We start from the raw sequence: 115343 nt of genomic DNA on the forward strand, positions 1-115343 counted from the left end.
ATAAGGGCGGTGAACAGAGACTCTGAATCCGCTTTCATCCAAGCAGACAATCGGGCGGCCTTTCAGATGAAAACGGTGTTTGCGTTTGATAAACCGTTTTCCGAGCCGGCTATCTGCTTTGGGATGTTTGTTAGTCTCTTTTTTGGCTGATACCGTATTTTTGTAATGCTTTATGGACGGCACTTTTGAACAGTTGAGCCGCTTTGCCCGTTCGGTACAATAGGCATCGGGGGATTGTTCGATATCCTGAAACAGTGCTTCTTTTGTGATTTTGAGGGGTTTTCTGTCTTTGGGATAGCCTTTGGGGATTAGATTCTTTTTCCATTTGAATACGGTATCGCTGCCGATGCCGGGTTCTTTAGCTACTTTACGGATGGAAAGACCTTGAGCTAGTTTGGCTAAGGCGAGGGTTGCGGAAGTCTGTTGAATAAGTCATAAAGGAAATTGTAATTTATATTGAGTGGATCGACTACACGCCTTCTGCTGTCCGGAATAAGTTTGTTACTGTATTTATAGCAAATAAATTTATTTATCGATACACATCTGAAACAGCCAATCCACATCCGTAATTCGCAGCCGATTCCTAACACCTCTAATCCAAGCCCACTTTTTCTCTATCCGATTCAGATCAGGGCGATAGGGCGGAAGCCATAACACAGTATGGCCTTTCTCCTTCAGAAGCGTTAAAGCACTCCCCTTATAAAACGTCGCATTATCCATTACCACCACACTGTTTCGCGGCAGCTCCGGAATCAAAATCCGCTCCACCCAAGCGTCAAATATTCGGCGGTCAATACTGCAATCAAACAAACCGACGGCAAACAGTTTGCCGTGAAATAACGCTCCGACGGCATTGGTCTGATGATGTCCCTGCCAATCATGGAGCGCATAACAGCGCCGGCTTTTTGGCGCATAAGCGTAAGGCCGGTAACAGGATGTTCTGAATCCGCTCTCGTCTAAATAAACAACCGGACGGTTACGGCGGATGTAGCGGTGCAGTAACTTCAGGAAGTTTTTTCTGAGCCCTCTGTTGGCTTTCGGGTGGCGATTGGTCTTTTTTTGTAGCTGATGTTGTATCGCTTTAATGCTTTGTGTATGGCGGTATGGGAACAGCCAAAGCGTTGCGCTCTTTCATAGCAATAGGCATCGGGATAACGCTCAACATCTTCGAGCAGTGCTTGGGCGCTGATTTTGCGGGTTTTCCGTTGCTTCGGAGGGGTTTGAGGAGCCGGAGGGCGTTTCCAAAGCGTGATGGTGGAGATGGCGATGCCGAATTCTTTTGCGGCTCTGCGAATCGTCCATCCTTGACGGAGTTTTTTGAGTACGAGTTGTTTGAAGTCTTCTGAATAGGCCATGGTGGAATTGTATCGAAGAATAGGTTTATTTGCTATACGTTTCGACACCAAATGGTCGCCCTTATCGCAGAATCAAAAGGCAACCGTTACCTGTTTGCCGCCATTGACAACTATTCCCGCGAGCTGTATGCAGCCGTTTTGCCTGACCGTACTGCCGCCGGTGCGGCCAAGTTGTTTTTGCATGATGTGATTGACTGTTGCTCGTATACCATTGAATGTGCCTACTCGGATAACGGTATGGAATATCGCGGTAATGTGTCCCATCCTTTTGCGGTTTCCTGTGTGCAAAACAATATCGGCGTATTGCCCGACCGCAGACCAACGGTAAGGCGGAACAGGTAATGGAGATGCGGCATGACAAGTTTCCGTTTGGGGATTCGGAACACGGCAAAAGGGGGCATTTTGTGAATTTTTATAATACGGTTAAGCCGCATAAGGGTTTGAAAAAGGATACGCCTTTCGAGGTTTTACAGGCTTATTTTTCTCAACCTGTTGTGTAAACAACGCGGTTGTTTCTTACACCTTATCATCAATAATCAATCAATAAAGATTATTTACTGTACATTGCCCACAAATCTTCTTGCAGATTCACCAATGGTTCGCCTTCTGCGGCTTGAACGCGGATATACGAGCCGTCAGGTTGCATTTCCCATGCTTTGGTGTTGTCTTCCAATGCCATGGTTAAACCTTCGCGAATCACACGCGCTTTCAGCGTTGGGTGCAGAATCGGCGTGGCCACTTCGATACGGCGGAAGCAGTTGCGTCCCATCCAGTCGGCGCTGGAAATATAGGTATCTTCTTTGCCGCTGTTGTAGAAGTAGAAAATGCGAGAGTGTTCGAGCTGGCGGCCGACGATGGAACGTACGCGGATGTTATCCGACAAGCCTTTCACTCCGGGGCGCAGAGTACACATGCCGCGCACAATCAGATCAATTTGCACACCGGCGGCGCTGGCTGCATACAAGGCTTCAATCACGGTCGGCTCAATCAAAGAATTCATCTTGGCAATGATTTTGGCCGGCTTGCCGGCGAGGGCGTTTTCCGTTTCCTGCCGAATGCTGCTGATGATCATCGGATGCAGCGTAAACGGGCTTTGGTAAAGTTTATTCAGACGGCCCGGTTTGCCTAGACCGGTGATTTCCATAAATAAGGTGTTTACATCGGCGGTAATGGCGGCATCGTCGGTAATCAAGCCAAAGTCGGTGTAGATGCGCGATGTGCCTTGGTGATAGTTGCCTGTGCCCAAGTGCGCATAGCTTTTCAGACGGCCTTCTTCTCGGCGGATAATCAAGGCCATTTTGGCGTGCACTTTGTAACCTAATACGCCGTACACCACGTGTGCACCGGCGTTTTCCAATTGCTGCGCCCAGCTGACGTTGTTGGCTTCGTCGAAACGTGCCATCAATTCGACCACTACGGTCACTTGTTTGCCCGCCAAAGCGGCGCGCATGAGGGCTTTAACCAATTCGGAATTGCTGCCGGTGCGGTAAATCGTCATCTTTATGGCCAACACATCAGGATCGCTGGCCGCCTCGCGAATCATTTGAACCACCGGGTCAAACGACTGGTAAGGATGGTGCAGTAATATCGGGCCTTGCCTGGCTAAATCCAAAACAGAGCCGTTTTTTCCCAATTTTTTCAGACGGCCTGCGCTTGCCGGCGATGCAAATTTCAAATCGGGGCGATCTACCAAATCGGGCACGGCATTTAAGCGCACCAGATTGACCGGCCCTTTTACCTGATGCACTTCGGACGGTTTTAATTTGAATTGATCGAGCAGGAATTGGCAGATATGTTGCGGACAAGTATCAGCCACTTCCAAGCGCACACCGTCACCGTATTCGCGGTCGCGCAATTCGCTCTGAATCGCGGTGCGCAGATTTTCCAAATCATCGTCGTCAACGGTCAAATCGCTGTCGCGCGTTAAGCGGAATTGGTGGCAGCCTTTGACTTCCATGCCCAAAAACAGCTTGTGCACATGCGCGTGCAAAATAGACGACAGAAACACAAAGCCTTCATTGCCATCGCAAATTTCAGACGGCATTTTCACGACGCGCGGCAAAATGCGCGGCGCTTGCACAATCGCCATGCTGGATGGGCGGCCAAACGCATCCGTGCCTTCCAGTTCTACTGCGAAATTGAGGGATTTATTTAATACGCGCGGGAAGGGATGCGACGGGTCAAGGCCGATGGGCGTCAAAATCGGCATCAATTCGTTGTCGAAATATTCGTTAATCCATTTTTGCTGCCCGGGCGTCCAAGTGTGGCGGCGGTAGAAATGGATGCCTTGCTTGGCCAATTCCGGCTGCAACACTTCGTTAAACAATGCGTATTGTTCTTCAATCAAGGCGTGTGCCTGCACAGAAACATCTTCAAGCGTTTCAGACGGCGTTTTGCCGTTGTCGAGCACAATATGCGGACGGAGTTTTTGGTCGCGTTTCAACGAAGCGACGCGCACTTCGAAAAACTCATCCAAGTTAGATGAAACGATGCACAAAAAACGCAAACGTTCCAACAGCGGTACGCTCGGATCTTGCGCTTGTGCCAATACGCGGCGGTTGAATTCGAGCAGGCTCAGCTCGCGGCAGAGAATACGGTTTTGGCCGGGCATAATTTTCCCCTGTTTGGGCATAAAATAAAGTCATTCATCGAATATCAGTATAGCGCGTTTTCAGGGCGGTGTAACCGTAGCCGGTTGAGTTTGAATAGGCGCTAAACGGCAACGGGCAAGCATACCCAAGCTGTGTGAATCTTTGGTGACAGGCCGTCTGAAACGCGGATGTTTTCAGACGGCCTAAATAGGTAGGTAAAACGGTGTGTTCGTGCCGGCCGGAAAATTCCTTTACAATGATTGAAATCTTTCCATTGCCAATGTTTTGTAATTTTTTCAGACGGCTTCATTGTGATTCATAGGCCGTCTGAAAGTGACGAGAGTAACCTGATGAATACATCCCGAACGCACCGATCCGCTGTCTTATCGCTCGGATTTTTATTGTTTGCCGTGGTCGTGTTGGCTGCCAACTTGCGCGCGCCTTTAGTGGCTTTGGGGCCAGTGGTCGGCTTTATCTGTGATGAACTTGGTGTATCCGGCTCGTTTATGGGCGTGGTTGCCGCCTTGCCGCTGCTGGCATTTGCCCTGTGTTCGCCCTTGGCCGCCGGGTTGGCGCAGCGTTTCGGCATTGAAAACGTGTTAATCGGTTCCATCGTGCTGATGATGGCGGGCATTGCCCTGCGCTCGGCGTATCCCTCCGCCGCGTTGCTGGTGTGGGGGACAGTCATCTTGTCTGCTGCGGTTGCGATGGGAAATGTGCTGCTGCCGGCTTTGGCCAAACGCAACCTGCCGACGCGGGTCAGCTTGGTGGTCGGTACGTTGTCGGCGGCGATGTCGGTGTCGGCTACTTTGGCGGCGGCATGGGCGGTGCCGTTGGCGCAATGGCAGAATTGGCGTTGGTCTCTGGGCGTGTGGTGGCTGTTTGCCGCTTTTGCTTTGGTGGTATGGTGTTTGGCACGCAAAAACCTGCGTACTAATGCGGTAGAGACACCGCAACAGCTTTCGGACGGCCTGAATGTATGGCTCTCGCCAACGGCATGGTGTATCAGCGCGTTTATGGGTATTCAGTCGCTGATGTTTTATTCGGTGGTGAGCTTTTTGCCGTCGGTGTTGGTCGAAAAGGGTATGACTGCTTTGGCGGCGGGCGGGTACAGTTCGCTGTTGCAAGTGGCTTCATTGGTAGGGGCATTGTCGATTGCCGCGCTGTTGGGCAAAACGTATAAAACGCAGCAAGTCATTTTAGCCGCGGCGTTGATTTTAACTGTCGGTATTGCCGGCATTTGGTTGGGCAATAAAGCGAGCATATGGCTGTGGGTGGTATGCACCGGATTTGGTGCCTCAGCCGTGTTTTCAGCGGCATTGATGCTGTTTGCCCTGCGCACCGATTCGCCACAACAGGCCGCTTCTTTGTCGGGTATGGCGCAGGCGGTGGGCTATTTGATTGCGGTTGCCGGGCCTTTGGGCATGGGTGTGCTGTATGACGTGTTCGGCTCTTGGTCGGCATCGATGGGCTTTTTGACCGGCTTGATGGCGGTGGAGTGCCTGCTGGCTTGGTTTGCCGCCAATCCGAAAACGCTGGCGCAAATGAAAAAGCATTCATAGGCCGTCTGAAAGGCGGCAGGTTGTTTTTTATTCCGAAACAACGGCTTTTTGCTATAATGCTCCGTTTGACATCTTTGCTTTCCGGTTGAGTGAAAGCAATTAACAGTGCAACACCACACTTTAAAGGATAAAAAATGGGTTTTTTGCAAGGTAAAAAAATTCTGATTACCGGTATGATTTCCGAGCGTTCGATTGCTTACGGCATCGCCAAAGCGTGCCGTGACCAAGGCGCGGAATTAGCGTTTACTTATGTTGTTGACAAATTGGAAGAGCGCGTGCGCAAAATGGCCGCCGAATTGGGCTCTGATTTGGTCTTCCGTTGCGATGTCAACAACGATGCCGAAGTAGAACAAGTGTTTGTCGACTTGGGCAAAAGCTGGAACGGCTTAGACGGCTTGGTGCACGCTATTGCCTTTGCGCCGAAAGAAGCCTTGAACGGCGACTTCCTCGACAGCATCAGCCGCGAAGCTTTCAATACCGCGCACGAAACCTCTGCCTACAGCCTGCCGGCATTGGCGAAAGCCGCCCGTCCGATGATGAAAGGCCGCAATTCCGCCATCGTGGCGCTGAGCTACTTGGGTGCCGTGCGCGCGATTCCGAACTACAACGTGATGGGTTTGGCCAAAGCCAGCCTGGAAGCCGCTATCCGCTTTACCGCTTCTGCCGTAGGCCGCGAAGGCATTCGTTGTAACGGTATTTCTGCCGGCCCAATCAAAACCCTGGCCGCTTCCGGCATTGCCGATTTCAGCAAGTTGTTGAGCCATGTAGCTTCGCAAAATCCGCTGGGTCGCAACGTAACCATCGAAGAAGTGGGCAATGCCGCCGCATTCTTACTGTCGGACTTGGCTTCGGGCATCACCGGCGAAATCACTTATGTTGACGGCGGCTACAGCATCAATGCCTTGAGCGTGGAAGAATAATAGTTACAATAGGCCGTCTGAAAAGTGGTGTGAAAAAGTAACACCCTGATTTCAGACGGCCTTTATTTCATACGAGTGGCATGTTATCCCCATTATTTGCAGGGTAAATACAAAATTTAACCCTTGTCAAAAAAAATTAACAAATAAAGCGTTATCATGCCAGACTTTGATTTAAAATCAGAGATTTATTAACACAGTTTTCAGGAGGTTAAGCAATGTCTATTGCATCAGAATTTAAAGAGTTTATTATGCGCGGCAACGTAATCGACTTGGCAGTCGGTATGGTTGTCGGCACAGCGTTCAGCGGTATCGTAAAATCATTGGTTGACGACGTGATTATGCCGCCAATCGGTATTTTGATCGGCGGTGTGGATTTCTCTAACCTGTTCATCACCTTGAAAGAAGGCGTTCCGCCGGCAGGTGAAGCCGGCTACGCCACTTTGGAAGCGGCTAAAGCTGCCGGTGCGGTAACCGTAAACGTCGGTTTGTTCATCAATACCTTGATCAGCTTCCTGATTATTGCCTCTGCAATTTTCTGTGTGGTGAAATTGTTGAATTCAATGAAAAAAGCCGAAGCCCCTGCTGAAGAAGCACCGGCCGAACCGTCTGAAGAAGTATTGTTGTTGCGCGAAATCCGTGATTCTTTGAACAAATAATCATCGGTTTACAGTTATCAAAAATGCCGTCTGAAATTATTTTCAGACGGCATTTTTGTTTGATTAAGATTACTGAATCCGTTGTGCCTCTTCACGCACGGCCGACACTACATTGGTACCGAATAAAGCGTTGACATCGGTTTCGTCGAATACATATTTTTCATGGCAGAAATCGCAATCGACCGCAATGCTGCCTTGTTCTGTCACCACGCCGCCGACTTCTTCGCCGCCCAACATCAGCAACATATCGCTGACTTTACCGCGCGAGCAGGTGCAGGCAAATTCGATGTTTTCCGGCTCGAACACGCGTGGCGGCGTTTCGTGGAACAGACGGTACAACACATGTTGCGCGTCTAAGCCGGTCAATTCATCAGCGGTCACGGTTTGCGCCAAGGTGCTGACGTGGTTCCATACCTGCGCATCGATTTCTTCTTCCGGCAGGCGTTGCACCAGCAAACCGCCGACGCTGTCGTCGGAGGCGGCCAGCACGATATGCGTGTCGAGCTGCTCGGAACGTTTCATGTAGTTCATCAGCATTTGAGCAATGCTGTCACCTTCCAGCGGCACCACACCTTGCCACGGCTCGGCATCTTTCGGTTGCAGGGTCAGCACAAATACGCTGCTGTCGCCCAATAAATCGGTCAGACTTTCATCATCGGCGATGCCGGCGTGTTCGTCCCAACGGGCGGTCGCGCGTACGGTTTGCTCGGAAGCAGCTTCCACTACCAACATTTTCAGACGGCCTTGACCTTGCACCTGCACAATCAATGTACCGTCGATTTTCAAGTTACTCGACAGCAACGCACCGGCAGCCAGCAATTCGCCCAACGCGCGGCGGATGGCGGCAGGATAGTGTTTTTGTTTCACGATGTGTTGCCAAACATTTTCCAGGCGGACATGTAAACCGCGCACCGGCATATCGTCGAAGATAAAGCGTGTGCGGGTGTCGGCAGGGGAGATGGCAGCAAGATTCTGTGTGGTCATAATGTTTCTCTGTTTGGATAAGCAATTCACCGCTATATGGTTGCGCTTGTGGATAAATCAAGGCCGTCTGAACGCAAAATACGTTCAGACGGCCTTTCTCATCGCATATACTTCAATGCCGCCCCGAGCGCCAAATCGACCACATAATCCACAAGCTGTTGGCAAAGGCGAGCAGGTAGCCGAAGAAGCCGATAAATTCGGGGCCGGTGTCTATGCTCATGACGATGGATGAGCCGATAATCAGCGCGGCGGTGACGATGCCCATGGTTAGGCGGTTGGCGGCACGGTCGATTTGCTGGCTGAGTTGGTCGAAGCGTTTGAAATCGAGCGTCACACCCATTTGGCCTTTTTGCAGGCGGCGGCTCAAGCGGAACAGGTTTTGAGGCAAATCGTCCGCGGCTTGCAATAGGGTTTGCATGTGCATTTTGCTTTTGTGCAGAATGTGTTCGGGCGAGGTGCGTTCTTTGAACACGGTGGTGACGATGGGTTTGGCGCGCTCGAGCAATTCGATTTGGCCGTCAAGCCGTTTGACTACGCCTTCGAGCGTAATCAGCGTTTTAAACAGCATTACCAAGTCTGCCGGTAGGGTCAGGCCGTGGCGGCGCATGATTTGGGTGATGTCGTTGATGACTTGGCTGATGCGCAAATCGCGCACCGGCGTGTGTTCGTAGTTGAGCAGCATTTCCAATACATCGGCACCGAGCAGGTTTTCATCGGGCAAATCGCCTTCTGCCCAGTTGCTCAACACATATTGCATGGTGAACTGGTCTTTGTGGGCGAGCGCGTTAATCAAATCGATGATTTCACGACGGCGCGTGCCGCTTAAGTGGCCGACCAAACCGAAATCGATAAAGGTAATGCGGCCGTCTGAATTGATGAAGATATTGCCCGGATGCGGGTCGGCATGGAAGAAACCTTGTTGCAGTATCATGGTAAACAAGGTATCGGTGATTTGTGTGGCCAAGCGGCTGCGCACTTCCGGCTCGAGCGTGTCGATATCGATGTTTTTCAGCAAAGTGTCGCTGATGTGTTCCTGCACCAAAATCAGGCGGTTGGATAATTCGGGGTAAACTTTCGGCACATGCACCGATTCATGCTGCTCAAATGTTTTGCCGAAACGCTGCATATAGCGCAATTCGACCGATAAATCGGTTTCTTTGGCCAAGCTGCGGGCGAAATACTGCACCATATGTACCGGCTGGTAGCGGCGCATTTCGGGAATTTCCGATTCAATCAGACTGGCGATGTGGTTGAGAATGCGCAAATCGGCCTGAATCACGGGGTCGATATCGGGACGTTTGATTTTTACCGCCACAGTTTCGCCGTTGAGCAACACCGCCTGATGCACTTGGGCAATCGAAGCGCTGCCGATGGGGTGGGGCCGGATGGATTTGAATATCTCTCTGACCGGCCGTCCCAGCTGCGATTCAATCAGCTTGTGAATATTGGTGACCGGAATCGGTGCCACATTACTTTGCAGCCGCTCAAATTCTTCAATCCATTCCACGCTGAAAATATCCACACGCGTCGACAACACTTGTCCGAGCTTGATAAATGTCGGGCCGAGTTCTTCAAATGCCATGCGGAATCGGCGCGGCGTGCTCAAATAATGACTGTCGGGGTCGGCTTTTTTGCGGTCACTCTGATGCGCGAGCTTAATGCGCTGTACAAAGCTGCCCAAACCGTGTTTGGTCAGAATGGTAATAATCTCGCGCATACGCGAAAGATCGCGCATCGCCAGCAGGGTGGGAATCATCATTTTTTCTGCTTGTAAAATTTGTTTATAAACAATATATTAACGCAATATAACCGTCACTTTTTTGCCAAGAGGACGATTTTTTAATACAATCAAACAGATAACATTTAAGATACAGCATAACATAATAAAACAGACAGCATATAGGGCTTGTTGATGCCGCATGCTTTATCTGAATCTGAAAAATACCGACTTTCTGCTGCACATGACTGCAAGCTTTTCAGCTTGCCGTTATTTTTTACCGAGTGCCGATAATTTTTCAAGCTAAGCGTCAACACTTTAAAGAGGCCGTCTGAATATTTGGAAGTAAGGAATGAACCGTTTCGCAAAATTGACGGCGTTATTGGCTTCGGCCTGTATGCTGTTTTCCGCCATGAGCATGGCGCATGCTGATGATTTGGAAAATATGCTGAATAACCGACAGCAGATTCTCAATCAATTTAACCAAGATGCCAACAGCAACGCCGGCCTCCCGTTCGTGCCCATCCGTGTCAATCCGCCTTCAGCCGGGCAATCATCAGACGGCGCCGACGAATTGATTAAAAGTGCCATGGGTTTGCTTGGTGTGGCTTACCGCTACGGCGGCACTTCCGCCCGCACCGGCTTTGACTGCAGCGGCTTTATGCAACATATTTTCCGCCACACCATGGGTTTGAACCTGCCGCGCACGTCTGCCGAGCAAGCCAAGATGGGGGAACACGTCAACCGCAGCGATTTGCAGCCGGGTGATATGGTGTTTTTCCGCACTATGGGGCGCGGGCGTATTTCCCACGTCGGCCTGTATATCGGCAACAACCGTTTTATCCATGCGCCGCGAACGGGTAAAAGCATTGAAATCATCAGCCTGAGCAATAAATATTGGGGGGCGAAATATGCTTTCGGCCGCCGTGTGAAGAAACACGATCCGTCACGCTTTTTAAATTAAACGAAGGAAACGCCGCAGTATGAGTATGCCTGAAATGCCGAAATGGTACGGCGACGACGGTCAGATTGTGTCCTGCACCGAAAAAGTAAAGGTCATGAACGAAAACATGAGCGAGCTGTATCAAATGGCACAAGATGCGTTTGAAGATGCGCTGCTGATGGGGTGCGGCGAAGCGCAGTTGCGCGAATATCTGAAGGCCTTGATGGAAGGCTTGGAAAACCCGTACCGCTGAATTTACAGATAAACAAACGGTATTCGTAAAGAATGCCGTTTTACGTTTCAGACGGCCTGAAAATGAAAACAGGCCGTCTGAACAATATGGAATTGAAACTCATATCTTTCAGACGGCATCAACTTCCACCCGGCCTGAAAAGCCCTTTTCAAACGAAAGCCGTAAAAAAACCTGCGAAACGCCGTGATTCCCTTTTCAGACGGCCGTGCTCGCGTTATGATTAACGCCTTAATAAGATCAAATCAACAGACTGCCGCCCGATTTCAAACGGCATCTGTTTTCCCGCTTCCCACAAAGGCCGCCTGAAAATTCAGGCGGATAAAGGATTATCATGAACATCATCGGCGCTTTGCTCATCGTTTTAGGCTGTTTGGCCGTGGGTGAGGGCGTGGTATTGTTTTTCGGCATCAAGCTGCCGGGCAGTATTGTCGGCATGGGTGTTTTGTTTGGCCTGCTGAAACTGGGCCGGGTCAAGGTGTCATGGTTGAAGCAGCTTTCGGATACCTTGATGGCGAACCTGACCCTGTTTCTCGTGCCGCCGTGCGTAGCGATTATCAGCTATTTGGATTTGATTGCCGATGGCTGGTTTCCGATTTTGACGGCAACGGTATTGAGCACGCTGTGTGTGCTGCTGGTGACGGGCAAAGTACACGAATGGGCGCGGAGGCTGATGTAATGGAAATCTTCCGTACGCCGAGCTTACTGCTGTTTCTGACGCTGGCGGTGTTCGGCTTGGCCAATATTATCCGCGTGCGCACCGGCAATGTGCTGTGTAATCCGGTGCTCATCAGCACCGTGGCGATGATTGCCTACTTAAAGCTTTTCCGAATCGATTACGAGGCCTACCACAATGCCGCACAGTATATTGATTTTTGGCTCAAGCCTGCGGTGGTGGTGTTGGCGGTGCCGCTGTATTTAAACTGGGAGAAAATCCGCAACCAATGGCTGCCGATTTTGCTCTCGCAATTGGCGGGCAGCGTTACCGGCATTGTGACCGGCGTGTATTTGGCCAAATGGTTCGGCGCGAATAGGGAAGTGACCTTATCGCTGGCGGCTAAATCCGTTACCAACCCGATTGCGATTGAGATCACCAAATCCATCGGCGGCATTCCGGCAATTACCGCGGCCACAGTGATTATTGCCGGCTTGTTCGGGCAGATGGTCGGCTATAAAATGCTGCACGTCGGCACGGTGCACAAACCTTCTTCGGTCGGTATGTCGCTGGGCACCGCTTCTCACGCGATGGGTATTGCCGTATCGATGGAACACAGCCGCCGTATGGCCGCGTATGCCGGCTTGGGCTTGACGCTCAATGGCGTGTTAACCGCGTTGATTGTGCCGGTGTTGATGCCGTTTTTGGACATTTGAATGCAAGAGATGACGGTTCAGACGGCCTTTAAAACAGGATGTCTGAAAAATATAGTGGATTCAATATAATAGGCGCAGATGGAGATATTGCGCCATTGATTAACGATTCCAAAATTTCCTACAAGGAGCGAGAAAATGGCAGTGAATCTTTCCGAACGACACGAAGACGAATTGTTGTACATCGACGGCGTGCAGGTATTTGTCGGTCAGGCCGGTGTCAAAAAGCCGAATCACGATGATTTGACGCTGATGGTGCTGACCGGCAAAAATTCCGTCGGTGCCGTATTCACGCAAAACCGTTTCTGCGCCGCGCCGGTGCACATCGCCAAATCGCATTTATTTGATGACGACGGCGTGCGTGCGCTGGTGATCAACACCGGCAACGCCAATGCCGGTACAGGTGTGCAAGGCCGCGCCGATGCGGTGGAAGTCTGCGCTGCTGTTGCCCGTCAAATCGGCTGCAAAACCACCCAAGTGCTGCCGTTTTCCACCGGCGTGATTTTGGAGCCGCTGCCTGCCGATAAAATCATCGAAGCCCTGCCGCGCGTGAAACCGGTGCATTGGAGCGAAGCCGCCCGCGCCATCATGACCACCGACACCGTTCCCAAAGCCGCCAGCCGCGAAGGCAAAGTCGGTGAAAACCACACCGTGCGTGCCACCGGCATCGCCAAAGGCAGCGGTATGATTCACCCCGATATGGCCACCATGCTCGGCTTTATCGTCTGCGATGCCAACGTGTCGCAACCGATTTTGCAGCTAATGACCAAAGAAATCGCCGATATGTCGTTCAACGCCATCACTGTTGACGGTGACACCAGCACCAACGACAGCTTCGTCATCGTCGCCACCGCCAGAAACGGCCAAAGCCAAATCGACAACACCGCCGACCCGCGCTACGGCCAGCTCAAAGCCCTGCTCGGCGGCCTGGCTTTACAACTGGCGCAAGCCATCGTGCGCGACGGCGAAGGTGCGACCAAATTCATTACCATCGAAGTGGATAACGCCGCCGACCGCGGCGAAGCACGCAAAGTAGCTTATGCCATCGCCCATTCGCCATTGGTGAAAACCGCTTTCTTCGCCAGCGATCCGAATCTCGGCCGCCTGCTTGCCGCCATCGGTTATGCCGGTGTCGAAGACTTGGACACCGACAAAATCAAAATGTGGCTCGGCGGTGTCTTGGTGGCCGAACAAGGCGGGCGCGCCGAAAGTTACACCGAGGAGCAAGGCCAAGCCGTGATGAACCAAGACGAAATCACCGTGCGCGTGAGCCTCAACCGCGGCCAAGCCAAAACCACTGTATACACCTGCGACTTCTCGCATGATTATGTGACGATTAATGCGGATTACCGTTCGTAATGCCGGTGTGAATAATGAAGGCCGTCTGTTGTTCAGACGGCCTTTTTTTATGATTCAAAATATTGGCAGCTTAAGATGACGCGAGTTTCATCACAATCACACCCGAGATAATCAGTGCGGTGCCGAGCCAGCGGCCGAACGAAGCGGGGTCACCGAAGAATACCACGCCGACGGCAAATGCACCAACGGCACCGATGCCGGTCCACACGGCATAGGCCGTGCCCATCGGAATGTTTTTTTGCGCCAGAAACAGCAGAAAGCCGCTTACCCCCATAAAAATCACCGCCAAGGTGATGCCTTGCCAACGCCAGCCGGCGTGTTGGGCGAGTTTCAAACCCAGCGGCCAGCCGATTTCCATCAAACCCGCGCAAATCAAATAAATCCATGCCATGTTTATTGTTCCTGTGTGTGTCGGGCAACGGTTTGGGTAAAGCGTTGCAGTTCCTGAATGAAGTTTTCGGCTTGTACGTCGCCGAAGTCCCGGATGATGCTTTGCTCGATATGGCGTAATTTTTCGATAACGGGCGAGGCGGCAGTTTGCCCCCGTTCGGTTAAATGCAGCGTTTTGCCGCGTTTGTCGTTGGGATCGGGAGAAAAACTCAGCCAGCCTTGTTCGGCCAATTGGCGGCAGGCGGAGAAGACGGTTTGCTTGGGCAGGTTCCAATGCGTGCAAATAGTTTTTTGCGTGCAGTCGGGATAACACACCACGCCGTATAACACCGCGAGCGTGTTGTAGCTTAAGCCGTATTGTTTCGCCCATTGCTCGTAAAGTCGGGTCGAGTGCGCCATCAGGCGGCCGATGTCGTCGATAAAGTTCATTATTTGGTCTGAAATATGACTAATTTGGCGGAATTATAGTAATAATTCGGACTGATAGCAAGAATATTTGCGGCATGATTTTTTTTAGGCCGTCTGAAAAAAGTAGCGCTGTGGATATTTTCAGACGGCCTAAAGTATTATTTTCCAATAAAAGGCCGTCTGAAACCCTGTTGACAATAATCCTTGCTATACTTTTGTTTTTCAACGTAATGATGTTTTCAACCCCACTCAAATTACCGAAACCATGCCGAAAAAGAAATCCCTTGGCTATCGAATCGCCCACAAACTCAAACAAACCGAGCGGCTTTCCCGTAAAACCATGTCGTTCGTCTTCCTGCTGGCCGGCTCTGCACTGGTGGCGCTGACGGCGCTGCTGTTTGCGCACATGGCCGAATATGCGCTTGATTTGAACGCGTATCTGGTGCAGGAATACACTTGGTTTGCGTGGGTGGCCTTGCCGCTGGGTTTGCCGCTGATTGTTTGGCTGACGCGCCGTTATGCGCCTTACACCGTCGGCAGCGGTATTCCTCAGGTGCTGGCGTCATTGAGCCTGCCGCACGGCGCGCAAAAAACGCGGCTGATTTCGCTCGGGCAAACTTTACTGAAAATTCCGCTGACTTTTCTCGGTATGCTGGCCGGTGCGTCCATCGGTCGCGAAGGCCCGTCGGTGCAGGTCGGTGCGGCAGTGATGACGGCGTGGGGTTCGTGGTGTAAGAAACACAATCTTGCGTTTAAAGGCATGCAGGAAAACGATTTGATGGCTGCCGGTGCGGCCGGAGGTTTGGCGGCGGCGTTTAATGCGCCTTTGGCCGGTGTGATTTTTGCGATTGAAGAGCTGGGGCGGGGCGTAATTTTGCGCTGGGAGCGGCAAATTCTGCTCGGCGTGTTGGCGGCGGGTTTTATCCAAGTCGCAATTCAAGGCAATAACCCGCACTTTTCCGGTTTTCACGGCAGCGAATTGGGCAATATGCTGACGTGGGTGCTGGCTGTGGGTTTGTTGTGCGGCGTGACCGGCGGTCTGTTCGCGCGCATGCTGTATAAAGGTGCGGCATCGTATGCGCCGGAGAAAATCCGCGGCTGGATTCGCCGTCATCCGCTGATGTTGGCTGCCATCATGGGACTGCTGCTGGCGGTTTTGGGTACGCTTTACCAAGGCCAAACTTACGGCACGGGCTATCATGAAGCTTCGGGCGCATTGCGCAGAATGTACGATGCGCCGGTGGGCGTGGCGGTAGCAAAATGGCTGGCGACGGTATTTTCTTATTGGGCGGGCATTCCGGGCGGTATTTTCACGCCGTCGCTGACCATCGGCGCAATGTTGGGCGAACATATTGCCGCCATCGGCCAATTGGAAAGCGGTGTCAACGTGGTGGTGTTGTTGTGTATGGCCGGATTCTTGGCCGGAGCGACCCAATCGCCGATTACCTCGAGCGTGGTGGTAATGGAAATGACCGGCGGCCAGAATTTATTGTTTTGGATGCTGATTGTGTGCATTTTTGCATCGCAAGTGTCGCGCCAATTTTCACCAAGACCGTTTTACCACTTGGCCGGTATGCGCTTCCGCCAACGTGTGCAGGAAGAATATGCCGGGCAGAATAAAGCAGGGCAGGAAAAGGCGGAAGCCAAGCAGCGGGACGTGGTGCCGAGCGAACCGGTTCAAATTCAAGTGGAAAAAACAGAGCAAGAGAATGTGGCAAGTGCGCAAGTAGAAAACCAATCGCCAGAAGCGAAGCCGGATACGGAATCTGCTGTGCTGAATGCGCCACCGGATAAAAATTGAAAATCGTAGGGCGATGTCAACCCGATGCTGTAAATAAACAATATAATCAATAAGATAAAGGCCGTCTGAACATTCAGACGGCCTTTCTTGTCATGCTTCCGAAGTAGTTGGTTCTTTCACTTGTTCCCCATTCCAAGGCGCGACTTTAAACAGCAGCAGCATACCCGGTACGGCCAAGAAGAAACACAGCCAGAAGAAATTCACATAGCCCAGCCATTCGATGAGATAGCCGGTGGCGGCGTTGATAAACGTGCGCGGTACGGCCGACAAGCTGGTGAACAGCGCCAATTGCGTGGCGGTAAACGCGGGGTTGGTTTCGCGTGCCATGTAGGCCACAAATGCGGCTGTGCCCAAGCCCACGCCGACGGCTTCTGCGCCAATCACACCGGCCAGCATGATGCGTTCGGCGGCGGTAACTACTTCAAATTTGCCGAATCCGGCCAACCACACAAAACCCAAAATCGTCACAATCTGCACCAAGCCGAACAGCCACAGGGCTTTGTTGATGCCCAGCTTCAGCATCCAAATGCCGCCGATGATGCCGAAAATCACGGCAGGCCACAGGCCGGCGTTTTTGGCGATGATGCCGATGTCGGTTTTGCTGTAGCCCATGTCAAGATAAAACGGCGTGGCCAATGCGGTGGCCATGCTGTCGCCGAGTTTATAAAGGAAAATAAACGCCAACACCAACAAAGCCTGTTGCACGCCTTTGCGCGTAAAAAATTCGCGGAAGGGCTCGACCACGGTTTGTTTGAAGGTGCGCGGCGCACTTGGCGGCAATTCCGGTTCGCGTGCTAAAAACAGCGTCATCAACAAGCCCGGAATCATAAACAGCGCGGTGACGATGAACACATTGTGCCACGGCATCATGTCGGCCAAAATCAGGCTGAGCGAGCCGGGAATCAGTGCGGCGATGCGGTAGGCATTGACGTGAATGGCATTGCCCAAGCCCAATTCGCTGTCGGGTAGGATTTCGCGGCGGAAAGCGTCCAATACGATATCCTGACTGGCCGAGAAAAATGCCACTACCACCGACAGGCCCATGATAATCGCCATGTGCTGATGCGGATTCAAGAAAGCATAAGCCATCAAGGTGGTCAGCAAACCGATTTGCGTCACCAGCATCCAGCCGCGCCGGCGGCCGAGAAACGGCAGGCGCACGGCATCCATCACCGGCGACCAAATGAATTTCCAAGTAAACGGCAGGCCGATTAAGGCAAACAGGCCGATGGTTTTCAAGTCGATGTGTTCGCTGCGCAGCCATGCCGGAATCAGGTTGATGAGAAAATACAGCGGCAGGCCGGACGTAAAACCGGTGAAAATACAGATCAGCATGCGGCGCGAGAAAATCTGCTTGAGCGTGCTTTTTTGAGGTGAAGTCATGGCGTGTTTCTAATGATTTAATTAAGGCGGTATTGTAACAAAATCAGTTACATTGCAGGCCGCCCGAATGCAAAGGTTTTGAGCGGTGCCGTGCGGTGCCGTTAAGCTGGCAAAAGGCCGTCTGAAACTTTGATTTGCGTTTCAGACGGCCTTGCCATATCCGGCGATCAGTTGCGCAAGCCCAATACGTCTTGCATGTCGAACAAACCTTTTTGGCTGCTTACCCATACGGCGGCGCGCACGGCGCCGGCGGCGAAGGTCATGCGGCTGCTGGCTTTATGGGTAATTTCCACACGTTCGCCGTCGGTGGCAAACAGTGCGGTGTGGTCGCCGACAATGTCGCCGGCGCGCACGGCGGCAAAACCGATGGTCGACGGATCGCGCGGGCCGGTGTGGCCTTCGCGGCCGTAAACGGCGCATTCTTTCAAATCGCGGCCGAGTGCGTCGGCAATCACTTCGCCCATGCGCAAGGCCGTGCCGCTTGGGGCATCGACTTTATGGCGGTGGTGGCCTTCGATGATTTCGATGTCGTAGCCTTCGTTTAACACGCGCGCAACGGTGTCGAGAATGTGGAAGGTCAGGTTTACGCCCACGCTGAAGTTGGCGGCAAACACCACGCCGATTTTTTTACCGGCAGCCTTAACCGCCGCTTTGCCTGCGTCGTCAAAACCGGTGGTGCCGATGATGATGTTCACGCCTTGTTCCACACATTTTTGCAGGTGTTTCAAGGTCGGCTCGGGGCGGGTGAAGTCGATTAACACATCGCTTTGTGCCAATACGGCATCCACGTCGTCGGTGATGGCGATGCCAGTTTTGATGCCGATGGCGAAGCCGGCATCCAAGCCCAATGCTTCGGAAGCAGAATGCTCGATGGCACCGGATAACACGGTATCGGGGTGGTTGTTCACCGCCTCAACCAGTACTTTGCCCATGCGGCCGTTGACGCCGGCGATGGCCACTTTTAATGCAGTCATGAGTATTCCTTAAAATTATTGTGCGGCCGGGGCGGCAGCTTCGGCTGCGGCTTTTTGTTCCGCCTGCAATGCTTCGATGGATTTTTGGATGGCGTTGCCTTCCGCTTTCACCAAGGCATTGTTTTGAAAATGCAAGGTCAGGTTGGATTGGTCTTTAATCATGCCGTTGCGGCTGGTGTTGAAGGTGTAGTCCCAGCGGTCGGCATGGAAGGCATCCTGCAACAAAGGCGTGCCCAGCAGCAGCTGCACTTGGTCGCGGCTCATGCCCGGTTGCAAAGATACAACGGCGCGCGGATCCAATTTGTTGCCTTGCACGACTTGTAATTTGTAAGAAGGGAAAAGGGATACGCGCTCGGCAGAACAAGCTGCCAAACCCAGCAGGGCGGCCAAGGCCAGACATAAGGTTTTATTCACGGTGTACCTTTCTATCGGAATCGGAAAAAGAAAACGCCATCATCGCTTGAATAAGTTTAAAAAGCAAACGATAATCATCTTCAGAGTGGAAATTTAGGAAGATTGCCCCATACTGTATTGAGATAATGAAGATAGTTTATTGAAAACCTTTATAATCTCATAGTGGGCAAGTGGCCTAAAAGTGCGTATTATAACGGTTATTAGACCACGGGGGTATTGAATACTATGGAAAATTTCAGCAATATTGCGCAATTGAAAGACAGCGGTTTGAAAGTAACCGGTCCGCGCCTGAAAATCTTAGACTTGTTTGAAACGCATGCCGAAGAGCATTTGAGTGCCGAAGACGTGTACCGCATTTTGCTGGACGAAGGCATTGAAATCGGTGTGGCCACGATTTACCGCGTATTGACCCAATTCGAGCAAGCGGGCATTTTGCAGCGCCATCATTTCGAAACCGGCAAAGCGGTTTACGAACTGGACAAAGGCGACCACCATGACCACATCGTCTGCGTGAAATGCGGCGTGGTTACCGAATTCCACAATCCGGAAATCGAAGCGTTGCAAGACAAAATCGCCGAAGAAAACGGCTACCGTATTGTTGACCATGCGTTGTATATGTACGGCATTTGCGCCACTTGCCAAACAAAAAACAAACGCTAACCGCCATCTCTCTATTCAGACGGCCTCATCAGGATGTGAGGCCGTCTGAAATTTTTTAAGCCTAACCAAAATGAACATTCCTTTTCTGCCGCCGCAAGATTACCGTTTCCCCTGTCCCGATTATGCGCTGGCGCATTGCGACGGCTTGGTCGGCGTGAGCGCGGATTTGGACGAAGGCCGTTTGCTGTCGGCGTACCGCAGCGGCATTTTTCCGTGGTTTTCCGAAAACGGGCTGTTTTACTGGTTTGCCGCCGCGCCGCGCACGGTGTTGTTCCCCGAGCGCATCCACATCGGTAAATCTTTGGCCAAAACCTTGCGCAACAAGCCTTATGTGGTAAGCGTGAACCAAGATTTTGCCGCCGTGACGGGCAATTGCGCCGCCGTGCCGCGGCCGAATCAAAGCGGCACATGGATTGCGCCCGAGTTTCGGACGGCCTATGCGCGTTTGCACGACATCGGACACGCGCATTCGTTTGAATGTCGGTATCCCGACGAGCAAGGCCGTCTGAAACTGGCCGGCGGCTTTTACGGCGTGCAAATCGGGTGCGTGTTTTACGGCGAATCCATGTTTGCCTTGGCGCCCGACGCCTCCAAAATCGCCTTTGCCTGCGCCGTGCCGTATTTGGCGGAACATGGCATTGCATTGATTGACTGCCAGCAAGACACCGCACATTTGGCGCGTTTCGGTTCGGAGCAAATCGAATTTCACGATTTTCAGACGGCCTTACACAGATTAAACGCCCTGCCGTTGACGCGGCCCATCGGTTGCGAAGTGGTGCGGGCGACGCTTTGAATGATCAGGCCGTCCGAACGGTACACACGTTCAGACGGCCTAATCACGCTAATAGCTGACGAAACCGCATTTACATGGCAAAATAAATGCGTTAGAACATTGCAACAGGCCGTCTGAAATTGCGTTATGCGTTCAGACGGCCCCAACCCCCACTTAACAAGGAACCATCATGTCATTGCAAAACATCATCGAAACTGCGTTTGAAAACCGCGCCGGCATCACCCCGGCCGGCGTGACCCCTGAAGTCAAAGAAGCCGTATTGGAAACTCTGCGCCAATTGGATTCAGGCGAATTGCGCGTGGCCGAGCGCGAGAGCGTGGGCAAATGGAAAGTCAACGAATGGGCGAAAAAAGCCGTGTTGCTGTCTTTCCGCATTCAAGACAACGAAGTGTTGAACGACGGCGTGAACAAATATTTCGACAAAGTGCCGACCAAATTTGCCGACTGGTCTGAAGAAGAATTCCAAGCTGCCGGTTTCCGTGCGGTGCCGGGCGCAGTGGCGCGTCGCGGCAGCTTTGTGGGTAAAAACGTGGTACTGATGCCGTCATATGTGAACATCGGCGCGTATGTCGACGAAGGCGCGATGGTGGACACTTGGGCGACTGTCGGCTCTTGTGCGCAAATCGGTAAAAACGTGCACTTGTCAGGCGGCGTGGGCATCGGCGGCGTATTGGAGCCGTTGCAAGCCAATCCTACCATCATTGAAGATAACTGCTTTATCGGCGCGCGCTCTGAAATCGTGGAAGGCGTGATTGTCGAAGAAGGCAGCGTGATTTCTATGGGCGTGTTCATCGGTCAATCGACCAAAATCTTGGATCGCGAAACCGGTGAAATCTACCAAGGCCGCGTACCTGCCGGTTCGGTTGTGGTATCAGGCAGCATGCCTTCCGCCGATGGCAGCCACAGCCTGTATTGCGCCGTGATTGTGAAAAAAGTGGATGCGCAAACCCGTGCTAAAACCAGCGTTAACGAATTGTTGCGCGGCGTGTAATCAGCGTTGGTTTGAAACGTTAATGAAAAGGCCGTCTGAAAGATTTTCTTTCAGACGGCTTTTTTGTCTGGTTTGAGACCTTTGCAAAACTTCAGATTTGAGTACAGTCCGAAGTTATAGTGAATCCACTATATAACAGCATAGAAAGCGCAGACATACCATTAAATATAGGCAAGCTTTCGAGCAGCGCATAACGAAGCAATGTGCCGAAGATGAAAATTTTGGAAAGGTCTCGGTTTGTGTTTAAACACCGAATCAGCTTTGCTGGCACTGGCGGTAAAAACGAATCAAACCGTTCGTCGAGCTGTCGTGTGCCAAATCACCGTTTTGTTTCAATTCGGGTTCGATATTTTTCGCCAGCACTTTGCCGTATTCCACGCCCCATTGGTCGAACGGATTGATTTGCCACAATACGCCTTCGGCGAAGGTGCGGTGTTCGTAAGCGGCCATCAGCATGCCTAAGTTAAACGGCGTCAGGCGGTCGATCAGAAAGCCGTTGCTCGGGCGGTTGCCGGGGAATTCTTTATGCGGCGCCAGCGCTTCGCGTTCGGCTTCGGGCAGGCCGGTCAATTCGGCGCGGGCTTCTGCCAAGGTTTTGCCTTTCATCAACGCTTCGGCTTGGGCAAAGGCGTTGGCGACGGTGAAGCGGTGTTGGCGGCCGACTTGGTGCGGTGTGGTCATCGGCACGATGAAGTCAACCGGAATCAGGCGCGTGCCTTGATGCAGCAGTTGGAAATAGGCGTGTTGGCAGTTGACGCCTTCTTCGCCGAACACGATGCCGCCGGTTTTGTGGCCGGCTTTTTCGCCGTCAATGGTGCGGCTTTTGCCGCAGCTTTCCATGTCCAATTGGTTGAGCCATGCGGGAAAACGGCGCATATTGTGGCTGTAAGGCACGGCGGTATGGCCGTCCGAACCGTAAAAATTGTTGTACCAGACATGCAGCAAGGCCATCAACACGGGAATATTGTGGCGCAGCGGTGCGTTGAAGAAATGCTTGTCCATGGCATTGGCGCCGCTTAAAAATTCGCGGAAACGCGTTTCGCCCACGGCCACCATCAAGGGCAGGCCGATGGTTGACCACACCGAATAACGCCCGCCAACCCAGTCGAACATGGCAAATACGCGTTCGGCCGGAATGCCGAAGTTTTCTGCTGCGGCGACATCGCTGGAAATGGCGCAGAAATGGCGGGCAATGCCGGATTCGGGCAGGCCGGCGGCTTTATACCACTGGCGCGCGGCATGGGCGTTGAGCAGGGTTTCGGGGGTGCCGAAAGATTTGCTGGCGATGCTGAATACGGTGGTTTCAGGATTGAGTTTTTCCAGCTTTTGCGCGATGTCGGCATCATCGGAATTGCTGATGAAATGCACGCGCACGTTTTTGCGGTAGTCATACAGCGATTGTGCGCACATTTGCGGCCCCAAATCCGATCCGCCGATGCCGATGTGGACGAAATCGGTGATACGTTTACCTGTGATGCCGGTGTGGTTGCCGCTGATGATGCTTTCGGCAAAGGCCAAGGCGCGGTCAAGTTCGTGATGGAGCTTGGGGATGATGTTTTCGCCGTCAACCATAATCGGTGCGGCGTTTTCAGACGACCTTAAAGCGGTGTGCAGGGCGGCGCGTTGTTCGCTGGTGTTGATTTTGTCGCCGCGCCGCATGGCTTGCATGGCTTCGGGCAGCTTGGCGGCTTCAGCCAGTTGACATAAAAGAACAAGTGTTTCTTCATTGATACGGTTTTTGCTGTAATCGAATAACAAACCGTGTAAGGTTTCGTGCATGTTGTCAAAACGCTGCACATCTTCGGCAAATTGGTCTCGCATGTGAATATCGGCCGTGGCCTGTTGATGTTCGGCAAGCTGTTGCCACGCTTCGGAGAACGTCATATTTTATCCTTCGGTTGAATAACGGCAGGGACAGACCCGCTCAAATTTCAATCAAGCAGGCCAAAGTGATTTATTTAGCTCATTGAATTGTCGTCTGAAAATAAAATTATACTATGCTGACAAATCATAGGCGGGGATTGTTGCAAAATTGTGATAATCGGATTCATTTTGATGAAATCAGGTAAAAGTCTTTTTAAAACGCAATGATTGTGCGCATGTAATGGTATGTAGTGTAACAAAATTTTAAAAGGCAGGTAACTTAGTCTTTTAAAAAGCAAAAATATCGAAACGGCATACGCGGAAATGGTTTTTTTGATTGATTCCTGTCAAGGTTTTGTTAAAGGGTGTTATGACATCGATGTCTGCTGTGCTATTCTGCGTAATATTATTGAAATAACTCAGGTTCGGAAGTTGTAAGATGGCTACAATTTACGATGTTGCCGCTCGGGCAGGGGTATCGCCGAAGACGGTCAGCCGGGTAATTAACGGTGATGCGCCGGTCAGTGACAAAACGCGCGCCAAAGTGGAAACGGCCATTGCGGCCTTGGGGTACATCCCGTCGTCGGCGGCCAGAGTGATGCGCTCCAGCCGTTCGGGGATTGTGGGGCTGATTACCGGTGCGATTTCGCGTGTCGGCGAAGCTAACCGCATCCACGGTTTGCCCGACGTTTTTTTGATGAAAGGCATTCAGCAAAGCATACGGGCGCAAGGTAAAACCTTGATGATTGCCGACATTGACAACCGGGCCGACACCGAACCTCTAATCCGCACCTTTATGGAACACCGTGCCGAAGGCATTCTGTATGTGGCGCAATATCATCAGGAAGTGGTGCTGCCCGATGTCGGCCATGCCTGCCCGATTGTGTTGGTGAATTGCTTCGATAAAATCGGCACACCGTCGGTTTTACCCGATGATGAGCAAGGGCAATATGACTTGGTGCGCCAAATCATCCGCCACGGCCACAGCCGCATTGCGTATGTGACCTTGCAGCCGGGCATTGAAGCCACGCCTTTGCGTGCGGCAGGCTACCGCCGCGCTTTGGCTGATGCCGGTATCGCTTTTGATGCCGATTTGGTACAGACCGGCTATGCCGATTTCGATTACGACAGCGCGCCTTTGGTGGCGGCGATTGTGAAATTATTGGCTTTACCTCAGCCGCCGACAGTGATTTGCTGCGGCAATGATGAAATGGCGGTACGGGTGTACGGTATTTTGCGCACGCGCGGTTTGCGGGTGCCGGAAGAAATTTCGGTGGCCGGTTACGACAACCACAGCGCAATTGCCGAAACCTTGTTCCCGCCCTTAACCAGCACCGAGTTGCCGTATTTGCGCATGGGTGCGCTGGCGGCGGATATGCTGTTTGCCGAGGAAGCCGGACAAAGCGGCCAAATATTGAAAGTGGTGGGGGAAACCATTTGGCGCCAGTCGGTGACGACTTTGAAATAGATAGAAAGATAAAGGCGGTAGGGAAAATAGGCCGTCTGAAACAGAATTCGTGGTAAGCATACGAATCAGACCCGAGCGAGCGGGCAGCAGAATAAAAAGCAGTGCTCAGCCAATAGCTGCTTCCTGAGAAAACTTTTTGTTTCAGTATATTAATCAGTCAGGAGTAAACTCCCAATGAAGATATCCCCACAAGTGGCGATGACCCTTCGCCAGATTATGCTGATGAACTTCGGTTTCTTCGGTATTCAATATAGCTTCGGCTTACAGCAAACCGCGATTAACCCGATTTTCAGTTTCCTGAATGCCGACCCCGGCCAATTGCCGATTCTGAACATGGCGGGTCCGATTACCGGCTTGCTGGTGCAGCCGATTATCGGTGCTTTGTCTGACCGCACATGGATTCCGGGTTTGGGTCGTCGCCGTCCGTATTTCTTGATTGGTGCAATTGGTTGTAGCCTGTGTCTGTTTATTTATCCGCACGTGACTGCGCTGTGGGTGGCTGTGTTGCTGTTGTGGCTGTTGGACATTTCCAATAATACTGCGATGGAACCGTTCCGCGCCTTCATCGCCGATACCGTGCCGGAGCATCAACAAGCCAGCGGCTTCTTGATGCAGTCGGTGTTTACCGGTTTGGGTATTACCTTGGCCAACGTGTCGCTGTATATCTTCCAGCAAATCGGCTGGTTGCAGCAGACTTCCGAAGCCGGCATTCCTTACTGGGTCTTCGGTTCGTTCTATATCGGTGCCGTCTGTTCGATTGGTTCGGTATTGGTGACTGTGTTGTCTACTCCCGAACACGAGCCTTCTGCCGAAGAAATGGCCGCCTTGCGTGCGAAAAAAGAGCAATCTGCTATTGCCGAAATTTTCATTGCGATTAAAGAAATGCCGTTTGCTTTGTGGCAATTGGCTTTGGTTTACCTGTTCCAATGGTATGCGCTGTTTATTTATTGGCAATACATTTCACACAGTATCGTGCAATCGGTGTGGAATTCGACTTCTTCCGACAAAGCCGCTTACGAACAAGCCGTGGCATGGACCGGTTTGGTCAACGGTTTTTACAACATCGTGACCTTTATTTCCGCTTTCGGCCTGATGTGGATGGCGAAAAAATACGCTGCTAAATACGTGCATGCGTTTGCCGTGGCATTGGCTGCCTTGGCGCTGCTGGCGATTCCGCACATCGGCAACAAATATCTGATGTTCGCGCCGATGATCGGTTTCGGTATCGGTTGGGCTTCGATGATGGGTGTGCCGTTTATGATTGTGGTGCATTCGATTCCGAAAGAGCGTTACGGCGTGTACATGGGGATTGTGAACATGATGATCGTGATCCCAATGCTGATCGAAACCGTGACTTTCGGTTGGATTTACGACACCTTCTTGGGTTCGAATCCGGCCAACGCCATGACTTTTGCCGGCGTGTTCTTGGCGGTTGCCGCCTTTCTGACCTTGTTGATTAAAACCACCAACAAGCCTGCCGGTGCAGAAAATAATGCGGTTTAATTAAAAGCCGTTAATAGCAAGGCCGTCTGAAATCTTTCAGACGGCCTTGTGTTATTTTAAATCCACGTCAAACAAGCCGCGCAAAGCATTGCTCAAACAAATCCTTTCGGCACTTTGCAGCATATCGCGCGTAATGTGGCTTTCACGCACCTTATCCGTGTGCAGATAGTGCTGCGGATTGTCTAAAACTTCTTGCCGCATCACACCGTTGAGAATAGATAAACCCAAAGCAGGGGTGTGCCACTCGCCATCAATTTTGACGAACACATTGCTGCGGCCGCCTTCGAGCAATAGGCCGTCTGAATTGAAAAGCAGTGCGTCGAATGCACCTTGTTCGGCAGCGTGTTGCCATGCGTGGTCGAAACGTTCGCGGCAGGTGGTTTTGAAGCAGCGCAAGGTATCGCGGTTCGGCAAAACATCATTGCTGATGATAACGGATTGTTTGTCTGCTAATTCGGTTAATGGCGCGTGGGTAAAAACCAGTCCGCCATCATGCTCAGGCAACAGCGCGATTTTTAAGCGTTGTGTTTCAGACGGCATTTTCATCAAATAATCATTGATTTGCGCGGCAAAGTCCGCATTCAAAGGTAGATTTAAAGCTTGCGCCGAAGTGTTCAGACGGCCTAAGTGCCGCGCCAATAAAGCGCATTGGTTTTGCTCGACACGCAGCGTTTCAAAAATGCCGACATCCGGCCGCAAATCGGTGAGAAAGCGGGCTTTCCAGCCGCATTCCGCCCATTCCGCTTCGGCTTGGCTGTCGATGACAATGCCCGAGCCGACACCGTATTCGGCGTGAAAATCGGCGGCGGATTGTTTATTTTCAGACGGCCTGAGCGTCAACGTGCGGATGACTACGTTTAACACGCCTTCAAAGCCCAAACCGCTTTCGCAAGGGTTGAGAAAACCGATGCTGCCGGTGTATAAGCCGCGCGGCGCGGTTTCCAATCGGTCGATGAGGCTCATGCTCATGCGTTTGGGCGCGCCGGTAATCGAGCCGCAAGGAAAGGCGGCGCGGAAAATATCGGCGGCTCGGGTGTGCGGCCGGGCTTGTGCTTCAATCGCGCTCGTCATCTGCCACACGTTGCCAAACTGCGACACCTTAAACGGCTCCGGCACGCGCACGGAACCGGTTTGGGCGATTTTGCCCAAATCATTGCGCAACAAATCGACAATCATGATGTTTTCGGCGCGGTTTTTCGGGTCGTTGCGCAAATCGGCGGCACGTTGCGTATCGTTGCCGTCATTCAAAATCGGCGCCGTACCTTTCATCGGCTCGGTGGTGATGAGGCCGTCTGAAGCGATGTTGAGAAAAAGCTCGGGCGAAAAACACAAAGTCCACGAATCAAGGCCGTCTGAATCAGGCAGGCGGCACAAGGCTGCATAAGGCACGGGCCGGCGCAAGCGGCGGTATAAATCGATCGGATTGCCGTAGGTGTCGAAATGCAGGCGGGTGGTGTAATTGATTTGATAAGTGTCGCCGCGGCGGATGGCTTCGTGAATGTCGGCAACGGCGTGCAGATAATCGGCTTGGGTAACATTGTTTTGCGGTGTGCTGATGCCGCAGAACAGGCCGTCCGAATGTGTGTCGAGCCATGTCGGCGCATTCACTGCATTGCAGCGTGCAAACCAATGCACGGCCAAGCGGCTGCTGTGTCCGGCAGGCAGGTTCAACAGCGGCAAACCGAAAGCGTAGTCTGCGCACAACAGCGCAAACCAGCCTTTTTGCCAACCTTGATGCAAAACGGCATCCAGCGTATCGAGCTCGTGCGCGTGTAAAAAATGGCTTTGTCGATGATTTTGATAGAGTTTTGCCCGACCGGAAACAGCGTCGTCGAGAAGTGCGAAAAAAGACATGGTGACAACAGATAAGTGAATTGATTATACACTAAATTTACATAAATTAGCAGAAAAAAGCCGTCGCATCATAAATTTGTAAGATTATGTAGGCCGAAGGCATGGAAAAGCGTTAAAATGAGCATGAAAGGAAATCATACCACTAAAAAACCTTTTCCATGATAGGAGTTAAGATGACAGAAACACAATTGCAACCTTTTGAAGAAGTGAAAACCGATGTGGCGGAAGACAAATTGGAGGTTTTTGAGAAAACCGTGTTGGAATACGAAGGCCAAGTGACTTCGGAAGATTCCAATTCCGCCCCCTTGCCGGCAAGCTATCCTTACCGCCAGCGTATGCGTCGTGCCGTGTATGAGCGTGAAAAGAAAAAGCTGCAAATCGAATTGCTGAAAGTGCAAAGCTGGGTCAAAGAATCCGGCCAGCGCATAGTCTGCCTGTTCGAAGGCCGTGATGCCGCAGGTAAGGGCGGCACCATCAAACGCTTTATGGAACACTTAAACCCGCGCGGCGCACGCGTGGTGGCTTTGGAAAAACCGACCACCACCGAACGCGGCCAATGGTATTTCCAACGTTACATCACCAATCTGCCGACTGCCGGCGAAATGGTATTCTTCGACCGCTCATGGTACAACCGCGCCGGTGTCGAGCGCGTGATGGGCTTTTGTGAGCCGAACGAATACCTGCTGTTTATGCGCCAAACCCCTGAATTTGAGCGTATGTTGGTGGCCAGCGGCACACATTTGTTTAAATTCTGGTTCTCCGTGAGCCGCGAAGAGCAACTGCGCCGCTTCATCTCCCGCCGCGACGACCCGCTGAAACACTGGAAACTTTCACCGGTGGACATTCAATCGCTTGACCGTTGGGACGACTACACCGAAGCCAAAGATGCCATGTTCTTCCATACCCACACCGGTGACGCGCCGTGGACGATTATCCGCTCCGACGACAAAAAACGCGCGCGTCTGAACTGTATCCGCCATTTCCTGCACAGCTTGGATTATCCGGGCAAAGATGAAAAAGCCATCGGCAAAGTCGACGATAAAATCATCTTGTCGCCTAATGTGCGTTACCAACAGCAGCACGCCGAAATCGGCCACGATTAATCTGTGCTGAAACGAACGATTCAAGGCCGTCTGAAAATTTTTCAGACGGCCTCTGTGTTTGCCGACCTTGAAAAATCGGCTTTTGAATTCTGTATCTTAAACTTACGGCATATTTATAGTGATAATGGGTTTTAATATATTTAACAAGACAAACAAACTTTAATGGGGGGAGAGTCATAAAGACAGAATCGCTATAATCCGTGATTCGGTTCATTGTGCATTCTTTTTATTTTTTAAACATGAATTTCAGGAAATTATTATAAAAACTTTAACGATGAAAGAAATGCAAACTGTCAGTGGCGGCGGTGTTTTGGATCGTTCGTAGGAGGGACGTTAATCGGTGCGATGGTTACAGATATATTCTATAATCCTGTCAAACAAGCTGTGATTGGCCATTACACCGGCACCAATGCGGGGATGGTCAGCAATTTTAAAAAATCCCCGTCAACGTTGGAGAGCCGTTTTTCTTTTAACGGTGATTTTTAATAAAATCGGGCAGGTTTGTCCTGCCCGTATCGGAGAAACAGAGATGAAGAAAGAGGTGAAGAATTTTTTTAAAATGTTTTTTATTTCCAGCATCGTTTTCTGTTTTCTACACTGGTTTGTTTACCCTTTATTGACACTGCCGTATAACAGATACGTTTTGGACGGCATGGTTGTCCTTATCATTGCGACAACTGCTACTTATCTGGAAAAGAAACGTAAAAAATAAAGAATAACCGGTTTGATGAGATGCCGTCTGAAAAACAGAAATGTTTTTCAGACGGCCTTTTATTGAGTGCTTTATTTTCGTTTACTCTTCCGGCAGATTATCCTGCGCATTTTCCACCAAGCGTTTGTCCAACTGTTTCCCTGCTTTCACCCCCAGCAGGCGCAGTTTTTCGGCGCGGTTGACCAAGTTGCCGCGGCCTTCGGTAAGCTGTTTGTAGGCCGTCTGAAACTGATTTTGCGCTTGTTCGAGGTTTTTGCCCACGCCGTCTAAAGTGGTGACAAAACCGACAAATTTGTCATACAGCCGCCCGCCTTCTTCGGCAATAGCCAGTGCATTTTGGTTTTGCTGTTCGTTGCGCCAGATGTTGGCGACGGTGCGCAGGGTGGCGAGCAGGGTGCTGGGGCCGACCAGCATGATGCGTTTGTCGAAGCACTCTTGAAACAGATTACCGTCGTGTTGCAGCGCGAGCAGGTAGGCCGGCTCGACCGGGATAAACATAAACACGAAATCCAGCGTGTTCACGCCTGCCAAATCGGTGTAATCCTTGCGCGACAAGGTTTTGACGTGGCTGCGGATGCTGGCGGTGTGGGCGGCCAGTTCGCGCGCGGCTTCGCCGGGCTGCTGCGCCTGCACATAGCGCGTGTAGGCGGTGAGCGAGACTTTGGCGTCGATGACGATTTGTTTGTTGTCGGGAAGATTAATCAGCACATCGGGCTGTAAACGGCGGGTGCCGCCGTCTTCTTCGTAGCGCGTGGCCGCGGCTTGGACGATGTATTCGCGCCCTTTTTGCAGACCGGAATTTTCCAGCACGGTTTCCAAAATCATTTCACCCCAGTTGCCCTGCGTTTTGTTTTGCGTGCCGGTGAGTGCATCGGTTAAGGCTTTGGCATCGTGGTGCAACTGGGCATTCAGGCTCTGCAAACGCTTGAGTTCACTTTCCAAGGTCAGGCGCTCGCGGGCTTCTTTTTCGTAGGTGTTTTGCACCAATTCGCTGAAACAGTGGATGCGCTCGTTGAGCGGGTGAAGCAGTTGGCCTAAATGCTCGCGGTTTTGCTCGGTGAAGCGGCGGCTCTTTTCTTCGAGAATTTGGTTGGCAAGATTGTGAAACTGGTCGCTCAGGCTTTGGCGTGCTTCGGCCAGCATCAAAAGTTTGTCGTCGGCGGCTTGGCGTTCCTGCTCTATTTGGGTGTAGAGCCGCTCATTACGGATTTGCAGGTTTTGCACGGTTTGCTGCAAATCCTGATAATCCTTTTTCAGACGGCCTGCTTCGTCTTCGCGCTGCTGCAAATATTCGATTTGCTGGCAGGCGGCGGCAAAGCGGCTGTGCAGCTCTTGTGTTTCGGCGTGTAAATCTTGAATTTCGCGGCGACTGTCGGCCAGATCGGCTTCGGTGCGGGCAAGCGACTGCACGGCAAATTCATGCTGCTGGGTGCGCTCGGCAAGTTGTTGGCGGAGCGCAAACCGCTGTGCTTGCGCGGCATGACGGGTGAAAAGCCACGCCATCAGCGCGCCCAGCAATAAAGCCGTCAGCGCGGTGGCAATCAGATAAAGGCTGAGGTCGGACATATGAGGCCGTCTGAAAAAGAATGATGAAACGCTGAACTATATCATGTTTGGGGAAAGCTTTCAGACGGCCTGAATGTCATACCAATCACTTCGCCGCAGCCGGCAATACTTCCCGCAGCCGGCGGTGTGCCATATCTTGCTCGGTGCGCTCGTGCCGCGTCATCAGCATGGTGAAACCCTCCGCATCAATCGGCGGTGTTTGCAAATGCACATTCGGCAGTGAATGCGCCGACATGGCTCGACACGCATTCGGACGGCCTGCTTATATACTTGGCAAAAGGCAATCGGTGCGATTGTTTTTTTGTTAAACTACATGATTCATGTTGAAGTTCGGTTAAATTATTTTATTGAAATTAAATAGAAAAGTTCATTTATCACAAAAGTGAGGCATAAATACAACGGCTTGATTGGTACGGATTTTTATCAAAAAGCTAATTTGTAACTGAACCGTAATAAAGACATCGGTGTCATTAAAGCAGACATCGGTGTCATTTTCAAAACTAAATATTTAATCTCTTAATTTAACCGATTCACTTATTTAGTGATTGTTTCTTTACAGAAAAGGTGTTTAATTTAATAATTAAAGCGGTATGATTTATTCTGTCGGCAAGGCATGTTGTTTTGCCGAAGTAGGAAATGTTGTTAAACAACATATTTAAATTAAATAAGGAAATAAATTACATGAAACACTTGATGACTTTAGCTGCTGCGTCTTTAATCGGCATGGCCGGTGTGACTGCTTCTGCTGCCATCGTTGCCCGCAATTTGGCGAGTGCTGCTAAAAAATAATGATATTTTAAACATTCGTACGAAAACGTCGCTCACCGTAAGCGAATCCCACGAACAACACCAGACAAGAAAAGAAGATTCCCTGCCGGCACTCGACATGCGGCAGGATGACACTAGGAAAGGAAATAAGCATGAAAGAATTGATCAAATTGGCCGCCGCTTCATTAATCGGTATGTCAGGTTTGACTGTGAGCGCGACCAACGTGGCGCAAAACATGGCTGATGCCGCAAACAAATAAACAAAAGAATACGCAAATACAAGCGTTTTGGTGATAGAAAAGGCCGTCTGAATTTTCAGACGGCCTTTTTATATTTAAGGGTGTAATAAGCGTTTGAGTTTTTTCAGTTCCGCCCATGCCTGTGCTTTTAAATGGGTTTGGCGCAATAAGCGTGCAGGATGGGGAATCACAAAATAAGGTCGCTCGCCGCACACGGTTTGCATGAGCGCGCGCTGGTTTTCGTGCTCAAAAACCTGCCCCAAAAACAACACGGCCTTGGCTTGCGATTGCGCCAATTCTTTGGCCAACTCACCGGCAGCCGCTTCAATTTGCGCAACACTCGGATTGGCATTGCTGATGGGCGCAAATTTCACCCAACAGGTTTTGTGCGCTTGTTGCGGCTGCAAGTCAATTGCCGTCAGCATATTGTCGAGCAATATACCCACGCTGCCGCTGAACAGTTGATTGGCGGCGCTGTCTTCCGTAGAAGGGCAAATGCTGACGACCATGATTTCAGATGTTCTGACATCAATCTGTAAGGGCGGCAGGCCGTCTGAAACCGGGGTTCGGCTTTCTTGGGCCGCAGGATTTTCGACAGGATTTTCGATATTGGCACGCAGTTGCAGCGGTGTGGCAGCGGGTGGCGCTATCGGTGCATTTTTCTTCTCGTTCACCAAAGCCGCCGCAGCCAAGCGGGCATGATGGGCGGCGGGCGAGAGCGAACGCACGGCTTCCGCAATCGGTTGTGCAGCCGATTGCGGTCGGGTATTCGGCGCAGAACGCAGGTTGCCACCGGCCGTTTCAGACGGCCTGACGGTTGCTTGCCGATTAAGCCACATCGGTCCCAATCCCAGCGCTTCGTGTAAATGTAAATAGCGGCTGCTCAACATAAGGAATCGTTTCAAAATATGCCGTCGTTTCAGACGGCCTTGTCCATCAACACCGCGTCTTCACGGCGGCCATCGGGCAGGGAATAATAATGTTTGCGTCGGCCGCATTCGGCAAAACCGTATTTGCGGTAAAGTATTTGTGCCGCTTCATTGCGCTCACGCACTTCCAAAAATAAGCGCGTGATTTGTTGCGATGAGGCCGTCTGAAACCATTGCGCCAACAAAGCGGAGGCAATGCCTTGGCGGCGGAATTCGGGCGCGGTGGCGATCAGGTGCAATTCGGATTCGTCGCACACACTTTGCCACACGATAAAGCCGCTGATGCAGCCATCGGTTTCGCTCGCCAAAACCGTTTCCGTACGGCTTTCAATGGCCGATTCAAATTGCTTGGCCGACCACGGCGACGGATTGCTTATCGCATCAATTTTTGCCAAAATGGCACAATCTGCCGATGTTGCCGGGCGAATCATGCCTGGCCTTTTCGTTCGGCTTGTTCCTTAGCTGTCAGGGCAATTTTATTGCGCACGTACAGCAATTCCACCTGCGCCGCATCGGTAGCCGGATAGCGGCCGGTAGCGGCCAAGTTCAGGTAATCGGCGGCGGTCGGCATATTGGTTTCACCGTCAAAAGGTGGCTTGTCGGCCAATGCAAATGCATTACCGATGCCGTCTGAACACGCCATGCCGTCGGGCGCGGTGATTTCTGCCGCTTTGCCGACTTGGTAGCCGCTCAAGCGGCGGTGGTTGGCGGTGTCGAACCATGCGTAAAAAACTTCGCCCATGCGTGCATCAGTCGCCGCCAACACGCAAGCGCGGTCAGGGAGCTGGTAGGCTACGGCATCCAAACACGGCACGCCGATTAAGGGTGTGGCAAACGGTGTGGCCAAACCTTGTGCCACGCCGGTGCCGATACGCAAGCCGGTGAATGCCCCCGGGCCTTGTGCATACACAACCGCCCCCAAATCGGCTGCGCTGATGCCCGCTTCGCCGAACAATGCGCCGATTTGCGGTAAAATCAGTTCGGATTGCCTGGTAGCGACTGCCTCATGATACACACGGGTTTGGCCGTGGTGGCGCAGGGCGAGCGAGAGATAGGAAGTGCTGGTGTCGATGGCCAACACAGGGCGGTTAAAATCGGCTTGCATGGTGGGTGCTTTACAGTTTTTTCAGACGGCATTATAGCATTGCTTGGCTTATAATACCGCTTTTGAACATGCCCGAGGCCGTCTGAAATATTCGGCTTTAAGGCGTTTGGTCAACCATCAGATGGAGCGTTCGCGCTATGTATGTAGGACGTTTTGCCCCCAGCCCGACGGGATTGTTGCACATCGGCTCGCTGCTGACTGCACTGGCTTCGTATGCCGATGCCCGCGCGCACGGCGGCAAGTGGCTGGTACGCATGGAGGATTTGGATCCGCCGCGCGAGACGGCCGGTGCTGCCGACCATATTTTGCGCACGCTGGAGGCCTTTGGTTTCGAGTGGGACGGCGAGGTCGCCTACCAAAGCCGCCGCCATCCTTTATACGAAGATGCCTTAGGCCGTCTGAAAGACAAGGGTTTGATGTATCCGTGTCATTGCAGCCGCAAGGATTGGCAGGCGGCGGCAAGTATTGGGGCGGATGGTTTTGTGTACAACGGTCGCTGCCGTGTGCCTGAAAACAGGCCGTCTGAAAACGGCAAACCGCCGGCGTGGCGCATTCGTGTGCCGGATGAAGTCATCGGCTTTGATGATGTGATTGTCGGCCATTATGAGCAGAATTTGGCGAACGACATCGGCGATTTTACGCTGCTGCGGGCAGATGGTTTTTGGGCATATCAATTGGCGGTGGTGGTGGACGATGCCGAGCAGGGCATCACGCATATTGTGCGCGGGCAAGATTTGCTGGTTTCCACGCCGAGACAAATTTTTTTGCAATATTCTCTTGGGTTTAGCCGCCCGAGTTATGCGCATCTCCCGCTTTTGGTGAACCAATCGGGGCAAAAATGGTCTAAGCAGACACTAGCACCTGCGCTCGATGGTTCGCAAGCCGAGTTATTATTACGGCAGGTTTCGGCTTATTTGAACCTGCCGCCAGCCCCGCAAATTGACCGTCCGCGCGATTTGCTCGATTGGGCGGTGGCGCATTGGCAAATCGGCCGTGTGCCGCGGCAAGCGATATGCACCGAATGAGTTGGTATAGATGCGACAATTCCGGCTTTTGGTTACTTCGTTTTTATTAAAGTTTGTAATTAAGTTGGCGAAGACAGGTTTTTTAAACTGAAATCCTTTAATATTGTCAGGTTGATCCAAACGGGGGAATGGCGAGCGCTTGCGCCGAGATGTTCAATCATGGATTGTTATGAAAAAGGGTATTTTTTCATGCCGTACAGATTCAGACTCTTTCGGCTCGATTGCCAGGCCGTCTGAAATATCGTTAACCATTAAATAAAATAAAAAGAATGCCAGAATATGCCAAGTGCTATTATTGTAGAAGATGAAGTGCTAGCCGCTGAGCGCTTACGGGTTTTGTTAGAAGAATGCAATGTTGTGCTGTTGAAAATATTTCATCATGCGCAGCCTGCATTGGATTGGTTGAGCGTGCATGAAGCTGACATTGTGTTCGCCGATATCGGTTTGCCGGAAATCACCGGTTTGGAATTGGTCGAACGCATCAAGCGCGTGGCCAAACGCCAGCCGGAAGTGATTTTCACCACAGCTTATGAAGAACATGCTTTGCGCGCTTTTGAATTGGCTGCGGTAGATTACCTGCTCAAGCCGATTAAAATGTCACGCCTGCAAACCGCTTTAGAGCGTGTGAGCGAAAAATATCGTGAAAAAGCAGACGATTTCACCCATTTCAAAGTATTCAACCGCAACCGCATGGTGGAAATTCCTTGGCAGCAGGTCCGCTATTTGTTGGCCGAACACAAAACCGTATTTTTGTTTACCGGTGACGGCCAAAGCTACGAGCTGCCGAAAACCTTGGTGTATTGGGAAGAATTGCTGGGCGAAAAAGTCATCCGTATTCACCGCAATGCCTTGGTATTCCGCCATACTTTGGATTGCCTGATTCGTTTGGACGATGAAGAAGACGAAAACAATGCGACATGGGGTGCCCGCGTGCTTGATGTAGAAAAACCGCTTGCCGTCAGCCGCCGCCAACTGGCCGCTATTCGAAAAATTTTGAAAAACGGTGCGTAAACGATTTATCATAAAACCCTGCTTAATGAAGCAGGGTTTTTTATTTCAGACGGCATAGAGGCCGTCTGAAATAGGCATGGGGATAAAAGGATAAAATATGGCTTTAGAAGTATATTTGGTGCGTCACGGCAAAACCGTTTTCAACAAAGTCGGTCGCCTGCAAGGCTGGAGCGATTCGCCCTTGCTGCCGGAAGGTAAAGAAGTTGCTCGCGCATTAGGACGGGCATTACAAGGCAAGGTCGATTTTGATGCCGCGTTTTGCAGCGTCAGCCCACGCGCCGCAGATACCGCGAAAATCATTTTAGAAGCCAAAGGTCAAGCTGATTTGCCTTTAGGCGTGATTGAGGAAGTGCGCGAATATTGTTTCGGCGGCTTTGAAGGTGATTTGGTACAAAATGTGCATGGTCTGATTGCGCAGCATCGCGGCTTTCCATCGATAGAAACATGGCTCGAAGCCTACCGAGCCGGCACCCATCACATGTTGGCCGAAACCGTTAGCGAATTAGACCCTTTAGGTTTGGCTGAAAATGAAGCCCAATTTATGGGTCGTCTGGAAAAAGGCTTGGATATTTTGCGCCAAAAATCACCAATCGATGGCGACGTCTTGCTGGTGTCGCATGGTATGGCGATTACTGGAATATTAAAATTGATTGATCCGCAGTCAACTTCATATAGAAGTGTCGAAAATGCAACAGTTTCACGGCTTTGGTTTGAGAATGGTGGATGGAAAATTGAATCGATTGGAGAGATTTTATCTGAATAAAATAAAAATTCAGGTTGGATGAATGCATAAATTAAATAAATTTATCCAAAATCCAATGGTGATTTATTTAAAATAAAGTTTTTTATTGATGTATTTTGATGGATTAATCTATCAAAAATTTAATATGGCGTGAAATTTTTTTGAAATATGATTTGTAAAGTGGATTATGATGGCTTGTAAGATTATTTCACAAATAATTAATAATCACTAAAGCTAAAGAATGCATGATTAAAAAATAAAATAAATTAAGCAGGCTTAGTCTATCTATAATAAATGCTGAGTAATTATTAAGTTTCTGAAGAAATTATTCGAAATAACTTAATTTTATTTTTATAGTGAATATACCTGCCCTTAATATATTCTGGCGTGAGTAATTTTATTGTCATTATCTATTTTAGATAAAAGATTTTAGATTGTCAACGTCATATTGCAATAAATATTAGGGCATATTCTAAATAAAATATCAGTGTTTTTATCAGGGAGATAATTATGAAACACACAGAGCAAATGACGACCAAAACATTAGTTGCTGCATTGTTGGCAGCAGGTATGTTTCCATCAGTGGCACATGCTGCCGATATTGATTACGTCAAAGTAAATGATAATGGTGAGTTGAACCGTTCGACTGAAGCAGCGGCTCGCTATTCTGTTGCAATAGGTATTCAAACGACTGCCGAAGGTTTGAGCTCAGTGGCGATCGGTTCGGATACTGCGGCCAATGGCGGATCTGCGGTTGCGTTGGGCGCATTGTCTGATGCCCAAGGTATTGCCGCTACTGCCTTAGGTCAGGGCACTCAAGCCACTGCAAATGCAGCTACTGCGGTAGGCCGCCAAGCTGCGGCCAGCGGTAACGGCAGCACGGCAGTTGGCTCTGTTTCAGCCGCCAGCGCTTCAGCCGCAACAGCATTTGGTTCTGGTTCAATGGCTTCTGCAAATAATGCTACTGCCTTGGGTCAAGGTGCTCAAGCCAGCGGCAGCAACTCCGTTGCAGCGGGTCAAAAAGCGGCTGCTTCTGAAGTAGCGGCTACTGCGATTGGTTCGGGGGCAGTTGCAAGCGGTAAATATGCGACGGCAACAGGCGCAGCAGCGACTGCTTCTGGTGTAGCCAGTGTTGCTTCAGGCTTGCAGTCAAAAGCTGAAGGTGGCTCATCGGTTGCCATTGGTCGCGGTGCCGTAGCTGCTGAGGATTATTCTGTCGCTTTGGGCACTGCTTCTAAAACTGAGGCCGCGGTAGGCACAACTGAAGCTACTGTAAACGGCATAACCTACAGCGGCTTTGCCGGCACTGCTCCTGCGGCAACTGTTAGCGTAGGTGCCGCAGATTTCGAGCGCACGATCACTAATGTTGCTGCAGGCCGTATTGAAGCCACTTCTACTGATGCTATCAATGGTTCGCAATTATATTTGATGACCAATAATTTACAGAATAAAGTAAATGCAGCTAATAGCAAAGTTGCTGCAGGTGCCAATATTGTAGTAACTCCGGAAACTTCTCCTACCGATGGCAGCACTACTTATACCGTATCGACCAAACCCGATTTGGTAGTTGGCAGTGTAACCGCAGGTAATACCGTTTTGAATAATGAAGGCGTAACCATCAACAATGGTGCCGCGGGTTCTCCTGTTACTTTGACCCAAAGCGGTTTGAATAATGGCGGGAACGTAATCACTAATGTTGCTGCAGGTACCAATCCTACTGATGCGGTAAATGTGCGCCAATTGAACTCAGCCAAAACCGAAGTTGTTGCCGGTGATAATATCACTATTAATAAGACTACCGGTGCAAACGGTCAAGATGTTTATAAGATTTCGGCCAATACCGCTGCTTGGGACAACCGTATCAACAATCGCATCAACGATATGGAAAAAGATTTGCGTGCCGGGATCGCGGGTGCGACTGCGATGGCATTTTTGCAACGACCTAACGAAGCCGGTAAAAGCTTGGTTTCTGCGGCAGTGGGCGGTTTCCGTGACCAACAAGCGTTGGCCATCGGTTATGCACGTAATTCTGATAACAACAAATGGTTTATCAAAGCCGGCGTCGGCGTGAACACCCAGAAAGATGTGAACTGGGGCGGCAGCGTAGGCTATCAATGGTAAAACCCGAGGCGACGGCCTGTTAACAGAATACATAAAGGAAAAATCATGAAATTATCAGCAATTGCATTACCTGTAATCGCCGCATTGGCTTTGGCTGCCTGCGGTAACTTGAGCAATGTGACCAAAGAAGGGACTACCGATAATCCGGTATGGCCTGATCCGGCTAAAACCACTTTCCGTCATAACGGTACTCAAGACGGCTCTTGGCCGAATTGGGACAATGTGCGCCAAATCGAAGCGGGCATGAACAAAGATCAAATCTACAACCTGATTGGCCGTCCGCATCACCAAGAAGGCTTGTATGGCGTGCGAGAGTGGGATTACTTGTTTAACTACCGTGAAAACGGCGAACACAAAACCTGCCAATACAAAGTTTTGTTTGATAAAGACAAAAATGCACAATCATTCTTCTGGAACCCTGAAGGTTGTGGTCTTAAAGAAAAAGAACCTGTTCGGGAAGTGATTATCCGCGAAGTGGTGCAAACACCTGCCCGTATCCGTCAATAATCGGATAAGCAATCAAGGCCGTCTGAATATTCAGACGGCCTTTTCAATCACGGATAATGGTAAGAAAATGGTTACAAAAGCTTGACAGCCATAAAGCTTACTACTATAATGCACAGCTTATCGGGTCGTTAGCTCAGTCGGTAGAGCAGCGGACTTTTAATCCGTTGGTCGAAGGTTCGAATCCTTCACGACCCACCACATTTCTTAAGCCTAAACAATCGTTTAGGCTTTTTTCTTTGCCACCTCCTATTTTGGGGTGTGCCTGATTTGTGCCGAAACCAAGACCGGCATCGTCCAATAGAGCTGCGTGTTTGTGCAGATGTTCCGGTGCAAGATGGGCATACCGCTGCACCATTCCCACATTTTCCCATCCGCCCATTTCCTGCAACGCGGTTATCGGTACACCTGCCTGAACCAGCCAACTTGCCCAAGCATGGCGCAAGTCATACCAGCGGAAGTCGGTGATACCTGTTTCTGCCAGCGCATTCTTCCAAATCCGCGAACTGATGTTTTCTGGGTAATATATAGCAAATAAACTTATTTATCGATACACATCCAAAACAGCCAATCCACATCCGTAATTCGCAGCCGATTCCTAACACCTCTAATCCAAGCCCACTTTTTCTCTATCCGATTCAGATCAGGGCGATAGGGCGGAAGCCATAACACAGTATGGCCTTTCTCCTTCAGAAGCGTTAAAGCACTCCCCTTATAAAACGTCGCATTATCCATTACCACCACACTGTTTCGCGGCAGCTCCGGAATCAAAATCCGCTCCACCCAAGCGTCAAATATTCGGCGGTCAATACTGCAATCAAACAAACCGACGGCAAACAGTTTGCCGTGAAATAACGCTCCGACGGCATTGGTCTGATGATGTCCCTGCCAATCATGGAGCGCATAACAGCGCCGGCTTTTTGGCGCATAAGCGTAAGGCCGGTAACAGGATGTTCTGAATCCGCTCTCGTCTAAATAAACAACCGGACGGTTACGGCGGATGTAGCGGTGCAGTAACTTCAGGAAGTTTTTTCTGAGCCCTCTGTTGGCTTTCGGGTGGCGGTTGGTCTTTTTTTGCAGCTGATGTTGTATCGCTTTAATGCTTTGTGTATGGCGGTATGGGAACAGCCAAAGCGTTGCGCTCTTTCATAGCAATAGGCATCGGGATAACGCTCAACATCTTCGAGCAGTGCTTGGGCGCTGATTTTGCGGGTTTTCCGTTGCTTCGGAGGGGTTTGAGGAGCCGGAGGGCGTTTCCAAAGCGTGATGGTGGAGATGGCGATGCCGAATTCTTTTGCGGCTCTGCGAATCGTCCATCCTTGACGGAGTTTTTTGAGTACGAGTTGTTTGAAGTCTTCTGAATAGGCCATGGTGGAATTGTATCGAAGAATAGGTTTATTTGCTATAACGGCGTTGGCTCGCCGCCTTGTCCTATTTTTAAAGTGAATCCACTATAAAATCTAACCCATCAAAAAAGCCGTCTGAAAACTTTTCAGACGGCTTTTGGCATGTTTAATCTTACTTGCTTTATTCCACAACAATTTTCGGGAAGCGGCTGCTGAAGTCTTTGCCTTTATCTGCAATAGACAAAGCCAGTTGGAACGCAGCGTCGGTGTAGATTTTTTCCACTTCGCCGTGGTTTTCCAATAACGCGGCGGCTTGGCCGTTGTCCATTGCTTCGCGTACCGGCAAGCTGAGCGGCAGCTGGCCGAGCAACGGCACATTCAGACGGCCTGCCAAGTCTTTGCCGCCTTCAGTGCCGAAAATGGCTTCGCTGTGGCCGCAGTTAGAGCAAATGTGTACCGACATGTTTTCTAAGACGCCAAAAATCGGAATGTTGACTTTTTTGAACATATCCACTGCTTTGCGCGCGTCAATCAGGGCGATGTCTTGCGGTGTGGTCACGACCACAGCGCCGGTTACCGGAATTTTTTGCGACAGGGTTAATTGAATGTCGCCGGTGCCCGGCGGCAAGTCGATAAACAGGTAATCCACATCGTCCCATTCGCTTTGGAACAATAATTGCTGCAGGGCCTGGCTCAACAATGGGCCGCGCCAAATCACGGCTTGGTCGGTATCCATCAGAAAACCGATCGACATTACTTGAATGCCGCTTTCGGTGGTAATCGGCACCAGTTTTTCGTTTTTGGTATCCGGTTTGCCGGCAGATACTCCCAGCATGGTCGGTTGGCTTGGGCCGTATAAGTCGGCATCCAATACGCCGACACGCGCCCCCATTCGTGCCATGGCGGTGGCCAAGTTGGCGGTGGTGGTGGATTTGCCCACGCCGCCTTTGCCGGAGCCTACGGCGATGATGTTTTTTACGCCTTTGATGGTGGCAACACCCGGTTGCACTTTGTGTGTGCCGACTACGGTGTCGATGCTCAAGTGAATGCCGGTGTCGCCGGTGAAGCCGATGATGGCTTCTTGAATGTGGTCGGCCAATTCATTGCCGATGTGCAAAACGGGATAGCCGAATTGTAGGGTAATGTGCAGGCCGTCTGAATCATGGTTGATGCTTTTGACGGCATTTTCGCTGCCGATCGTGCGTTGTGTGTGCGGAATGGTCACTGTTTGCAGGGCAGTCTGAATTTCTTGGATATTCATGAATCTCTCGGTATGAATGGAATGTGGTGGGATTTACAATTGGGCTGATTGCGCTAAATTCAAGCGCGTGATCGGCTTTGAGTCTCTATGCGCGTATTTTAACAGAGCGGATTTGTTTGTACCGGGTATCGCGATCCTTTCAGACGGCCTTTAACCTGTATTTATGCATCGATGAATCGGATGCTAAGAAAAGTTAAGATGATATTTGGGCTTCTTTTCTCGATATTACATTAATGAATTTAAATGTAGTCTTGTGTAATATGCTTTGTAAAGCTATGAAATATAGGCTTTGGCAGTTGGATTATCGAAAACGGCTGTGTTATTGTGGAGCCATGCGTTCGGTTAACCCGAATCGGAATGCGACACTAATTTTCACTATGAACAAAGCAGAGGAGGCTCCTATGTTACATTATGCAATCGTATTTTTCGTGATTTCCATTATTGCTGCAGTATTGGGTTTCGGCGGTATTGCCGGTAGTGCTGCAGGCATTGCGAAAATCTTATTTGTCGGCTTCTTGGTTTTGGCGGTATTGTCGCTGGTTTTCGGCCGCAAACGCTAAGATAAAATGACGAAAAAAACATTCTGTCGAATGGTTTTTTTATTTGTGTCGTAGAAACGAATAAATTATCCGGTCATAGAAAAATGCCGTCTGAAGATTTTTCAGACGGCATTTTTCATAAAGGTTTATTCTTGTTCGTTGCCAACTACGTCGGCAGGGCGCGGTGCGCGGGCATCGTTGCTTTTTTCTTTATGCTTCAACACCGCACGATCCAATTTATCCATCAATACATCAATCGCGGCGTACATGTCTTGTTCTACTGCTTCAACGTGCAAATCTTTACCGGCTAAGTGCAAATCGGCTTCGGCTTTTTGATTCACTTTTTCAACCGAGAGGGTAATGGCCACGGAAATCACATTGGCGGCATGGCGGTTGATGCGTTCCAATTTTTCAGACACATGGTTTTTAATCGCTTCGGTAACATCAAAATTCAGACCGGTAATTTTCAGGTTCATAATACAACTCCTTCGGTGAGTAAATCCGCCAACGTGACGGACATAAAAATCTTGTGTTCAGCCGATAAGCTTGCGCTTGTGCGCAGGCGGAATATCGAGCGACTCCCTGTATTTGGCAACGGTGCGGCGGGCGATTTCAATGCCTTGTTGTTTTAAGAGCTGCACCAAGGTTTCATCGGAATGCGGCTTTTGCATGTTTTCGCTGTCAATCAATTGTTTGAGCATCGCTTTGATTGCGCCTTGGCTCATGCCTTCGTTGTCGCTGTCGGTACTGACTGCCTGTGTGAAAAAATAGCGTAACGCAAATAAACCGCGTGGGCAAGCTAAATATTTTTGGTTGGCGGCTCTTGAAATGGTGGATTCTGCCAGCTCTAATTCGGCGGCGGCATCTCTGAGCAGCATGGGCACCAAGCCGATTTCGCCGAAGATGAAAAAATCTTCTTGCCGCTCAACGATGTATTCTGCCAAGCGGATAACCGTGCTTTTGCGCAATTCCAAGCTGTCGATTTTTTGGCGCGCTTCGTGCAGTTTTTCTTTCCATTCGGGCGAGGCGTCGTCGATGTCTTGCAGCAGCTCGATGTATTCGCGGTTGATTTGAATTTTTGGCCAAGCCGCTTCGTTGCCGCTGACTTTCCAGCCATCAGCCGTTTCTTTAACCCACACGTCGGGCTGGATGTAGGCGGTCGGCTCGGCGGAAGCAAAACCATAAGCCGGATAAGGGTTGAGTGATGCAATCAAATCCAAGGCCGTCTGAATGGTTTGTGGCGTGGCTTCGGGATACATTTTTTGGAAACGCTGAATGTTTTGCCGGCGGTTTTTGCCCAGTTCGTCAAACGAGCTTTGTATCAGATGGCCGGCCAATTGGCGTTCGGGCGAAGCGGGCAGACGCATGAGTTGCAGCAGAAGGGATTCGGTAATGTCTGCGGCGGCGACGCCGGGCGGATCGAAGGTTTGCAGGATGTCGAGCGCGTTTTGTAAATCGTCTTCATTCAGCATCCAGTCCAGCGGCGTATGGTCGACGACTTCCGACAGGCTGTCGGTGAAATAGCCTTGTTCGTCGAGAAAATCAATCAGAATGTGGACGTGGGCGGCTTCGGTTTTGGAAAGCGGGTGTTCGCACACTTGCGCATGCAGATAGGCGTTGAAATCTTCTTCTTCGGTAACATTGAGCCAAGCATCTTCGGCATCCTCGCCGCCGATTTGATTGCTGTGCGGTAGGGCGGCAGAAAGGCTGCTGTTGAACTCGGCATCGTTAAATTCATCGTATTCGGAGCGTTCGAGCAAGGGGTTTTCCTGCAGCCAGTCTTCTACTTCGCGCTCAATATCTTGATTGGACATCTGTAACACGCGCAAGGCTTGTTGCAGCCTTTGGTTGAGCTGCTGGGTTTGCTTGAGTTTTAAGCCGAAATTGGGATTCATAGGATAAGTAAGTTGCGTTTTATTTTATTGTTTTTACGGTGCGGCACTATCCGCTATGTGCAGGCGGTGGAACATAAAAGGCCGTCTGAAATAAGTTACTACAAAATGAGCGTGGTTACTATTTTTCAGACGGCCTCTTTTCATATTTATCAAACAAGGGCGCGTTTGGCGGCATCAGTATTTAAAGTTTTCGCCCAAGTAAACCGCACGCACTTTTTCATTGTTGACCAAGTCGTCCGGTTTGCCCGAAGCCAATACCGTACCCTCGCTGATGATGTAGGCGCGGTCGCAGATGCTCAAGGTTTCGCGCACGTTGTGGTCGGTAATCAATACGCCGATGCCGCGTGATTTGAGAAATTCGATGATTTTTTGAATGTCGATGATCGCTAAGGGGTCGACACCGGCGAAGGGTTCGTCCAGCAGAATAAAACGCGGTTTCATTGCCAATACGCGGGCGATTTCCACGCGACGGCGTTCGCCGCCCGATAAAGACGGGGCGGGGTTGTGGCGCAGGCGTTCGATGTTCAAATCGGCCAACAGTTTGTCGATTTCGCCGTCGATGCCGCTTTTGTCTTTCAGGCTGATTTCCAAAATAGCGCGGATGTTTTGCTCGACCGTCATTTTGCGGAAAATCGATGCTTCTTGCGGCAGATAGCCCACGCCTAAACGCGCGCGTTCGTGAATCGGCAGGTGGCGCAATTCTTGGCCGTCGAGTGTGACGCTGCCGCCATCGGCGGCAATCAGGCCGACAATCATGTAGAAGCTGGTGGTTTTGCCCGCGCCGTTGGGGCCGAGCAGGCCGACCACTTCGCCGCTTTCGATTTCGAGCGAGAAATCTTTCACGACTTGGCGTTTTTTGAAACTTTTTTGCAGGCCTTGGGCGACAAGGCGGCTGGCTGGTGCAGTCATAATCTGTTCTTTAAAACGGAATCAGGGTTGGATAGGCCGTCTGAAAGTTGGTTCAATAAAAGATTCAGACGGCCTCAGCTTATTGTTTGGTCGAAGTCGGTTGAATCACCACGCTTACACGACCGGATTTGGCCGGCGATTTTACGCCTGCCTGTTTCGAGCCGCCGTGAATGGTATAGACTTCGGTGCGCATATTGTAGGTAATCACCGCACCTTGGGCGACATCGCCGCCGCGCTGCACTTTGGCATTGCCGGTGAGTGTCACCAAGCCGGTGGCCGAAGCGTATTCGACTTGGCTCCCTTGGCCGTTGACCGTGCCTTTGTCGCCGTCAAGCTGCTGGCTGAAGCGCACGGGCGAGCCGTTGGCTTTCATCAGTTGGTTGCCTTTGTCGTTCCGCGAAACGGTGACGTTGGCGGCATTGATGTTCAGCGTGCCTTGTTTGATGATGACGTTGCCGCTGAAGGTGGTGGTTTGGTTGGCTTGGTCGAGCGAGCCTTGGTCGGCTTCGATTTGAATCGGTTGGCGGCTGTCGCTTTCCAGCGCGAAAGCAGGCGCACTGATCACCAGGGCGGACAATGCGGCAGCTTTAAAGATTTTTGGCATCATAAATCGTGGCTTTCACTTTTGATGGAAAATTGAGTAAACCTTTGGTGTGGTCGTAAGTCATGCCGACCGAAGAACCGTGGGATTGACCGTAGGTAAATTCAACCGGATGCTCGGTTTGGGCAAACCGGGCCTGAGTGTCGACATGAATAAATTCGGTTTTGACCGTGCCGGCAGGGTGGGCGGCATCAGCCGGTTTGGTCAGCAATACTTCTTTTTGGAACACGGCAACGCGCGTATCGGTGTTATACAGGCCTTCTTTGCCTTCCACTTGATAAGCGAGCTTGCCTTGTTGATGCACATCCAACTTGGGCGAGCGAAAATGCACGTCTTTGCTGTTGGGCAATTGGAATGCTTCCGTAGCGGTGAAATGCTCTTGCAGGTTGCCTTGCCCGTCAAAACGCTTGCCTTCCATGCCGCCCATCCAATATTGCGGTTCATCGGGATTAAGCTGCACTTCTTCCGTCTGAATCTCGCTGATGCGTCCGAGCCAAGCCGACAGGCCGCCGAGCGCGACGGCCAGAATCAAAGGAAAGGCGAGACTGTATTGCCATTTTATTTTCATTTGACATACTCGTCCAAAGCAGGTTGCAACGTGCCTTGCGCCTGCATAATCAAATCGCACACTTCGCGCACCGCGCCTTTGCCGGCGGGGCGTTGCGTGATGTAGGCTGCGTGTTCGCGCGTAAACCAATGCGCTTCGGGTACGGCCACCGGTAAACCGCAACGCACCATTACCGGCAAATCGACCACATCGTCGCCGACAAATGCGCATTCGTGTTCCGCCACGCCTGCTTGTTCGCGCAATCGGGCATAGGCTGCACGCTTATCGCGGATGCCTTTGAAGTAATAGGCAATGCCCAATTGCCGAACGCGAATCCCGACCGACGGTGCATCCCGGCCGGTAATAATGGCCGTCCGGACGCCGCGCTCTGCCAGCATTTTGATGCCGTGGCCATCGAGCGTGTGGAAAGATTTGATTTCTTCGCCGGTGTCGCGGATGTAGATATGACCGTCGGTCAATACGCCGTCCACATCTAAAATCAACAATTTGATAGCGGCGGCGCGCTGTTGCAATTCGGGGGATAAGCTCTGCATGGCGGATTCCTTGTTCAGACGGCCTATTCTAGCATAAAGGCCGTCTGAAACGTTTTGGGTAGAATAAACAATGCGTAAATTTTTGCAGCCTGATAGCTTTGCAAACTTCCTGTCTTGGGCGCATTTTTTCGTAAGGTGCCACTCGAAAGCTTGCCTGTTTTTTTGATATGTTTGGGCGTTCTGTGCCGTGCCCGCTTCCGGCTGCGCTCAAGCTCAGGGCTTTGCCAAGGTCTCAGCCTTACACAATACGCGCCATCAGCAAATCATGCATATTGAGCGCACCGATTAACAGGCCGTCCGAATCGGTCACCAACAGGCCGTTCACATGATTGGCTTGCATATGCTTCAAGGCTTCGGTGGCGAGCTTGTCGGCGGCGATGGTTTTCGGTTCGGCGTGCATGATGTCGTTGACGGTCAAGCCTTTGAAATCATCGCGTTGTTGGAACAGACGGCGTAAATCGCCATCGGTGAATACACCTTTCAGACGGCCTTCATCATCGGTCACGGCCAACATGCCCAAGCCTTTTTCACTCATGCGCACAATCGCGTCTTTGAGCAAGGTGCCGCACACCACCGCGGGCAGTTCGTCACCGCCGTGCATGATGTCGGCTACGCGCAGCAGCAGACGTTTGCCCAAGCTTCCGGCCGGATGGCTGAGCGCAAAATCATCGGTGGTGAACGCTCGCGCTTTCAGCAATACAATCGCCAGTGCATCGCCCAGCGCCATCACGGCGGTAGTGCTGGAAGTCGGTGCCAAGCCGAGCGGGCAGGCTTCTTTCGATACCGAAGCCATGATGTGGATATCGGCATGACGCGCCATAGTTGAAGTCGGGCGGGCGGTGATGCAGATTAAGGTGACGTTTTTGCGTTTCAAGGCCGGAATAATCGCCGCAATTTCATCGCTTTCGCCCGAATTCGACACCGCCATCACCACATCGCCGTCGACAATCATGCCCAAATCGCCGTGCGCCGCTTCCGCCGGATGCACGAAAAAAGCCGGTGTGCCGGTGGAGGCCATCGTAGCGGCCATTTTGCGGGCGATGTGTCCCGATTTGCCCATACCCATAATCACCACACGGCCTTGGCAATGCAGCAAGGTTTCAGCAGCCTGAACAAAATGTTCGTCCAATTCGCCGGCAATTTCATGCAAGGCTTCCGCTTCGATATGCAACACATCGCGCGCCCAAAGTAAGTAAGATTCGATAGTTGTCATTATTGTGTCCGTCAAAAGGTGATACTGTTCAAAGGCTGGAAATCAAGGTATAGTAAAAATCCATCGGTTTGACTATTTATCGCGATAGCGAATGATTTGGAAATCTCATTCGCTATACTAAAACAATACAAGACTAAACCCGCTCAACCAAAAGGATTCAGAGATGACTATTTTATCGGACGTTAAAGCATTAGGCCAACAAATCTGGTTGGACAACTTATCCCGCTCGCTGGTGCAAAGCGGCGAATTGGCCGAAATGACCAAGCAAGGCGTGTGCGGCGTGACTTCCAATCCGGCGATTTTCCAAAAAGCCTTTGCCGGGGACGGACTGTATGCCGATGAAGTGGCCGCTTTAAAAGCGCAGGATTTGAGCCCGAAAGAGCGCTATGAAACCTTGGCGATTGCCGATGTACAGGCGGCTTGCGATGTGTTGCTGGCCGAACATGAATCTACCGGCGGCAAAACCGGTTTCGTCAGCTTGGAAGTGGCGCCGGAATTGGCCAAAGATACTGCCGGTACCGTGGCCGAAGCCAAGCGTTTACACGCAGCCATCGGTCGTAAAAACGTGATGATTAAAGTGCCGGCTACTGATGCCGGTGTGGAAGCGTTGGAACAATTGGTTTCAGACGGCCTGTCGATTAACCTGACCTTGCTGTTTTCCCGTGCGCAAACCCTGAAAGCCTACGCCGCTTATCAGCGCGGTATTGCCAAGCGTGTGGCCGCCGGTTTGCTGGTTGATCGCATTCAAGTGGTGGCCAGCTTCTTTATTTCGCGTGTCGACGCCGCTTTGGATGCGACCTTGCCGGAACATTTGAAAGGCAAAATCGCCGTCGCCTTGGCTAAAGCCGCTTACCAAGATTGGGAACAATTCTTCAACGGCGCCGAGTTTACCGAATTGGCCGCTAAAGGTGCCGACCGTGTGCAATTATTATGGGCATCGACCGGCGTGAAAAATCCCGACTATCCGGATACCTTATACGTCGACAGCCTGATCGGTGCGCACACCGTCAACACCGTACCGGATGCCACACTGAAAGCCTTTGTCGATCACGGTACCGCCAAGGCCACGTTGACCGACAACACCGATGAAGCCTTGGCGCAACTGGCCGAAGCGGAAAAACTCGGCGTTGATTTGGAAGTCTTGGCAACCCGTTTGCAGGAAGACGGTTTGAAGCAGTTTGAAGAAGCCTTTGATAAACTGTTGGCGCCGTTGGCTTAAAGTTTGATTAGGATAAATGAGGCCGTCTGAAAAAATGATTTTCAGACGGCCTCATTCATAAACAGCCGTTTCTGAATCGTCAGAAACGGCTGTTTCGATATGGTAGGCACGATCGGATTCGAACCAACGACCCCCACCATGTCAAGGTGGTGCTCTAACCAACTGAGCTACGTGCCTGTGATGGAAGCCGATTATAGGCGTGGCCGCTTGCTTTGGCAAGGCCGTCTGAACGGTTTGGCCACTCGAAACCCTTACTGAACGGCATAACCGAATACACCGCCGTATATGCCGGCAAAGGCTGCGACAGCAAAGCCAATCGGGAATGCTTAAACACAAAAAGCTTTCGGACGGCATCATACGTAAAGCCCGCCGTGGCCGCCCCCTAACAGACGAAGGCAAACAACGCAACCGATACTTATCGGAAACCCGTTATGCGGCGGAACAGGGGTTCGGTACATTGCACCGCAAGTTCCGCTGCCATAGGGCAACATATTTCGGCTTACGGAAAGCGAATGCGCAAAGTCATTTGAAAGCGGTGTGTTTGAATTTGCCCGAAGCGGCAAACAAATTCAGCCTCGTTGCGCCTGCTGCCTGAAAAGGGGAGCACCCGGGAAATCGGGCGCTTGGGCGGCAGGATTCGGGGGAGTTTAGGGAAATCTGTGTGTTTGGAGAGGAAATAAAGGTTACTTGATAATTCAAGTAACCTTTATTGTTTGGGAAAGGGAATTTTGCAAAGGCCTCAGGTGTAGGAAATTGTCGGGTTGTTTACACTTTATTATTCAAAACAGCTTTTGTTTTTTGCCCGAATGATTGTTTTAGGATTTTTGAGCATTATCAAGAACCATGCGGCTTTGCCGTGCCTTTCGGCATTCTTGGCAACACTCGAAAATCCCAACATGGGTCTTCCAGCAAATAAAGCAAAAGTGTAAACAACGCTAGGATTTTCTACGTCCCAGGCCGTCTGAAAACGAAATATGCGCTTTCAGACGGCCTTTCTTTTCACACAACTGACTTATTTTTTCAAACGCCCGTGTAGCTCTTGTACGCTGTACACGCCCAAGTGATCCCGGCTTTTTGCGCCTTCGCTCATGGCTTCGCCGCCGGCAACGGTGGTGTATTGCGGCACACGTTGGGTCAGCGAGGTGCGGCGGATGCTGTGGCTGTCGGCGATTGCCTGGCTGTCGTTGGCAACGGTATTGATGACCAGCGAGATTTCGCCGTTTTTGAGGGCATCGACGATGTGCGGACGGCCTTCCAATACTTTATTAACGGTTTGGACAGTGATGCCCTGTTCCGCCAGATAAGCAGCCGTGCCACGGGTGGCGCACAGGCCGTAGCCCAGGGCTTGGAAGTTTTTCGCTGTTTTGAGAATCAGCGGTTTGTCTTCATCACGCACGGCGATAAACACTTTGCCGGTAGCGGGCAGGCGTTCGCCTGCGCCCAGCTGGGCTTTGTAGTAGGCTTCGCCGAAACTTGCGCCCACGCCCATCACTTCGCCGGTGGAGCGCATTTCGGGGCCGAGAATGGTGTCCACGCCGGGGAATTTGATAAACGGGAACACGGCTTCTTTCACGGCGTAGAAATCCGGAATCACTTCTTTTTCAATGCCTTGTTCTTTCAGCGAAATGCCTGCCATTGCCCGTGCGCCGACTTTTGCCAACGGCACGGAAGTGGCTTTGGACACAAACGGTACGGTGCGTGAGGCACGAGGGTTCACTTCCAATACGAACACCACGCCGTCCTGCACGGCAAACTGTACGTTCATCAGACCGACCACACCCAGTGCATACGCCATGGCTTTGGTTTGGCGGCGGATTTCGTCTTGGATTTCTTGGCTCAAGGAATACGGCGGCAACGAGCAGCCGGAGTCGCCAGAGTGGATGCCCGCCTGTTCGACGTGCTGCATAATGCCGCCGATAACGACATCTTTGCCGTCTGAAACGCAGTCCACATCGACTTCGATGGCGTTGTTTAGGAAGAAGTCGAGCAGCACGGGGCTGTCTTCGGAAACCTGCACCGCTTCACGCATATAGGTTTGCAGCTGTTCTTTGCTGTGAACCACCTGCATGGCACGGCCGCCCAAAACGTAAGACGGACGGACGACCAGCGGATAGCCGATTTCTTCCGCTAAAACAAGGGCTTCTTCTTCGTTGCGGGCGGTGCGGTTCGGTGGTTGGCGCAAGCCTAAGTCGTTCAATACTTTTTGGAAGCGTTCGCGGTCTTCGGCGGCATCGATGCTGTCGGCGGAGGTGCCGATAATGTTCACGCCGTTTTCCACTAAGGCGTTGGCAAGTTTCAGCGGGGTTTGTCCGCCGTAATGCACAATCACGCCCCACGGGTTTTCTTTTTTCACGATTTCCAACACGTCTTCCAGCGTCAGCGGCTCGAAATAGAGGCGGTCGGAAGTGTCGAAGTCGGTGGAAACGGTTTCGGGGTTGCAGTTGACCATAATGGTTTCAAAACCGCTTTCACGCAGGGCGAGGGCGGCGTGAACGCAGCAGTAGTCAAACTCGATGCCTTGACCGATACGGTTCGGACCGCCGCCGAGAATCATGACTTTCTTGTTTTCAGACGGCCTTGCTTCGCATTCTTCTTCGTAAGTCGAATAGAGGTAGGCGGTGTCGGTGGCAAATTCCGCTGCACAAGTGTCCACCCGTTTGTAAACAGGGTGCAGCTTGAGGGCGTAGCGGTGTTCGCGCACTTCTTTTTCGGAAACGTTTAATAATTGCGCCAAACGCTTGTCGGAGAAGCCTTTGCGTTTCAGACGACGTAAGGCAGCGTAATCCAAATCGTTCAGGCTGCCTGCGGCAACGGCGGCTTCTTCTTTCATCAAATCTTCGATTTGTGCCAAGAACCAAGGGTCGATGGCGCAGATTTCGTGGATTTCCGCCAAGCTGAAACCGGCACGGAAGGCATCGGCGACAAACAGCATACGTTCGGGGCCGGGGTTGGCTAATTCACGGCGGATTTCAGCTTTGTCGAGCGTGCGGGGGTTGAAGCCGCACAAACCGGTTTCCAGTCCCCGCAGGGCTTTTTGGAACGATTCCTGAATGGTGCGACCCATCGCCATCACTTCGCCCACCGATTTCATCTGCGTGGTCAGGCGGTCGTCTGCCGCCGGGAATTTTTCAAAGGCAAAACGTGGGATTTTGGTAATCACATAGTCAATCGAAGGCTCGAACGAAGCGGGCGTTCTGCCGCCGGTGATGTCGTTTTGCAGCTCGTCCAAAGTGAAGCCCACCGCCAGTTTCGCCGCCACTTTCGCAATCGGGAAGCCGGTGGCTTTGGAAGCCAGTGCAGATGAACGGGATACACGTGGGTTCATCTCGATGACAATCATCTCGCCGTTGGCGGGATTGACGGCAAACTGCACGTTCGAGCCGCCGGTGTCCACGCCGATTTCACGCAATACCGCTAACGAAGCGTTACGCATGATTTGGTATTCTTTGTCGGTGAGCGTTTGCGCCGGCGCAACCGTAATCGAATCGCCGGTATGCACGCCCATCGGGTCGAAGTTTTCAATCGAACAGATGATGATGCAGTTGTCGTTTTTATCCCGCACCACTTCCATTTCATATTCCTTCCAACCCAAAACCGACTGCTCGATCAGCAGCTCGTGGGTCGGCGAAGCATCAAAGCCCCGTTCGCAAATCGCCAAAAATTCATCACGGTTGTAGGCAATGCCGCCACCCGAACCGCCCATGGTGAAAGACGGACGGATCAGCGTCGGAAAGCCGACCTGTTCCTGCGCCGCCAACGCCTCGTTCATGGTGTGGCAGACAAACGATTTCGGGCAGGAAAGCCCGATTTTTTCCATCGCCTCTTTAAAGCGGCCGCGGTCTTCGGCTTTGTCGATGGCATCTTCGGTCGCACCGATCAGCTCGACATTGTATTTCGCCAACACGCCGTTGCGTGCCAAATCCAAGGCACAGTTCAACGCCGTCTGTCCGCCCATGGTCGGCAACACCGCATCAGGACGCTCTTTGGCAATAATCTTTTCAACCGTCTGCCACATAATCGGCTCGATATAGGTAACATCCGCCATTTCAGGGTCGGTCATAATCGTGGCGGGGTTGGAATTGACGAGAATGACTTTATAGCCTTCCTCACGCAACGCTTTACATGCTTGCGCTCCGGAATAGTCAAACTCACAGGCTTGGCCGATGACAATCGGGCCAGCGCCGATAATTAAAATGGATTTTAGGTCGGTACGTTTAGGCATGGTGGGTCTTTCTTCAAAATTATTGGCAATTAATTTTATTCAATTGATCTACAAGTTGTTGTTGCTGTTCTTGTCTGATTTGTATGTCTTGCTCGGTTAATTGGTAGTGATACCATCCCCCTGAAGACTTGGATTTTAGTTCTTCTCTAATATTATCTAGTTGTTTCTGTAAGTGTTGCTGCATTTGCAAACAGGAGTTTTTATTTTCTACAATCGATGAAAGTTTTGAGTTTTCATTAATTATTCTTTGGTTTGTATTTGCAACTTGAGTGCTATTTTGTATGCAGCGATTAAATTCTTCACGAGATACATAACTTTATTTTATTGAGTTTTCTAAATTTCTCTTTTCAGTTTGGCAGATAGCAAAATTTTTCTCGGACGTGGATTTTTCTGTCTCTAGTTTGTTTTTTTCTTCTTTTAGATCATTAATCTGCCGAATATATGATTCTTTGTTTTCCTTATGGGAATAGTCAATAATAAACCATGCTGATATAACACCAATGAAGAATCCGATGATAATTCCAGTAAACGTTTCTTTTTTTGACCATTTGGTTGCTTCGTTGTGAGAAATAGACATGATTTATATTCCTTAAAAAATGCCATTTGAAAAAAGCTGTAGCAAGCGTAGGTGGGGCGTGACCCAAAAATTTCTTAAACGCCATGGTTGTGTTGGGTTTTCAACCCAACCAACAATATCCCTACAAATTCAAAAGGCCGTCTGAAACTCAAACGTCCAACTTCAAATCCCCATCTTTAATCCAGTTTTTTCTACGCATAAATGCGGCAATAATCAGCGTCAATACCGCAGGCAACACAAAATGCAGCAGGCCAATCGCCAGCCAAACGGCCGGGGCGTTTCCCATGGCGTTGATAGTGCCGACTTGACCGACCAAGCCGCTGGTGCCCATGCCTGCTCCGCCGGGGATGTTGCTCATTTGAAAGCCGACGGTGGCGACAGGGCCTAAAATCGCGCCGCTGAGTGTGGGCGGTATCCAAATCAGCGGGTTTTTCACGATATTGGGCATTTGCAGCATGCTGGTGCCCAAGCCTTGGCTGAGTAAGCCCGACCATCGGTTTTCTTTAAAACCCATTACCGCAAAACCGACCATTTGTGCGCAGCAGCCGACGGTGGCCGCACCTGCCGCCAAGCCGCTGAGTGATAGGGCGATGGCGACGGCGGCGCTGGAAACGGGCAGGGTCAGAATCATGCCCATCAACACGGCAACGATAATGCCCATCAACACCGGCTGCAATTCTACTGCCCACATAATCAGCGCGCCGGCTTGGGTCATGGCGGCGGCGATAAGGGGGCCGGCAAACTGGGCGGCGGCCATGCCGCTGATTAAGGTAGCGGCCGGGGTGGCGATGATATCAATCGGGGTGGTTTTGCTGACCAGTTTGCCGGTTTCGGTGCCGACGGCAACTGCGATAAAACAGCCGACAGGCCCGCCGAGTGCCGCACCGGCCAAGCCGACGATGGTACCGGCGAACAAGACCAGCGGCGGGGCTTTCAAGGCATAAGCCACGCCTACACCGATGGCCGCACCCATGCCGGCTTGTGCTTGGCCGCCGATTTCGACCAGCCAAGGCAGGTTTGTCCAGCCGCCGACGGTTTTTAAAATCAGGCCGATAATCAGCGAGCCGAACAGGCCGAGCGCCATGAAGTTCAGCGCATCAATACCGTAGCGGCGCAAGCTGAATTCGATGTTTTTTTGTGCGAGCAGGGTTTTGATGTCCATTTTTCCTCTTGATGAACATGCCGTCTGAAAAAATAAAGGCTTTCAGACGGCCTTTGAATACATGCGTGAAGCAGTCATCAGTATAGTTTTAATATTATTTTGAGATGGGATCGTTATTTTTCAGACGGCCTCTTTTATTCCGTTAGAGGCCGTCTGAACACGCAGCATTACGCCTTAGCCGCTTTGATGCTGTCGATAAATTTGTCGAACAGATAAGCCACATCGTGCGGGCCGGGGCTGGCTTCGGGGTGGCCTTGGAAGCTGAATGCCGCTTGATCGGTCAGTTCGATGCCTTGCAGCGAGCCGTCAAACAATGAGCGGTGGGTTACTTTGGCGTTGGCGGGCAGGGTGTCTGCGTCCACTTCGAAGCCGTGGTTTTGGCTGGTAATCATCACTTTGCCGCTTGCCAAGTCTTGCACGGGGTGGTTGGCACCGTGGTGGCCGAACGGCATTTTGCGGGTTTTGGCACCGATGGCCAAACCCAATAATTGATGTCCCAAACAAATGCCGAACAGCGGTTTTTTGCTGGCGAGCAACTCTTTAACGGCGGCGATGGCGTAGTCGCAAGGTTCAGGGTCACCGGGGCCGTTGGAGAGGAAAACACCGTCGGGATTCAATGCCAATACGTCTTTGGCGGGCGTTTGGGCGGGGACGACGGTCAGGCGGCAGCCCCGTTCGGCGAGCATACGCAGGATATTGGTTTTCACGCCGAAATCGTAGGCAACCACGTGATACGGCTGATTTTCAGGCTTGGTGTGACCTTGACCGAGTTTCCATGTGCCTTCCGTCCATTCGCAGGCTTCTTTGCAGCTGACTTCTTTTGCCAAGTCTTTGCCGACCATGCTGCCGAATGCGGCGATGAGTTCTTGTGCTTTTTCAACGGTGGCGTCTGCGCCGGTGAGGATTGCGCCGGCTTGCGCACCTTTATCCCGCAGAATGCGGGTCAGGCGGCGGGTGTCGATGTCGGCGATGGCAACGGTTTGGTTGCGTACCAAGTATTCTTGCAGGCTTTCGGCGGCACGGAAATTGCTGTGTAAAAGCGGCAGGTCGCGGATAATCAGACCGGCGGCGAATACGCTGTGGCTTTCAGTGTCTTCAGAGTTGGTGCCGGTGTTGCCGATGTGCGGATAGGTAAGGGTAACGATTTGTTTGCAGTAAGACGGGTCGGTCAGAATTTCCTGATAGCCGGTCATGGAGGTGTTGAACACGACTTCGCCGGAAGTCGAGCCGTTATAACCGATTGATGTGCCGTGGAAAACGCTGCCGTCTGCGAGAACCAGAAGTGCCGGAGTTGTCATGATGAATTCCTGTCTTGCTTTGAAATGTTTGATATGAGGCCGTCTGAAAAAAGAAAGAGCGTTTCAGACGGCCTTCGGAATACGGTTAAAAAAAAACACGTCACACAATATCGGGAACATTGTGTTACGTGCTTTTTCAGGCATTTCTGTTTATGCCGTAGAAGCACTGCATTTTAAGCGAAAACATGGTTTGGTTCAAGCCTAAAAACGGGTACATGGCAGAAAAAAGCGATAAATGGCTGTTTCATTTTTGTCATCAATTTGCCGTGTAGCCGGCTAAATTGGTGCAAAGGCCACCTATTATGCAATAGAAATGATAAAATCAGGTTTCGACAAACAATAACAAACGGTTTGTATTTCCATGAAATCTAAATCTAAAAAACATATTATTGGGAACCGCGCTGCGCGCAAAAACAGTGTTCGTCCGATTATTTTGAGCGTGGCATCGGCATTGTCGCTGGTGCCGGCGCAGGCGGCATATGCTTCGTTTGCGGCAACGCCTTTGGGTTTGCAAAATAAGACGGAAACTTCAGGTCAGTTAGCGGTAAAACATAACATTATGTTTTTTATCGATGACTCGGGGAGTATGGCGTTTAACGTTGATGGTACAAAAACAACTGCAGTACCTCCCGCTGAGCAGCGTTTAACCATTGCTAAAAATGCTTTAAATAGTGTTTTAGATAAATACAAAGACGAATTTTATTGGGGTTTGCAAACCTTACATAATAATGGTCGTTCAGATACAACAGATTTTTCAACTCCTTGGACGGAGATGAAAAATAAGGTCAATCGAATTTCTGCCAGTAATGGTACGCCTACAACGCGCCGATATTATGAAATTGTCAGTAATGTGGTGATGCCTAATGTGCAATACCGTTGTCAGAAATCTTATGTCGTATTAATGTCTGATGGTGATGCCAATTTGAGTTGTAACTATAATTCTCGATATAGCAAAGTTTCTAACTTCACATATAATCAAGGTAGTTATTATTCGGATTACTATAATCGTACAATTAATCTAGGATCAGAGGCAAATTTTGCTGATTCATACCGTTATTTCGGAGTGCCGGCTAACAGTGGTTCCTGTTTTGATATGACGGGCGGGTCATACAGCACATTCTGGGATCGAGAGGGTGGATTAGGCTTTTTCAGTCAGCGCTTAGCCAATGACGATTTTAAAAAGACGGGTGTGGATAAAGCCGGTGTGAGTTGGAATGGTGATCCTAATGTTGACCCTAAAGGTACAGATTTCAGTAAGCAGCTTGTGCAAACCTTTACTGTAGGGTTTGGCGGAGGAATGACCGCAGTAGGGCAAAAATACTTAACACAAGGTGCTAGCCGGCCGGAATGGTATTTTAATGCACGAACTCCGGATTCGTTATTGAAAGCGTTTGCCACCATTGCAGAGAGCATTCAAAATGATAGTGCCAATATTGGCTTGGTGGGTGCCGGCACTGTAGCACCGGCTAAGACCAGTAGCGGTATAAGCGGCATGGCGGCAAATGTAGAGTTAGATTCTGGAACATGGAGCAGCCGTCTGCGCTTTTATGATGTGGATAAAGCGACAGGCCGGGTGAAGGCCAATCCAGCCAAATACCCATTATTCACAGAGCGTCAAACTTTAATTAATACCGATGGTGTAAATATTTATTGGGCTAACGATTACACATCTTATGGTAATAATGCCCTGTTTGGCTTGGGCTCAAGTGCGAAAGAAGATGAATGGAAGAGCGCTTTAGTGCCGTGGGTTATCCGTACTGGTAATGACAATGATATCGCCAATCGTTACGGCAAGGCGCAAGGCTACAGTCAAGATTATCGAGAACGCAAACCTACTCAGGAAAATCCGGATACACGTAACTTGGGTGATATTATCGATAGTCCGGTCTTGACTATTGGTGGCGGTACTGCAGACGGTTTGGTTAACGGACGTAATGAATTTTTGGTGACTGCTGCAAATGACGGTATGGTACATTTGTTCCGTAGCCATAATGATCAAAATCCATATAGCTTGGCTTTAAGCTACATTCCTGCTGCGATGGAGCGAGGCAGTGAAAGTGATAATTATGGCGGTCGGAATATTGCCCATACCCTGAAAGAAGTTGCGGACAAAGATTATGGCGATGCTGCCCATCCTCACCGTTATTTGATTAATGGTGGTATTGTTGTCCGACGCACGGCTAATGATACTAACGTTAAAGGTCAGCAATCATTTATGTTTGGTGCGATGGGGCAAGGTGCGCGTGGTGCATATGCTCTGAATATTGGTGGTAAGAATCGTGTTACCGGTGAAAATATCGGATTAAATGCGGCCCCGTCATCTTGGTTGAGTCAAGTACCACTATTTGAGACAAAGAAAACCAATGAAGATACGGCTAATGGTAAACCACATTATATGAATATGCTTGGTTATACGGTCGGTACACCACAAATCGGGCGTATTGCATTGCAGCGTAAAAATGGCGCGGTAAATTTTGAAGAAAGCACCCGTTATGGTGGCTTCTTAGCAAATGGTTATGGCTTGAGACCCTCGAATTCGACTGAAACGGCTTTGTATGTTTATGATATGTTGGGGCAAAGTGCCTATGATGGTTCAATAAATGGTGCCATGGCTGGCGATGTGATTCATAAATTTGAGATTGGCGGCCATGCAGGCTTATCCAGCCCAACATTAGTGGATACCGATTTTGATGGCGTAGTTGATGTTGCTTACGCGGGTGACTATGCGGGCAATATGTATCGCTTTGATATGCGTGCAGATTCGACATCAGGCTGGAAAGCGACCAAAATTTTCTCAGGCAACCCGTCTCAGCCGATTACTTCTGCGCCTGCGGTTTCCCGCCTTGCGTCCAATAAATACGTAGTTATTTTTGGTACGGGTAGCGATATTTATCAAGAAGATATTAATGATAAAAATCAGCAAGCAGTATATGGCGTTTATGATGATTTGACTGTAGAAGCGCCGGCTGCTGTTTCCGTAAGTGATTTGCAGCAGCAGGATTTGTCTGAAACTGGCGATGGTTTCCGTCGAATCACCAATACCAATGCAATCGCAGAAGGTAAAAAAGGTTGGTTTGTACCTTTGGGTGCCAATGATGGTGAACGTGTTGTGGTAAAACCGACCATGATTTTGCGTACAGCAGTCGTCAGTACACGTATTTATAATCAAACCACCAAGCCACCACAGGGTAATTCTGAAGATGTTTGCCGCGTAGATAGCAAAACCACTGAAACTTCAAGCTCAAGCTGGATTTTGGCATTGAATGCCGAAACCGGTGGTGCTTTAAAGAAAGCCGATGCGCGTTTGAAATTTATTCAACAGGCTGATTCGGCTGCTCCTTATTATGCAGGAATGAAGTATGACGGCATTACCAGCTTTACCTATATGGATGCAACAAAGTTGAATGATTCTCCGGTAACGCGAGATGGTGATAGCGGTGGTTCAGGCACTGACCAACCATTCAAAGCGCCGAATAGTGAAATTCCGAACAATAAATGTTTTAGTCGTGACGCGGTTCGCGTGTTGCTAACGAACAAGAATGAGAGCTTCGATGTCGAAGGCCGAATCTGCGGTATCCGCCGTCTGTCTTGGCGTGAAATCTTCTTCTAAATTAAGGTAATAAAAATGAAAGGCCGTCTGAAAGGTTTGTAAAAATCTTTCAGACGGCCTTTGCCTTTAATGTGGTGAACAGTTTATTGAAAATCTAGCGTTTCAACTTTTAATCATGCAATTGTGCAGCGTGTAAGGTGTTTTCCAAAAGCGTGGCAATCGTCATCGGGCCGACGCCGCCGGGTACGGGAGTAATCATGGCCGCGCGTTCTTTGGCGACATCAAATTCCACATCGCCGCACAAGCTGCCGTCTTCCAAGCGGTTGATACCAACGTCGATGACCACGGCGCCCGGTTTTATCCATTCGCCTTTAACAAAATTCGGGATGCCGACGCCGACCACCAAAATATCGGCTTGAGCAACTTCTTCGGCCAAATTTTCTGTGGCGCTGTGGCAGATGGTCACGGTGGCGCGGGAAAGCAGTAATTCCAATGCTTGCGGGCGGCCGACAATATTTGAAGCGCCCACAATCACGGCTTTTTTTCCTTTAGGGTCAATGCCGTAGGCTTCGAGAAGCGTCATTACGCCTTTAGGGGTGCATGGACGCATTAACGGCATTTTAACGACCAAGCGGCCAACATTGTAAGGGTGGAAACCGTCCACGTCTTTATCCGGCAAAATGCGTTCCAACACGGCTTGGCCGTCGATGTGTTTCGGCAAAGGCAGTTGCACCAAAATGCCGTCCACTTCAGGATTGGCGTTTAATTCGTCCACCAGCTTCAGCAATTCGTCTTGCGTGGTTTCGGCCGGTAATTCGTAAGACAAAGAAGCAATGCCTGATTTTTGGCAGGCATTTTTTTTATTGCGCACATAAACCGCGCTGGCCGGATCATCGCCGACCAAAACCACGGCCAGGCAAGGCGTGCGCAAGCCGGCAGCTGCGCGTTGTCCGACTGCTTGGGCGACTGCCGCCAAGCGTTGTTGGGAAACTTCTTTACCGTTGATTAATTGAGCAGTCATGTTCACTCTCTCGTTGTCAGGGAAGGGGGATGGAAAATCGGGTAATTATCTCATTTTTAAGCCGCTTTTTGCATTATTTATCTTCAGCTTTATCGCGATTATTTTTTCAGCCGACCTAGTATATTCCTAAAGGGTAAAAAAAGAGTGCCGGAATTAAATTTTAAATAAAAATAATCAGATAAAGGTAATTTTAAAAAAATGTCAACCCTAAAGGTTGACGTTATTTTCGAAAATCAGTATAGTTCGGTTCTTCAAGTCGGGGCGTAGCGCAGCCTGGTTAGCGCATCTGCTTTGGGAGCAGAGGGTCGTGAGTTCGAATCCCACCGCCCCGACCACACCAGTTTTCAGCACGTAACGGCATGAGCGCCCGTAGCTCAACCGGATAGAGCACCGACCTTCTAAGTCGGGGGTTACAGGTTCGATTCCTGTCGGGCGTGCCAAAAAGTTTACGGTGGCTATAGCTCAGTTGGTAGAGCCCCGGATTGTGATTCCGGTTGTCGTGGGTTCGAGCCCCATTAGCCACCCCATCTACATCGGGGCGTAGCGCAGCCTGGTTAGCGCATCTGCTTTGGGAGCAGAGGGTCGTGAGTTCGAATCCCACCGCCCCGACCAAAATAAAAAAACCTGCTTCTTTTAAGAAGCAGGTTTTTTTATTTGTCACATTAAATTCACAAAATCACACGCAAAAGGCCGTCTGAAACCTGTTCAGACGGCCTTTTGCTTTGCCTTTTCATGTCGCTTCGGTATCATAGCCTTAATCTGAATGAAATGATGGAATGCGTTATGTCCGAATGGCTTTTACCCGATTTTGAACAAAAAATCTGCCCGCCTGAAGCGCTTGCCGAACGCTTGGCTGCTTTGCCGCGCCCGCTGGTGTTTACTAACGGCTGTTTCGATATTCTGCATCGCGGTCATGTTACCTATTTGGCGCAGGCACGGGCAACCGGTTCGGCGATGATTTTAGCCTTGAACACCGATGATTCCGTGCGCCGTCAAGGCAAGGGTGACGACCGCCCGATTAATCCTTTGGAAAATCGTGCAGCAGTAGCAGCTGCGTTGGCCAGCGTGGATGTGGTGACGTGGTTTGACGACGATACGCCGGCGGCTTTGATTGAGTTGGTGAAACCGGATATTTTGGCCAAAGGCGGCGACTGGACGGTGGATAAAATCGTCGGTTCGCAAGAAACATTGGCACGCGGCGGCAAGGTGTATTCGATTCCGTTTTTGCACCAAACATCCACCACGCAAACGCTGGAGAAAATCCGCGCTGCAGAGGCAGCCGGTAAATGAGCAGCATGAAGCCTCAGCATTGGCAGGTATTGGCTGCGCTTTCAGACGGCCTGCCGCAGCATGTGTCGCAACTGAGCCGTTTGGCCGGTGTGAAGCCGCAGCAGCTCAACGGATTTTGGCAGCAAATGCCGCCTCATATCCGCGGTTTGTTGCGCCAGCAAGATGGACAATGGCGGCTGGTGCGGCGCTTGGCGGTATTTGAAGCCGAAGCTTTACAGCGTTTGGCACAGGCACATGGTTTTCAGACGGTCTTAAAGCACGAATGCGTTTCCAGCAACGATGAAATCTTAGCCTTGGCGCGCGAATCGGCGCAAAAAGCGCATAAAACCTTGTGTGTGGCGCATTTTCAAAGCAAAGGGCGCGGGCGGCAGGGACGCAGTTGGCAGCACCGTTTGGGCGAATGCTTGATGTTCAGCTTCGGCTGGGCATTTGATAAGCCGCAGCATGAATTAAGCGCGTTGGCCTTGGTCGCGGCGTTGGCTTGTCACCGCGCTTTGGCAAAACTGGGTTTGAATACGCAAATCAAATGGCCGAATGATTTAGTGGCCGGACGCGACAAGCTCGGCGGTATTTTGATTGAAACCGTGCGCAACGGCGGCCAAACAGTTGCGGTGGTCGGTATCGGTGTGAATTTTGTGTTGCCCAAAGAAGTGGAAAACGCCGCTTCGGTGCAGGCGTTGTTTCAGACGGCCTCACGACGCGGCACAACTGTGAATCAATTGATGAGTGCCTTGCTGGCCGAATTAAACAGCGCATTTGAAGCCTTTGCGCAAAGCGGCTTCGGCGCGATGTCGGATGAATATCAGGCCGCCAACCGCGACCACAAACGTCCGGTGATGTTGCTGCAAGACGGCGTGGTGGTGCATGAAGGCACAGTATCGGGTGTAAACGGGCAGGGTGCGTTGCGTTTGGTCACCGCCGCGGGCGAGAAAACCATTGTCAGCGGCGAAATCAGTTTGCGCCCGAACGATAATCCGCTGCCGCAGATCATCGTACGCAACGAACGCTACTTGCTGCTTGACGGCGGCAACAGCCAACTGAAATGGGCGTGGGTGGAAAACGGCGCATTCGGCGAAGTGAGCCGTGCGCCATATCGCGATTTAAGCCGCTTGGGTGAAGAATGGCGCGAGCATTCAGACGGCACGGTGAAAGTGGTCGGTTGCGCCGTGTGTGGCGAAACCAAAAAAGCGTTGGTGGCGGAACAATTGTCCCGGCCGGTCAAATGGCTGCCGTCGATGTCGCAAGGTTTGGGTGTGCGTAACCATTACCACAATCCGGCCGAGCACGGGGCCGACCGTTGGTTCAATGCCTTGGGCAGTCGCCGCTTCAGTCAAAACGCCTGCGTGGTAGTGAGCTGCGGCACGGCAGTCACCACCGATGCGCTGACTGATGACAACCACTATCTCGGCGGCACGATTATGCCCGGTTTCCATCTGATGAAAGAAGCGATGGCGCTGAAAACTGCCAATCTCAATCGCCCTATCGGCAAGGTCTATCCTTTCCCGACAACCACGTCTAATGCTTTGGCCAGCGGTATGATGGACGCGGTGTGCGGTGCACTGCTGATGATGCATGGCCGTCTGAAACAAAAAGTAGGTAAGGAAAAACAGGTTGACGTCATCATCACCGGCGGCGGGGCGGCCAAAGTGGTGCAGGCCTTGCCGGAAACATTTGTTTTGGACAATACAGTCAAAATTGTAGATAATCTCGTCATTTACGGCTTACTCAACTGGATAGAACAAAAATGAAATGGTTATTCGCCGTGTTGGTTGCGCTTAATATCATCGTATTCGGGGGAATGGTGGCACACCGCATGACAGAAAAGCAGTTTGAAGCAGCCAATGTGCCGCTGGAAGGTGGAGTACATGAGTTGGCACGCCCGGCTTCTTTGGAGCCGAAAACTGCTACGCCGTCTGAAAACAGCGCGCCGGAGTGGATTAACGTGCCGGAAAACAATGCCGATATTCCGGAGCCTGAATCGGAAGAAGCCATCACCGCACGCAAACAAAAAGAGCGTGAAGAAAAGCTGACAAAAGAGAAAAAAGCGCGCGAAGAAAAAGCCAGGCGTGAAAAAGAAGCGCAGCAAAAAAGCACGGATTCGCAAACGGAAAATCAGGCCAATATTGAGCCCGCCGGCAATTCGGCGCGTCAATGCGTTGTCACCGCCAGCGTTTCCATGGATGAAGACGATTACCACCGCATCAAAGGCTTGCTGACCCGTTGGCCGCATGCTGCGAGTCGAAGCGTAGAAAAGCGTTCGGCCAAAAAAGGCGAAAATGCAGTGGGCAAAACTTTCCGCGTGTTGCTGCCGTCTGACGGCGATGCCATGGCACAGCTTGAAAACTTAAGCAGCAAAGGTTTCACCGGTGTGGTGTACAACGGCGAAATCAGTATGGGCGTAACCCGCAGCCGCTCTTCGGCGCAAATCCTGATTTCACGCTTGGCCGGTGCCGGTTTCGGCGGCGCACGTATTTTGGAACGGGAAGAAAAAAGCAGCGCCCCCGATGATACCTTGAGCGTCTCGCGCATGACCGTGACCTTTATGGCAGTTGGCGAACGTGATGCGCAGGATATACGCAATGTGGTGGGACGCTATGGCAATCTTAATGTGAAAGCCTGCCGCTAATCAATTCCAAGGCCGTCTGAAAAGAATCAATCGTTTTCAGACGGCCTATAGCCATCAAACAGCAAACCCGCTGCATACGCAACGGGTTTGCTGTTTTTCGGTTTTGAGTATTTGATAAAGGGAACAGTCAATATGTCGTATACGCACACTCCGATAAAGATGTCGGCAACAGAGAGATAGGCCGACGAACCAAAATTTAAGGAAAAATTAAAAAAGGGGGTATTCTGTCGTTTAATGGCTCGGTGCAGGACGCTGCCGAGTAAGTTTTATTATACGCTAATAATAACTATTATCAACAATAAAGTTGCTTTATCGGGGGATTTTCATATAAGAAATTGAATTTTATGGAAATAAAATTTAAAAATTTGGATATTCAAATACAAAAACCGGCATGGCAGCAAACAACCGACATGCCCAAGCCCGTGCAAATACCGTATAATTCCACCTCACTCTTTTAATTACACTTTTCTGAAAAGGCCGTCTGAAAACCATGCAGCAAACCTATTCTCAAGTACAACGCGATTTGCTCGGAGCCAATCAACTCTCGCCGGAATTGTTGGCCAAAAGCCTGAGCCTGATTGGCGCGCATCATGTCGATTATGCCGATATCTATTGCCAGCGCACGGCTTACGAAAGCTGGCATTTGGAAGAAGGTATGGTGAAATCAGGCAGTTTTCAGATTGACCAAGGCGTTGGTGTGCGTGCCGTATCGGGTGACAAAACCGCCTTTGCCTATGCCGACAGCCTGAACATCGATTCGATTAACCGCTCAGCTCAAGCCGTGCGCGTGATAGGTGCGGCAGGACGCGAACAAAGCATTAAAGTGCCCGGTGCGGTGTACGGCAAACCCGTGCATGCCGCGATTGATCCGATTGCCAGCTTGGATTCGGCCGCCAAAGTCGCCTTGCTCAACAAAGCCGAAGCCTTGGCCAAAGCCGCCGACCCGCGTATTGTGCAGGTGATGGCCGGTTTGACCTGCGAACACGATATGATTTACCTCGCGCGTTTGGACGGTAAACACGCCGCCGACATCCGCCCGATGGTACGTCTGAACGTCAGCGTGATTGCCAAACAGGGCGGCCGCCGTGAGCAGGGCAGTTCGGGTGGCGGCGGACGTTACGATTTGGCTTATTTTGACGAACAGTTGGTGCAGAAATTTGTCGATTCCGCCGTGAAGCAGGCCTTGACCAATCTCGAATCGCGTCCGGCGCCTGCAGGTGAAATGACCGTGGTTTTGGGCAACGGTTGGCCGGGCGTATTGCTGCACGAAGCAGTGGGTCACGGTTTGGAAGGTGATTTCAACCGCAAAGAAACCAGCGTGTTTACCGGCCGTATCGGCGACCGAGTGGCCGCCAAAGGCGTGACCGTGGTCGATCAGGGTGACATTGCCGGCCGCCGCGGCTCGCTTAATATCGACGACGAGGGCAACGAAACACGCCGCACCGTGTTGATTGAAGACGGCGTTTTGGTCGGCTATATGCAAGACGAAACCAACGCGCGCCTGATGGGCGTGCCGGTTACGGGCAACGGCCGCCGCGAAAGCTACGCTTCCGCCCCTATGCCGCGCATGACTAACACCTTTATGGAAAACGGTGCCTACGACCCGCAAGAAATCATCGCTTCAGTGGATAAAGGCATTTACGCCGTCAACTTCGGCGGCGGCCAAGTTGACATCACCAGCGGCAAATTTGTGTTTTCCGCATCAGAAGCGTGGTGGATTGAAAACGGCAAACTGCAATATCCGGTCAAAGGCGCAACCATCATCGGCAGTGGCCCGGAAGTATTGAAACACGTTTCTATGGCCGGTAATGACACCGCGCTCGACAGCGGCGTGGGCGTATGCGGCAAAGACGGCCAAAGCGTGCCTGTCGGCGTAGGGCAGCCGACCTTGCGCATTGAGGCGGGGCTGACTGTGGGAGGCAGTGAAATTTGAGTGATAGGCCGTCTGAAGGTGATGGGCCAAAATATTAAATCGCAATATAAGCTGGGTTCTGAAATCAGAATCCAGTTTTTTTATGTCTCAAAAAAATTCCCCTAAGTCATGATTTTAATATAAATAATGGGGTGGGTTCGGTAAAAATTTGCCTTTCAGACGGCATATGAACCATTCATATCGGATGACAAATAAGATTTATGACTTATCGATAGAATAAATGAGTAAGTCATCTTTTGAAGATTTGAACTAAAGGAACAATCATGAAACTTTTGCCGCAAACCGCTCTTAGTGCAACTGCTGTTGCTGTGGCTGCTGTATTTTCTTTGCCTGTGCATGCGGAAACGCCGTCATGCAGCTTCCAAGGTGTAGAAGAATGTAGCCTTTCGGAGAAAAATTATACTTTATCCGGCCACTATCAAAATGGCGTATTGAGTCGGGAAGAGATGGCGCGTATAGAGCAAGGCAAAAATAATAGAGGATATTCGTTATTTTCCATTAGAGATAATGCTAATGTTGTTGCAGAGCCTAACACCAGTTTCACGCTGGATAAATCATTGTCAGGTTATGATGTATTCATGTTGTATAAATCACATTTGGTACCTTCAGATGGTGTAACAACGCTTACTTTGCCTGCAGGTACGAAAATAACCGTGAATCCAAGCTTCATTGAATCCATTACCGATAAGGAAACTTTGTTTGATGATGAAGATTTTCATGGCATAACTGCGGTTATGTCGCATGATTCTATCGTTAATAGCCAAGCAGATGTCGTGATCAATAGCATGAAAACGGATGCTTACAATGCCAATCCGGGATCGACCATGAATCTTGGCGGTAATATTACGTTAAATAATACCTTGAATTTAGGTTTGCAGGCGCACGTTGATTCGGTTATCAATTTCAAAGACGGGACACTAACAGCGACTGATAAATCTGATTTTGCTAATGCCATGTATGTTGGCGAAGGTGCGAAAATCAATGTTACCAACAGCCGTATTCGCATGGATAATCCATTGTCTGCGATTTCTGTAACAGGAGCAGGCACCATTAATTTGACCGACAGCCAAGCGGAAGCTGCCGGTATGGGTGTGTTACATCGTGATTATAGTTTTTATAAAGGAGAAACCGATTATACTCATCTAGATATTAATCTTAAAAACTCAACCTTTAGCGGCAAAACCGCGTTGGTTGCTGTAAATGCTAAAGATGACGGATGGGATCGTGTTTTTGTAGAGGAAGGCACACATTTTTCCGAAGCGTTCAAAATTAATCTGAATGCCGATGAGGGCAGTACGCTTAAAGGTTCGGTAGAGCTTAATCCGAGCGATAAGATTACTGATGCGGCCAAGCAAACGCAGGTAAATATCCATTTAAATGACAGTACTTGGATTTATGATAAAAACAGCACGCTCACTCAATTGACTGCCGAGCAGGGTAAAGTGGTTTCTGATGTTTCAGACGGCCAATTCAATACGCTGACCATCAATGGCAATTTGAGTGGCAATGCACATTTCACACTGAACACCGACTTGGCCGCGCAAAAAGGCGATAAAGTAGTAGTGAAAGGTCAAACTGACGGTGCACATACTATTACGGTACAGAATAGTAAAAGTGAGCCGAAAAGCAGCGGCGGCCGTTTGACCTTGGTGGAAACCAACGGCGGTAACGGTACGTTTGCGTTAACCAACAATAATGGTAAAAATTATGTTGATGCAGGTGCATTCCGTTACGACTTTAAACAAGAAGGGAACAATTGGGTTTTAGCCAATGCCGGGAAAACCGAACCAGCTAAACCGGTTGAGCCAGCCAAGCCTGTGCAACCGACAGAGCCGGTGAAACCAGCGGAACCGGTACCACCGATTGCCCCCGTTGCACCAGTCGTGCCGGTGGTAGTGCCGGTTAACCCATCACAGCCTGAACCGGTACAGCGGGCCCTAAGCAATTACACCAATGCGCCATTAGGCTATATGCAGGCGGCTTCAACTTTGGTTCAACAGCAACATGCCGCTTTAAATCAACGCCAAAGCCAATATCATCAGCCTCAACAAGGCCGTCTGAACGGTTTGTGGATGCAGGGTGGTTACAGTCGCAGCAAACATGATGCACAAGATGTCGGCCATCAGGCGCAAAGCGCAGGGTTTACTATGCGCCATCAAGGTTTCCAAATCGGTTATGACCGTCAAGTAGACCAAGGTTATGTCGGTATTCTGGCAGGTAGCAGCAATGGCACGCTTGATTATAATGGCGATTATACTTCGACCGATTTGAAACAATACAGCGCCGGCCTTTACGGCGGTATTGGTTTTGGTAATGGTTGGTTCGCCGACAGCACCTACCGGTACAGCCGTTTTAAAGCTGAAACAGGTGATGAGAATGCACGATTCCACGCTCATAGCCTGAATGTGCAAGGCGGTAAAATCATTGGTTTGAATAAGGTTTGGTCTTTGGTTCCGCAGGCTGCGTTAACCGTTACCCGTTTGTCCGGTAGTGGCGAAAGCAAGAGCGCGACTCTGTTGCACAGTAAAGTTGGTGCGGATGTGCAGGCCGGTTATACCTTGGCCGGTGGGGTGCAGCTTAAGCCTTCTATTGGTGTGTATTATTTGGGTGACCATAACCATGCTAAGGTTGATTTCAATGGATACCGCTTTGAGGTGCCAAATAATGGCCATCGTGCAGCATTGCGTGCAGGTTTGGATGCGGTGCTTTCTCCGGCATCGAATTTGAACATCAACTTACAAACCGAATACGGTCAAGATTACCGTCGTGCGATTGCGGCGGAAGTGGGCTATCGTTACCGTTGGTAAGTTGTCAATCTTGGAAGGGATATTCGGGTGATTGTGTTTTTACCGAAAAATACATTCTCAGACGGCCGGTAACGGTTTTTCTGTTACGATGAATACACGTTGTAAAGAATATTTTCATTTAAATAAGGAGAAAACCATGAGCACGACTAACCCAACCAACCAAGGCAGCACTTTCGATGTATCTTCCGCTGCCGAAATGGAAGCGCTGGAGCGTGAATTGGTGATTGAAGATTCGGTGGACAGCGTAGTGCGTTATGCCGAAGAGCCGTTGTCTGACGAAGAAATCGAAGCACGTAAGTTGGATGAAGAAGAGATTGTGCCGGATTCCGGTCCAATCGGCGGTTTGGAAACTGAAGTCGACAAGTAGTCAAATGAATACGCAGGCCGTCTGAAACCGTTTCAGACGGCCTTTTCTTTGAGCTTCGTGTTAGAATGCCGTCTGAATGAATAACCACTGAAGAAATAATAATGAACCAACAGATCCAACACGCATTAGGGCAGCTTAATCGGCTGATTTTGGGGAAAGAACAGGTTTTGCAGCAATTGATGGCCGCGGTTTTGGCGGGCGGACATGTGCTGCTGGAAGATGTGCCGGGGGTAGGTAAAACTACCTTGTCGCAAGGCGCGGCGACGGTATTGGGTTTGCGTTATCAGCGCGTGCAGTTTACCAACGATATGCTGCCCTCGGATTTGCTGGGCGTGAATATTTTCCGGCCGAACGAAGGCAAATTCGAGTTTCATCCGGGGCCGGTATTTCATGAATTTTTGTTGGCCGACGAAATTAATCGTGCCTCGCCCAAGCTGCAATCGGCTTTGTTGGAGGCGATGGAAGAGCGGCAGGTGTCGGTGGACGGCAAAACTTATGCGCTGCCCAAGCCTTTTATCGTGATGGCCACGCAAAACCCGACCGAACAGCTCGGCACGTTCCCATTGCCCGAATCGCAGCTCGACCGATTTATGATGCGTTTGAGTATCGGCTATCCGACGGCGGAGGCGGAAAAACAGCTTTATTTTCAAGGCAGCAGCCGTAATCTGATGGCGAAATTGCAGGCAGTGTGCGATGCACGGACTTTACAGCAATGGCAGCAGCAGGCGGCACAGGTGCAGTTTTCGCAAGCGGCGGCGGATTATGTGTTCCGCTTGGTGCAGGCCACGCGCCAGTCCGGCCGTTTTGTGATGGGACTCAGCCCGCGTGCCGGTCTGGCGGTGGTGAACTCGGCCAAAGCATGGGCGTTTATGCAGGGCAGGAATCATGTGTTGCCCGACGACATCAAGGCGGTGTGGGTGGCCGTGGCGAATCACCGCGTCAAATCGGTGCAGCAGGGTTTGACTTCTTCGCAAATTTTAAGCGACTTGCTCAATCATGTGGCCGTCTGAACAACACACGCCGCCGGTGCTGCCCGATGAAGCAGCGACCTGGCGCAATCTGCGCATCCGCCCGACGCGCTTGGGGTTGGGTTTGGCGGTGACGGTGGCCTTGCTGTGGCTGGTGGGCTTGAATTATCAGGCGAACTTGGCTTATGCGGCGGCGTTTTGGCTGCTGGGGTTTATCGTCGTCGGCACGATGCAGAATGTAAACCAATTGCGCGGTTTGCGGCTGGTGTGGCTGATGCCGTCTGAAATTTTTGCCGGTGCGCCGACGGTGTTGACCTTGCAGGTTGAAGGTAAAGTGCGCTACCGTTGGCTGTGGGTGAAAGCGGATAATCAGGAACGCTGGCAGGAATGGCGCGTTTCAGACGGCCAATCTACGGTTGAATTGCCGCTGGAAGCGCATCTGCGCGGCTATGTGCGCCTGCCCGAGTGGCACATTGCCAGCGCTGCGCCTTTTGGGATTTGCACGGTAGAAGCAGTGTGGCAGGAGCAGAGCGACAAAGTGGCGTTTCCAGCGCCGGTAGCGCATGACGTACCGTCTGCGTTTCATGCCGGCGAAACCCGCGAAGCCCGCGCCGTGTTTGCCCAAAGCAGCGACGATTTATCGCATTTGCAGGCGCATACCGACGGTGCCTCTTTGCAACACATTGCCTGGAAAGCCTACGCCAAAACCGGCCAACTGCTCGACAAGCATTTTGAAGCGCAAGACCAAGGCAGCGGCAGCCACATCATTTCCTACCGCGATTATCCGCAAGGGGCGGGTGTGGACGCATTGGCCGGCTGGCTGTGTTTCCGCGTATTGGAAGCCGAACGCAGCGGCGTGCGTTACGAATTGGAATTGCCCAATCAAAATATCGTACCGCAAAAAGGACAGCGCGAGATGAGTTTGACCGCATTGGCGTTGTGGTAAACAGCAAAGCAAAGGCCGTCCGAAAAGTATTCCTACTTTCGGGCGGCCTTTAAATCAACAATTAAAACACAAATTTATTCAACACCGCCACCAAGCAAAACAGCGCGGAAACCACCATGCCGACTTTTAAAAACGGCCAAGTACGCGACACGGCTTCATCAGTTATGGCCGCTTCGATGCCGTCTTCCACCGCAATTTCAGGGTAGCGCACGTCGTTGCTGCCGACATACCAGCCGCCGTCGTCGCCGACGACTTTGGCCGATGGAAACGCCTGCGCGATTTCAATCATGCGTTCTAGAAAAGCGTCGCTCGGGTTTTTTACGCGCAATTCACCGCCGCCGTATTCCATAATGTTTTCTTTGAAATCACAATGGTAGAAAAAATCGAAAATGCCGTGGCGGTCTTTGCGGATTTTGAAGCCGAATTGTTCGGTTAAGACTTGGCTGACCTTGTCGAAATTCTGCAAATCTGAAAAAGCCGCAGCCACATCGGCCTTATCGCTGATGAATACCAGTTGGTTCATGTTTTCGTTCCCGTAACGATTCAAAATTATTTAATGGCGACATTAAAACACGGTTTATTATACCGGTAAACCGAATATCCGTTATTTGATACCGCTTATCAAAATTTAACGCTGATATAATGGCAGCAATTCAATGGAAAGGCCGTCTGAAATGACTTTAGAGCAATGGCTGCGCCAATCTGCGCTGCCGAAAAACGAAGCGCGTATGTTGCTGCAATACATCACCGGCTATTCGCGCGTGCAGTTGATTACGCAAGGCGATGCTGAAATGCCGTCTGAAACTGCGGCGAAACTGGATGCGGTAGCACAACGCCGTCTGAACGGCGAGCCGATAGCCTATATTTTGGGTGAACGCGAATTTTACGGACGTATGTTTGCCGTCAACCCGCACGTATTGATTCCGCGCCCTGAAACCGAGCATTTGGTTGAAGCGGTGATAGAGCGGTTACCGCAAGGCGGCAAGGTGTGGGATATGGGCACCGGCAGCGGCGCGGTTGCCGTTACCGTGGCACTTGGGCGGCCGGATGCCGATGTGCGCGCTTCCGACATCAGCAGCGGCGCGTTGCAAACCGCGCAAAGCAATGCGCAGCATTTGGGTGCGGCGGTAGAGTTTGCAGCAGGCTCGTGGTTTGACGTAGACAGGCCGTCTGAACCGCACAGCTATGATGTGATTGTATCGAATCCGCCATATATCGAAGCGGAGGACGAACATTTGCAGCAGGGTGATTTGCGTTTCGAGCCGCCGACTGCCTTGACCGATTTTTCAGACGGCCTAAGCTGCATCCGCGGATTGGCTGCCGGTGCGCCGCAGTATTTGAAACAAGGCGGCTGGCTGCTGTTGGAACACGGCTATAATCAAGGGCAAGCGGTGCGGGATATTTTGACGGCGAATGGATTTGTTGAAGTGAGCACCTTACAAGATTTGGCCGGACTCGACCGCATTACTTCAGGCCAATGGCCTGCCTGATTTCAGACGGCATGAAATCAAGGCGTGCGGGAGAACCTTTGCAAAACTTCGGATTTGAGTACAGTTCGAAGTGAGGGAGGCGCAGAAAGCGCAGGCATATCATCTGGATAGGCAAGCTTTCGGGCAGTGCATAACGAAAAAATGTGCCAAAGATGAAGATTTTGCAAAGGTCTCAGGGTGTAGAAAATAACCGGGTTGCGTACACTTTATTATGCAAAACGGCTTTTGTTTTTTGCCTGAACGATTGTTTTAGGATTTTCGAGCATGATCAAGAACCATGCGGCTTTGCCGTGTTTTTCGGTATTCTTGGTAACACTCGGAAATCCCGAAATGGATTTTCAGGTAAAAAAGAAAAAGTGTAAACAACGCCGGGATTTTCTACATCTTGAGCCGTCTGAAAATCACGCCAAGTAAATATTTCCGGTGGCACGGTTTACCGATGCTTACCTGCTTTTGCCGAATCCATAAGAACGAATCGGCCAAAAATGGGCATAATACGCACACATTCACTATCGTATGTATGATGAAAAAATTATCGTATGTATGATGAAAAAAATGACCGAGCAGAAGGAGGCCTGACATGACTTCATACAAAAAATATTGTGCCACGGCATTGATGTCGGCGGCATTGGTGTTGCCAAGTACCGCCGTACACGCACGTGGTACATCGAATCAAACCAAAGCCACGATTGTGGGCGCGGCAGCCGGCGCGGCATTGACCGGTGCCTTGGGGGGCAACGGCCAAAGCATGCTGCTTGGAGCCGCAGCCGGCGGCTTGGCCGGTAATGCTTATGCCTACCACAACAAAAAAATGGATCAAAAAGAAAACCGCGGTTACCGCCATTACAAAGTGTCCGATAAAAAACACAAGAAACACAAAAAATATGCCGAACACCGCCGCCATTACCGCGATTGGGATTGATGCTCTGGCAACCGATACAGTATGGATAAACCGATAATCGATTGCTCAACAAAGGCCGTCTGAAATTTCAGACGGCCTTTGTATATCTTGGCATTTTGTTGCCGTACATGTTATGTCGATGTAAATTTATGTTATGATAACGTTTTCTTTTTGATGTCCCATCAAGAAGCTGTTTCTTTACAACAAAAACGGAGAAAAGGCATGAATGCCGTTGTAATTGCAGTAGTGGTGATGCTGGCGTTGTCGCTGGCCAGGGTACACGTGGTGCTGAGTTTGGTGATTGGCGCGTTTATCGGCGGTTTGATTGCCGGTATGCCGTTGGCTGATTTGAAAGATGCGGCCGGTGCGGTATCGCAAGAAGGCATTATCACCGTGTTCCAAAACGGTTTGGCCGGTGGTGCGAAAATCGCGCTGTCGTATGCGATGTTGGGTGCGTTTGCGATGGCGATTACCCATTCGGGTTTGCCGCAGCAATTGGCCGGTGCCGTGGTGCGCAAACTGAATAACAACGGCAGCGTGCCGGATCAGGTCAACCGCAGCGGCAGCTCGGTAAAATGGACCTTGCTGATGGTGTTGCTGGTGATGGGCATCATGAGCCAAAACGTGGTACCGATTCACATTGCCTTTATCCCGATGATTGTGCCGCCACTGCTGCTGGTGTTTAACCGCCTGCAGGTCGACCGCCGCTTGGTGGCTTGTGTGATTACCTTCGGTTTGGTAACGACTTATATGTTCCTGCCGTATGGTTTCGGCGCAATTTTTTTGAACGAAATTTTGTTGGGCAACATTAAATCTGCCGGTTTGAACATCGATGGCTTGAGCGTAATGCAGGCAATGGCGATTCCGGCTTTGGGTATGGTCAGCGGCTTGGTGTTGGCGTTTATCCACTACCGCAAACCGCGTGTGTATCAAAACAGTCAAATCGACACCGACAACAACGATGCCAGCATCAAGCAGCCTGAGCCGTCGTTTTACCGCAGCTTGGTGGCAGCCGTGGCGATTGCCGTGTGTTTCGCCATTCAGCTGATTTACAATGATGCCTTGCTGTTGGGCGCGATGTTGGGCTTTGCCGTATTCATGACCTTGGGCGTGGTAAAACGCAGTGATGCCAATGATGTGTTCGGTGCGGGCATTAAAATGATGGCGATGATAGGCTTTGTGATGATTGCCGCACAAGGTTTTGCCGCCGTGATGAATGCCACCGGCGATATTCAGCCACTGGTTGACGGCAGCATGGCCGCATTCGGCGGCAGTAAAGGCATGGCCGCCTTTGCCATGTTGGTGGTCGGCTTGCTGGTGACCATGGGTATTGGTTCGTCGTTTTCGACCTTGCCGATTATTTCCGCGATTTATGTGCCGCTGTGCATGAGCTTGGGCTTCTCGCCGCTGGCAACCATCGCTTTGATTGGCACCGCCGGTGCGCTGGGTGATGCCGGCTCGCCCGCATCCGATTCTACACTCGGTCCGACCATGGGCTTGAATGTAGACGGCCAACACGACCACATTCGTGATTCCGTGGTGCCGACCTTTATCCACTATAACATCCCGCTGATGATTGCCGGCTGGATTGCCGCCATGGTGTTGTAATGGAAGACTTGGATAACCGTATCACCGAGCTGGAAATTCAGACGGCCTTACAAGACGATCTGATTGCCAGCTTGAGCGATACCATCGCCAAAATGCAGCAAACGCTGGATTTGCAGCAAGCGCAAATGCGGCTGCTGTATCAGAAAATGCAGGACAAAGGCAGCAATGACGGGCGCGGGGAATACAGCTTGCGCGATGAGGTTCCGCCTCATTATTAGATTGAAACCTTTGCAAACCCCCATTTTGGGCACATTTCTTCGTTATGCGCTGTTTGAAAGCTTGTTTATCTAAATAATGTTATCCTGCATTTTCCGCGCTGATCTACCTTCGAACTGTACTCAAATCAATGGCTTTGCAAAAGCCCAAGCCGTTATTTTGAAAACAATCAAAAGGCCGTCTGAAAGTAAAGGCAAGCTTTCGCAGCCTTCTCGTTGCAAGATATCGGGCAGCCTGAAAAACTGCACAATAATAAGATAATCCGACTGTCGAACGCTGATTTCCCTGACTTTATAATCCGTCTGTATTCTTGAACATATTGACTAAAATGACCGGCCAGATACCTATTTCTCAAGCAGAAGCCATGCAGCTTTTAAAAGAATGCATTCCGATTTTCACAGTCTTGTCGGATGAAAACCGTCATTTGATTTTGAAATTGCTGCTGGAAAACGGCGAAATGAACGTCAACCAACTCACTGAAAATCTACATCTTTCACGCCCTGCGGTTTCCCATCATCTTAAAATCATGCTGGCTGCCAATGTAGTGGGTGTCAGGCAAACCGGAAAAGAGCGGTTTTATGCGCTGGCCATGAAAGATGAAGTGGAAAAAATGGGGGCATTGGCGGATGTGTTGAAGTTTTATTGTCCTGCCCGAGCAGATTGATTTTCAAACAGGCTGCAACCCAAACACATTTTATTGACTTATCGTCTATAATTTGTATAATTAGTTTAAATTTTTAAACATGTAGACATAAGGTGAAAAATGCTGTTCCAACCATTTACTTTTCCCAACGGCATGACTGCCAAAAACCGTTTTTTCAAATCCGCGATGGAAGAACAACTCGCGCAAAACAGCCAACCCACGCAACAATTGGTGCATCTTTACCATACTTGGGCAACGGGCGGAGCAGGTGTCTTGGTCACCGGCAATGTGATGGTGGCGGAAAACGGTAAAGGTTCGATTAATGATGTGGTATTGAGCGATGATCGCAGTATGGCTGTGTTGCAGCGTTGGGCACAGGCCGGTAAACAAAACGGTACGCTCATTATCATGCAGATTAATCATGCCGGCAAACAATCGCCAAAAGCAGTAAACCGCGAGCCGGTTGCGCCAAGTGCCGTACCGTTGGTCGGGATGGATGGTTTTATCAATCCTCCCCGTGCCTTAAAAAACGATGAAATCGAAGCATTGGTGCAATCCTTTGTCCGTACCGCCCAATTGGCGGAACAGGCAGGTTTTTCGGGCGTACAAATCCATGCGGCACACGGTTATCTCATCAGCCAATTTTTGTCGCCGCATCACAACCGCCGTGATGACGAATGGGGCGGAAGTTTGGCCAACCGTATGAATTTTGTTTTGAAAATTTATCAAGGCATTCGGGCAAATGTCGGTAAGGATTTTCTGGTCGGAATCAAACTCAATTCGGCAGATTTCCAAAAAGGCGGATTTGATGAAAGCGAAAGCATTCAAGTCGTGCAAAAGTTATCTGAATTGGGCATTGATTTTATTGAAATTTCAGGCGGGAATTATGAAAGCCCGCAAATGCTGTCTGAAAAATCCAGCACACGCCGGCGTGAAGCCTTTTTTATCGATTATGCCGAAAAAGCCCGTAAAGTCAGCCGTGTACCGTTGATTATTACCGGCGGTTTCCGCTCGGAACAGGCGATGAATGAAGCCCTGCAAAGCGGTCATTTGGATATGGTGGGCGTGGCGCGTCCCTTTGCGCTTATGCCTGATTTGCCCAACCAAATTCAAAACGGCAACTATCAAACCGTAACAACCGAGCGCATTAAAACAGGTTTCCTCCCGGTGGACAATAAAATCGGCGCCGTATTGGAAATGGATTGGTATATGGCGCAAATGGCGTTAATCGGACAGGGGAAATCGCCCAATCCCAAGTTGTCGCCATGGAAAGTATTACTCAAAACCTTGTGGCAAAACGGTAAAGCGGGCCTTTCTACCGGACGCAGTTGATTTTCCTGTTTCTTGATTTTTTGTGGTTTTTTATTTACAAAAATATCAAAAGGCCGTCTGAAAGCTTAAATTCAACTTTCAGACGGCCTTTCGGTTTGCCAACACCAAATCCTTACAAACACGCCAATTCATTGGCCATTTGCTGCTCTAAGGTTTCGCGTTGCCGGATGAGTTTGGCCTCGCTGCCGTTGACCAACACTTCCGCCGCGCGGTTGCGGGCGTTGTAGTTGCTGGCCATGCTCGCGCCGTATGCCCCCGCGCTGCGCACAGCCAGCAAGTCACCGGCTTCGCAGGCGATTTGGCGGTTTTGGCCGAGAAAGTCGCCGGTTTCGCAAATCGGGCCGACGATGTCGGCGGTAAACGGGCAGATGTCTTTTTGTTCGACGTTTTCAATGTGGTGGTAAGCGTCGTAAAGGGCGGGACGCATGAGGTCGTTCATGGCGGCATCGACCATCACAAAATTTTTTTCTTCGCCGGCTTTGACAAATTCCACGCGAGTGAGCAGGGTACCGGCGTTGCCGACCAAGCTGCGGCCGGGCTCGAGAATCAGCTTCAAGTTGCGGCCGGCCAGGAGCCGGTGGATTTCGGCGGCATAGGCAGCCAAATCAGGCACGTTTTCGTCTTTATAAACAATGCCGATACCGCCGCCTAAATCTAAGTGTTCCAGCACAATGCCGTGCTCGGCCAAAGTATCGGCCAGCAGCAAAATGCGTTCGCAGGCTTCGACCAGCGGACTTAAATCGGTGAGTTGCGAACCGATGTGGCAGTCGATGCCGACGATTTTAAGATTCGGCTGTTTGGCGGCATGTTGGTAGGCAGCCAAAGCATCGGCATAGGCAATGCCGAATTTGTTGGCCTTCAGGCCGGTAGAAATATACGGGTGGGTTTTCGGATCGACATCGGGATTGACGCGCAACGACACGTGTGCGGTGGTGCCGAGTTTGGCCGCCACTTTTTGAATGCGGCCGATTTCGGGAATGCTTTCCATGTTGAAGCATTTTACGCCCGCATTCAGTGCGGATTCGATTTCGGCTTCACTTTTGCCGACACCGGAAAAAATCACTTTCGATGCATCGCCGCCGGCCGCCAAAACGCGCGCCAGCTCGCCGCCGGATACGATGTCGAAACCGCTGCCCAGCGCAGCAAAGTGTTTGATGATACTTAAATTGCCGTTGGCTTTGACTGCATAGCAAATCAGTGGGTCGAGCGCGGCAAAAGCGGAAGTGTAGGCGCCAAACGCTTCAGTCAGTGCGGCTTGGCTGTAAACATACAGCGGCGTGCCGAATTCTTCGGCCAAATGAGTATGGGGGACTTGTTCGCAATAAAGTGTCATAATCGTTTAATCTGGTGATTGGGTGGTGGGTTCTTTGGAGTTGCGGTTAAATTCGAGGCCGGTTTGAATCACGCCGAAACGCGCTTTGTCGCCTTCCTTAGGTAGATACAAATCGCCTTTATAACCGCAGGCCGACAGCAAAACCGCCGCCGCAACCGATAAAAATACGCAGGATTTCATAGGAAAACTTCCGTGTTGAGCGTGAATGTGGCAAGATTGAGTATCTTAAACAAAAAACACACAAAAAGCCATGATGACCGAGAGTGAATTTATCCGCCACACGGAAGAATTGTTCAACCGCATCGAGGATCAAATCGATGAAAACGGCTGGAATTTCGATTGCCGGTTTGCCGGAAACGTATTGACCATCGAAGCCGACGACGGCACGCAGATTATCGTCAACCGCCACACGCCCAATCAGGAATTGTGGATTGCGGCCAAAAGCGGCGGTTACCATTTCACCGAAAAAGACGGCCAATGGTTGTCCACCCGCGACAACAGTGAATTTTTCGCCGTATTAAACGATGCCTTGAGCGCAGCTTCGGGCGAAGACGTTGCCGTGGCTGGGCTGTAAACTGACCGCCTGATTCGACTTTTCATAAAAGCATTTAAGGAAAAGACCATGCCTTTATTAGACAGTTTCAAAGTTGACCACACCCGCATGCACGCACCTGCCGTGCGCGTGGCCAAAACCATGACCACCCCGAAAGGCGACACCATTACCGTGTTCGACCTGCGTTTCTGTATTCCGAATGAAGAAATTTTGCCGGAAAAAGGCATTCATACGCTGGAGCATTTGTTTGCCGGTTTTATGCGCGACCATTTGAACAGCAGCGATGTGGAAATCATCGATATTTCGCCGATGGGCTGCCGCACCGGTTTTTACATGAGCCTAATCGGCACGCCGTCTGAAAGCCAAGTTGCCGAAGCGTGGCTGGCGTCGATGAGCGATGTGTTGAACGTGCAAGACCAAAGCAAAATTCCGGAATTGAACGAATACCAGTGCGGTACTTATCAAATGCACTCGCTCGCCGAAGCGCAAGGCATTGCCGAAAACGTATTGGCGCGCAAAGTGGCCGTCAATAAGAACGAAGATTTGGCTTTGGACGAAAGCTTGCTGAACGCGTAAGCGGGGTTGACGTCATGATAAAAGGCCGTCTGAAAAGATATTTTTCAGACGGCTTTTTTTATCGGAACATTTTCTTAATTATTTGATTTTATTCAATAAATATGGTATCATTATGGTTAGAAAAAAATTCTTTCACTGTTACTTTAAAAAGGAAACATAAAATGAAAATTATAGCTAAAATGAAAAATTGGTTGGAACCTATTTTTAACATAAAAGCTTCCATTGATAAAGCTTTATCATATGGATAAATTATACCATAAATTTTTATAAAAATCAATATATTAAAAATCATATTCTTGATATAAAAAATAATTTTTCGCTATAAGTTATTTTTTATATCATTTATTAGTCTGAAACAAATTCAAGCGAAGCCTATTCTTGTCATGCTTCATTTAGCTCTACATTGTTTTGAAAATAATCAAAAATTTTCCGCAAACAACCTAATAGAACCAAACAGCAGCCTTCCATTGACCAGAAAGTAAGGGGAATGGGGTTTATCATGCTTCATTCGCTTTACTGTAAATCATCATTTATCTACAAAGCCCAGTCCCCTTTCAGACGGCCTTTACCCCCTGTTTCGCTTCTTCTCCGAACACCTTCAGCCACAGTTTGCGAACGCTTTCATAATGTCTCAGTAAAACGTCATTCACTTCCACTTTGCCGACATCGCGCAGCTTGGTGTTGTGCTGCTGTTGGCGGTAGAAGCGGTAGGCGGTGCGGCTTTTTTCGGCCAGTTGTTTGTCGATCAAACCGCAGTCGGCGGCGATGTTTAAAAGCGCGATGTTACCGTAGTTGTCGAGCAATTCGGGGTGTTGGCGGGCGTGTGCCAAAATCAGGTACTGCACGATGAATTCGACATCGACCACTCCGCCGCGTGCGTATTTGACGTTGCTGTCGGCAGGCGGATGGGTGGAGAACATTTTTTCGCGCATCTCGATGATTTCGCGTGCCAGCTTGGCGGTGTCGCGTTCGGTGGTGAGAATATCGGCGCGGATGCGGTCGAAGGCCGTCCGAATCTCGGGCATGCCGCAGATAAAGCGGGCGCGGGTGAGGGATTGGTGTTCCCACGTCCAAGCGTTTTCGCGTTGGTATTTTTCAAAAGCGGCCACGCTTTGGGCGAGAAAACCGCTGTCGCCGTCCGGGCGCAGGCGCACATCGACATCGTAGAGCGTGCCTGCGCCGGTAGGGGCGGAAAGCCAGTTGGTCAGGCGGCGGGCAAAGCGGATATACACGTCTTGCGCGTAAGGATCATTGTCGTCAAACAGGTAAACCAAGTCTAAATCCGAGGTATAGCCCAATTCTTTGCCGCCGAGCTTGCCGTAGCTGATGACGGCAAATTGCGGCGTATCGCGGTGTTTTTTCGGCATATCGGCCCACACGAGCGGCAGCGCGGCGGCAATCACGGTGTCGGCCAGCGCGGAGAGTTCGTCGGAGAGGGCTTCAATCGTCCACAATCCGGCCAAGTCCTGTACCGCCAAACGGAAGAGTTGGGCATGTTGGAAATGGCGTAATATGTCCATTTGCGCTTCGGTGTCGTGTTTGCAGTTGTTGAGGCCGTCTGAAAGCTCTGCGGCCAGCTTCGGCCAATCGAAATCGGTTTCAAGCAGTTGGGTGCTGATCAGTTCGTCGAGCAGAATCGGGTATTGCGTGAGATAAGCGGCAACCCACGAGCTTTGGCTCATGATTTCGGCCAGTTGCTGCAGGGTTTGCGGGTGTTCGTTGAGAAAGGCGAGATAAGACGAGCGTCGGCTGATGTTTTCCAGAAAATCCATCAGGCGCATAAAAGTGTCGGTAGGGTTGGGTTGGGCGGCGGCGGCCTGCATAAAGGCAGGCACCATCGCATCGAAACGCGGCTGTGCCTGCGCCGACAAATGGCGGTATTTGTGGCTGCCGCGCAATTGGTCGAGTCGGGCAGCCACGCTGTCGGCATGGAACCCGTGTTCGTTCAGGCGTTGGGCGCGTTCTTCTTCATCCGGCGCTTCCTGCCAAGCCCACAGCCATTCGTGGTTGCTTTCGTCGATTTCGCTTTCCGAACCGCTCAAAATTTCGTTAAACAAAGCATTCACGCGGCTGCGGTGGGCATTGAGGCCGTCTGAAAAAGCGGCGTAATCGGCAAAACCCATGCTTTCGGCCAGCAATTGCCGCTGCTCGGACGTGGTCGGCAGGGTTTGCGTTTGCTGGTCTTCCCAGTATTGCAGGCGGTGTTCGACATCGCGCAAAAAGCGGTAGGCTTCCAGCAGCGCAACGACTTGTCCGTTCGGGATAATGCCCGATTCTTCCAGTTTCAACAGCGTTTCCTGCGTGCCTTTCAATTGCAGCGCACGCATTTGCCCGCCGCGTATCATTTGGAAAATCTGCGCGATAAATTCGACTTCGCGGATGCCGCCCGCGCCGAGTTTCACATTGTCTGCCAAGCCTTTTTTGCTGACTTCGTTGCGGATTTGGCGGTGCAGGCTGCGCATGGCGCTGTAGGCGTTGTAGTCCAAATATTTGCGGAACACAAACGGGCGGATTAAGCTTCCAATGTCGTTCGGATACGGCGTCACCACACGGCCTTTGCACCACGCATAGCGCTCCCATTCTCGCCCTTGCTGAATCAAATATTGCTCTAAGGCCGTTTCGCTCAATACCAGCGCGCCTGAATCGCCGTCCGGCCGCAAGCGCATGTCGACGCGGAACACCCGGCCGTCGTCGGTGACATCGTTCAACAGCGCAATCAGCTTCTTGCCCACGCGCGTGAAAAATTCCTGATTGTCGCGGTCGCGCTTGCCGTTGGTCGAGCCTGATTCGGGATACACAAAAATCAAATCAATGTCGGACGATACGTTCAACTCGTAACCGCCGGCCTTACCCATCGCCACCACGCTCAAATGCTGCGGCTCGCCCGTGTAGCGGCCGATGGGCGTGCCGTGTATGTCTTGATAATAGGCATAGGAAAAATCCAGTGCCATATTGATGGCAAAATCGGCAAACAGCGTAACCGTGCGTGTCACTTCGTCCAAATCGCTCAAACGATTCACATCGCGCACGATAATTTGCGACACCACATAGCGGCGCAACTCGCGCAACTGCTTGGCCAACTCTTCTTCGTTTTCATCGGCGCGGATTTTGTCCCAATCGGCAAAGGTTTGGAAATCTTCCATGCTTAAAACTTTTTTCAGCATGGGATGAAAAATTTCCGCTTTCAGACGGCCTGAATCTAAATTGCGGGCGAGAAACGGAGAATAGCGGCGGGCGGTATCGAGCAGGTCCATGATAGTGGGGAGGCGGGAAGGGGAAAGATTTATCATAGCAAAGAAAACAGGCCGTCTGAAAGGGTTTCAGACAGCTTTTAAAAGCTAAATCGGTAATTGTTGAATATACTGTAACCTGTCCCTTTCCCGTCCGGCGGAGGAAGGGGCGGATTTTGGGTCTTTCAGTTTCATTAAAGGTGATGACTGCAATATCCATCCACTCTGTTGTCTTTGCCTTTGCCGGAGACGGTTTCGCCGGTGATACCCTCCTCATCGGTTTCAATGGCCTGACGTTGTTTGCCGCCGGCGGTTCGGATGAGGCGGCGATAACGGCGGCTTTTTCTACTTTTAAGCCTTTTTCGGTTAATCGGTTCCGACGGATAAGGCAGAGTTTGGTCTTGCGCTAACCGGTAGCGGCAGCGGCAGAGTGTGCTGTGGTCGGGAATGCCCGGTTCGTCGAAGCCGCAAAGAGGTTGGAGTCGATACGGGTAATCAAGTTGTGTTCGAGTTCGGAGTCGGATAGGCTGTGCCATTGGCCGATCAGGACTGTTTTGAACATGTAGGGCAGGAATAGGCAGGACGTCCGCGGTGGTTGGGAATGCAGCGGTTTTTTTGTTGCCGGAGACAGGTATGGATGGGTTGCCAATCGATGGCCTGGTTGATTTTGGGCAGCGGGAAACGGTTGACGCCCTTGATGGCAATGATGGTTTGGGCGGTTTGTTGGAAAAAGCTGCTGATGGGAAATCCTCTAAATTCGGTTTAGGGGAATTTAGAGGATTTTTGGGGCAAAGTTATCGGCCTTTATTCACGCAACATCGGCCGCTTTTCCGTCAGGTAACGCCAATAGCGCTGCGGCATCATTTGCCGGTGTTGGCGCAGGTTGATACGCGAAGTGACGGTGGCACTTTTGAAATAACGTTGCCACAGCTTCTGATAATGCCGTTCGCGATCGGATGGGGCGGCGTGTTCGCCGGAAGTATCCAAATCACGGATTTGATGCACCGCGGTTTTGTCGAAATACACGCCGTATCTGCGGCCGACATCGAAAATCAGCCATTGCATGCCGGAGTAGCGGTTGCGGAAAAAACGCGTAATCAGCGGCAGGATATCAAATTGCGGCTCGATGCGGGCGATGTAAACGGGATCGGGTTTGCCCTGCACATGGTATTCTTCAAAGCGGACAAACGCTTCCATGTGGTGCTTTTCGCGGCTGACGGTTTTCACCCATTGCGCCCACTGCATCACATCGGGGTGGCCGTAGTCGCTGAGAATATTCGGGCGGTCGGGATGCGCCAATGCCAGACGGACAATACGCAGGAAGGTGTCGGGCATGTCTTTGTCGTTGACGAGGAAACCGTAAATCAGCGTTTGGATGCCGCATCTGCCCAGTTGCCGCTGCAAACGCTCGAGTACGCGCGCGGCATGTTCGGGGCTGTTGGCCACAGATACGGTATGGCCGAACAAATCGGCATCGTTGGGGTCGGCGGTAATGTGCACGCAATCGGGCGGATATTTGCCGGCATACACGGTAAACACCGCGCTGAGCAAACCGTCGAAGCTGCCGTCGTAGAGTAAGGTGTATTGGTCGGGTGCGGTCATGATTGCTTCTCACCAAAGAGGCCGTCTGAAACATGTGTCGCAAAGCGGTTTTAGGCGTTCAGACGGCTTGTTATGTTTATCCGAACAAATCCCCCTGCACCGCATCGCTTTGCATGAATTTCGAGCAGGTCTGCTGCAACAACAGGCTGCGTAAATTCGGGCTGTCGATTAAGGCCGCGTAGCGGTTGGGTTCGGGCAGGGTGATGAAATAGCGTGCGCGGTTGAGGGCAATGCCCATTTTCACCAACTGCGCCCACGCCAACATGCGGAAGCGGCGTGCCTGCACAATGCGTTTGGCCGATTTTATGCCGATGCCGGGCACGCGCAGAATCATTTCCAGCGGTGCATGCTGCAAGTCCACGGGAAAATAAGCGCGGTGGCGAAGCGCCCAAGCCAGTTTGGGATCGAAGTCCAAATCGAGAAACGGCTGCTCGCGGTCGAGAATTTCATGGTCGGCAAAACCGTAAAACCGCATCAGCCAATCGGCTTGATACAGACGGTTTTCGCGCCGCAGCGGCACTTGCGCCGATAAAGGCGGCAGGCGGCTGTCTTCCAGCACCGGCACATAGCCCGAGTAATACACGCGCTTGAGACCGTAGTTTTGATAGAAGCGTCCGGCAGCGTGGATAATTTGGCGGTCGTTTTCGCCGCCGGCGCCGATGATGAGCTGCGTGCTTTGTCCCGCCGGTGCGAATTTCGGCGTGGATTTGATGGTGTTGCGGCTGTCGGCGGTAGCGGTGATTTCGTTTTTGACAAACAGCATGGGCCGGATGATATCGGTGTGTTTTTTCTCAGGAGCGAGCCGCTCTAAACCCGAAACGGTGGGGATTTCCATATTGATGCTCAAGCGGTCGGCGTAGCGTCCGGCTTCCTGCAGGATTTCGTCCGATGCTTTGGGTATGGCTTTGAGGTGTATGTAGCCGTTGAAGCGGTGTTCGGTGCGCAGTTTTTTGGCGATGCGTACCAAGCGTTCCATGGTGTAGTCGGCGTTTTTGAAAATACCCGAACTGAGAAACAGCCCTTCGATGTAGTTGCGCCGGTAAAAATTCATGGTCAAATCGACCACTTCTTCCACCGTAAACGCGGCGCGCGGAATGTCATTGCTGCGGCGCGACACGCAATAGGCGCAATCGTAGATGCAATGGTTGGTCAGCAGGATTTTGAGCAATGAAACGCAGCGGCCGTCTTCAGTGAAACTGTGGCAGATACCCGTGCGTGACGAATTGCCCAAGCCGCCGTCGTTTTTGCGCGAACTGCCGCCGGATGAGCAGGATACATCATATTTGGCCGCATCCGCCAAAATCGCCAGCTTGCGGTTGATTTTATCGTAATTCATATCCAAAGCTAAGAAAAATATTATTTTTTTAATTATAAAACATTATTTTTATTTAGTCTTGTAAGATTTTATTTAGTTTGAATGGCGAAAAAGGCCGTCTGAAACATATTATTCAGACGGCCTTGATGCCTGTATTAAATCTATTTTAAAGCAGGAAGATGGTCGCCAAACCTAAGAAAATCAGGAAGCCGCCCGAGTCGGTGACAGCGGTAATCAGCACAGAGCTGCCCAGCGCCGGGTCGCGGCCGGCTTTATCGAGTACCACCGGAATCAATACGCCGACGGTAGCGGCCAAGAGCAGGTTTAAGGTCATCGCGGCAACCATCACCAAGCCTATGCCCAAATTGCCGTACAATACCCACGATACCAAGCCCATCACGCTGCCCCACAAGATGCCGTTGACCAAGGCTACGCCGACTTCTTTTTTCAGCAGTTTGCTGGCTTGGATGCCGGTAATCTGGCCGACCGCCATCGCGCGCACAATCATAGTAATGGTTTGGTTGCCCGAGTTGCCGCCGATACCGGCTACAATCGGCATTAAGGCGGCTAAGGCAACGATTTTTTCGATGCTGCCTTCAAACGCGCCAATCACGCGGCTGGCGAGAAAGGCGGTACACAGGTTGATGGCGAGCCACATCCAGCGGTTTTTCACTGAATCCAAAATCGGTGCAAACAAGTCTTCTTCTTCCTGCAAACCGGCCATGTTTAACATGTCGGCTTCAGATTCTTCACGGATCACATCGACGATTTCGTCAATGGTGATACGGCCGATGAGCTTTTTGTTTTCATCAATCACGGGCGCAGTCACCAAGTCGTAGCGTTCGAACGCTTGCGCGGCTTCTTCGACGTTATCGTCAGGACGGAAGCGCACCACATCGGTGGCCATTACGTTTTCCACCAATTCTTCAGGGTCTGCCACCAGCAGGCTGCGGATGGTCAACACACCTTTGAGAATATCGTTTTCATCAACCACGAAAATTTTGTCGGTATGGTCGGGCAGGCTTTCAAAACGGCGCAGGTAACGCAGCACCACTTCGCAAGTTACGTCGGCGCGGATGCTGACCAGTTCGAAGTCCATAATCGCGCCGACTTGGTCGTCTTCATACGACATCGCCGCCTGAACCTGCGCGCGCTCTTCTTCGTCACGGGTTTGCAGGGCTTCATAAACCACTTGGTGCGGCAAATCGTCGGCCAGTTCGGCCAATTCGTCGGCATCCAAATCATCGATGGCGGCGAGCAGCTCGTCTTTGTCCATCGATTCAATCAGTGTTTCGCGGACGGAATCGGACACTTCCAGCAAGATTTCGCCGTCGTCTTCCGGTGCAACCAACAGCCAAACGATGTTACGTTCGCGCTGCGGCAGCGATTCGAGCACATCGGCGACGTCGGCAGGGTGCAATTCGCTCAATAAGACGGTCAGTTCGGTGAACTTTACGCGCAGGGCTTCGTCTTCAATCGGCGTGCCGGCTTCGATTTGCGGGAAAGCGGGTTCGAGAATTTCACACAGCGCGTGGATAAGGCCGAAATCGGCGGCAATGCGTTCGACATCGCTTTCACCGGCATCAGCGGCTTCGTGGATTTTGTGTTCTGGTTCGTGGCTCATAAATGCTCCGCCCGCCGTGCGGTAGAGCATTCGGCGGGATTAGTGAAGGGCGTTGCGGATGGCGTCTTCAGCCAATAAACTACTGGGAAGGTCCATGACGGGTAAGTCTGCGTGAGACAAGAGTGATAAACGGGGCGTATTCTACACTTTTTTGAGGCGGCTTACTATTCTTTACATCATAGGCCGTCTGAATAGGTTCAGACGGCCCGGGATCTTTGAAAACGCCCCGTCTTTGGCACATTTCTTCGCTATGCGCTGCTCGAAAACTTACCTGTCCTAAATGATAGGTCTGTGCCTCCTGTGCCGCGCTCACTTCGAACTCTACTCAAATCCGGGATTTTGAAAAGGTTTAAATATATGATTTTATTTAAGAAAAAATAACATAATAAAATCATATTGATGAATTTGGATAGGTGGTAGAAAAGAATAAACTATATCAACCAAATAACAAGGCCGTCTGAAAGGAAATAGCCTTTCAGACGGCCTCTTTGATGAACACCAAATTATTTCATTTCCAACACGCTCAAGCCGGATAAATCGGCAAAGCTGCGATCGCGCACGATTTGGCAGAAATTATCGATATAGCTTTTGTGTACGTCTTCCGTGCGCATGGCGGCGTAGAGTTCGCTGCGTAGGCCGTCTGAAGTGATTTTGCATGAGGTGACATAGCCTTTTTCCAAATAAGGCATCACCGTCCAATAAGGCAGGGCGGCAATACCGCGGCGGCTGGCGACCAATTGGATAATCGCGATGGTGAGTTCGCTGTGGCGGCGCGGGGGATTGACGCCTTTCGGTTTCAATACTTTTTTTACCAAATCCAACATGTCATCGGGAACGGGATAGGTAATCAGCGTTTCGTCGGAAAAATCTTCCGCTTCCCAAATATTCTTATGATTCAGAGGATGGTCTTTGGCGCAAATGCCGACCATTTCATAAGAAAACAGCGGGAAATAAGTGATGCCCGTTTGAGGCTCGGCTTCGGAAACAATCGCCACATCGGCACGGTGTTGCAGCAGCAAGCCGACCGGATCGACGTGGAAACCGGAAACAATATCCAATTCGACTTGCGGCCACAGCGGACGAAATTCACCCATTGCGGGCATCAGCCAATCGAAACAGGTATGGCATTCCACCGCTACGCGCAACTCACCCGCTTCGCCTTCGATAATCTGCGCCAAATCGCGTTCGGCAGTGGCTACCTGCGGCATTAAATCACGAGCCAGTTGCAGTAGGCGTTCACCGGCCGGTGTGAAGCGCAAGGGAGTGGACTTGCGTTCAAACAAAGGCGTGTCGTAATAGTTTTCTAAAGCGCGGATTTGGTGCGACAGAGCCGATTGGGTCAGAAAAACGCGTTTGGCCGCCAAGGAAACACTGCCGGTTTCTTCCAATGCCAGCAAGGTTTTTAAATGTCGCAGTTCAATAATCGAATCCATGGGGGTCCGTTCAGACGGCCTTTGTTTGTGAAGTGTGAATATTAAAATAATTCATGTTGATGTGCAAACGGTTAATAATCAAATGTGTAAATGAGAACGGCTGTTTATTTAAGTGTAATGATTGAAAAGCGCAGGGGATTTTCAGATAAAATGCGCTACTTTAGAAGAATGTAAGCAAAGGAAGACAATATGGCGACACGTCAGGAAATATTGGATTGGTGCCGAGAAAATCTGCAAGTGAACCTGTTTAAAGACTATGCGCCCAACGGCTTGCAGGTCGAAGGGCGTGAAACGGTCAACAAAATCGCGACATCGGTAACCGCCAGTAAAGCGGCGATTGATTTTGCCGTCGAACAAGGCGCAGATATGTTGCTGGTGCATCACGGCATGTTTTGGAAAAGCGAGCCTTTGACGATTACCGGCTGGAAAAAAGAGCGTATCGAAACATTATTGCAACACCAAATCAATATGGTCGGCTACCACCTGCCTTTGGATGCGCATTCCGAATGGGGCAATAATGCGCAATTGGCGGCTTTACTGGGTTGGGAATTGGATTACCAGTGCGGTGATCAAAACCTGTTGAATGTGGGCCGTCCGAACACACCGCAAACCTTACGGCAGCTTTCAGACGGCATGGCCGATAAATTGCAGCGCCAGCCGGTTGTCGTGGGCGACATGAATCGCGAAATCAAACGCATTGCGTGGTGTACCGGCGGTGCGCAAGGCTTTTTTCAGACGGCCGTTGACGAAGGGGTTGATGCTTATGTGACCGGTGAAATTTCCGAAGCGCAATACCATTTGGCCAACGAATGCGGTGTGGCGTTTATCAGCGCCGGCCATCATGCAACCGAGCGTTACGGCGTGCAGGCGCTGGGCAAGGCGATTGCAGATGTCTTTAATGTAGAAATATGTCGCTTTGACGAACAAAACCCTGCCTGAATATTGAGAAATATCACAAAATCTTTACCTTATTTTAAATAATGCTTTGAGTATTACGACAAACTAGGTAGAATTACACTGTTTAATGGCTCGGTATTCCCAAAATTCTTAGGACGACTGAATAATGGATAATCAAGAAATCAATAACGGCCGCCGCCGTTTCCTGACACTCGCAACCTGCGGTGCGGGCGGTGTCGCCGCCTTGGGCGTGGTAACGCCTTTCGTGGCAAGTTTTTTCCCGTCGGAAAAAGCCAAAGCCGCCGGTGCTGCCATTGAAGTAGATGTCAGCAAAATCGAAGCAGGCCAATTACTTACCGCCGAATGGCAAGGCAAACCGATTTGGGTGCTCAACCGTACGGAACAGCAGCTCAAAGACATGAAATCGCTCGACAGCCAGCTGGCCGACCCCGCTTCGGACGCAGACCAGCAGCCTGAATACGCTAAAAACGCAACCCGTTCGATTAAACCGAACATTTTGGTTGCCATCGGTATCTGTACCCACTTGGGCTGCTCGCCGACCTTCCGTCCCGACATCGCCCCGGCCGACTTGGGTGCCGATTGGAAAGGCGGCTTCTTCTGCCCTTGCCACGGCTCGAAATTCGACCTGGCCGGCCGCGTATATAAAGGTGTTCCTGCACCAACCAACCTCGTCGTGCCGCCTTATAAATATCTGAGCGACACCATCGTCTTGGTTGGCGAAGACTAAAAATAAGGAACTGAACTATGGCAAACCAAACCAATAGCAAATCAAAAGCATTGCTGGACTGGGTGGACGCACGCTTCCCCCTGACCAAAATGTGGAATGACCATGTCGGTCAATACTACGCACCGAAAAACTTCAACTTCTGGTATTTCTTCGGCTCGCTGGCACTTTTGGTGCTGGTGATTCAAATCGTCAGCGGCATCTTCCTGACCATGAACTACAAGCCGGACGGCAACCTGAACAGCTACCATCTGCCTGCCGCCTTTACCGCAGTCGAATACATCATGCGCGACGTATCCGGCGGCTGGATTATCCGCTACATGCACTCTACCGGTGCATCGTTCTTCTTTATCGTGGTTTATCTGCACATGTTCCGCGGCTTGGTGTACGGTTCGTACAAAAAACCCCGCGAACTGGTGTGGATTTTCGGCTCGCTGATTTTCCTGGCACTGATGGCTGAAGCCTTTATGGGCTACCTGCTGCCTTGGGGTCAGATGTCTTACTGGGGCGCACAGGTAATTATCAACCTGTTCTCCGCCATTCCGGTAATCGGCCCAGACCTTTCCACTTGGATTCGCGGCGACTTCAACGTATCCGACGTTACCCTCAACCGCTTCTTTGCCCTGCACGTGATTGCCGTGCCGCTGGTATTGATCGGCTTGGTGGTTGCCCACTTGATTGCCCTGCACGAAGTCGGTTCCAACAACCCTGACGGCGTGGAAATCAAAAAACTGAAAGACGAAAACGGCGTACCTTTGGACGGCATTCCGTTCCACCCTTACTACACCGTTAAAGACATATTGGGCGTTGTGGTATTCCTGATCGTATTCTGTGCCGTATTGTTCTTCGCACCGGAAGGCGGCGGCTACTTCCTCGAAGCGCCTAACTTCGATGCAGCCAACCCGTTGAAAACCCCGCCGCACATTGCGCCGGTATGGTATTTCACTCCGTTCTACGCCATTTTGCGTGCCATTCCTTCTTTCCTCGGCACACAAGTTTGGGGCGTAATCGGCATGGGTGCAGCCGTGGTTCTGATTGCCCTGCTGCCTTGGCTGGATAAAGGCGAAGTTAAATCCATCCGCTACCGCGGCCCGATTTTCAAAACCGCCGTTGTCCTGTTCATCATTTCCTTCATCGGCTTGGGTATCTTGGGCGCAATGGTTGCCACCGACACCCGCACGCTGGTTGCACGAATCCTGTCTGTCATCTACTTTGCGTTCTTCTTGGGCATGCCTTTCTACACCAAGCTGGACACCAACAAAGAAGTACCGCAACGTGTAACCATGAGCACCGGCAAACAAAAAATCATGTTCTTTGTTTATGCCGCGATTACCGCAGTAGGTGCTTACCTGTTTGCAACCAATATCTGATGAGGGCAGCTAAAATGAAACAAACGCTTAAAAACTGGTTTGCTGCCTTGCTGTTGGCAGTACCGATGAGTGCAGCAGTTGCTTCCGGCGGCCATGCTGCGTATGAAAAAGTCGATATCGACCTGCGCGACCAAGTCAGCCTGCAACGAGGCGCACAGATTTTCACCAACTACTGCCTGTCTTGCCACTCTGCAAGCGGCATGCGCTTCAACCGTCTGAAAGACATCGGTTTGTCTGATGAAGAAATCAAGAAAAACCTGATGTTCACCACCGACAACGTCGGCGATGTGATGATGGGTGCAATGAACCCGAAAGATGCGCAAAAATGGTTTGGTGCCGCACCGCCTGATTTGACGCTGATTGCCCGTTCCCGCGGCGCAGACTACCTGTACGCCTACATGCGCGGCTTCTATAAAGACCCTACCCGTCCGAGCGGCTGGAACAACACCGTATTCGACAAAGTAGGTATGCCGCACCCATTGTGGGAACAACAAGGCGTGAAAGCTGTCGAGCTGGATGCCAAAGGCCAACCGGTTTGGGTTGAAAACGAACATGGTGTCAAAGAGCCTAAACTCTACTGGGAATCCACCGGCCTGCACAGCCGCCGCCTGCCAAATGGCAAAGTAATTGAAAAAGAATACGACGCTTACGCTCGTGATTTGGTCAATTTCTTGGTGTACATGGGTGAGCCGGTGCAGTTGCAACGCCATCGTACCGGTTACATCGTGATGATTTTCCTGCTGGCAGTGATGTTGCCATTGGCTTACTTCCTGAAGAAAGAATTCTGGAAAGACGTTCACTGAGAAGCACGATAAAAAGCAAGCCTGCGGGCTTGCTTTTTTGTGTTAGTAGAATGGAAATTCTGAAAAATAATTAATAAAAATAAAGCATTAACTTGATTTCCTAGCTTTAAATCACGCAATCGTATATAATCAGGCCATTAACTTTATATATAGGCCGTCTGAAAGGCGGTATGCAATTAGGAGCCAAACGCTATGATGACTTTATATTCAGGCATTACTTGCCCGTTTAGCCAGCGCTGCCGTTTCGTGTTGTACGAAAAGGGTATGGATTTTGAAATCAAAGATGTCGATATTTTTAACAAGCCGGAAGATTTGGCGGTAATGAATCCGTATAACCAAGTGCCGGTATTGGTCGAGCGCGATTTGATTTTGTATGAATCAAACATCATCAATGAGTACATTGACGAGCGTTTCCCGCATCCGCAATTGATGCCGGGCGATCCCGTGATGCGCGGTCGCGGCCGTTTGGTTTTATACCGCATGGAAAAAGAGTTGTTTAGCTTAGTGAAGATTTTGGAAAATGCTGAATCTACCAATAAAGAGCAAGCCAAAGCGCGTGAAGCTATCGGCAACGGCTTGACTTTGTTGGCTCCGGCATTCTCGAAAAACAAATACATCTTGGGTGATGAATTTTCGATGATTGATGTTGCCTTGTCACCATTACTGTGGCGTTTGGATTATTACGACATCAAATTGGGTAAAACCGCCGCCCCATTGTTGAAATACGCCGAACGCATTTTCCAACGCGAAGCCTTTATCGAAGCTTTGACGCCGGCTGAAAAAGCCATGCGCCGTTAATTGCTGATTTCAAGGAGGGCAGATGACTGCCAGTACCAAACCTTATTTAATCCGTGCCTTATATGAATGGTGTTTGGATAACAACCAAACGCCGCATATCGTTGCGTGGGTAAACGAGCATACCCGCGTGCCGATGCAGTATGTGCGCGAAAACGAGATTGTTTTAAACATCGGCCAAGCTGCCAGCCATAATTTGAACATCGATAACGAATGGGTTAATTTCTCTGCCCGTTTCGGTGGCGTTGCACACGATATTTGGATTCCGGTAGGGCATATTGTCAGCATTTTCGGTAGGGAGAGCGGCGAAGGCATGGGCTTTGAGGTCGAGCCTTATGCGCCTGATGAAGCCAATAAAGCAGTTGAGCAGAAACCTGCTGCTGAAGCAGAATCTAAACCGAAAAAAGGTTTGAAGTTGGTGAAATAAAGCTTTCCTAAAAGAATAAAATAAAAGGCCGTCTGAAAATTTCAGACGGCCTTTTAATGATAAAAAGGGTAACGGGTTTTAACCGCTGCTCTTTTGTTTATCTGTTTTACAGATTGCCTAAGATAATGCGCAATACGCGGCGCAACGGTTCGGCGGCACCCCACAGTAATTGGTCGCCAACGGTAAACGCGCTGATGTATTCGCCGCCCATGCCCAGCTTGCGGATACGGCCGACCGGTACGTTCAGTGTGCCGGTTACAGCGGCAGGAGTCAGGTCGTTCATGCTGGTTTCTTTTTTATTCGGCACCACTTTCACCCAATCGTTGGCTTCGGCCAAAATGCGTTCGATTTCTTTGATTGGCAAGTCTTTTTTCAGTTTCAACGTAATGGCTTGGCTGTGACAACGCATAGAGCCGATGCGCACGCATAAGCCGTCAATCACAATTGGCTGCTCAGTGCCCAAAATCTTGTTGGTTTCCACGCCGCCTTTCCATTCTTCTTTGGATTGACCGTTGCCTAAGTCGGCATCAATCCAAGGAATCAGGCTGCCGGCCAAAGGTACGCCGAAATTGGCTTTGGGATAGTCTTGGCTGCGTAGGAAGTCGGAAACTTTGCGGTCGATGTCTAAAATGGCGCTGGAAGGGTCGGCCAATTCATCGGCTACTTGTGCTTTGATAGCACCCATGCCTTCAATCAGTTCGCGCATGTTTTTCGCGCCGGCGCCGGAAGCGGCTTGATAGGTCATGCTGGTAGCCCATTCGACCAAATCGTTTTGGAACAAGCCGCCCAATGCCATCAGCATCAGGGAAACGGTGCAGTTGCCGCCGACGTAGTTTTTCACACCGTTTTTCAGGCCGTCATCAATGACGTTGCGGTTAACCGGGTCTAAGACGATAATAGCATTATCAGCCATGCGCAAAGAAGAGGCTGCATCAACCCAGTAGCCGTTCCAGCCGCTGTCGCGCAGTGGTTGGAAAACCGCTTTGGTGTAATCACCGCCTTGGCAGGTTACGATGATGTCCATTTTGGCCAGTTCGGCCACATCATTGGCATCCAGCAGAGTTTTGACTGCTTGGCCGAAATCAGGGGCGGTGCCGCCGGCGTTGGACGTGGTGAAGAAATACGCTTCAGGAATGTGGGCGAAATCGTTTTCTTCTTTCATGCGTTGCATCAATACTGAGCCGACCATGCCGCGCCAACCAACGAAACCTACTTTCATTCTGTGCTCCTTGAGGGAAATTGTTAACAAAATTCTGAAATGAATAAAGTAAGTGTTTTAACGCCGTCTGAAAAAAATGTAAAGGTTTTTATTGAAATTTTTGCAAATGCGCAAATATGCGTGTTTAAATCTCATTAAAAGGTGAACGTATGAATGATATGAATTCGATGCCGTCTGAAATGATGGGGCAACAAATTGAAGTGGATTTGGCGCCGCCAATGAAGCGGATGGGAGCGGTAATCCTCAATAGCGTGTTGAATATTGCTGCGTATATTCCGCTGATTATTTCGGTATTGACCGGCGAGAGCGGCTATTTGCAGCGTGCCAGCGCGTCAAAAGAAATAACCTTGCCCGAAATCAACATGACTTGGCTGATGATTGGCATTGCGGTGTTGGTGATCTATGGTGCGGTGCAGATTTATTTTATGAGCAAAGACGGCCAATCATTGGGTAAAAAAATGTTGGGCATTCGGGTGTTGAAAACCGATGGCACCAATCCCGGGTTTTTCGGTACGGTATTTATGCGCGAAGCGGCCTATTACTTTTTATTGGGCTTGGCCGCGGGTGTTATTGCGTATGTCGCCCAATCAATTACCGGTAATCCCGATATGTTTGATTTGTTGAGTAATTTTATACAGCTTGCTGCTTATGTGGCGTGTGTGGTGATGCTGTTTAAAGTGAAAAGCGACCGCCGCACTTTGCAGGATTATTTGGCTAATACTGTGGTAGTGGAATTGCCAAAGCGTTAAGAAATGAGGCTGTCTGAATGTTTCAGACGGCCTTGTGTGATGTACGGGAGACAATACGTTGGGCGCGTTCATTGGCGATATTGTCGGTTCGCCGTTTGAATGTAATCCTTATAAACACACTGATTTCGAGCTGTTTGGTGCCGAGGCTGATTTTACTGATGATACGGTTGTGCCGTTGCCGTTGCCGATTGGGTGAATCAAGGTTGTCCGGATCATTTGGCGGCTATTTTGCAAAGCTGGTGCCGTCGTTAGCCCAATTCGAAAAGTGCATATGGCGGGCGGTTCCGTGAATGGATTTTTCAGGAAAGTCCGCAACCGTATGGCAGTTGGGGTAATGGATCGGCTATGCGCGTGTCGGCGGTAGGGTGGGCATTTGATAATTTGAAAGATGTATTGCATTATGCCGTGCAATCTGCCGTCGTCACGCACAATCATCCTGAAGGCATTAAAGGTGCACGGGTTGTAGCTGCGGCGATTTAGTGGGTGAGAATCGGGCAGGGTAAGGCGTTTATCCGTGCGCAAATTTCTGAGCGATTCGGCTACGATTTGAATCGGACGTGTGATGATGTTCGCCCGGATTATCAGCCCGAGACCTTTGCAAAATTCCCTTTCCCAAACAATAAAGATTACTTGAGTTATCAAGTAACCTTTATTTCTCCTCCAAACACACAGATTTCCCCAAGTTTCCCTAAATTCCCCCGAATCCTGCCGCCCAAGCGCCCGATTTCCCGGGTGCTCCCTTTTCAGGCAGCAGGCGCAATGAGGCTGAGTTTGTTTGCCGCTTCGGGCAAATTCAAACACACCGCTTTCAAATGACTTTGCGCATTCGCTTTCCGTAAGCCGAAATATGTTGCCCTATGGCAATAGCAGCGGAATTTGCGGTGCAAGGTACCGAAACCCTGTTCCGCCGCATAACGGGTATTTGATAAGTATCGGTTGCGTTGTTTGCCTTCATCTGTTAAGGGACGCCACGGCGGGCTTTCCGCATGATGCCGTCTGAAAGTTTTTTTGTTGTTTAAGCATTGCAGCCTTTGCCGGCATATACGGCGGTGTATTCGGTTATGCCGTTCAATAAAGGTTCGAAGTGGCGGCACTCGTGTTCGTTGGCGGGGCTGACATGCAGTTGGCCGGTACAGCCTTCTTGGCCGGTACAGGTGTTGTTTGCCGCCGGTAGTTTGGATGATGGCGGCGTCGATAACGGCGGCGGCTTTTTCTACTTTTAAGCCTTTGCCGGTTAATCGGTTCCGACGGATAAGGCAAAGTTTGGTCTTGCATTAACCGGTTGCGGCAGCGGCAGAGTGTGCTGTGGCCGGGAATGTCCGGTTCGCCGAAGCCGCAGAAGAGGTTGGGGACGATACGGGTAATCAGGCTGTGTTCGAGTTTGGGGACGGAGAGGCTGTGCCATTGGCCAGTCAGGACGGCTTTGAACATGGAGGGCAGGGAATAGGCCAGACAGCCGTGGTGGTCGGGGAAGCAGCGGTTTTTTTGTTGTTCGAGACAGGTATGGATGGGTTGCCAATCGATGGCTTGGTCGATTTTGAGCAGCGGGAAGCGGTCGATGCCCTTGATGGCAATGATGGTTTGAGCGGTTGTTGGAAAAAGCCGCCCAAAAAAATCCTCTAAATTCGGTTTAGGGGAATTTAGAGGTTTTTTTTGGGGGGCGGGGTTGCAAAGGTTTCAGGCCTTTATCCGTATCATTAAATTGTTTACAATGCCATACGGTCATTTTTTAATTTAATAAAGAGCAAAAGATGAAACACATCGCAATATTGGGCGGCGGCTTATCCGGTCGTTTAACCGCATGGGGTTTGGCGCAGCAAGGCTTTGAAGTGTCGCTGTTTGATAAGGGTACGCGTACGGGGGAGCAGGCAGCGGCTTATGTGGCGGCGGCGATGCTTGCGCCCTTGGCCGAATCGGTGGAAGCCACGCCGTTGGTGGTGGCGCTCGGGCGGCAAAGCATGGATTTGTGGCGCGACATCACAAGCAGTCTGAAAACGCCGGTGTTCCATCAGGAAAACGGCAGTTTGATTGTGTGGCATGGGCAGGATAAACCTTTGTCGCGCGATTTTCAGCAGCATTTAAGCCGCGCCAATCAAGGGGAGAACCCGACTGTGCGCTGGTGTGCCGCCGATATTGCCGATCATGAGCCGCAACTGGCCGGTCGTTTTTCAGACGGCCTGTATCTGCCTGGCGAAGGCCAGTTGGATAACCGCCAAGTGCTGGTGTCGTTGGCGGATACGCTGGAAGACATCGGTGTGCATTGCCATTGGCAGGAAGTGTGTGAAGTGGCTGATTTGCAAGGATTTGACGGTATTGTCGATTGTCGCGGCTATGGTGCCAAAGCGCGTTGGAACAGGCCGTCTGAACCGAGCCGTTTGCGCGGTGTGCGCGGTGAAGTGGCGCGCGTTTATGCGCCCGAAGTCAGTCTGAACCGTCCGGTTCGCCTGCTGCATCCGCGTTATCCGCTCTATATTGCGCCGAAAGAAAATCATTTGTTTGTGATTGGTGCGACTCAATTGGAAAGCGAAAGCGAGGCGCCGGCCAGTGTGCGTTCGGGGTTGGAGTTGTTGTCGGCGCTGTATGCCGTGCATCCGGCTTTTGGTGAGGCCGAAATCCGCGAAATTGCTGTCGGCTTGCGCCCGACTTTACACCATCATAATCCGGAAATCCGTTATCATGAGGCATCGCGTTTGATTGAAGTAAACGGCCTGTTCCGCCACGGTTTTATGATTTCGCCGGCAGTGGCAGGTGCAGCAGTGCGCTTGGCGGCCAACCTGTTCGACGGCGGTGAGATTGCCGAATCCGATGCCGAAACCGGCTTGGATTATGTGCGCTTGGCGGCCGTCTGAAAACTATATAAGGAAACCTAAAATGCAGTTCCCAAAATTAGTTAACCCTTTGAAATTTTACGCAGTCGTTCCGACTGCCGACTGGGTCGAGCGTATGGTGAAAGCCGGTGCGGATACGGTGCAGTTGCGCAATAAAGATTTGAGCGGCGATGACTTATACCGTGAAATCGAACGCTGCGTTGCCGTCTGCCGAGGCAGCGATGCCCAGCTTTTCATCAACGACCACTGGCAAATGGCGGTGAAAGCGGGCGCGTATGGCGTGCATTTGGGGCAAGAAGACATGGATACCGCCGATTTGGCTGTCATTGAAGCCGCCGGATTGCGCTTAGGTTTGAGTACACACTCGGTAAGCGAACTTGACCGCGCTTTGTCGGTGAATCCGAGCTATGTGGCCAGCGGTGCGATTTTCCCGACCACGACCAAGCAAATGCCGACTGCGCCGCAAGGTTTGGATAACCTGCGCCAATATGTGCAGCAGGCGGGTGATACGCCGGTAGTGGCCATCGGTGGTATTGATTTGAATAATGCGCGCGAAGTGTTGGCGACAGGTGTGGCATCGCTGGCGGTGGTGCGTGCGGTTACCGAAGCGGCAGACCCTGAAGCAGCGGTTAAAGCGTTTCAGGCTTTGTGGGATGAATAAGCCGTCTGAAACGTTTCAGACGGCCTCAAGGAAAGTTGGCATGAACATTAAACTTAACGGTAAAAGTTTTGAATTTTCAGGGAAAAACGTTGCTGATTTGATGGCGGAAGTCGAGCCTGCGAAGCCGTTTGCCGTGGCTGTAAACACGCAATTTGTGTCTAAAGGCGTGTATGGGAAAACGCTTTTAAACGAAAACGATGCAGTCGATATTGTACGCCCGGTGGTCGGCGGTTGAAGCGGAAAGGAACATCATGTTGAATCTTTATGAAGAATCGTTTGCTTCGCGCCTGCTGCTCGGGACAGCGGCTTATCCGACGCCGGAAGTATTGCGCCAGTCGGTCGAAGCGGCCAAACCCGGCATGATTACTGTATCACTGCGCCGTGCGGGCTCGGCAGGTGAAGCGCACGGGCAGGGTTTTTGGGATTTGTTGCAGCAAATGAATGTGCCGGTGCTGCCCAATACGGCCGGTTGCCAAAGCGTGCAGGAAGCCGTGGCCACGGCGCAAATGGCGCGGGAAGTGTTTGAAACCGATTGGATTAAATTGGAATTAATCGGTGATGATGATACCTTGCAGCCCGATGTGTTCCAATTGGCCGAAGCGGCGAAAATCCTGATTAATGATGGTTTTAAAGTGCTGCCGTATTGCACCGAAGATTTAATCGCCTGCCGCCGTTTGCTTGATGCCGGTTGTCAGGCATTGATGCCGTGGGCGGCACCGATTGGCACCGGCTTGGGTGTGGTACATGAATATGCGCTGAAAGTGTTGCGCGAACGTTTGCCCGACACGCCGCTGATTATCGATGCGGGTTTGGGTTTGCCGTCTCAAGCGGCGCAGGTAATGGAATGGGGTTTTGACGGCGTGTTGCTCAATACAGCCGTGTCACGCTCGGGCGATCCGGTGAATATGGCGCGCGCATTTGCATTTGCTACCGAAGCGGGACGCGCCGCATTCGAAGCCGGGCCGGTGCAAGCGCGCGAACAGGCACGGGCGAGTACGCCGACAGTCGGACAGCCGTTTTGGCATTCGGCTGAATATTGATTGAAGTGGCCGGCATAAGGAAAGAGGCCGTCTGAAAAGAGTCGTTTAAACCTTTTCAGACGGCCTTTCCGTATTTAAATCAATGTTGGCCGCACACGCGGCAATCGGGGTTTTTCTCGAATTCAAATTTCTGCCAATCGCCCGACAAGCCGTCATACACACGCAGGCAGCCGTGTTGGGCGGTGCCGCTGCCCATCAGGATTTTCAAGGCTTCGGCGGCTTGGCCGGTACCGATGATGCCGACCAAGGGTGAGAATACGCCGAATAAGGCGCAGGCGCCGTCGCTGGCGGAATCGCCGTCAAACAGGCAGGCGTAGCAGGGCGAGCCTGCCAAGTCGGGACGGTATACGGCAAGCTGGCCTTCGAAGCGCACCGCCGCGCCGGAAACCAAAGGTGTGCGCGTGGCTACGCTGGCGCGGTTGACGGCTTGGCGTGTGGCGAAATTGTCGCAGCAATCCAAGATAATGTCGGCGTGTTGCAGCAATTCGGTTAAGCGCGCTTCGTCGAGTGCTTCGGTGATGGCGGTGATGTCCACCGCGCTGTTAATCGCGTTCAGACGGCCTGCCATCACTTCGGCTTTGCTGCGGCCGATGTCGGCTTCGGTGAACATGATTTGGCGTTGCAGGTTGCTGTCGTCGATGGTATCAAAATCGGCGATGGTCAGGCGGCCGATGCCGGCGGCGGCGAGATAGGGCAGCGCGGCGGCACCGAGTCCGCCGCAGCCGACCACCACAGCATGGGATTGTAATAATTTTTCTTGGCCTTCAATGCCGATTTCGTCCAATAAAATGTGGCGGCTGAAGCGTAAGAGTTGGGCATCGTTCATAGTATCGCTTGAGGCCGCCCGAATGTTTCAGACGGCCTTTTTCAATAAAAAGTCTGCACCGATTATAAAGCAATCGTGCAGACTTAGCAGAATGAGAAAGCGATATTTAGTGCTGTTTAGTAGTCGATGTTTTCAAAATCGTTGTTAAACAGAAAGTTGCCGCTTTTGCCGCCGGTTTTCTCTTCCAAATGAATTTGGGTGATGGTCATACTTTTATCAACGGCTTTCATCATGTCGTAAATGGTCAAAAGTGCAATGTTGACGCCGGTGAGCGCTTCCATTTCCACGCCGGTTTGGCCTTCGGTGGTGGCGGTCACGGTGGCTTTGACGCGTGCCAGTTCGACATCGACATTGAAATCTACGCGCACATGGGTCAGTGAAATCGGGTGGCACAACGGAATCAGAAAGCCGGTTTGTTTGGCGGCCTGAATTGCCGCCACGCGTGCTACCCCTAAGACGTCGCCTTTTTGTGCAGCATTATCGGCCAAGAGGCCGATGGCTTGCGGGCTCATGTTGATGACGCCGCTGGCACGGGCGGTGCGGGCGGTGGAGGCTTTACCGGAAATATCCACCATGTGGGCTTCGTTGTTCTCGTTTAAGTGGGTCAAGTCTAACATTGTCGTTTCCTGAAATGTGTCGGCCAAAGCCGGTTTTGTTTATCAATGTGCGAACGATGGCATTTTAAGCTATTTTTGGCTTAGGGAATAGGGTTTACGCGGATCGGGTAATCATTAGGCCGTCTGAAAATTGCAGTTTAATCCGTATGTTAATAATGAAACAAAAACTGACTGATACGAAAAGAAACAGGCGCATGGCTTGCGATAAGCGGCATTATTATCATTGTAGCGGTTTTCCCTATCCTGCTATACAATGGAATCGTCTAAGCTTGAAATAAGAGAGAAAAATATGCAGCTCCATATTCTGAATAACCCGAAAGACGCGGCGCTGGCTGCCGATGCCGAGTTTTTGAAACAATGCCTGTTTAACCTGTTGCACCAAGAGGCATCGCCATTAGTGGTGGAAATTGTGAAGCAGTTATCTACATCCGATGATACCGGTGCGCTGATTGAGAAGGTTTTGCCGCAGCTTGATGAGCAACAGGCACACGATTTGACCTTGGCTTGCGGTTTGTTCGCCCAAATTTTGAACATTGCCGAAGACGTACACCACGAGCGCCGCCGCCAAGTACACGAAGATGCCGGACACAATACTGCCGACGGCAGCTTGGCCGAAACCGTGCGCAAGCTGCGTGCCAATAAGATTGACGGCAAAACGGTACAAAAACAATTAAACAAAACCAGTGTCACTGCCGTATTGACCGCCCACCCGACTGAAGTGCAACGCCAATCGGTGCTGCGTTTCAACCGCCGCATCCGCGCGTTATTGCCGCAGCGTGAGCGTTGCACCAATGCCGAATCTTTGGCCGATTTACGCCGCGACATCGAAACCATTTTGCTGGGCTTGTGGCAGACCAGCGAAACGCGCCAATACAAATTGAGCGTAAACGACGAAATCAACAACGGCGTCAATATTTTCCCGATGAGCTTTTTTGAAGCGTTGCCAAAACTCTATCGTGGCATGGAACGTGATTTTCAGACGGCCTATCCTGATGTGGAAGTGCCGGATATTCTGAAAATCGGCGGTTGGATCGGCGGCGACCGCGACGGTAATCCGTTTGTCACCGCCGAAACCTTGCGCCATGCATTTACCCGTCATGCCGATGCGGTGTTCCGCTGCTATCGCGGCGAATTAGACGAACTGTATCACGAGCTGCCATTGTCTACCCGCCGCGTGAAAGTGAATGATGAGGTGATGGCGATGTCGGACGAGTCGCCGGATGAAGAAATCGCCCGTTTGGAAGAGCCGTACCGCCGCGCGATTGCCTACATCATGGCGCGTGTGATGGGCAAAGCGCGCTCATTGGGTTTGGGTATGGGGTGCCATTTCGGATTCGGCGAACCGTATGCCAACGTGCAGGAATTTATTGCCGATTTGCAAAAGCTGCAACGCTCGCTGCGCAACAACGGCAGCGCTTTGATGGCCGAAGGCCGCTTGGCCGATTTAATCCGAATCGCGTCGGTGTGCGGCTTCAATATGATGCCGCTGGATTTGCGCCAACACGCTGAAAAACACGGTGATGTGGTGGCGGAATTGTTCCGGCATGCCGGTTTGGAAGATTATGCCGATTTGTCGGAAGAAGAAAAGCAAACCGTGTTGCTGCGCGAATTACAGCACCAACGTCCGCTATACAGCCCGTTTGTAACTTATAGCGAACATGCCCGCCGCGAATTGGCGATTTTTTCCGAAGCGCGCAAAATCAAAGACGAATTCGGCGAGCAGGCGATTACCCAAAGCATCATTTCCAACTGCGAGCAGCCGAGCGATTTGCTGGCCTTGGCCTTGCTGCTGAAAGAATGCGGCTTGTTGTTGATTGAAAACGGCAAACCGAAGAGCCGCATGAACATTGTGCCTCTGTTTGAAACCATCGAAGCCTTGGAAAACGCCTGCCCGGTGATGGACAGAATGTTCGGTTTGGAATGGTATCGCGAGCTGGTGATGAGCCGCGACAACATTCAAGAAATCATGCTGGGCTATTCCGACTCCAACAAAGACGGCGGCTATGTGACCAGTTCATGGTGTCTGTATCAGGCCGAATTGGGCTTGGTAGATTTGTTTAAGAAATACGACGTGCGCATGCGCCTGTTCCACGGCCGCGGCGGCAGCGTCGGCCGCGGCGGCGGCCCGTCTTACCAAGCCATTTTGGCGCAGCCTGCCGGTTCGGTGGCCGGTCAAATCCGCATTACCGAGCAGGGCGAAGTGATTACCGCCAAATATGCCGACCCGAGCAACGCCCGCCGCAATCTGGAAACCTTGGTGGCGGCCACGTTGGAAGCCACTTTGCTGCCCGACCGCAAAGATCCGGATCCGAAATTGATGCAAGCCTTGTCGGATATTTCCTTTAAGTATTACCGAGAGCTGATTACGCATGAAGATTTTATCGATTACTTCCTGCAAACCAGCCCGATTCAGGAAATCGCCACGCTGAATTTGGGCAGCCGTCCGGCCAGCCGCAAAACCTTGTCGCGGATTCAGGATTTGCGCGCGATTCCGTGGGTGTTCTCATGGATGCAAAACCGCCTGATGCTGCCGGCTTGGTATGGTTTCGGCAGCGCGGTAGAGACCTTGTGCCGGCAAGATTTGGCGAGCATGGCAGTGATGCAAAATCACGCCAAACAAAATCCGTTCTTTCAAGCCATGCTGTCGAACATGGAACAAGTAATGGCAAAAACCGACATTACCTTGGCAGAAGATTATGCCGGATTGAGCGAAACGCCGGAAAAAGCCGCGGCCATTTTCCAAATGATTAAAGCCGAATACCTGCGCAGCCGCAAAGCCTTACTGGATATTCTGCAAACCACCGAGCTCTTGAGCGACAACCGCAGCTTGGCACGCTCGCTGGCTCTTCGCATTCCGTATCTGAATGCTTTGAACGGCTTGCAAGTGGCCATGCTCAAGCGTTTGCGGAAAGACCCCAACAACCGCCATGCGTTGCTGATGGTGCATTTGACCATCAACGGCGTGGCGCAAGGTTTGCGTAATACCGGTTAAGGTTGGATTAGAATAAGGCCGTCTAAAAATATATATAGTGAATCCACTTTAAAATAGTACGGCGTTGGTTCGCCTAGCCGTATTATCTATGCTGTCTCCGGCTCACCGCCTTGTCCTATTTTAAAGTGAATCCACTATACTTTCAGACGGCCTAAAACCTTTGCAAAACTCCCTTTCCCAAACAATAAAGGTTACTTGAGTTATCAAGTAACCTTTATTTCTCCTCCAAACACACAATATTTCCCTAAACTCCCCCGAATCCTGCCGCTCAAGCGCCCGATTTCCCATTTTCAGGCGGCAGGCGCAGCGAGGTTAAATTTGTTTGCCGTTTTGGGCAAATTCAAACACACCGCTTTCAAATAACTTTGCGCATTCGCTTTCCGTAAGCCGAAATATGTTGCCCTATGGCAGCGGAACTTGTGGTGCAATGTACCGAACCCCTGTTCCGCCGCATAACGGGTATTTGATAAGTATCGGTTGCGTTGTTTGCCTTCGTCTGTTAAGGGGCGGCCAAGGCGGGCTTTACGCATGATGCCGTCTGAAAGTTTTTTTTGTTGTTTAAGCATTGCAGCCTTTGCCGGCATATACGGCGGTGTATTCGGCTGTGCCGTCGAAGTGGCGGCACTCGTGTTCGTTGGCAGGGCAGACAGGCAGTTGGCCGGTATAGCCTTCTTGTCCGGTACGGGTGTTGTTTGCCGCCGGCGGTTTGGATGATGGCGGCATCGATAACGGCGGCGGCTTTTTCTATAGTGGATTCACTATACTTTTAAGCCTTTTCCGGTTAATCGGTTCCGACGGATAAGGCAAAGTTTGGTCTTGCGCCAACCGGTTGCGGCAGCAGCGGTCGGGAATGCAGCGGTTTTTTTGTTGCTCAAGATAGCTATGGATGGGTTGACAATCGATGGCTTGGTTGATTTTGAGCAGCGGAAGGCGGTCAATGCCCTTGATGGCAATGATGGTTTGGGCGGTTTGTTGGAAAAAGCTGCTTATGGAAAATCCTCTAAATTCGGTTTAGGGGAATTTAGAGTGTTTTGGGGGGCAAAGGTCTCGGCTTGATGTAAGCTGCATGAGAACCGTGCCGGAAGCGGTGATTGCATTTTTGGATAGCGAAAACTTTGAGCGTGTCATTGGGTGGCGACAGCGATACTTTGGCTGCTATTACGGGCAGTATTGCCGAAGCGTATTATCAGCAGATTCCATCGGTGATTATTGAGAAAGCTTTGGTGAAATTGCCTGATGAGATGAAAGAAGTATTTATTTAAGATTAAGGCCGTCTGAAAAAGAGCTGCTAATCCCGAATCAGATTGAGATTTTAATCTAAAGCCAATAAAAAAGCTCTTGCATTAAGCAAGAGCTTTTAAAATCTGGTGGAGGTAAGCGGGATCGAACCGCTGACCTCTTGCATGCCATGCAAGCGCTCTACCAACTGAGCTATACCCCCTTGGGAAAACGAGTTGAAATCAGATTTCAACCCGTTTAAGTATGGTGGCGAATCAGGGATTCGAACCCCGGACACAAGGATTATGATTCCTCTGCTCTAACCGACTGAGCTAATTCGCCGTTTCGTGAAATCGCTATTATATGTTTTTTTGAATCATTGGCAAGGGTTAATTGTCAAAAAAATTCTTGATTATTGATTTTAAATGGTAAAAAAAATCTGCCAAATATCTGGAATCAGTTTATAGGCCTTCTAAAAATGTTCAGACGGCCTATGAACTTGTTTATAACTTATGGCTGATGTCGCCAAATTGAAAGCCTTGCCAATCCACATTAATGTGTTTGCCAAAGGCAATGACTTTGAATAACTCACCCATTTCGTGTTGGTTGAGTAATTTTTGCATTGCCGCCGCTTCGCGTAAATAGGCTGCAGAACCGACATCGCCGGTTGCTGCCAGTAGGTCGGTGATGCCCAGATTGAGCAGAAAATGGGCTTGCGTAGTGTAGCCGATAAAGTCCAGTTCGGCATCGGTGGCGGCTTGGGCGATGTCGGTAAAGTTGACATGCGCGGTCAGGTCGGTCAGGCCGATGTGGAAAAACGGGTCGTGAATGGTATGGTGGCGGTAATGGCCGATGAGAGTGCCGTCATTGCGTTGCGGGTGGTAATACTGTTGCGCATCAAAGCCGTAGTCAATCCAAATCATCGCGCCACGTGCTAATTTTTGCGAAAGCGTGGAAATAAAGGCGTATTGTGCGGGATGAAGTTCGCTGGTGTAGCCTTCAATGGCGGGTAGGTAGGCTTGAGCTGCTTGCATTAATGTTTGGGATAACAAGGGTTTGGTAGTTTGTATGAATTGCTTGTCTTCTACGCCCACCCCGACTTGGCGGAATGCACCTGCTTGGTAGCGCATGCGCTCAACCGGTATGGCATCGAGCACTTCATTACCTAAAATGATGCCATCGAAGGTGTTGGGTAAGGCAGAAAGATGGATGACTTTTGCGTTCAGTTCGGGGGTGAGCTGCCGGTCTAGCCAAGTGCGTTGGCGCTGTGCCAATTCGGCAGACAATTCAATGATGTAGTAGTTTTGTAGGCCGTCTGAAAGACGGGGCAGCAAGTCTGCTGCCAAGCGGCCTGTGCCTGCGCCGAATTCGTAAATATTGCCGTCGGTTTGCGGTAAAAGCGTGTTGAGTTGGCGGGCAAGTGTTTGAGCGAATAAAGGGGAAAGCGTCGGGGCAGTGATAAAATCGCCGGAGGAGCCGATTTTATGGCTGCCGCCGGTGTAGTAGCCAAATTCAGGGTGGTAAAGCGCCAATTCCATGAAGCGGGAGAATGGCATCCAGTTGTCATGGGCAATAATTTCTTGACGGATGCGTTGGCAGAGCTGCTGGCTCGACTGGCGAGCTTCGTCAGACGGCTGGGGAATATGTGGCTTCATGACTGTTAGATAATGTAAAAATTCAGAATTTGCTGCGACATTATAGCGTGAATGAGTAAGTCTCGAAACAGCGGCTGTAAATACAATATTTTGTGTTTGTTCATATTCTAAACACAAGATATTGTATTTTTTTATGGGTCATGCGTATGCGTAACGGATTGGGGTAATCATGCTTTATATTTATATATATGTATTTTAATGGTTTTTTTCTGTAATGCGGCTCTGTTTTTGCGCTTAGAGTGATTTGACCGAAGTATGAAAATTTCTTATAGTGTAGGCTGGTGGGGTAAGGTGGGTGAAAGTGTCAGAATTCCCCAAATTTTGATTAACCGGTGAGAGGGTAGAAACGTGTTTGGCGGTTCTCATGAATTGAGCATAGACAGCAAAGGGCGGTTGGCCATTCCGGCTAAATTCCGCGACCTGTTGTCGCGCCAATACACTCCATCGCTGGTGGTGACTCTGGATTCGCGCCAAAAGCTGCTGCTTTATCCCGAAGCTGAGTGGGCGCGTGTTTCGGCTCAATTGCTGAACATGAAAGTGGCGGGTAATTCTGTTTTGCAGCGTTATCAGAATTTGCTGCTGCACAATGCGGAAACACTGGAATGGGATGCTTCCGGCCGTATTTTGATTTCTGCCAATTTGCGCAAGCGTGTCGATTTCGACAAAGAAGTTACCTTAGTGGGCCGCGCCAACCGTTTGGAGCTGTGGGGCCGCCAACATTGGGAAGAAGAGATGAATCAGGCTTTGGATATCGATCCTGATGAGTTGGCCTTCCAATTGAGTCAAACGGATTTGCAACTGTGAGTAAAGCTGGAGATTATCAACATATCACCGTGTTGCTGCATGAGGCAGTCGATGGTTTGAATATCCGTGAAGACGGTGTTTACGTCGATGGTACATTCGGTAGGGGAGGGCATTCCCGCCTGATTTTATCGAAGTTGGGTACGGCAGGGCGCTTGGTGGTGTTTGATAAAGACCCGCAAGCGATTGCAGTAGCCAATCAGTTGGCTGCACAAGATAAACGGGTCAGCGTGGTGCATGACGGCTTTGCCACTTTTAAGACGGCTTTGAATCAATTGGGTCTAGAAAAGATTGACGGTGCTTTGTTTGATTTAGGTATTTCATCGCCGCAGATTGATGAAGGTGAGCGCGGTTTCAGTTTCCGTTTCGATGCGCCTTTAGACATGCGCATGGATCCCACTCGCGGAATGTCGGCGGCAGAATGGCTGGCAGTGGCGGGCGAACAAGAATTACATGAGGTGATAAAAAATTATGGTGAAGAGCGGTTTAGTCGCCGGATTGCGCGGGCCATTGTTACAACGCGTGAACAGGCGCCCATTGATACAACCTGCAAGCTGGCGCAGCTCGTGGCGCAAAACGTCCGTACTCGTGAGCGCGGACAAGACCCGGCAACGCGCACCTTCCAAGCAGTTCGCATCTTTATTAACCGTGAGCTCGAAGAAGTAGAAGCCGTTTTGCCGCAAGTGGTAGGCCGTCTGAATGAGGGTGGCCGGTTGGCGGTAATTGCATTTCATTCCTTGGAAGACCGTATTGTGAAGCAGTTTATGAAAAAGCATTCACAACATGTGCCGTTGCCGCGTTGGGCGGCGGTAAAAGAATCCGATTTGCCGCAACCGCCTTTAGCGTTGGCAGGGAAAGCCATCAAACCCAGCGAGGCAGAAACCTCATCTAATCCGCGCGCCAGAAGCGCAGTGTTGCGGGTGGCGGAGCGCACGGCAGGCAGCTTTGTGGCCGAATAATCAATATACGGTTTGTCAGGCCGGCTGAAATTCAGGCGGCCGGTTGAATTGAAATGAATAAATTAAACGCATTATTATTAGTTGCTGTTTTTGCGACCGGTGTGGCGGTGGTGACCGTACAAAACCAGTCGCGCTTACACTTTATCGCCTTAGATAAAGCGCAAAAGCAGCAAATCAAACTGGATCAGGACTACGCCCGCTTGAAGTTGGAGCAGGCACGCTTGGCCAATCATAAATTGATTAAAGTGGCTGCGGAAAAGCAGAACCTGCAGCCGCCGACTTCGCGCAACACGGTTATGGTTGAGCGTCGTAAATAATAAATTCCTGCATTTTTTAAGAATAAAACGAGAGAAAACGCCCATACGGCCATGCCGTGCAGGTATTCATAACGAGAAGTTTGCAATGTTGATTAAGAATGAATATAAACCGCAGATGATTCAAAAGCCGGTGAAAACCAAGAAACCCATCACCAGTGATAGGCGCATTTGGACGGTTTTGGGGTTGATTGTCGGTGCATTTGCCATTTTGTTGGGGCGCGGTTTGTATTTGCAGACTACGCAACATGAATTCTTGAAGAATCAGGGTGAACAGCGCTTTGTGCGTACCCTGACGCTTCCTGCATCGCGCGGTATGATTACCGACCGCAATGGCGCGACCTTGGCTTTGAGTGCACCGACCGAGTCTTTGTATGCCATGCCGTCAGGAATTGATGAAATGCCTGATGCCGGCCAAATGGCGCAATTGTCGGCTATTTTGGACATGCCGGTCGAGACCATTCATGAGCGCTTAAACCGTAAAGGCCGCGATTTCGTGTATTTGAAGCGCCAATTGAGCCAAGAAACGGCAGATACCATCACTGCCTTGGGTATCAAAGGTTTGGGTTTCCAAAAAGAATTGAAACGCCATTATCCGATGGGTAATTTGTTTGCCCACGTCATCGGTTTCACCAACATCGACGGCAAAGGCCAAGAAGGTTTGGAATTATCGCGCGAGGACAGCTTGCGCGGTGAGGACGGTGCCAAAGTCGTCTTGCGCGACAACAAAGGTAATATCGTTGACAGCTTGGATTCACCACGCAACAGCGAACCAAAAAATGGCCAAGACATGGTGTTGTCGTTGGATCAGCGCATCCAGACCTTAGCTTATGAAGAGTTGAATAAAGCCGTGAATTACCATCAGGCCAAAGCGGGCACGGTAGTGGTGTTGGATGCGCAGACCGGCGAAATTTTGGCCTTGGTGAATAGCCCGGCTTACGACCCAAATGCACCGGGTAAGGCCAGCAGTGAGCAGCGCCGTAACCGAGCGGTAACCGACATGATTGAGCCTGGTTCGGCCATGAAGCCGTTTACTATTGCCAAAGCATTGGATGCGGGCAAGACCACGCCCAATGAAGTATTCGATACCATGCCTTACCGTATCGGTAATGCTACTGTGCGCGATACGCATGTTTATCCGAAATTAGACGTGCGTGGCATCATGCAAAAGTCGTCTAACGTCGGCACCAGTAAACTGTCGAAGATGTTCAAGCCGAAAGAAATGTATGATTTCTATCACGAATTGGGCGTGGGTGTGCGTATGCATTCGGGTTTTCCGGGCGAGACTGCCGGTTTGTTGCGCAGCTGGCGCAAATGGCAGCCGATTGAGCAGGCGACCATGTCTTTCGGTTATGGTTTGCAATTGAGTCTGCTGCAGTTGGCACGCGCTTACACCACCTTGACCCATGATGGTATTTTATTGCCGGTAAGCTTTGAAAAACAAGCTGTTGCGCCTAAAGGTAAGCGTGTCATCAAGGCCGAAACGGCGCGAAAAGTGCGTGAAATGATGGTGTCGGTAACAGAGGAAGGAGGTACCGGTACGGCCGGTGCGGTGGATGGTTTCGATGTCGGTGCCAAAACCGGTACGGCGCGTAAATTGGTTGGCGGCCGCTATGTCGACAACAAACACGTTGCGACCTTTATCGGCTTTGCTCCTGCTAAAAATCCGCGTGTGATTGTGGCGGTAACGGTAGACGAACCGACCAAAAACGGTTACTACGGCGGTGTTGTAGCGGGTCCGGTATTTAAAGAGGTGATGGGTGGCAGCTTGAATATTTTAGGCGTATCGCCAACCAAACCACTGAGCGTATTGAAGCCGAAAGAAAAAGCATCCTCTTAATTTTTAAGCAGTAAAGAGAATATTATGTTCAGCGAGTTGATTCCATTGGCTGAAACCGACTTACCTGCTCTGCTGTGTGAAAACGCTGCAGGGCGTTTGTTGCATTCAGACAGCCGCCAAATCAAGGCCGGCGATATTTTCATTGCCTGCCAAGGCGAATATACCGATGGCCGCAGCTATATTCCGGCTGCGATTTCTAATGGCGCGGCATTTGTGTTTTGGGACGACGACGGCCGTTTTGCTTGGAATCCCGAATGGGATGTGCCCAATCAAGGCATTAAAGACTTGAAACACCGCGCCGGTATTTTGGCGGCGGAAGTGTACGGCAATGCTTCAGACGGCCTCACCGTTTGGGGCGTAACCGGCACCAACGGCAAAACCTCCGTCACGCAATGGCTGGCGCAGGCAGCAGATTTATTGGGCGGAAAATGCGCCGTTATCGGCACGGTCGGCAACGGCTTTTGGGGAAACTTGGAAGACACCACCCACACCACGCCGGCTCCGGTGGACGTGCAAACCCTGCTGCACCGTTTCAAACAGCAGGGCGCGACCGCTGCGGCAATGGAAGTTTCCAGCCACGGCTTGGATCAGTTCCGTGTCAACGGCGTACCGTTTCGCAGTGCCGTGTTTACCAACCTGACCCGCGACCATCTCGATTACCACGGCACCATGGACGCATACGGCGACATCAAAGCCCGCCTGTTTTACTGGCAGGGCTTGAAACACGCCGTGATTAATGTTGATGACGAATACGGTGCAGCCTTGGCAGGCCGTCTGAAAACGAGCGAAGCAAGTTTCAGCGAAGCGAAAACCGAAGGTTTCGCCAAAACCGAAGCAGACGGGCAGCTGAAAGTGTACGGTTACGGCTTCAGCGAAACCGCAGACATCCGCATTACCGCCTTCCAAGCCGCTTCAGACGGCATGAATGTCGAATTGGATACGCCTTGGGGCAAAGGCAGTTGCCGCACCCGCCTGTTGGGACGGTTCAACGCCCAAAATCTGGCGGCCTGCGTCGGCGTATTGTGTGCCGAAGGCCACCCGCTGGAAAAAGTATTGGCGGTGCTGTCGCAAATCCGCCCCGCCACTGGCCGTATGGACTGCATCATGAATGCAGGCAAACCCTTGGTGGTGGTTGATTACGCCCACACGCCCGATGCCTTGGAAAAAGCACTGGCAACCTTGCAGGAAATCAAACCGAAAAACGCAGCCTTATGGTGTGTGTTCGGTTGCGGCGGCAATCGGGATCGGGGCAAACGCCCGCTGATGGGTGCAGCAGCGGCGGCAGGTGCGGATAAAGTGGTGGTAACCAGCGACAATCCCCGCATGGAAGAGCCGCAGGCGGTTATCAACGATATTTTACCGGCGGTGGCAAATCCCGAAAAAGTCGAAGCCGACCGCCGTGCCGCCATCGAGTTTGCCGTGCAGCAGGCAGCGGAACACGACATTATCCTGATTGCCGGCAAAGGGCATGAAACCTATCAGGACGTGCAGGGTGTGAAACATCACTTTTCCGATTTTGAAATCGCCCGGGCCGCTTTGGAACAACGTTAAAAAAACCGATTTTTTGAAACGTATTTTTCAGACGGCCTAAACGGATTACCGCCCGAATTGTTCTTTTCCATAGCAGGCAATCAAAGCCGTATGAAACAATTTCAGCGGCAGCATAAACACGGCAGGCAGCAGCCTGCTGTCGGCGTTTACAGTATAAGAATATGAATACATTGGATTTAAACTTTATTTGCCGTGCCTTGGGCTTGGCCATGCCGTCTGAAAACCGAGCAGTCGGCAGAATCGTAACCGACAGCCGCAATATTCAGAGCGGCGATGTCTTTTTCGCCTTGGCCGGCG

110 protein-coding genes, 8 tRNA genes and 7 pseudogenes (2 of these 125 only partly in view) are annotated in these 115343 nt (G+C 50.8%); 71 read left to right on the forward strand and 54 right to left on the reverse strand.

Annotated features, from left to right (window positions below; translation table 11 throughout):
• The 4 genes and pseudogenes from H4O27_RS13270 to H4O27_RS00955 all read right to left on the reverse strand — a co-directional run.
• On the reverse strand, positions 1-42 hold the 5' portion of the coding sequence (locus tag H4O27_RS13270; RefSeq protein WP_165011138.1) for a transposase. It extends 276 nt beyond the left edge of the window; only the first 42 of its 318 coding nucleotides appear in the window; the start codon lies at positions 40-42; its stop codon lies off the left edge, out of view.
• Between the two features lie 105 nt (positions 43-147).
• A pseudogene (locus H4O27_RS13500) lies at positions 148-429 on the reverse strand (IS630 transposase-related protein); the annotation flags it as partial.
• A gap of 96 nt (positions 430-525) precedes the next feature.
• A complete protein-coding gene (locus H4O27_RS13505; RefSeq protein ID WP_193004373.1) occupies positions 526-1113 on the reverse strand; it encodes a transposase in 588 nt (195 codons plus the stop codon).
• Complete coding sequence (locus H4O27_RS00955) at positions 1005-1355, reverse strand: IS630 transposase-related protein (protein WP_193004297.1); 351 nt, start codon at positions 1353-1355, stop codon at positions 1005-1007. Before H4O27_RS00955 ends, H4O27_RS13505 begins: the two co-directional genes overlap by 109 nt.
• 34 nt (positions 1356-1389) lie before the next feature.
• Between H4O27_RS00955 and H4O27_RS13440 the strand changes: the two are divergent.
• A pseudogene (locus tag H4O27_RS13440) lies at positions 1390-1855 on the forward strand (transposase family protein); the annotation flags it as partial.
• 50 nt (positions 1856-1905) lie between these two features.
• Here the strand turns inward: H4O27_RS13440 and ppk1 are convergent.
• Complete coding sequence (gene ppk1, locus H4O27_RS00965) at positions 1906-3966, reverse strand: polyphosphate kinase 1 (protein WP_165010168.1); 2061 nt, start codon at positions 3964-3966, stop codon at positions 1906-1908.
• A gap of 330 nt (positions 3967-4296) precedes the next feature.
• Here ppk1 and H4O27_RS00970 point away from each other — a divergent pair, with 330 nt between their 5' ends.
• From H4O27_RS00970 to mscL, 3 genes are all read left to right on the forward strand, one after another.
• On the forward strand, positions 4297-5508 hold the full coding sequence (locus H4O27_RS00970; protein WP_165010170.1) for an MFS transporter: 1212 nt from the start codon (positions 4297-4299) through the stop codon (positions 5506-5508).
• 134 nt (positions 5509-5642) lie between these two features.
• Positions 5643-6428 (forward strand): enoyl-ACP reductase FabI, encoded by a 786-nt coding sequence (fabI, locus tag H4O27_RS00975; protein WP_165010172.1) that lies wholly within the window; start codon positions 5643-5645, stop codon positions 6426-6428.
• A 215-nt stretch (positions 6429-6643) separates the two neighbouring features.
• Positions 6644-7084 (forward strand): large conductance mechanosensitive channel protein MscL, encoded by a 441-nt coding sequence (gene mscL / locus H4O27_RS00980; RefSeq protein ID WP_165010174.1) that lies wholly within the window; start codon positions 6644-6646, stop codon positions 7082-7084.
• A 69-nt stretch (positions 7085-7153) separates the two neighbouring features.
• Here mscL and hslO read toward each other — a convergent pair whose 3' ends face one another.
• Together hslO and H4O27_RS00990 are read right to left on the reverse strand one after the other, a co-directional pair.
• Positions 7154-8068, reverse strand: coding sequence for an Hsp33 family molecular chaperone HslO (gene hslO / locus H4O27_RS00985; RefSeq protein WP_165010176.1), 915 nt, complete (start codon positions 8066-8068; stop codon positions 7154-7156).
• Between the two features lie 112 nt (positions 8069-8180).
• Complete coding sequence (locus H4O27_RS00990; RefSeq protein WP_165010178.1) at positions 8181-9827, reverse strand: ABC1 kinase family protein; 1647 nt, start codon at positions 9825-9827, stop codon at positions 8181-8183.
• A gap of 310 nt (positions 9828-10137) precedes the next feature.
• On the opposite strand from H4O27_RS00990, the gene H4O27_RS00995 reads away from it, so the two are divergent.
• From H4O27_RS00995 to argJ, 5 genes are all read left to right on the forward strand, one after another.
• Positions 10138-10749, forward strand: a complete 612-nt coding sequence (locus H4O27_RS00995) for a C40 family peptidase (protein ID WP_165010180.1) — start codon at positions 10138-10140, stop codon at positions 10747-10749.
• Positions 10750-10768: 19 nt separating this feature from the next.
• A complete protein-coding gene (locus H4O27_RS01000) occupies positions 10769-10981 on the forward strand; it encodes a hypothetical protein (RefSeq protein WP_165010182.1) in 213 nt (70 codons plus the stop codon).
• A 331-nt stretch (positions 10982-11312) separates the two neighbouring features.
• On the forward strand, positions 11313-11657 hold the full coding sequence (locus tag H4O27_RS12875; protein WP_165010184.1) for a CidA/LrgA family protein: 345 nt from the start codon (positions 11313-11315) through the stop codon (positions 11655-11657).
• On the forward strand, positions 11657-12349 hold the full coding sequence (locus H4O27_RS01005; RefSeq protein WP_371870280.1) for an LrgB family protein: 693 nt from the start codon (positions 11657-11659) through the stop codon (positions 12347-12349). The genes H4O27_RS12875 and H4O27_RS01005 overlap by 1 nt, the downstream gene beginning before the upstream one ends.
• 135 nt (positions 12350-12484) lie before the next feature.
• Complete coding sequence (gene argJ / locus H4O27_RS01010) at positions 12485-13705, forward strand: bifunctional glutamate N-acetyltransferase/amino-acid acetyltransferase ArgJ (protein WP_165010188.1); 1221 nt, start codon at positions 12485-12487, stop codon at positions 13703-13705.
• A gap of 70 nt (positions 13706-13775) precedes the next feature.
• On the opposite strand, the gene H4O27_RS01015 is transcribed toward argJ, so the two are convergent.
• A complete protein-coding gene (locus H4O27_RS01015) occupies positions 13776-14096 on the reverse strand; it encodes a DMT family transporter (protein ID WP_165010190.1) in 321 nt (106 codons plus the stop codon).
• 2 nt (positions 14097-14098) lie between these two features.
• Positions 14099-14524 carry a MarR family winged helix-turn-helix transcriptional regulator gene (locus tag H4O27_RS01020; protein WP_165010192.1) on the reverse strand — a complete coding sequence of 142 codons (426 nt, stop codon included), beginning with the start codon at positions 14522-14524 and terminating at the stop codon, positions 14099-14101.
• A 244-nt stretch (positions 14525-14768) separates the two neighbouring features.
• Between H4O27_RS01020 and H4O27_RS01025 the strand changes: the two are divergent.
• Positions 14769-16175 (forward strand): annotated as a pseudogene (locus tag H4O27_RS01025) (chloride channel protein); the annotation flags it as partial.
• 219 nt (positions 16176-16394) lie between these two features.
• Here H4O27_RS01025 and H4O27_RS01030 read toward each other — a convergent pair.
• The 3 genes from H4O27_RS01030 to H4O27_RS01040 form a co-directional block, all read right to left on the reverse strand.
• Entirely contained in the window at positions 16395-17687 is a 1293-nt protein-coding gene (locus H4O27_RS01030) for an AmpG family muropeptide MFS transporter (protein ID WP_193004302.1), read from the reverse strand.
• A 167-nt stretch (positions 17688-17854) separates the two neighbouring features.
• Positions 17855-18661 (reverse strand): 4-hydroxy-tetrahydrodipicolinate reductase, encoded by an 807-nt coding sequence (dapB, locus tag H4O27_RS01035; RefSeq protein WP_165010194.1) that lies wholly within the window; start codon positions 18659-18661, stop codon positions 17855-17857.
• A gap of 15 nt (positions 18662-18676) precedes the next feature.
• Positions 18677-19075, reverse strand: a complete 399-nt coding sequence (locus tag H4O27_RS01040; protein WP_165010196.1) for an outer membrane protein assembly factor BamE — start codon at positions 19073-19075, stop codon at positions 18677-18679.
• A gap of 216 nt (positions 19076-19291) precedes the next feature.
• Here H4O27_RS01040 and fur point away from each other — a divergent pair, with 216 nt between their 5' ends.
• The 3 genes from fur to dapD all read left to right on the forward strand — a co-directional run bounded on the left by fur (position 19292) and on the right by dapD (position 21519).
• Positions 19292-19735, forward strand: coding sequence for a ferric iron uptake transcriptional regulator (gene fur, locus H4O27_RS01045; RefSeq protein WP_277424184.1), 444 nt, complete (start codon positions 19292-19294; stop codon positions 19733-19735).
• Positions 19736-19805: 70 nt separating this feature from the next.
• Complete coding sequence (gene aat, locus H4O27_RS01050) at positions 19806-20528, forward strand: leucyl/phenylalanyl-tRNA--protein transferase (RefSeq protein ID WP_165010200.1); 723 nt, start codon at positions 19806-19808, stop codon at positions 20526-20528.
• Positions 20529-20697: 169 nt separating this feature from the next.
• Positions 20698-21519, forward strand: coding sequence for a 2,3,4,5-tetrahydropyridine-2,6-dicarboxylate N-succinyltransferase (gene dapD / locus H4O27_RS01055; RefSeq protein ID WP_165010202.1), 822 nt, complete (start codon positions 20698-20700; stop codon positions 21517-21519).
• Between the two features lie 255 nt (positions 21520-21774).
• Here dapD and pgi read toward each other — a convergent pair whose 3' ends face one another.
• A complete protein-coding gene (pgi, locus tag H4O27_RS01060; protein WP_165010204.1) occupies positions 21775-23403 on the reverse strand; it encodes a glucose-6-phosphate isomerase in 1629 nt (542 codons plus the stop codon).
• 418 nt (positions 23404-23821) lie between these two features.
• Between pgi and H4O27_RS01065 the strand changes: the two genes are divergently transcribed.
• Positions 23822-24850, forward strand: a complete 1029-nt coding sequence (locus H4O27_RS01065) for a LacI family DNA-binding transcriptional regulator (protein ID WP_165010206.1) — start codon at positions 23822-23824, stop codon at positions 24848-24850.
• A gap of 174 nt (positions 24851-25024) precedes the next feature.
• Entirely contained in the window at positions 25025-26353 is a 1329-nt protein-coding gene (locus H4O27_RS01070) for an MFS transporter (protein ID WP_165010208.1), read from the forward strand.
• 51 nt (positions 26354-26404) lie between these two features.
• Here H4O27_RS01070 and H4O27_RS01075 read toward each other — a convergent pair whose 3' ends face one another.
• Positions 26405-28207: a bifunctional chorismate-binding protein/class IV aminotransferase gene (locus tag H4O27_RS01075; protein ID WP_165010210.1), complete on the reverse strand. Its 1803-nt coding sequence runs from the start codon at positions 28205-28207 to the stop codon at positions 26405-26407.
• Positions 28208-28380: 173 nt separating this feature from the next.
• On the opposite strand from H4O27_RS01075, the gene ppk2 reads away from it, so the two are divergent.
• The 3 genes from ppk2 (at position 28381) to H4O27_RS01090 (ending at position 30022) form a co-directional block, all read left to right on the forward strand.
• Positions 28381-29310 (forward strand): polyphosphate kinase 2, encoded by a 930-nt coding sequence (ppk2, locus tag H4O27_RS01080; protein WP_165010212.1) that lies wholly within the window; start codon positions 28381-28383, stop codon positions 29308-29310.
• 259 nt (positions 29311-29569) lie between these two features.
• Complete coding sequence (locus H4O27_RS13510) at positions 29570-29635, forward strand: bacteriocin (RefSeq protein ID WP_371865588.1); 66 nt, start codon at positions 29570-29572, stop codon at positions 29633-29635.
• 63 nt (positions 29636-29698) lie between these two features.
• Positions 29699-30022, forward strand: coding sequence for a hypothetical protein (locus tag H4O27_RS01090; RefSeq protein ID WP_165010214.1), 324 nt, complete (start codon positions 29699-29701; stop codon positions 30020-30022).
• 81 nt (positions 30023-30103) lie between these two features.
• Here the strand turns inward: H4O27_RS01090 and H4O27_RS01095 are convergent, their stop codons facing one another.
• The 5 genes from H4O27_RS01095 to tsaB form a co-directional block, all read right to left on the reverse strand.
• On the reverse strand, positions 30104-31525 hold the full coding sequence (locus H4O27_RS01095) for a DNA recombination protein RmuC (protein ID WP_371865589.1): 1422 nt from the start codon (positions 31523-31525) through the stop codon (positions 30104-30106).
• Between the two features lie 148 nt (positions 31526-31673).
• Positions 31674-31823 (reverse strand): type 2 periplasmic-binding domain-containing protein, encoded by a 150-nt coding sequence (locus H4O27_RS01100; RefSeq protein WP_206224765.1) that lies wholly within the window; start codon positions 31821-31823, stop codon positions 31674-31676.
• A gap of 867 nt (positions 31824-32690) precedes the next feature.
• Positions 32691-33485, reverse strand: coding sequence for a uracil-DNA glycosylase family protein (locus tag H4O27_RS01105; protein WP_165010237.1), 795 nt, complete (start codon positions 33483-33485; stop codon positions 32691-32693).
• A gap of 29 nt (positions 33486-33514) precedes the next feature.
• The gene (gene rimI, locus H4O27_RS01110; protein WP_165010218.1) at positions 33515-33955 is read right to left on the reverse strand and encodes a ribosomal protein S18-alanine N-acetyltransferase; all 441 of its coding nucleotides are present in this window, start codon (positions 33953-33955) and stop codon (positions 33515-33517) included.
• Positions 33952-34629, reverse strand: coding sequence for a tRNA (adenosine(37)-N6)-threonylcarbamoyltransferase complex dimerization subunit type 1 TsaB (gene tsaB, locus H4O27_RS01115; protein ID WP_165010220.1), 678 nt, complete (start codon positions 34627-34629; stop codon positions 33952-33954). The genes rimI and tsaB overlap by 4 nt, the downstream gene beginning before the upstream one ends.
• Before the next feature lie 137 nt (positions 34630-34766).
• Here tsaB and gluQRS point away from each other — a divergent pair, with 137 nt between their 5' ends.
• From gluQRS to H4O27_RS01145, 6 genes are all read left to right on the forward strand, one after another.
• Positions 34767-35654, forward strand: coding sequence for a tRNA glutamyl-Q(34) synthetase GluQRS (gluQRS, locus tag H4O27_RS01120; RefSeq protein ID WP_165010222.1), 888 nt, complete (start codon positions 34767-34769; stop codon positions 35652-35654).
• 279 nt (positions 35655-35933) lie between these two features.
• Positions 35934-36665, forward strand: coding sequence for a LytR/AlgR family response regulator transcription factor (locus tag H4O27_RS01125; RefSeq protein WP_165010225.1), 732 nt, complete (start codon positions 35934-35936; stop codon positions 36663-36665).
• 97 nt (positions 36666-36762) lie between these two features.
• Complete coding sequence (locus H4O27_RS01130; RefSeq protein ID WP_165010227.1) at positions 36763-37428, forward strand: histidine phosphatase family protein; 666 nt, start codon at positions 36763-36765, stop codon at positions 37426-37428.
• A 489-nt stretch (positions 37429-37917) separates the two neighbouring features.
• Positions 37918-39528, forward strand: a complete 1611-nt coding sequence (locus tag H4O27_RS01135) for a YadA family autotransporter adhesin (RefSeq protein WP_165010229.1) — start codon at positions 37918-37920, stop codon at positions 39526-39528.
• A gap of 45 nt (positions 39529-39573) precedes the next feature.
• A complete protein-coding gene (locus tag H4O27_RS01140; RefSeq protein WP_165010231.1) occupies positions 39574-40035 on the forward strand; it encodes an outer membrane protein assembly factor BamE in 462 nt (153 codons plus the stop codon).
• Positions 40036-40157: 122 nt separating this feature from the next.
• Positions 40158-40233: transfer RNA gene (locus tag H4O27_RS01145), tRNA-Lys, on the forward strand.
• 181 nt (positions 40234-40414) lie between these two features.
• Here the strand turns inward: H4O27_RS01145 and H4O27_RS13515 are convergent.
• The 4 genes and pseudogenes from H4O27_RS13515 to apbC form a co-directional block, all read right to left on the reverse strand.
• Positions 40415-40477: pseudogene (locus H4O27_RS13515) on the reverse strand (hypothetical protein); the annotation flags it as partial.
• A 95-nt stretch (positions 40478-40572) separates the two neighbouring features.
• Positions 40573-41160, reverse strand: a complete 588-nt coding sequence (locus tag H4O27_RS13520; RefSeq protein WP_193004375.1) for a transposase — start codon at positions 41158-41160, stop codon at positions 40573-40575.
• Complete coding sequence (locus H4O27_RS01160; protein ID WP_193004304.1) at positions 41052-41402, reverse strand: IS630 transposase-related protein; 351 nt, start codon at positions 41400-41402, stop codon at positions 41052-41054. Before H4O27_RS01160 ends, H4O27_RS13520 begins: the two co-directional genes overlap by 109 nt.
• Positions 41403-41559: 157 nt before the next feature.
• Positions 41560-42639 carry an iron-sulfur cluster carrier protein ApbC gene (gene apbC / locus H4O27_RS01165; RefSeq protein ID WP_165008547.1) on the reverse strand — a complete coding sequence of 360 codons (1080 nt, stop codon included), beginning with the start codon at positions 42637-42639 and terminating at the stop codon, positions 41560-41562.
• A 401-nt stretch (positions 42640-43040) separates the two neighbouring features.
• Between apbC and H4O27_RS01170 the strand changes: the two genes are divergently transcribed.
• On the forward strand, positions 43041-43199 hold the full coding sequence (locus H4O27_RS01170; RefSeq protein ID WP_165008549.1) for a DUF1328 domain-containing protein: 159 nt from the start codon (positions 43041-43043) through the stop codon (positions 43197-43199).
• A 125-nt stretch (positions 43200-43324) separates the two neighbouring features.
• On the opposite strand, the gene hpf is transcribed toward H4O27_RS01170, so the two are convergent.
• The 7 genes from hpf to H4O27_RS01205 all read right to left on the reverse strand — a co-directional run bounded on the left by hpf (position 43325) and on the right by H4O27_RS01205 (position 48897).
• A complete protein-coding gene (hpf, locus tag H4O27_RS01175; RefSeq protein WP_165008551.1) occupies positions 43325-43654 on the reverse strand; it encodes a ribosome hibernation-promoting factor, HPF/YfiA family in 330 nt (109 codons plus the stop codon).
• Positions 43655-43711: 57 nt separating this feature from the next.
• Positions 43712-45073 carry an RNA polymerase factor sigma-54 gene (gene rpoN, locus H4O27_RS01180; protein ID WP_165008552.1) on the reverse strand — a complete coding sequence of 454 codons (1362 nt, stop codon included), beginning with the start codon at positions 45071-45073 and terminating at the stop codon, positions 43712-43714.
• 174 nt (positions 45074-45247) lie between these two features.
• Complete coding sequence (gene lptB / locus H4O27_RS01185) at positions 45248-45982, reverse strand: LPS export ABC transporter ATP-binding protein (RefSeq protein WP_165008554.1); 735 nt, start codon at positions 45980-45982, stop codon at positions 45248-45250.
• 79 nt (positions 45983-46061) lie between these two features.
• Complete coding sequence (gene lptA, locus H4O27_RS01190) at positions 46062-46589, reverse strand: lipopolysaccharide transport periplasmic protein LptA (protein WP_165008556.1); 528 nt, start codon at positions 46587-46589, stop codon at positions 46062-46064.
• Complete coding sequence (gene lptC / locus H4O27_RS01195; RefSeq protein WP_165008558.1) at positions 46570-47151, reverse strand: LPS export ABC transporter periplasmic protein LptC; 582 nt, start codon at positions 47149-47151, stop codon at positions 46570-46572. The genes lptA and lptC overlap by 20 nt, the downstream gene beginning before the upstream one ends.
• Complete coding sequence (locus tag H4O27_RS01200) at positions 47148-47684, reverse strand: KdsC family phosphatase (protein WP_165008560.1); 537 nt, start codon at positions 47682-47684, stop codon at positions 47148-47150. Before H4O27_RS01200 ends, lptC begins: the two co-directional genes overlap by 4 nt.
• 238 nt (positions 47685-47922) lie before the next feature.
• A complete protein-coding gene (locus H4O27_RS01205) occupies positions 47923-48897 on the reverse strand; it encodes a KpsF/GutQ family sugar-phosphate isomerase (RefSeq protein ID WP_165008561.1) in 975 nt (324 codons plus the stop codon).
• A gap of 163 nt (positions 48898-49060) precedes the next feature.
• Here H4O27_RS01205 and tal point away from each other — a divergent pair, with 163 nt between their 5' ends.
• On the forward strand, positions 49061-50116 hold the full coding sequence (gene tal / locus H4O27_RS01210) for a transaldolase (RefSeq protein WP_165008563.1): 1056 nt from the start codon (positions 49061-49063) through the stop codon (positions 50114-50116).
• A gap of 100 nt (positions 50117-50216) precedes the next feature.
• Here tal and H4O27_RS01215 read toward each other — a convergent pair.
• Positions 50217-50293: transfer RNA gene (locus tag H4O27_RS01215), tRNA-Val, on the reverse strand.
• A 62-nt stretch (positions 50294-50355) separates the two neighbouring features.
• On the opposite strand from H4O27_RS01215, the pseudogene H4O27_RS01220 reads away from it, so the two are divergent.
• A pseudogene (locus H4O27_RS01220) lies at positions 50356-50711 on the forward strand (transposase); the annotation flags it as partial.
• Positions 50712-51128: 417 nt separating this feature from the next.
• On the opposite strand, the gene carB reads toward H4O27_RS01220, so the two are convergent.
• The 4 genes from carB to carA all read right to left on the reverse strand — a co-directional run bounded on the left by carB (position 51129) and on the right by carA (position 57375).
• A complete protein-coding gene (gene carB, locus H4O27_RS01225) occupies positions 51129-54338 on the reverse strand; it encodes a carbamoyl-phosphate synthase large subunit (RefSeq protein ID WP_165008567.1) in 3210 nt (1069 codons plus the stop codon).
• A 316-nt stretch (positions 54339-54654) separates the two neighbouring features.
• Positions 54655-54915 carry a hypothetical protein gene (locus tag H4O27_RS01230; protein ID WP_165008569.1) on the reverse strand — a complete coding sequence of 87 codons (261 nt, stop codon included), beginning with the start codon at positions 54913-54915 and terminating at the stop codon, positions 54655-54657.
• A 148-nt stretch (positions 54916-55063) separates the two neighbouring features.
• On the reverse strand, positions 55064-56077 hold the full coding sequence (locus tag H4O27_RS01235; protein ID WP_165008571.1) for a PTS sugar transporter subunit IIC: 1014 nt from the start codon (positions 56075-56077) through the stop codon (positions 55064-55066).
• Positions 56078-56244: 167 nt separating this feature from the next.
• Positions 56245-57375 (reverse strand): glutamine-hydrolyzing carbamoyl-phosphate synthase small subunit, encoded by a 1131-nt coding sequence (carA, locus tag H4O27_RS01240; protein WP_165008573.1) that lies wholly within the window; start codon positions 57373-57375, stop codon positions 56245-56247.
• A 361-nt stretch (positions 57376-57736) separates the two neighbouring features.
• Between carA and pilC the strand changes: the two genes are divergently transcribed.
• Complete coding sequence (gene pilC / locus H4O27_RS01245; protein ID WP_165008575.1) at positions 57737-60985, forward strand: PilC family type IV pilus tip adhesin; 3249 nt, start codon at positions 57737-57739, stop codon at positions 60983-60985.
• A 109-nt stretch (positions 60986-61094) separates the two neighbouring features.
• Here the strand turns inward: pilC and folD are convergent, their stop codons facing one another.
• Positions 61095-61946: a bifunctional methylenetetrahydrofolate dehydrogenase/methenyltetrahydrofolate cyclohydrolase FolD gene (folD, locus tag H4O27_RS01250; protein WP_165008577.1), complete on the reverse strand. Its 852-nt coding sequence runs from the start codon at positions 61944-61946 to the stop codon at positions 61095-61097.
• A 257-nt stretch (positions 61947-62203) separates the two neighbouring features.
• Between folD and H4O27_RS01255 the strand changes: the two genes are divergently transcribed.
• From H4O27_RS01255 to H4O27_RS01310, 12 genes are all read left to right on the forward strand, one after another.
• A tRNA-Pro gene (locus tag H4O27_RS01255) sits at positions 62204-62281 on the forward strand.
• A gap of 28 nt (positions 62282-62309) precedes the next feature.
• Positions 62310-62386, forward strand: a tRNA-Arg gene (locus tag H4O27_RS01260).
• A gap of 11 nt (positions 62387-62397) precedes the next feature.
• Positions 62398-62473, forward strand: a tRNA-His gene (locus H4O27_RS01265).
• A 7-nt stretch (positions 62474-62480) separates the two neighbouring features.
• Positions 62481-62558, forward strand: a tRNA-Pro gene (locus tag H4O27_RS01270).
• 171 nt (positions 62559-62729) lie between these two features.
• Entirely contained in the window at positions 62730-63236 is a 507-nt protein-coding gene (locus tag H4O27_RS01275; RefSeq protein WP_165008579.1) for an adenylyltransferase/cytidyltransferase family protein, read from the forward strand.
• Complete coding sequence (locus H4O27_RS01280; RefSeq protein ID WP_165008581.1) at positions 63233-64984, forward strand: bifunctional biotin--[acetyl-CoA-carboxylase] ligase/type III pantothenate kinase; 1752 nt, start codon at positions 63233-63235, stop codon at positions 64982-64984. Before H4O27_RS01275 ends, H4O27_RS01280 begins: the two co-directional genes overlap by 4 nt.
• Positions 64981-65862: a cell division protein gene (locus H4O27_RS01285; RefSeq protein WP_165008583.1), complete on the forward strand. Its 882-nt coding sequence runs from the start codon at positions 64981-64983 to the stop codon at positions 65860-65862. The genes H4O27_RS01280 and H4O27_RS01285 overlap by 4 nt, the downstream gene beginning before the upstream one ends.
• A gap of 490 nt (positions 65863-66352) precedes the next feature.
• Positions 66353-67795, forward strand: a complete 1443-nt coding sequence (gene tldD, locus H4O27_RS01290) for a metalloprotease TldD (RefSeq protein ID WP_165008585.1) — start codon at positions 66353-66355, stop codon at positions 67793-67795.
• A 263-nt stretch (positions 67796-68058) separates the two neighbouring features.
• Positions 68059-70602, forward strand: a complete 2544-nt coding sequence (locus H4O27_RS01295; protein WP_165008587.1) for an autotransporter outer membrane beta-barrel domain-containing protein — start codon at positions 68059-68061, stop codon at positions 70600-70602.
• A gap of 136 nt (positions 70603-70738) precedes the next feature.
• A complete protein-coding gene (locus H4O27_RS01300) occupies positions 70739-70969 on the forward strand; it encodes a hypothetical protein (protein WP_165008589.1) in 231 nt (76 codons plus the stop codon).
• Between the two features lie 101 nt (positions 70970-71070).
• Complete coding sequence (locus H4O27_RS01305) at positions 71071-71979, forward strand: AAA family ATPase (protein ID WP_165008591.1); 909 nt, start codon at positions 71071-71073, stop codon at positions 71977-71979.
• Positions 71966-72883 carry a DUF58 domain-containing protein gene (locus H4O27_RS01310; RefSeq protein ID WP_165008593.1) on the forward strand — a complete coding sequence of 306 codons (918 nt, stop codon included), beginning with the start codon at positions 71966-71968 and terminating at the stop codon, positions 72881-72883. Before H4O27_RS01305 ends, H4O27_RS01310 begins: the two co-directional genes overlap by 14 nt.
• Before the next feature lie 61 nt (positions 72884-72944).
• Here the strand turns inward: H4O27_RS01310 and H4O27_RS01315 are convergent, their stop codons facing one another.
• A complete protein-coding gene (locus H4O27_RS01315) occupies positions 72945-73406 on the reverse strand; it encodes a hypothetical protein (protein ID WP_165008595.1) in 462 nt (153 codons plus the stop codon).
• A 151-nt stretch (positions 73407-73557) separates the two neighbouring features.
• On the opposite strand from H4O27_RS01315, the gene prmC reads away from it, so the two are divergent.
• From prmC to H4O27_RS01345, 6 genes are all read left to right on the forward strand, one after another.
• Positions 73558-74373: a peptide chain release factor N(5)-glutamine methyltransferase gene (prmC, locus tag H4O27_RS01320; protein WP_165008597.1), complete on the forward strand. Its 816-nt coding sequence runs from the start codon at positions 73558-73560 to the stop codon at positions 74371-74373.
• A 580-nt stretch (positions 74374-74953) separates the two neighbouring features.
• Positions 74954-75295, forward strand: a complete 342-nt coding sequence (locus H4O27_RS01325) for a YMGG-like glycine zipper-containing protein (protein WP_165008599.1) — start codon at positions 74954-74956, stop codon at positions 75293-75295.
• Between the two features lie 201 nt (positions 75296-75496).
• Complete coding sequence (locus H4O27_RS01330; protein WP_165008601.1) at positions 75497-76882, forward strand: Na+/H+ antiporter family protein; 1386 nt, start codon at positions 75497-75499, stop codon at positions 76880-76882.
• Positions 76882-77100, forward strand: a complete 219-nt coding sequence (locus tag H4O27_RS01335) for a SlyX family protein (RefSeq protein ID WP_165008604.1) — start codon at positions 76882-76884, stop codon at positions 77098-77100. The genes H4O27_RS01330 and H4O27_RS01335 overlap by 1 nt, the downstream gene beginning before the upstream one ends.
• A gap of 362 nt (positions 77101-77462) precedes the next feature.
• Positions 77463-77762: an ArsR/SmtB family transcription factor gene (locus tag H4O27_RS01340; protein ID WP_193004306.1), complete on the forward strand. Its 300-nt coding sequence runs from the start codon at positions 77463-77465 to the stop codon at positions 77760-77762.
• A gap of 99 nt (positions 77763-77861) precedes the next feature.
• Positions 77862-79073: an NADH:flavin oxidoreductase/NADH oxidase family protein gene (locus H4O27_RS01345; protein ID WP_165008608.1), complete on the forward strand. Its 1212-nt coding sequence runs from the start codon at positions 77862-77864 to the stop codon at positions 79071-79073.
• A gap of 112 nt (positions 79074-79185) precedes the next feature.
• Here the strand turns inward: H4O27_RS01345 and lysA are convergent, their stop codons facing one another.
• Complete coding sequence (lysA, locus tag H4O27_RS01350) at positions 79186-80406, reverse strand: diaminopimelate decarboxylase (protein ID WP_165008610.1); 1221 nt, start codon at positions 80404-80406, stop codon at positions 79186-79188.
• A gap of 6 nt (positions 80407-80412) precedes the next feature.
• Positions 80413-80586: an LPS translocon maturation chaperone LptM gene (gene lptM / locus H4O27_RS01355; RefSeq protein WP_095502428.1), complete on the reverse strand. Its 174-nt coding sequence runs from the start codon at positions 80584-80586 to the stop codon at positions 80413-80415.
• Between the two features lie 70 nt (positions 80587-80656).
• Between lptM and cyaY the strand changes: the two genes are divergently transcribed.
• Entirely contained in the window at positions 80657-80980 is a 324-nt protein-coding gene (cyaY, locus tag H4O27_RS01360; protein WP_165008612.1) for an iron donor protein CyaY, read from the forward strand.
• Between the two features lie 48 nt (positions 80981-81028).
• Positions 81029-81535 carry an S-ribosylhomocysteine lyase gene (gene luxS, locus H4O27_RS01365; RefSeq protein WP_165008614.1) on the forward strand — a complete coding sequence of 169 codons (507 nt, stop codon included), beginning with the start codon at positions 81029-81031 and terminating at the stop codon, positions 81533-81535.
• Positions 81536-82089: 554 nt separating this feature from the next.
• On the opposite strand, the gene glnE is transcribed toward luxS, so the two are convergent.
• The 6 genes and pseudogenes from glnE to H4O27_RS01395 all read right to left on the reverse strand — a co-directional run bounded on the left by glnE (position 82090) and on the right by H4O27_RS01395 (position 90739).
• Complete coding sequence (gene glnE, locus H4O27_RS01370) at positions 82090-84789, reverse strand: bifunctional [glutamate--ammonia ligase]-adenylyl-L-tyrosine phosphorylase/[glutamate--ammonia-ligase] adenylyltransferase (protein WP_165008616.1); 2700 nt, start codon at positions 84787-84789, stop codon at positions 82090-82092.
• 200 nt (positions 84790-84989) lie between these two features.
• Positions 84990-85506 (reverse strand): annotated as a pseudogene (locus H4O27_RS01375) (transposase); the annotation flags it as partial.
• Between the two features lie 63 nt (positions 85507-85569).
• Positions 85570-86367 carry a TIGR03915 family putative DNA repair protein gene (locus tag H4O27_RS01380; protein WP_165008618.1) on the reverse strand — a complete coding sequence of 266 codons (798 nt, stop codon included), beginning with the start codon at positions 86365-86367 and terminating at the stop codon, positions 85570-85572.
• A gap of 76 nt (positions 86368-86443) precedes the next feature.
• Entirely contained in the window at positions 86444-87703 is a 1260-nt protein-coding gene (locus H4O27_RS01385) for a putative DNA modification/repair radical SAM protein (protein ID WP_165008620.1), read from the reverse strand.
• A 145-nt stretch (positions 87704-87848) separates the two neighbouring features.
• On the reverse strand, positions 87849-89306 hold the full coding sequence (mgtE, locus tag H4O27_RS01390) for a magnesium transporter (protein ID WP_165008622.1): 1458 nt from the start codon (positions 89304-89306) through the stop codon (positions 87849-87851).
• 503 nt (positions 89307-89809) lie between these two features.
• On the reverse strand, positions 89810-90739 hold the full coding sequence (locus H4O27_RS01395; protein WP_165008623.1) for a LysR family transcriptional regulator: 930 nt from the start codon (positions 90737-90739) through the stop codon (positions 89810-89812).
• Positions 90740-90928: 189 nt separating this feature from the next.
• Between H4O27_RS01395 and H4O27_RS01400 the strand changes: the two genes are divergently transcribed.
• The 6 genes from H4O27_RS01400 to H4O27_RS01425 all read left to right on the forward strand — a co-directional run bounded on the left by H4O27_RS01400 (position 90929) and on the right by H4O27_RS01425 (position 95776).
• On the forward strand, positions 90929-91678 hold the full coding sequence (locus tag H4O27_RS01400) for a Nif3-like dinuclear metal center hexameric protein (RefSeq protein WP_165008624.1): 750 nt from the start codon (positions 90929-90931) through the stop codon (positions 91676-91678).
• A 124-nt stretch (positions 91679-91802) separates the two neighbouring features.
• Positions 91803-92384 (forward strand): ubiquinol-cytochrome c reductase iron-sulfur subunit, encoded by a 582-nt coding sequence (gene petA, locus H4O27_RS01405; RefSeq protein ID WP_165008625.1) that lies wholly within the window; start codon positions 91803-91805, stop codon positions 92382-92384.
• Between the two features lie 17 nt (positions 92385-92401).
• On the forward strand, positions 92402-93751 hold the full coding sequence (locus tag H4O27_RS01410; protein ID WP_165008626.1) for a cytochrome b: 1350 nt from the start codon (positions 92402-92404) through the stop codon (positions 93749-93751).
• 14 nt (positions 93752-93765) lie between these two features.
• Entirely contained in the window at positions 93766-94554 is a 789-nt protein-coding gene (locus H4O27_RS01415; protein WP_193004308.1) for a cytochrome c1, read from the forward strand.
• Positions 94555-94746: 192 nt separating this feature from the next.
• Positions 94747-95352 (forward strand): glutathione S-transferase N-terminal domain-containing protein, encoded by a 606-nt coding sequence (locus tag H4O27_RS01420; protein ID WP_165008628.1) that lies wholly within the window; start codon positions 94747-94749, stop codon positions 95350-95352.
• 22 nt (positions 95353-95374) lie between these two features.
• Positions 95375-95776: a ClpXP protease specificity-enhancing factor gene (locus H4O27_RS01425; RefSeq protein WP_165008629.1), complete on the forward strand. Its 402-nt coding sequence runs from the start codon at positions 95375-95377 to the stop codon at positions 95774-95776.
• Between the two features lie 106 nt (positions 95777-95882).
• Here H4O27_RS01425 and asd read toward each other — a convergent pair whose 3' ends face one another.
• Entirely contained in the window at positions 95883-96995 is a 1113-nt protein-coding gene (gene asd, locus H4O27_RS01430) for an aspartate-semialdehyde dehydrogenase (protein ID WP_165008631.1), read from the reverse strand.
• A gap of 149 nt (positions 96996-97144) precedes the next feature.
• Here asd and H4O27_RS01435 point away from each other — a divergent pair, with 149 nt between their 5' ends.
• The 4 genes from H4O27_RS01435 (at position 97145) to H4O27_RS12900 (ending at position 98560) form a co-directional block, all read left to right on the forward strand.
• Positions 97145-97744 (forward strand): RDD family protein, encoded by a 600-nt coding sequence (locus H4O27_RS01435; protein ID WP_165008632.1) that lies wholly within the window; start codon positions 97145-97147, stop codon positions 97742-97744.
• 58 nt (positions 97745-97802) lie between these two features.
• Positions 97803-97940 carry a hypothetical protein gene (locus tag H4O27_RS12890; RefSeq protein ID WP_226883414.1) on the forward strand — a complete coding sequence of 46 codons (138 nt, stop codon included), beginning with the start codon at positions 97803-97805 and terminating at the stop codon, positions 97938-97940.
• Between the two features lie 98 nt (positions 97941-98038).
• Entirely contained in the window at positions 98039-98224 is a 186-nt protein-coding gene (locus H4O27_RS12895; RefSeq protein ID WP_226883480.1) for an ADP-ribosylglycohydrolase family protein, read from the forward strand.
• A gap of 3 nt (positions 98225-98227) precedes the next feature.
• The gene (locus tag H4O27_RS12900; protein WP_226883562.1) at positions 98228-98560 is read left to right on the forward strand and encodes a hypothetical protein; all 333 of its coding nucleotides are present in this window, start codon (positions 98228-98230) and stop codon (positions 98558-98560) included.
• On the opposite strand, the pseudogene H4O27_RS01445 reads toward H4O27_RS12900, so the two are convergent.
• Positions 98488-99322, reverse strand: a pseudogene (locus tag H4O27_RS01445) (transposase). The gene H4O27_RS12900 and the pseudogene H4O27_RS01445 overlap by 73 nt on opposite strands.
• Before the next feature lie 173 nt (positions 99323-99495).
• Here H4O27_RS01445 and H4O27_RS01450 point away from each other — a divergent pair.
• From H4O27_RS01450 to H4O27_RS01465, 4 genes are read left to right on the forward strand one after another with little or no spacing between them, the layout of a single operon-like run.
• Complete coding sequence (locus tag H4O27_RS01450) at positions 99496-100593, forward strand: FAD-dependent oxidoreductase (protein ID WP_165008633.1); 1098 nt, start codon at positions 99496-99498, stop codon at positions 100591-100593.
• A gap of 22 nt (positions 100594-100615) precedes the next feature.
• Positions 100616-101233, forward strand: a complete 618-nt coding sequence (thiE, locus tag H4O27_RS01455) for a thiamine phosphate synthase (RefSeq protein WP_165008634.1) — start codon at positions 100616-100618, stop codon at positions 101231-101233.
• Positions 101234-101273: 40 nt separating this feature from the next.
• Complete coding sequence (thiS, locus tag H4O27_RS01460; RefSeq protein ID WP_165008635.1) at positions 101274-101468, forward strand: sulfur carrier protein ThiS; 195 nt, start codon at positions 101274-101276, stop codon at positions 101466-101468.
• A gap of 16 nt (positions 101469-101484) precedes the next feature.
• A complete protein-coding gene (locus H4O27_RS01465; RefSeq protein ID WP_165008636.1) occupies positions 101485-102273 on the forward strand; it encodes a thiazole synthase in 789 nt (262 codons plus the stop codon).
• A 79-nt stretch (positions 102274-102352) separates the two neighbouring features.
• Here H4O27_RS01465 and H4O27_RS01470 read toward each other — a convergent pair whose 3' ends face one another.
• On the reverse strand, positions 102353-103099 hold the full coding sequence (locus H4O27_RS01470; protein WP_165008637.1) for a HesA/MoeB/ThiF family protein: 747 nt from the start codon (positions 103097-103099) through the stop codon (positions 102353-102355).
• A gap of 116 nt (positions 103100-103215) precedes the next feature.
• Positions 103216-103716 (reverse strand): cyclic pyranopterin monophosphate synthase MoaC, encoded by a 501-nt coding sequence (gene moaC / locus H4O27_RS01475; protein WP_165008638.1) that lies wholly within the window; start codon positions 103714-103716, stop codon positions 103216-103218.
• A gap of 289 nt (positions 103717-104005) precedes the next feature.
• Between moaC and ppc the strand changes: the two genes are divergently transcribed.
• The gene (gene ppc, locus H4O27_RS01480) at positions 104006-106708 is read left to right on the forward strand and encodes a phosphoenolpyruvate carboxylase (protein WP_165008640.1); all 2703 of its coding nucleotides are present in this window, start codon (positions 104006-104008) and stop codon (positions 106706-106708) included.
• A 290-nt stretch (positions 106709-106998) separates the two neighbouring features.
• On the opposite strand, the gene H4O27_RS13655 is transcribed toward ppc, so the two are convergent.
• Both H4O27_RS13655 and H4O27_RS13660 read right to left on the reverse strand, forming a co-directional pair.
• Positions 106999-107274, reverse strand: a complete 276-nt coding sequence (locus tag H4O27_RS13655; RefSeq protein WP_443094008.1) for a transposase — start codon at positions 107272-107274, stop codon at positions 106999-107001.
• Entirely contained in the window at positions 107267-107431 is a 165-nt protein-coding gene (locus H4O27_RS13660; protein ID WP_443094009.1) for a hypothetical protein, read from the reverse strand. The genes H4O27_RS13655 and H4O27_RS13660 overlap by 8 nt, the downstream gene beginning before the upstream one ends.
• Positions 107432-107524: 93 nt before the next feature.
• Here H4O27_RS13660 and H4O27_RS13665 point away from each other — a divergent pair, with 93 nt between their 5' ends.
• Positions 107525-107764, forward strand: a complete 240-nt coding sequence (locus H4O27_RS13665; protein ID WP_226883415.1) for a hypothetical protein — start codon at positions 107525-107527, stop codon at positions 107762-107764.
• 35 nt (positions 107765-107799) lie between these two features.
• Positions 107800-107970 (forward strand): hypothetical protein, encoded by a 171-nt coding sequence (locus H4O27_RS01490; RefSeq protein ID WP_165008642.1) that lies wholly within the window; start codon positions 107800-107802, stop codon positions 107968-107970.
• Between the two features lie 103 nt (positions 107971-108073).
• On the opposite strand, the gene H4O27_RS01495 is transcribed toward H4O27_RS01490, so the two are convergent.
• From H4O27_RS01495 to H4O27_RS01505, 3 genes are all read right to left on the reverse strand, one after another.
• Positions 108074-108149, reverse strand: a tRNA-Ala gene (locus tag H4O27_RS01495).
• Positions 108150-108191: 42 nt separating this feature from the next.
• Positions 108192-108268 (reverse strand) — tRNA-Met (locus tag H4O27_RS01500).
• Positions 108269-108429: 161 nt separating this feature from the next.
• Entirely contained in the window at positions 108430-109581 is a 1152-nt protein-coding gene (locus H4O27_RS01505; RefSeq protein WP_165008644.1) for a class I SAM-dependent methyltransferase, read from the reverse strand.
• A 348-nt stretch (positions 109582-109929) separates the two neighbouring features.
• On the opposite strand from H4O27_RS01505, the gene mraZ reads away from it, so the two are divergent.
• The 6 genes from mraZ to H4O27_RS01535 all read left to right on the forward strand — a co-directional run.
• The gene (gene mraZ, locus H4O27_RS01510) at positions 109930-110385 is read left to right on the forward strand and encodes a division/cell wall cluster transcriptional repressor MraZ (protein ID WP_165008646.1); all 456 of its coding nucleotides are present in this window, start codon (positions 109930-109932) and stop codon (positions 110383-110385) included.
• Positions 110382-111341 (forward strand): 16S rRNA (cytosine(1402)-N(4))-methyltransferase RsmH, encoded by a 960-nt coding sequence (gene rsmH, locus H4O27_RS01515; protein ID WP_165008648.1) that lies wholly within the window; start codon positions 110382-110384, stop codon positions 111339-111341. Before mraZ ends, rsmH begins: the two co-directional genes overlap by 4 nt.
• Before the next feature lie 53 nt (positions 111342-111394).
• Positions 111395-111658, forward strand: coding sequence for a cell division protein FtsL (gene ftsL, locus H4O27_RS01520; RefSeq protein WP_095502308.1), 264 nt, complete (start codon positions 111395-111397; stop codon positions 111656-111658).
• 85 nt (positions 111659-111743) lie between these two features.
• Positions 111744-113495, forward strand: coding sequence for a peptidoglycan D,D-transpeptidase PBP2 (gene penA, locus H4O27_RS01525; protein ID WP_165008650.1), 1752 nt, complete (start codon positions 111744-111746; stop codon positions 113493-113495).
• A 24-nt stretch (positions 113496-113519) separates the two neighbouring features.
• Positions 113520-115046, forward strand: coding sequence for a UDP-N-acetylmuramoyl-L-alanyl-D-glutamate--2,6-diaminopimelate ligase (locus H4O27_RS01530; RefSeq protein WP_165008652.1), 1527 nt, complete (start codon positions 113520-113522; stop codon positions 115044-115046).
• 161 nt (positions 115047-115207) lie between these two features.
• A protein-coding gene (locus tag H4O27_RS01535) for a UDP-N-acetylmuramoyl-tripeptide--D-alanyl-D-alanine ligase (protein WP_165008654.1) crosses the window boundary here: on the forward strand, positions 115208-115343 show its beginning. The gene runs 1235 nt beyond the window's last position; only the first 136 of its 1371 coding nucleotides appear in the window; it begins with the start codon at positions 115208-115210; the stop codon falls past the right edge of the window.

It is taken from the genome of Neisseria yangbaofengii (genome assembly GCF_014898075.1).
GTDB classification, from domain to species: domain Bacteria; phylum Pseudomonadota; class Gammaproteobacteria; order Burkholderiales; family Neisseriaceae; genus Neisseria; species Neisseria yangbaofengii.

Coding starts and splice junctions, on each gene's coding strand:
- H4O27_RS01345 (WP_165008608.1), top strand. CDS start 77,862: ATGCTGTTCCAACCATTTACTTTTCCCAACGGCATGACTGCCAAAAAC.
- H4O27_RS12875 (WP_165010184.1), top strand. CDS start 11,313: ATGAACATCATCGGCGCTTTGCTCATCGTTTTAGGCTGTTTGGCCGTG.
- hpf (WP_165008551.1), bottom strand. CDS start 43,654: ATGAACCTGAAAATTACCGGTCTGAATTTTGATGTTACCGAAGCGATT.
- thiS (WP_165008635.1), top strand. CDS start 101,274: ATGAACATTAAACTTAACGGTAAAAGTTTTGAATTTTCAGGGAAAAAC.
- penA (WP_165008650.1), top strand. CDS start 111,744: ATGTTGATTAAGAATGAATATAAACCGCAGATGATTCAAAAGCCGGTG.
- pgi (WP_165010204.1), bottom strand. CDS start 23,403: ATGACGTTCTCCGAAGCGTGGCAACAGCTTGCCGAACATCAACAGGCC.
- H4O27_RS01105 (WP_165010237.1), bottom strand. CDS start 33,485: ATGTTGAGCAGCCGCTATTTACATTTACACGAAGCGCTGGGATTGGGA.
- tsaB (WP_165010220.1), bottom strand. CDS start 34,629: ATGCAAGCCGATTTTAACCGCCCTGTGTTGGCCATCGACACCAGCACT.
- dapB (WP_165010194.1), bottom strand. CDS start 18,661: ATGACTGCATTAAAAGTGGCCATCGCCGGCGTCAACGGCCGCATGGGC.
- lptB (WP_165008554.1), bottom strand. CDS start 45,982: ATGACTGCACCAGCCAGCCGCCTTGTCGCCCAAGGCCTGCAAAAAAGT.
- lptC (WP_165008558.1), bottom strand. CDS start 47,151: ATGAAAATAAAATGGCAATACAGTCTCGCCTTTCCTTTGATTCTGGCC.
- rpoN (WP_165008552.1), bottom strand. CDS start 45,073: ATGAATCCCAATTTCGGCTTAAAACTCAAGCAAACCCAGCAGCTCAAC.
- H4O27_RS01450 (WP_165008633.1), top strand. CDS start 99,496: ATGAAACACATCGCAATATTGGGCGGCGGCTTATCCGGTCGTTTAACC.
- H4O27_RS01285 (WP_165008583.1), top strand. CDS start 64,981: ATGAAATGGTTATTCGCCGTGTTGGTTGCGCTTAATATCATCGTATTC.
- argJ (WP_165010188.1), top strand. CDS start 12,485: ATGGCAGTGAATCTTTCCGAACGACACGAAGACGAATTGTTGTACATC.
- H4O27_RS01095 (WP_371865589.1), bottom strand. CDS start 31,525: ATGGCGTGGCTTTTCACCCGTCATGCCGCGCAAGCACAGCGGTTTGCG.
- lysA (WP_165008610.1), bottom strand. CDS start 80,406: ATGACACTTTATTGCGAACAAGTCCCCCATACTCATTTGGCCGAAGAA.
- H4O27_RS01125 (WP_165010225.1), top strand. CDS start 35,934: ATGCCAAGTGCTATTATTGTAGAAGATGAAGTGCTAGCCGCTGAGCGC.
- H4O27_RS01275 (WP_165008579.1), top strand. CDS start 62,730: ATGTCCGAATGGCTTTTACCCGATTTTGAACAAAAAATCTGCCCGCCT.
- H4O27_RS01410 (WP_165008626.1), top strand. CDS start 92,402: ATGGCAAACCAAACCAATAGCAAATCAAAAGCATTGCTGGACTGGGTG.
- carA (WP_165008573.1), bottom strand. CDS start 57,375: ATGACAACTCCGGCACTTCTGGTTCTCGCAGACGGCAGCGTTTTCCAC.
- H4O27_RS01335 (WP_165008604.1), top strand. CDS start 76,882: ATGGAAGACTTGGATAACCGTATCACCGAGCTGGAAATTCAGACGGCC.
- H4O27_RS01300 (WP_165008589.1), top strand. CDS start 70,739: ATGAGCACGACTAACCCAACCAACCAAGGCAGCACTTTCGATGTATCT.
- ppc (WP_165008640.1), top strand. CDS start 104,006: ATGCAGCTCCATATTCTGAATAACCCGAAAGACGCGGCGCTGGCTGCC.
- H4O27_RS01000 (WP_165010182.1), top strand. CDS start 10,769: ATGAGTATGCCTGAAATGCCGAAATGGTACGGCGACGACGGTCAGATT.
- H4O27_RS01415 (WP_193004308.1), top strand. CDS start 93,766: ATGAAACAAACGCTTAAAAACTGGTTTGCTGCCTTGCTGTTGGCAGTA.
- tldD (WP_165008585.1), top strand. CDS start 66,353: ATGCAGCAAACCTATTCTCAAGTACAACGCGATTTGCTCGGAGCCAAT.
- H4O27_RS01310 (WP_165008593.1), top strand. CDS start 71,966: ATGTGGCCGTCTGAACAACACACGCCGCCGGTGCTGCCCGATGAAGCA.
- H4O27_RS01395 (WP_165008623.1), bottom strand. CDS start 90,739: ATGGATTCGATTATTGAACTGCGACATTTAAAAACCTTGCTGGCATTG.
- aat (WP_165010200.1), top strand. CDS start 19,806: ATGAACATTCCTTTTCTGCCGCCGCAAGATTACCGTTTCCCCTGTCCC.
- ppk1 (WP_165010168.1), bottom strand. CDS start 3,966: ATGCCCGGCCAAAACCGTATTCTCTGCCGCGAGCTGAGCCTGCTCGAA.
- H4O27_RS01385 (WP_165008620.1), bottom strand. CDS start 87,703: ATGAATTACGATAAAATCAACCGCAAGCTGGCGATTTTGGCGGATGCG.
- prmC (WP_165008597.1), top strand. CDS start 73,558: ATGACTTTAGAGCAATGGCTGCGCCAATCTGCGCTGCCGAAAAACGAA.
- H4O27_RS01380 (WP_165008618.1), bottom strand. CDS start 86,367: ATGACCGCACCCGACCAATACACCTTACTCTACGACGGCAGCTTCGAC.
- H4O27_RS01530 (WP_165008652.1), top strand. CDS start 113,520: ATGTTCAGCGAGTTGATTCCATTGGCTGAAACCGACTTACCTGCTCTG.
- glnE (WP_165008616.1), bottom strand. CDS start 84,789: ATGGACCTGCTCGATACCGCCCGCCGCTATTCTCCGTTTCTCGCCCGC.
- petA (WP_165008625.1), top strand. CDS start 91,803: ATGGATAATCAAGAAATCAATAACGGCCGCCGCCGTTTCCTGACACTC.
- H4O27_RS01235 (WP_165008571.1), bottom strand. CDS start 56,077: ATGGACATCAAAACCCTGCTCGCACAAAAAAACATCGAATTCAGCTTG.
- H4O27_RS01065 (WP_165010206.1), top strand. CDS start 23,822: ATGGCTACAATTTACGATGTTGCCGCTCGGGCAGGGGTATCGCCGAAG.
- H4O27_RS01130 (WP_165010227.1), top strand. CDS start 36,763: ATGGCTTTAGAAGTATATTTGGTGCGTCACGGCAAAACCGTTTTCAAC.
- H4O27_RS01015 (WP_165010190.1), bottom strand. CDS start 14,096: ATGGCATGGATTTATTTGATTTGCGCGGGTTTGATGGAAATCGGCTGG.
- lptM (WP_095502428.1), bottom strand. CDS start 80,586: ATGAAATCCTGCGTATTTTTATCGGTTGCGGCGGCGGTTTTGCTGTCG.
- hslO (WP_165010176.1), bottom strand. CDS start 8,068: ATGACCACACAGAATCTTGCTGCCATCTCCCCTGCCGACACCCGCACA.
- ftsL (WP_095502308.1), top strand. CDS start 111,395: ATGAATAAATTAAACGCATTATTATTAGTTGCTGTTTTTGCGACCGGT.
- H4O27_RS01170 (WP_165008549.1), top strand. CDS start 43,041: ATGTTACATTATGCAATCGTATTTTTCGTGATTTCCATTATTGCTGCA.
- mscL (WP_165010174.1), top strand. CDS start 6,644: ATGTCTATTGCATCAGAATTTAAAGAGTTTATTATGCGCGGCAACGTA.
- apbC (WP_165008547.1), bottom strand. CDS start 42,639: ATGAATATCCAAGAAATTCAGACTGCCCTGCAAACAGTGACCATTCCG.
- H4O27_RS01340 (WP_193004306.1), top strand. CDS start 77,463: ATGCAGCTTTTAAAAGAATGCATTCCGATTTTCACAGTCTTGTCGGAT.
- H4O27_RS01230 (WP_165008569.1), bottom strand. CDS start 54,915: ATGTCTATTTCTCACAACGAAGCAACCAAATGGTCAAAAAAAGAAACG.
- thiE (WP_165008634.1), top strand. CDS start 100,616: ATGCAGTTCCCAAAATTAGTTAACCCTTTGAAATTTTACGCAGTCGTT.
- carB (WP_165008567.1), bottom strand. CDS start 54,338: ATGCCTAAACGTACCGACCTAAAATCCATTTTAATTATCGGCGCTGGC.
- rimI (WP_165010218.1), bottom strand. CDS start 33,955: ATGATTCGCCCGGCAACATCGGCAGATTGTGCCATTTTGGCAAAAATT.
- H4O27_RS01470 (WP_165008637.1), bottom strand. CDS start 103,099: ATGAACGATGCCCAACTCTTACGCTTCAGCCGCCACATTTTATTGGAC.
- H4O27_RS00970 (WP_165010170.1), top strand. CDS start 4,297: ATGAATACATCCCGAACGCACCGATCCGCTGTCTTATCGCTCGGATTT.
- H4O27_RS01420 (WP_165008628.1), top strand. CDS start 94,747: ATGATGACTTTATATTCAGGCATTACTTGCCCGTTTAGCCAGCGCTGC.
- gluQRS (WP_165010222.1), top strand. CDS start 34,767: ATGTATGTAGGACGTTTTGCCCCCAGCCCGACGGGATTGTTGCACATC.
- dapD (WP_165010202.1), top strand. CDS start 20,698: ATGTCATTGCAAAACATCATCGAAACTGCGTTTGAAAACCGCGCCGGC.
- H4O27_RS01425 (WP_165008629.1), top strand. CDS start 95,375: ATGACTGCCAGTACCAAACCTTATTTAATCCGTGCCTTATATGAATGG.
- H4O27_RS01005 (WP_371870280.1), top strand. CDS start 11,657: ATGGAAATCTTCCGTACGCCGAGCTTACTGCTGTTTCTGACGCTGGCG.
- H4O27_RS00990 (WP_165010178.1), bottom strand. CDS start 9,827: ATGATGATTCCCACCCTGCTGGCGATGCGCGATCTTTCGCGTATGCGC.
- H4O27_RS01400 (WP_165008624.1), top strand. CDS start 90,929: ATGGCGACACGTCAGGAAATATTGGATTGGTGCCGAGAAAATCTGCAA.
- H4O27_RS00955 (WP_193004297.1), bottom strand. CDS start 1,355: ATGGCCTATTCAGAAGACTTCAAACAACTCGTACTCAAAAAACTCCGT.
- H4O27_RS01140 (WP_165010231.1), top strand. CDS start 39,574: ATGAAATTATCAGCAATTGCATTACCTGTAATCGCCGCATTGGCTTTG.
- folD (WP_165008577.1), bottom strand. CDS start 61,946: ATGACTGCTCAATTAATCAACGGTAAAGAAGTTTCCCAACAACGCTTG.
- H4O27_RS01160 (WP_193004304.1), bottom strand. CDS start 41,402: ATGGCCTATTCAGAAGACTTCAAACAACTCGTACTCAAAAAACTCCGT.
- lptA (WP_165008556.1), bottom strand. CDS start 46,589: ATGATGCCAAAAATCTTTAAAGCTGCCGCATTGTCCGCCCTGGTGATC.
- fabI (WP_165010172.1), top strand. CDS start 5,643: ATGGGTTTTTTGCAAGGTAAAAAAATTCTGATTACCGGTATGATTTCC.
- H4O27_RS01325 (WP_165008599.1), top strand. CDS start 74,954: ATGACTTCATACAAAAAATATTGTGCCACGGCATTGATGTCGGCGGCA.
- H4O27_RS01305 (WP_165008591.1), top strand. CDS start 71,071: ATGAACCAACAGATCCAACACGCATTAGGGCAGCTTAATCGGCTGATT.
- H4O27_RS01030 (WP_193004302.1), bottom strand. CDS start 17,687: ATGACTTCACCTCAAAAAAGCACGCTCAAGCAGATTTTCTCGCGCCGC.
- cyaY (WP_165008612.1), top strand. CDS start 80,657: ATGATGACCGAGAGTGAATTTATCCGCCACACGGAAGAATTGTTCAAC.
- H4O27_RS01200 (WP_165008560.1), bottom strand. CDS start 47,684: ATGCAGAGCTTATCCCCCGAATTGCAACAGCGCGCCGCCGCTATCAAA.
- H4O27_RS01135 (WP_165010229.1), top strand. CDS start 37,918: ATGAAACACACAGAGCAAATGACGACCAAAACATTAGTTGCTGCATTG.
- H4O27_RS01100 (WP_206224765.1), bottom strand. CDS start 31,823: ATGTCGGCGCATTCACTGCCGAATGTGCATTTGCAAACACCGCCGATT.
- asd (WP_165008631.1), bottom strand. CDS start 96,995: ATGAAAGTAGGTTTCGTTGGTTGGCGCGGCATGGTCGGCTCAGTATTG.
- H4O27_RS01505 (WP_165008644.1), bottom strand. CDS start 109,581: ATGAAGCCACATATTCCCCAGCCGTCTGACGAAGCTCGCCAGTCGAGC.
- H4O27_RS01020 (WP_165010192.1), bottom strand. CDS start 14,524: ATGAACTTTATCGACGACATCGGCCGCCTGATGGCGCACTCGACCCGA.
- H4O27_RS01330 (WP_165008601.1), top strand. CDS start 75,497: ATGAATGCCGTTGTAATTGCAGTAGTGGTGATGCTGGCGTTGTCGCTG.
- H4O27_RS01205 (WP_165008561.1), bottom strand. CDS start 48,897: ATGACAACTATCGAATCTTACTTACTTTGGGCGCGCGATGTGTTGCAT.
- moaC (WP_165008638.1), bottom strand. CDS start 103,716: ATGTTAGACTTGACCCACTTAAACGAGAACAACGAAGCCCACATGGTG.
- H4O27_RS01465 (WP_165008636.1), top strand. CDS start 101,485: ATGTTGAATCTTTATGAAGAATCGTTTGCTTCGCGCCTGCTGCTCGGG.
- H4O27_RS01435 (WP_165008632.1), top strand. CDS start 97,145: ATGAATGATATGAATTCGATGCCGTCTGAAATGATGGGGCAACAAATT.
- mgtE (WP_165008622.1), bottom strand. CDS start 89,306: ATGAGCCACGAACCAGAACACAAAATCCACGAAGCCGCTGATGCCGGT.
- tal (WP_165008563.1), top strand. CDS start 49,061: ATGACTATTTTATCGGACGTTAAAGCATTAGGCCAACAAATCTGGTTG.
- luxS (WP_165008614.1), top strand. CDS start 81,029: ATGCCTTTATTAGACAGTTTCAAAGTTGACCACACCCGCATGCACGCA.
- H4O27_RS13655 (WP_443094008.1), bottom strand. CDS start 107,274: ATGCTTAAACAACAAAAAAAACTTTCAGACGGCATCATGCGTAAAGCC.
- H4O27_RS01280 (WP_165008581.1), top strand. CDS start 63,233: ATGAGCAGCATGAAGCCTCAGCATTGGCAGGTATTGGCTGCGCTTTCA.
- H4O27_RS01070 (WP_165010208.1), top strand. CDS start 25,025: ATGAAGATATCCCCACAAGTGGCGATGACCCTTCGCCAGATTATGCTG.
- H4O27_RS01075 (WP_165010210.1), bottom strand. CDS start 28,207: ATGTCTTTTTTCGCACTTCTCGACGACGCTGTTTCCGGTCGGGCAAAA.
- H4O27_RS00995 (WP_165010180.1), top strand. CDS start 10,138: ATGAACCGTTTCGCAAAATTGACGGCGTTATTGGCTTCGGCCTGTATG.
- ppk2 (WP_165010212.1), top strand. CDS start 28,381: ATGACAGAAACACAATTGCAACCTTTTGAAGAAGTGAAAACCGATGTG.
- H4O27_RS01295 (WP_165008587.1), top strand. CDS start 68,059: ATGAAACTTTTGCCGCAAACCGCTCTTAGTGCAACTGCTGTTGCTGTG.
- H4O27_RS13660 (WP_443094009.1), bottom strand. CDS start 107,431: ATGCCGCCATCATCCAAACCGCCGGCGGCAAACAACACCCGTACCGGA.
- pilC (WP_165008575.1), top strand. CDS start 57,737: ATGAAATCTAAATCTAAAAAACATATTATTGGGAACCGCGCTGCGCGC.
- H4O27_RS01315 (WP_165008595.1), bottom strand. CDS start 73,406: ATGAACCAACTGGTATTCATCAGCGATAAGGCCGATGTGGCTGCGGCT.